This is a genomic window from Candidatus Nanosynbacter featherlites (assembly GCF_037013405.1).
Taxonomy (GTDB): Bacteria; Patescibacteriota; Saccharimonadia; order Saccharimonadales; family Saccharimonadaceae; genus Nanosynbacter; species Nanosynbacter featherlites_B.
In genome coordinates this window covers 570,674-686,016 of sequence record NZ_CP146064.1, presented here as the reverse complement: position 1 = coordinate 686,016, position 115,343 = coordinate 570,674, and the positions used below count along the sequence as shown (strand labels likewise).

General features: G+C 48.3%; 110 protein-coding genes, 10 tRNA genes and 1 pseudogene (2 of these 121 running past the window's edge). 95 read left to right on the top strand and 26 right to left on the bottom strand.

Annotation, left to right across the window (positions count from 1 at the left end):
* Positions 1–535 carry the 5' portion of a hypothetical protein gene (locus V4210_RS03700; RefSeq protein WP_338520686.1) on the bottom strand. It extends 206 nt beyond the left edge of the window, so the window shows 535 of its 741 coding nt (coding positions 1–535); it begins with the start codon at positions 533–535; its stop codon lies off the left edge, out of view.
* A 159-nt stretch (positions 536–694) separates the two neighbouring features.
* On the opposite strand from V4210_RS03700, the gene V4210_RS03695 reads away from it, so the two are divergent.
* Positions 695–844 carry a hypothetical protein gene (locus V4210_RS03695; protein ID WP_338520685.1) on the top strand — a complete coding sequence of 50 codons (150 nt, stop codon included), beginning with the start codon at positions 695–697 and terminating at the stop codon, positions 842–844.
* A 51-nt stretch (positions 845–895) separates the two neighbouring features.
* On the opposite strand, the gene V4210_RS03690 is transcribed toward V4210_RS03695, so the two are convergent.
* Positions 896–972 (bottom strand) — tRNA-Met (locus tag V4210_RS03690).
* 99 nt (positions 973–1,071) lie between these two features.
* On the opposite strand from V4210_RS03690, the gene tilS reads away from it, so the two are divergent.
* The 16 genes and pseudogenes from tilS to V4210_RS03610 all read left to right on the top strand — a co-directional run bounded on the left by tilS (position 1,072) and on the right by V4210_RS03610 (position 20,371).
* Complete coding sequence (tilS, locus tag V4210_RS03685) at positions 1,072–1,965, top strand: tRNA lysidine(34) synthetase TilS (RefSeq protein ID WP_338520684.1); 894 nt, start codon at positions 1,072–1,074, stop codon at positions 1,963–1,965.
* Positions 1,928–3,796 (top strand): ATP-dependent zinc metalloprotease FtsH, encoded by a 1,869-nt coding sequence (gene ftsH, locus V4210_RS03680; RefSeq protein ID WP_338520683.1) that lies wholly within the window; start codon positions 1,928–1,930, stop codon positions 3,794–3,796. Before tilS ends, ftsH begins: the two co-directional genes overlap by 38 nt.
* A 6-nt stretch (positions 3,797–3,802) precedes the next feature.
* Positions 3,803–5,458, top strand: a complete 1,656-nt coding sequence (gene murJ, locus V4210_RS03675) for a murein biosynthesis integral membrane protein MurJ (RefSeq protein WP_338520682.1) — start codon at positions 3,803–3,805, stop codon at positions 5,456–5,458.
* A pseudogene (locus tag V4210_RS03670) lies at positions 5,458–6,396 on the top strand (GTP-binding protein); the annotation flags it as partial. The gene murJ and the pseudogene V4210_RS03670, both read left to right, overlap by 1 nt.
* Before the next feature lie 23 nt (positions 6,397–6,419).
* Positions 6,420–7,109, top strand: coding sequence for a DUF6994 family protein (locus tag V4210_RS03665; RefSeq protein WP_338520680.1), 690 nt, complete (start codon positions 6,420–6,422; stop codon positions 7,107–7,109).
* A gap of 154 nt (positions 7,110–7,263) precedes the next feature.
* Positions 7,264–7,815, top strand: coding sequence for a hypothetical protein (locus tag V4210_RS03660; protein WP_338520679.1), 552 nt, complete (start codon positions 7,264–7,266; stop codon positions 7,813–7,815).
* A gap of 60 nt (positions 7,816–7,875) precedes the next feature.
* Positions 7,876–8,838 carry a hypothetical protein gene (locus V4210_RS03655; protein WP_338520678.1) on the top strand — a complete coding sequence of 321 codons (963 nt, stop codon included), beginning with the start codon at positions 7,876–7,878 and terminating at the stop codon, positions 8,836–8,838.
* 2 nt (positions 8,839–8,840) lie between these two features.
* The gene (locus tag V4210_RS03650) at positions 8,841–9,299 is read left to right on the top strand and encodes a 5' nucleotidase, NT5C type (RefSeq protein ID WP_338520677.1); all 459 of its coding nucleotides are present in this window, start codon (positions 8,841–8,843) and stop codon (positions 9,297–9,299) included.
* Between the two features lie 107 nt (positions 9,300–9,406).
* Positions 9,407–10,657: a WD40/YVTN/BNR-like repeat-containing protein gene (locus V4210_RS03645; RefSeq protein WP_338520676.1), complete on the top strand. Its 1,251-nt coding sequence runs from the start codon at positions 9,407–9,409 to the stop codon at positions 10,655–10,657.
* Positions 10,658–10,661: 4 nt separating this feature from the next.
* The gene (locus V4210_RS03640) at positions 10,662–11,384 is read left to right on the top strand and encodes a guanylate kinase (RefSeq protein WP_338520675.1); all 723 of its coding nucleotides are present in this window, start codon (positions 10,662–10,664) and stop codon (positions 11,382–11,384) included.
* Positions 11,381–12,817: an LssY C-terminal domain-containing protein gene (locus V4210_RS03635; protein WP_338520674.1), complete on the top strand. Its 1,437-nt coding sequence runs from the start codon at positions 11,381–11,383 to the stop codon at positions 12,815–12,817. The genes V4210_RS03640 and V4210_RS03635 overlap by 4 nt, the downstream gene beginning before the upstream one ends.
* A 43-nt stretch (positions 12,818–12,860) precedes the next feature.
* Entirely contained in the window at positions 12,861–13,568 is a 708-nt protein-coding gene (locus V4210_RS03630; RefSeq protein WP_338520673.1) for a hypothetical protein, read from the top strand.
* 15 nt (positions 13,569–13,583) lie between these two features.
* Complete coding sequence (locus tag V4210_RS03625) at positions 13,584–14,048, top strand: nucleotide exchange factor GrpE (protein ID WP_338520672.1); 465 nt, start codon at positions 13,584–13,586, stop codon at positions 14,046–14,048.
* A 120-nt stretch (positions 14,049–14,168) separates the two neighbouring features.
* Positions 14,169–17,486, top strand: a complete 3,318-nt coding sequence (locus tag V4210_RS03620; protein ID WP_338520671.1) for a choice-of-anchor U domain-containing protein — start codon at positions 14,169–14,171, stop codon at positions 17,484–17,486.
* 142 nt (positions 17,487–17,628) lie between these two features.
* Complete coding sequence (gene dnaK / locus V4210_RS03615) at positions 17,629–19,521, top strand: molecular chaperone DnaK (RefSeq protein WP_338520670.1); 1,893 nt, start codon at positions 17,629–17,631, stop codon at positions 19,519–19,521.
* Between the two features lie 220 nt (positions 19,522–19,741).
* Positions 19,742–20,371 (top strand): protein kinase domain-containing protein, encoded by a 630-nt coding sequence (locus V4210_RS03610; RefSeq protein WP_338520669.1) that lies wholly within the window; start codon positions 19,742–19,744, stop codon positions 20,369–20,371.
* Positions 20,372–20,386: 15 nt separating this feature from the next.
* Here the strand turns inward: V4210_RS03610 and V4210_RS03605 are convergent, their stop codons facing one another.
* On the bottom strand, positions 20,387–21,184 hold the full coding sequence (locus V4210_RS03605) for a hypothetical protein (RefSeq protein WP_338520668.1): 798 nt from the start codon (positions 21,182–21,184) through the stop codon (positions 20,387–20,389).
* Positions 21,185–21,336: 152 nt separating this feature from the next.
* On the opposite strand from V4210_RS03605, the gene dnaJ reads away from it, so the two are divergent.
* From dnaJ to V4210_RS03530, 15 genes are all read left to right on the top strand, one after another.
* Positions 21,337–22,440, top strand: a complete 1,104-nt coding sequence (dnaJ, locus tag V4210_RS03600) for a molecular chaperone DnaJ (RefSeq protein WP_338520667.1) — start codon at positions 21,337–21,339, stop codon at positions 22,438–22,440.
* Between the two features lie 45 nt (positions 22,441–22,485).
* Positions 22,486–22,980 (top strand): DUF192 domain-containing protein, encoded by a 495-nt coding sequence (locus V4210_RS03595; protein ID WP_338520666.1) that lies wholly within the window; start codon positions 22,486–22,488, stop codon positions 22,978–22,980.
* The gene (locus V4210_RS03590; RefSeq protein WP_338520665.1) at positions 22,977–23,468 is read left to right on the top strand and encodes a hypothetical protein; all 492 of its coding nucleotides are present in this window, start codon (positions 22,977–22,979) and stop codon (positions 23,466–23,468) included. Before V4210_RS03595 ends, V4210_RS03590 begins: the two co-directional genes overlap by 4 nt.
* 44 nt (positions 23,469–23,512) lie before the next feature.
* Positions 23,513–23,589 (top strand) — tRNA-Lys (locus tag V4210_RS03585).
* A gap of 1 nt (position 23,590) precedes the next feature.
* The gene (locus V4210_RS03580) at positions 23,591–25,078 is read left to right on the top strand and encodes a hypothetical protein (RefSeq protein WP_338520664.1); all 1,488 of its coding nucleotides are present in this window, start codon (positions 23,591–23,593) and stop codon (positions 25,076–25,078) included.
* Between the two features lie 38 nt (positions 25,079–25,116).
* Positions 25,117–26,571, top strand: coding sequence for a ComEC/Rec2 family competence protein (locus tag V4210_RS03575; RefSeq protein WP_338520663.1), 1,455 nt, complete (start codon positions 25,117–25,119; stop codon positions 26,569–26,571).
* 13 nt (positions 26,572–26,584) lie between these two features.
* Positions 26,585–27,199, top strand: coding sequence for a hypothetical protein (locus V4210_RS03570; protein ID WP_338520662.1), 615 nt, complete (start codon positions 26,585–26,587; stop codon positions 27,197–27,199).
* Positions 27,200–27,267: 68 nt separating this feature from the next.
* Complete coding sequence (locus V4210_RS03565) at positions 27,268–27,984, top strand: YebC/PmpR family DNA-binding transcriptional regulator (RefSeq protein ID WP_338520661.1); 717 nt, start codon at positions 27,268–27,270, stop codon at positions 27,982–27,984.
* A gap of 126 nt (positions 27,985–28,110) precedes the next feature.
* On the top strand, positions 28,111–29,820 hold the full coding sequence (locus V4210_RS03560) for a lamin tail domain-containing protein (protein ID WP_338520660.1): 1,710 nt from the start codon (positions 28,111–28,113) through the stop codon (positions 29,818–29,820).
* A 41-nt stretch (positions 29,821–29,861) separates the two neighbouring features.
* Entirely contained in the window at positions 29,862–30,335 is a 474-nt protein-coding gene (ruvC, locus tag V4210_RS03555; RefSeq protein WP_039327765.1) for a crossover junction endodeoxyribonuclease RuvC, read from the top strand.
* Positions 30,336–30,342: 7 nt separating this feature from the next.
* The gene (gene ruvA, locus V4210_RS03550; protein WP_338520659.1) at positions 30,343–30,918 is read left to right on the top strand and encodes a Holliday junction branch migration protein RuvA; all 576 of its coding nucleotides are present in this window, start codon (positions 30,343–30,345) and stop codon (positions 30,916–30,918) included.
* 98 nt (positions 30,919–31,016) lie between these two features.
* Entirely contained in the window at positions 31,017–31,916 is a 900-nt protein-coding gene (locus V4210_RS03545) for an HD domain-containing protein (protein ID WP_338520658.1), read from the top strand.
* 48 nt (positions 31,917–31,964) lie between these two features.
* A complete protein-coding gene (locus V4210_RS03540; protein ID WP_338520657.1) occupies positions 31,965–32,450 on the top strand; it encodes an HIT family protein in 486 nt (161 codons plus the stop codon).
* Positions 32,451–32,481: 31 nt separating this feature from the next.
* A complete protein-coding gene (ruvB, locus tag V4210_RS03535; protein WP_338520656.1) occupies positions 32,482–33,492 on the top strand; it encodes a Holliday junction branch migration DNA helicase RuvB in 1,011 nt (336 codons plus the stop codon).
* Positions 33,493–33,504: 12 nt separating this feature from the next.
* Positions 33,505–34,344, top strand: coding sequence for a PH domain-containing protein (locus V4210_RS03530; protein WP_338520655.1), 840 nt, complete (start codon positions 33,505–33,507; stop codon positions 34,342–34,344).
* Between the two features lie 15 nt (positions 34,345–34,359).
* Here V4210_RS03530 and V4210_RS03525 read toward each other — a convergent pair whose 3' ends face one another.
* Positions 34,360–34,752, bottom strand: coding sequence for a type II secretion system protein (locus V4210_RS03525; RefSeq protein WP_338520654.1), 393 nt, complete (start codon positions 34,750–34,752; stop codon positions 34,360–34,362).
* Positions 34,753–34,830: 78 nt separating this feature from the next.
* On the opposite strand from V4210_RS03525, the gene recA reads away from it, so the two are divergent.
* From recA to V4210_RS03510, 3 genes are read left to right on the top strand one after another with little or no spacing between them, the layout of a single operon-like run.
* A complete protein-coding gene (recA, locus tag V4210_RS03520) occupies positions 34,831–35,886 on the top strand; it encodes a recombinase RecA (RefSeq protein WP_338520653.1) in 1,056 nt (351 codons plus the stop codon).
* Positions 35,886–36,410, top strand: a complete 525-nt coding sequence (locus V4210_RS03515) for a 2'-5' RNA ligase family protein (RefSeq protein ID WP_338520652.1) — start codon at positions 35,886–35,888, stop codon at positions 36,408–36,410. The genes recA and V4210_RS03515 overlap by 1 nt, the downstream gene beginning before the upstream one ends.
* A 45-nt stretch (positions 36,411–36,455) precedes the next feature.
* A complete protein-coding gene (locus tag V4210_RS03510) occupies positions 36,456–37,115 on the top strand; it encodes a regulatory protein RecX (protein WP_338520651.1) in 660 nt (219 codons plus the stop codon).
* A 4-nt stretch (positions 37,116–37,119) separates the two neighbouring features.
* On the opposite strand, the gene V4210_RS03505 is transcribed toward V4210_RS03510, so the two are convergent.
* From V4210_RS03505 to V4210_RS03475, 7 genes are read right to left on the bottom strand one after another with little or no spacing between them, the layout of a single operon-like run.
* Positions 37,120–37,683 carry a hypothetical protein gene (locus V4210_RS03505; protein ID WP_138079429.1) on the bottom strand — a complete coding sequence of 188 codons (564 nt, stop codon included), beginning with the start codon at positions 37,681–37,683 and terminating at the stop codon, positions 37,120–37,122.
* 20 nt (positions 37,684–37,703) lie between these two features.
* Complete coding sequence (locus V4210_RS03500) at positions 37,704–37,991, bottom strand: hypothetical protein (protein ID WP_338520650.1); 288 nt, start codon at positions 37,989–37,991, stop codon at positions 37,704–37,706.
* Positions 37,988–38,602, bottom strand: a complete 615-nt coding sequence (locus tag V4210_RS03495; RefSeq protein WP_338520649.1) for a hypothetical protein — start codon at positions 38,600–38,602, stop codon at positions 37,988–37,990. The genes V4210_RS03500 and V4210_RS03495 overlap by 4 nt, the downstream gene beginning before the upstream one ends.
* Complete coding sequence (locus tag V4210_RS03490; RefSeq protein ID WP_338520648.1) at positions 38,599–39,159, bottom strand: PilN domain-containing protein; 561 nt, start codon at positions 39,157–39,159, stop codon at positions 38,599–38,601. The genes V4210_RS03495 and V4210_RS03490 overlap by 4 nt, the downstream gene beginning before the upstream one ends.
* Positions 39,156–40,208, bottom strand: a complete 1,053-nt coding sequence (gene pilM, locus V4210_RS03485) for a pilus assembly protein PilM (RefSeq protein ID WP_338520647.1) — start codon at positions 40,206–40,208, stop codon at positions 39,156–39,158. Before pilM ends, V4210_RS03490 begins: the two co-directional genes overlap by 4 nt.
* A 58-nt stretch (positions 40,209–40,266) precedes the next feature.
* Positions 40,267–41,481, bottom strand: coding sequence for a type II secretion system F family protein (locus tag V4210_RS03480; RefSeq protein ID WP_338520646.1), 1,215 nt, complete (start codon positions 41,479–41,481; stop codon positions 40,267–40,269).
* Positions 41,482–41,484: 3 nt separating this feature from the next.
* Positions 41,485–43,263, bottom strand: a complete 1,779-nt coding sequence (locus V4210_RS03475) for a GspE/PulE family protein (RefSeq protein WP_338520645.1) — start codon at positions 43,261–43,263, stop codon at positions 41,485–41,487.
* A gap of 58 nt (positions 43,264–43,321) precedes the next feature.
* Here V4210_RS03475 and tsaE point away from each other — a divergent pair, with 58 nt between their 5' ends.
* The 6 genes from tsaE to V4210_RS03445 all read left to right on the top strand — a co-directional run bounded on the left by tsaE (position 43,322) and on the right by V4210_RS03445 (position 48,035).
* The gene (gene tsaE / locus V4210_RS03470) at positions 43,322–43,789 is read left to right on the top strand and encodes a tRNA (adenosine(37)-N6)-threonylcarbamoyltransferase complex ATPase subunit type 1 TsaE (protein ID WP_338520644.1); all 468 of its coding nucleotides are present in this window, start codon (positions 43,322–43,324) and stop codon (positions 43,787–43,789) included.
* A gap of 1 nt (position 43,790) precedes the next feature.
* Positions 43,791–44,177 carry a tRNA (adenosine(37)-N6)-threonylcarbamoyltransferase complex dimerization subunit type 1 TsaB gene (gene tsaB, locus V4210_RS03465; RefSeq protein ID WP_338520643.1) on the top strand — a complete coding sequence of 129 codons (387 nt, stop codon included), beginning with the start codon at positions 43,791–43,793 and terminating at the stop codon, positions 44,175–44,177.
* Positions 44,178–44,202: 25 nt separating this feature from the next.
* On the top strand, positions 44,203–45,012 hold the full coding sequence (locus tag V4210_RS03460; protein WP_338520642.1) for a hypothetical protein: 810 nt from the start codon (positions 44,203–44,205) through the stop codon (positions 45,010–45,012).
* A 173-nt stretch (positions 45,013–45,185) separates the two neighbouring features.
* Positions 45,186–46,676 (top strand): ribonuclease Y, encoded by a 1,491-nt coding sequence (gene rny / locus V4210_RS03455; protein ID WP_338520641.1) that lies wholly within the window; start codon positions 45,186–45,188, stop codon positions 46,674–46,676.
* A gap of 11 nt (positions 46,677–46,687) precedes the next feature.
* Positions 46,688–47,872 (top strand): 2,3-bisphosphoglycerate-dependent phosphoglycerate mutase, encoded by a 1,185-nt coding sequence (locus V4210_RS03450; protein WP_338520640.1) that lies wholly within the window; start codon positions 46,688–46,690, stop codon positions 47,870–47,872.
* Between the two features lie 86 nt (positions 47,873–47,958).
* A tRNA-Pro gene (locus V4210_RS03445) sits at positions 47,959–48,035 on the top strand.
* Between the two features lie 95 nt (positions 48,036–48,130).
* Here V4210_RS03445 and V4210_RS03440 read toward each other — a convergent pair.
* Together V4210_RS03440 and V4210_RS03435 are read right to left on the bottom strand one after the other, a co-directional pair.
* Positions 48,131–48,856 (bottom strand): type 1 glutamine amidotransferase, encoded by a 726-nt coding sequence (locus V4210_RS03440; RefSeq protein ID WP_338520639.1) that lies wholly within the window; start codon positions 48,854–48,856, stop codon positions 48,131–48,133.
* The gene (locus V4210_RS03435; RefSeq protein ID WP_338520638.1) at positions 48,853–50,115 is read right to left on the bottom strand and encodes a MurT ligase domain-containing protein; all 1,263 of its coding nucleotides are present in this window, start codon (positions 50,113–50,115) and stop codon (positions 48,853–48,855) included. Before V4210_RS03435 ends, V4210_RS03440 begins: the two co-directional genes overlap by 4 nt.
* A gap of 48 nt (positions 50,116–50,163) precedes the next feature.
* Between V4210_RS03435 and V4210_RS03430 the strand changes: the two genes are divergently transcribed.
* Both V4210_RS03430 and V4210_RS03425 read left to right on the top strand, forming a co-directional pair.
* Positions 50,164–50,538 carry a hypothetical protein gene (locus V4210_RS03430; protein WP_338520637.1) on the top strand — a complete coding sequence of 125 codons (375 nt, stop codon included), beginning with the start codon at positions 50,164–50,166 and terminating at the stop codon, positions 50,536–50,538.
* Entirely contained in the window at positions 50,535–52,961 is a 2,427-nt protein-coding gene (locus V4210_RS03425) for an AAA family ATPase (RefSeq protein WP_338520636.1), read from the top strand. The genes V4210_RS03430 and V4210_RS03425 overlap by 4 nt, the downstream gene beginning before the upstream one ends.
* A 59-nt stretch (positions 52,962–53,020) precedes the next feature.
* Here the strand turns inward: V4210_RS03425 and V4210_RS03420 are convergent.
* Positions 53,021–53,097: transfer RNA gene (locus V4210_RS03420), tRNA-Arg, on the bottom strand.
* Positions 53,098–53,141: 44 nt separating this feature from the next.
* A tRNA-Arg gene (locus V4210_RS03415) sits at positions 53,142–53,218 on the bottom strand.
* Positions 53,219–53,295: 77 nt separating this feature from the next.
* Here V4210_RS03415 and murB point away from each other — a divergent pair.
* The 5 genes from murB to V4210_RS03390 all read left to right on the top strand — a co-directional run bounded on the left by murB (position 53,296) and on the right by V4210_RS03390 (position 56,428).
* On the top strand, positions 53,296–54,315 hold the full coding sequence (gene murB, locus V4210_RS03410; protein WP_338520635.1) for a UDP-N-acetylmuramate dehydrogenase: 1,020 nt from the start codon (positions 53,296–53,298) through the stop codon (positions 54,313–54,315).
* Positions 54,316–54,352: 37 nt separating this feature from the next.
* Positions 54,353–54,943 carry a type IV pilin protein gene (locus V4210_RS03405; protein ID WP_338520634.1) on the top strand — a complete coding sequence of 197 codons (591 nt, stop codon included), beginning with the start codon at positions 54,353–54,355 and terminating at the stop codon, positions 54,941–54,943.
* Positions 54,943–55,317 carry a type IV pilus modification PilV family protein gene (locus V4210_RS03400; RefSeq protein WP_338520633.1) on the top strand — a complete coding sequence of 125 codons (375 nt, stop codon included), beginning with the start codon at positions 54,943–54,945 and terminating at the stop codon, positions 55,315–55,317. Before V4210_RS03405 ends, V4210_RS03400 begins: the two co-directional genes overlap by 1 nt.
* The gene (locus V4210_RS03395; RefSeq protein ID WP_138079396.1) at positions 55,304–55,918 is read left to right on the top strand and encodes a PulJ/GspJ family protein; all 615 of its coding nucleotides are present in this window, start codon (positions 55,304–55,306) and stop codon (positions 55,916–55,918) included. Before V4210_RS03400 ends, V4210_RS03395 begins: the two co-directional genes overlap by 14 nt.
* Positions 55,919–55,999: 81 nt before the next feature.
* Complete coding sequence (locus V4210_RS03390) at positions 56,000–56,428, top strand: type IV pilin protein (protein ID WP_338520632.1); 429 nt, start codon at positions 56,000–56,002, stop codon at positions 56,426–56,428.
* 62 nt (positions 56,429–56,490) lie between these two features.
* Here V4210_RS03390 and glyA read toward each other — a convergent pair whose 3' ends face one another.
* Positions 56,491–57,774 (bottom strand): serine hydroxymethyltransferase, encoded by a 1,284-nt coding sequence (glyA, locus tag V4210_RS03385; RefSeq protein WP_411912130.1) that lies wholly within the window; start codon positions 57,772–57,774, stop codon positions 56,491–56,493.
* A 53-nt stretch (positions 57,775–57,827) separates the two neighbouring features.
* On the opposite strand from glyA, the gene V4210_RS03380 reads away from it, so the two are divergent.
* Positions 57,828–59,351: a helix-turn-helix domain-containing protein gene (locus V4210_RS03380; protein WP_338520630.1), complete on the top strand. Its 1,524-nt coding sequence runs from the start codon at positions 57,828–57,830 to the stop codon at positions 59,349–59,351.
* Between the two features lie 4 nt (positions 59,352–59,355).
* On the opposite strand, the gene V4210_RS03375 is transcribed toward V4210_RS03380, so the two are convergent.
* The gene (locus V4210_RS03375; protein WP_338520629.1) at positions 59,356–61,113 is read right to left on the bottom strand and encodes a glycogen/starch/alpha-glucan phosphorylase; all 1,758 of its coding nucleotides are present in this window, start codon (positions 61,111–61,113) and stop codon (positions 59,356–59,358) included.
* 33 nt (positions 61,114–61,146) lie between these two features.
* Positions 61,147–61,221, bottom strand: a tRNA-Gly gene (locus tag V4210_RS03370).
* A 43-nt stretch (positions 61,222–61,264) separates the two neighbouring features.
* On the opposite strand from V4210_RS03370, the gene V4210_RS03365 reads away from it, so the two are divergent.
* Positions 61,265–61,341, top strand: a tRNA-Arg gene (locus V4210_RS03365).
* 20 nt (positions 61,342–61,361) lie between these two features.
* Positions 61,362–61,784, top strand: coding sequence for a hypothetical protein (locus V4210_RS03360; RefSeq protein WP_338520628.1), 423 nt, complete (start codon positions 61,362–61,364; stop codon positions 61,782–61,784).
* A gap of 35 nt (positions 61,785–61,819) precedes the next feature.
* Here V4210_RS03360 and V4210_RS03355 read toward each other — a convergent pair.
* Positions 61,820–61,896, bottom strand: a tRNA-Lys gene (locus V4210_RS03355).
* A gap of 42 nt (positions 61,897–61,938) precedes the next feature.
* Positions 61,939–62,015 (bottom strand) — tRNA-His (locus V4210_RS03350).
* Positions 62,016–62,089: 74 nt separating this feature from the next.
* Between V4210_RS03350 and V4210_RS03345 the strand changes: the two genes are divergently transcribed.
* On the top strand, positions 62,090–62,899 hold the full coding sequence (locus tag V4210_RS03345; protein ID WP_338520627.1) for a bifunctional 5,10-methylenetetrahydrofolate dehydrogenase/5,10-methenyltetrahydrofolate cyclohydrolase: 810 nt from the start codon (positions 62,090–62,092) through the stop codon (positions 62,897–62,899).
* Positions 62,900–62,904: 5 nt separating this feature from the next.
* On the opposite strand, the gene V4210_RS03340 is transcribed toward V4210_RS03345, so the two are convergent.
* The gene (locus V4210_RS03340; protein WP_338520626.1) at positions 62,905–63,270 is read right to left on the bottom strand and encodes a response regulator transcription factor; all 366 of its coding nucleotides are present in this window, start codon (positions 63,268–63,270) and stop codon (positions 62,905–62,907) included.
* Between the two features lie 59 nt (positions 63,271–63,329).
* Between V4210_RS03340 and V4210_RS03335 the strand changes: the two genes are divergently transcribed.
* Positions 63,330–64,622 (top strand): GAF domain-containing sensor histidine kinase, encoded by a 1,293-nt coding sequence (locus V4210_RS03335; protein ID WP_338520625.1) that lies wholly within the window; start codon positions 63,330–63,332, stop codon positions 64,620–64,622.
* A 6-nt stretch (positions 64,623–64,628) separates the two neighbouring features.
* Here V4210_RS03335 and V4210_RS03330 read toward each other — a convergent pair whose 3' ends face one another.
* The gene (locus V4210_RS03330; RefSeq protein WP_338520624.1) at positions 64,629–64,841 is read right to left on the bottom strand and encodes a hypothetical protein; all 213 of its coding nucleotides are present in this window, start codon (positions 64,839–64,841) and stop codon (positions 64,629–64,631) included.
* Between the two features lie 104 nt (positions 64,842–64,945).
* On the opposite strand from V4210_RS03330, the gene V4210_RS03325 reads away from it, so the two are divergent.
* From V4210_RS03325 to sbcB, 31 genes are all read left to right on the top strand, one after another.
* Positions 64,946–65,020, top strand: a tRNA-Glu gene (locus tag V4210_RS03325).
* Between the two features lie 112 nt (positions 65,021–65,132).
* Complete coding sequence (locus V4210_RS03320; protein WP_338520623.1) at positions 65,133–65,894, top strand: hypothetical protein; 762 nt, start codon at positions 65,133–65,135, stop codon at positions 65,892–65,894.
* A 412-nt stretch (positions 65,895–66,306) separates the two neighbouring features.
* Positions 66,307–66,528, top strand: a complete 222-nt coding sequence (locus V4210_RS03315) for a hypothetical protein (protein ID WP_338520622.1) — start codon at positions 66,307–66,309, stop codon at positions 66,526–66,528.
* A gap of 177 nt (positions 66,529–66,705) precedes the next feature.
* Positions 66,706–67,434, top strand: coding sequence for a hypothetical protein (locus V4210_RS03310; RefSeq protein WP_338520621.1), 729 nt, complete (start codon positions 66,706–66,708; stop codon positions 67,432–67,434).
* 140 nt (positions 67,435–67,574) lie between these two features.
* Positions 67,575–68,399 carry a hypothetical protein gene (locus V4210_RS03305; RefSeq protein ID WP_338520620.1) on the top strand — a complete coding sequence of 275 codons (825 nt, stop codon included), beginning with the start codon at positions 67,575–67,577 and terminating at the stop codon, positions 68,397–68,399.
* A gap of 165 nt (positions 68,400–68,564) precedes the next feature.
* On the top strand, positions 68,565–69,986 hold the full coding sequence (pyk, locus tag V4210_RS03300) for a pyruvate kinase (protein ID WP_338520619.1): 1,422 nt from the start codon (positions 68,565–68,567) through the stop codon (positions 69,984–69,986).
* A gap of 26 nt (positions 69,987–70,012) precedes the next feature.
* Complete coding sequence (locus tag V4210_RS03295) at positions 70,013–71,254, top strand: phosphoglycerate kinase (RefSeq protein ID WP_338520618.1); 1,242 nt, start codon at positions 70,013–70,015, stop codon at positions 71,252–71,254.
* An 18-nt stretch (positions 71,255–71,272) separates the two neighbouring features.
* Complete coding sequence (tpiA, locus tag V4210_RS03290) at positions 71,273–72,046, top strand: triose-phosphate isomerase (RefSeq protein WP_338520617.1); 774 nt, start codon at positions 71,273–71,275, stop codon at positions 72,044–72,046.
* A complete protein-coding gene (locus V4210_RS03285) occupies positions 72,043–73,608 on the top strand; it encodes a hypothetical protein (protein ID WP_338520616.1) in 1,566 nt (521 codons plus the stop codon). Before tpiA ends, V4210_RS03285 begins: the two co-directional genes overlap by 4 nt.
* 4 nt (positions 73,609–73,612) lie before the next feature.
* On the top strand, positions 73,613–75,718 hold the full coding sequence (locus V4210_RS03280; protein WP_338520615.1) for an ATP-dependent helicase: 2,106 nt from the start codon (positions 73,613–73,615) through the stop codon (positions 75,716–75,718).
* 58 nt (positions 75,719–75,776) lie between these two features.
* Positions 75,777–76,955 (top strand): ubiquitin-like domain-containing protein, encoded by a 1,179-nt coding sequence (locus tag V4210_RS03275; protein WP_338520614.1) that lies wholly within the window; start codon positions 75,777–75,779, stop codon positions 76,953–76,955.
* A 24-nt stretch (positions 76,956–76,979) separates the two neighbouring features.
* Entirely contained in the window at positions 76,980–77,681 is a 702-nt protein-coding gene (locus tag V4210_RS03270; RefSeq protein WP_338520613.1) for a G5 domain-containing protein, read from the top strand.
* Positions 77,682–78,470 (top strand): 16S rRNA (adenine(1518)-N(6)/adenine(1519)-N(6))-dimethyltransferase RsmA, encoded by a 789-nt coding sequence (gene rsmA, locus V4210_RS03265; RefSeq protein WP_338520612.1) that lies wholly within the window; start codon positions 77,682–77,684, stop codon positions 78,468–78,470.
* Positions 78,467–79,207 carry a polyphenol oxidase family protein gene (locus V4210_RS03260; protein ID WP_338520611.1) on the top strand — a complete coding sequence of 247 codons (741 nt, stop codon included), beginning with the start codon at positions 78,467–78,469 and terminating at the stop codon, positions 79,205–79,207. The genes rsmA and V4210_RS03260 overlap by 4 nt, the downstream gene beginning before the upstream one ends.
* Positions 79,208–79,264: 57 nt before the next feature.
* Positions 79,265–80,776, top strand: coding sequence for a methionine--tRNA ligase (metG, locus tag V4210_RS03255; RefSeq protein WP_338520610.1), 1,512 nt, complete (start codon positions 79,265–79,267; stop codon positions 80,774–80,776).
* A gap of 2 nt (positions 80,777–80,778) precedes the next feature.
* Positions 80,779–81,597 (top strand): TatD family hydrolase, encoded by an 819-nt coding sequence (locus tag V4210_RS03250; protein ID WP_338520609.1) that lies wholly within the window; start codon positions 80,779–80,781, stop codon positions 81,595–81,597.
* 12 nt (positions 81,598–81,609) lie between these two features.
* Positions 81,610–82,002, top strand: coding sequence for a hypothetical protein (locus V4210_RS03245; protein ID WP_338520608.1), 393 nt, complete (start codon positions 81,610–81,612; stop codon positions 82,000–82,002).
* Between the two features lie 13 nt (positions 82,003–82,015).
* Positions 82,016–82,459: a hypothetical protein gene (locus V4210_RS03240; RefSeq protein ID WP_338520607.1), complete on the top strand. Its 444-nt coding sequence runs from the start codon at positions 82,016–82,018 to the stop codon at positions 82,457–82,459.
* A 9-nt stretch (positions 82,460–82,468) separates the two neighbouring features.
* The gene (locus V4210_RS03235; protein WP_338520606.1) at positions 82,469–83,626 is read left to right on the top strand and encodes a cysteine desulfurase family protein; all 1,158 of its coding nucleotides are present in this window, start codon (positions 82,469–82,471) and stop codon (positions 83,624–83,626) included.
* Complete coding sequence (locus tag V4210_RS03230) at positions 83,623–84,219, top strand: YdcF family protein (RefSeq protein WP_338520605.1); 597 nt, start codon at positions 83,623–83,625, stop codon at positions 84,217–84,219. Before V4210_RS03235 ends, V4210_RS03230 begins: the two co-directional genes overlap by 4 nt.
* Positions 84,219–85,271 (top strand): tRNA 2-thiouridine(34) synthase MnmA, encoded by a 1,053-nt coding sequence (gene mnmA / locus V4210_RS03225; RefSeq protein WP_338520604.1) that lies wholly within the window; start codon positions 84,219–84,221, stop codon positions 85,269–85,271. Before V4210_RS03230 ends, mnmA begins: the two co-directional genes overlap by 1 nt.
* 78 nt (positions 85,272–85,349) lie before the next feature.
* On the top strand, positions 85,350–85,712 hold the full coding sequence (rpsP, locus tag V4210_RS03220) for a 30S ribosomal protein S16 (protein WP_338520603.1): 363 nt from the start codon (positions 85,350–85,352) through the stop codon (positions 85,710–85,712).
* A gap of 65 nt (positions 85,713–85,777) precedes the next feature.
* Positions 85,778–87,682 (top strand): alanine--tRNA ligase, encoded by a 1,905-nt coding sequence (locus V4210_RS03215; protein WP_338520602.1) that lies wholly within the window; start codon positions 85,778–85,780, stop codon positions 87,680–87,682.
* A gap of 46 nt (positions 87,683–87,728) precedes the next feature.
* Positions 87,729–88,991, top strand: coding sequence for a cell division FtsA domain-containing protein (locus V4210_RS03210; protein WP_338520601.1), 1,263 nt, complete (start codon positions 87,729–87,731; stop codon positions 88,989–88,991).
* A complete protein-coding gene (locus V4210_RS03205) occupies positions 88,992–90,617 on the top strand; it encodes a hypothetical protein (RefSeq protein ID WP_338520600.1) in 1,626 nt (541 codons plus the stop codon).
* Positions 90,607–91,017 (top strand): Holliday junction resolvase RuvX, encoded by a 411-nt coding sequence (ruvX, locus tag V4210_RS03200; RefSeq protein WP_338520599.1) that lies wholly within the window; start codon positions 90,607–90,609, stop codon positions 91,015–91,017. The genes V4210_RS03205 and ruvX overlap by 11 nt, the downstream gene beginning before the upstream one ends.
* Positions 91,004–92,068: an endolytic transglycosylase MltG gene (gene mltG / locus V4210_RS03195; RefSeq protein ID WP_338520598.1), complete on the top strand. Its 1,065-nt coding sequence runs from the start codon at positions 91,004–91,006 to the stop codon at positions 92,066–92,068. Before ruvX ends, mltG begins: the two co-directional genes overlap by 14 nt.
* Before the next feature lie 466 nt (positions 92,069–92,534).
* Positions 92,535–93,443 (top strand): LysM peptidoglycan-binding domain-containing protein, encoded by a 909-nt coding sequence (locus tag V4210_RS03190; protein ID WP_338520597.1) that lies wholly within the window; start codon positions 92,535–92,537, stop codon positions 93,441–93,443.
* Positions 93,444–93,506: 63 nt separating this feature from the next.
* Positions 93,507–94,826 carry a GTPase ObgE gene (gene obgE, locus V4210_RS03185; protein WP_338520596.1) on the top strand — a complete coding sequence of 440 codons (1,320 nt, stop codon included), beginning with the start codon at positions 93,507–93,509 and terminating at the stop codon, positions 94,824–94,826.
* A 60-nt stretch (positions 94,827–94,886) separates the two neighbouring features.
* The gene (locus V4210_RS03180) at positions 94,887–95,792 is read left to right on the top strand and encodes a hypothetical protein (RefSeq protein ID WP_338520595.1); all 906 of its coding nucleotides are present in this window, start codon (positions 94,887–94,889) and stop codon (positions 95,790–95,792) included.
* A gap of 5 nt (positions 95,793–95,797) precedes the next feature.
* Positions 95,798–97,210, top strand: coding sequence for an exodeoxyribonuclease I (gene sbcB, locus V4210_RS03175; protein ID WP_338520594.1), 1,413 nt, complete (start codon positions 95,798–95,800; stop codon positions 97,208–97,210).
* Here sbcB and V4210_RS03170 read toward each other — a convergent pair.
* Positions 97,207–97,512 (bottom strand): hypothetical protein, encoded by a 306-nt coding sequence (locus V4210_RS03170; RefSeq protein ID WP_338520593.1) that lies wholly within the window; start codon positions 97,510–97,512, stop codon positions 97,207–97,209. The two genes, sbcB and V4210_RS03170, sit on opposite strands and share 4 nt — an antisense overlap.
* 200 nt (positions 97,513–97,712) lie before the next feature.
* Between V4210_RS03170 and uvrA the strand changes: the two genes are divergently transcribed.
* Entirely contained in the window at positions 97,713–100,529 is a 2,817-nt protein-coding gene (gene uvrA / locus V4210_RS03165; protein ID WP_338520592.1) for an excinuclease ABC subunit UvrA, read from the top strand.
* Positions 100,530–100,553: 24 nt separating this feature from the next.
* Here uvrA and V4210_RS03160 read toward each other — a convergent pair whose 3' ends face one another.
* Positions 100,554–101,228, bottom strand: a complete 675-nt coding sequence (locus tag V4210_RS03160; protein ID WP_338520591.1) for a DedA family protein — start codon at positions 101,226–101,228, stop codon at positions 100,554–100,556.
* Positions 101,229–101,347: 119 nt separating this feature from the next.
* On the opposite strand from V4210_RS03160, the gene V4210_RS03155 reads away from it, so the two are divergent.
* Positions 101,348–107,632, top strand: coding sequence for a choice-of-anchor U domain-containing protein (locus tag V4210_RS03155; protein WP_338520590.1), 6,285 nt, complete (start codon positions 101,348–101,350; stop codon positions 107,630–107,632).
* 55 nt (positions 107,633–107,687) lie between these two features.
* Here the strand turns inward: V4210_RS03155 and V4210_RS03150 are convergent, their stop codons facing one another.
* Positions 107,688–109,457, bottom strand: a complete 1,770-nt coding sequence (locus V4210_RS03150; RefSeq protein ID WP_338520589.1) for an ABC transporter ATP-binding protein — start codon at positions 109,455–109,457, stop codon at positions 107,688–107,690.
* Between the two features lie 137 nt (positions 109,458–109,594).
* Here V4210_RS03150 and V4210_RS03145 point away from each other — a divergent pair, with 137 nt between their 5' ends.
* The 8 genes from V4210_RS03145 (at position 109,595) to V4210_RS03110 (ending at position 113,093) form a co-directional block, all read left to right on the top strand.
* A complete protein-coding gene (locus V4210_RS03145) occupies positions 109,595–110,359 on the top strand; it encodes a type II CAAX prenyl endopeptidase Rce1 family protein (protein WP_338520588.1) in 765 nt (254 codons plus the stop codon).
* A gap of 37 nt (positions 110,360–110,396) precedes the next feature.
* On the top strand, positions 110,397–110,726 hold the full coding sequence (gene trxA, locus V4210_RS03140) for a thioredoxin (RefSeq protein ID WP_338520587.1): 330 nt from the start codon (positions 110,397–110,399) through the stop codon (positions 110,724–110,726).
* Between the two features lie 25 nt (positions 110,727–110,751).
* The gene (locus V4210_RS03135; RefSeq protein WP_338520586.1) at positions 110,752–111,147 is read left to right on the top strand and encodes a cupin domain-containing protein; all 396 of its coding nucleotides are present in this window, start codon (positions 110,752–110,754) and stop codon (positions 111,145–111,147) included.
* A gap of 80 nt (positions 111,148–111,227) precedes the next feature.
* On the top strand, positions 111,228–111,764 hold the full coding sequence (locus V4210_RS03130) for a uracil-DNA glycosylase family protein (protein ID WP_338520585.1): 537 nt from the start codon (positions 111,228–111,230) through the stop codon (positions 111,762–111,764).
* The gene (locus V4210_RS03125; RefSeq protein ID WP_338520584.1) at positions 111,761–112,108 is read left to right on the top strand and encodes a DUF488 domain-containing protein; all 348 of its coding nucleotides are present in this window, start codon (positions 111,761–111,763) and stop codon (positions 112,106–112,108) included. The genes V4210_RS03130 and V4210_RS03125 overlap by 4 nt, the downstream gene beginning before the upstream one ends.
* Before the next feature lie 185 nt (positions 112,109–112,293).
* The gene (locus V4210_RS03120; protein WP_338520583.1) at positions 112,294–112,551 is read left to right on the top strand and encodes a flavodoxin; all 258 of its coding nucleotides are present in this window, start codon (positions 112,294–112,296) and stop codon (positions 112,549–112,551) included.
* Complete coding sequence (locus tag V4210_RS03115; RefSeq protein WP_338520582.1) at positions 112,475–112,744, top strand: hypothetical protein; 270 nt, start codon at positions 112,475–112,477, stop codon at positions 112,742–112,744. The genes V4210_RS03120 and V4210_RS03115 overlap by 77 nt, the downstream gene beginning before the upstream one ends.
* 31 nt (positions 112,745–112,775) lie before the next feature.
* A complete protein-coding gene (locus tag V4210_RS03110; protein WP_338520581.1) occupies positions 112,776–113,093 on the top strand; it encodes a hypothetical protein in 318 nt (105 codons plus the stop codon).
* Between the two features lie 14 nt (positions 113,094–113,107).
* Here the strand turns inward: V4210_RS03110 and V4210_RS03105 are convergent, their stop codons facing one another.
* A complete protein-coding gene (locus tag V4210_RS03105) occupies positions 113,108–113,737 on the bottom strand; it encodes an HAD-IA family hydrolase (RefSeq protein ID WP_338520580.1) in 630 nt (209 codons plus the stop codon).
* A gap of 47 nt (positions 113,738–113,784) precedes the next feature.
* Here V4210_RS03105 and V4210_RS03100 point away from each other — a divergent pair, with 47 nt between their 5' ends.
* Positions 113,785–115,343, top strand: the 5' portion of a protein-coding gene (locus V4210_RS03100) for a helix-hairpin-helix domain-containing protein (protein ID WP_338520579.1). Its footprint extends 40 nt past the window's final position; 1,559 of the gene's 1,599 nt are visible here — the first part of the coding sequence; the start codon lies at positions 113,785–113,787; its stop codon lies off the right edge, out of view.

Here is a 115,343-nt window from a genome sequence, read left to right as displayed (position 1 = left end):
TGATGGCTGACAGCTGGAACAGACCAGAAGGCAGGCTGATGATGGCCAGACTGGCTGCTAGTAGTGGACCAATGATGAAGATGAGTTCAGCGATGACGCTCGTCATGCCGAGTGAAAATGCTTCAGCACTGCTTTTGGTTGCTTTACTACGCTTTGATAAAAAGCGTGCCATGCCACGAGGTAGCCATAGGACGATGCCGGTTTTTTGCTTGCGGCGATAGTAAAATGCCCAGGTCGCTAAGCCTAACCCGACTGCGATGCCGGTGGTAACGGAAGCGACGAGTCGTTCGATGATCACGGTTTGGTTAATGACGATGGTTAAGATATGAACCGTAAACGTCGCCAGTAGCAATGTCATCAAAAAAACACCGAGCACGAAGCTATTCATCCGTCGGAGCAGTAGCATATGGCGGGTCTTTTTGCCTAACGCATGGCCGCTCATCAGCGTCAACATACTGACACTCAACTGCAGACTAGCATGAATGCCAGCTGCCAGAAGGAGGATAGCAAGTGATGAGAGTATGGCGTACGTCATGTTTATATGAATATTCCTTTAATATCAGTGTAGCATAGCCGGTTTAAAAAGGGAAAATAATCATGAGTATTTTGTGATATTGCTATTGCTTTTTTGTCAAAAATGTGCTAATGTAGAGTTAGGTTTCATTATTAAACAAAAACAAGGAACAAATACATCATGACAGAGCAAGCAATTGCAGAGCGTGAGCTAACTGCGTTTTTAGAAGGTATCGAAAAACAACAACTTGAAACGTGGAAGCACCAGCGGACTTCACAAGAGATGAGTGAATTTGTGTTGAGAAAGCTCCGAGCGCTTGATGATAAATAAGGTCGCCTAAAGAAAAACCTCCATGAATCATGGAGGTTTAGCTTGCAATATTGGTAGCACCGGGTGGACCCGAACCACCGACCTCAGGCTTATGAGTCCTGCGCTCTAACCAGCTGAGCTACGGTGCCACGTCTGAGGGTGATTATAGCATGCTATTGCTGTTTCACCAAGAGCTGAATTGATTTTATGAATATCAAAACCGCTCATGCTTTGCTATAATGGAAAAGATGAAATATGCAGTAGCAGTCAGTGGTGGGATTGACAGCGTTGTGTTGCTGGATCTTATTGCACATAAAGGGCATCAATGTGTGGTTTTGCACTTTGATCATGGTATGCGTGCTGATTCGAGGGCTGATGCGCAGTTTGTTGAAGCGCTGGCTCGTCGGTATGGGTTTTTGTTTGCAGGCAAAAGAGAAGAACTGCTGGGAGCTAACGAAGCGATTGCTCGGCAACGGCGCTACGCGTTTTTGTTAGCGGCGGCCGAGAAGCATAACGCACAGTTGGTGACCGCGCATCATTTGGACGACGTGGTTGAAACGATTGCGCTTAATGTGGCACGCGGGACGCGCTGGAGAGGGCTGGCAGTGCTTGGTGATTCGCGGATCATGCGGCCCCTGACACACTGGACCAAGCAGCAGCTCACAACCTATGCAGTGAGGCGCCGGCTGGAATGGGTTGAGGATGAGACCAACGCGAGTGATATCTATACGCGTAATCGTTTGCGGCGTAAGTTGATGAACCTGCCGGATGATGCCAAACAGCAGCTATACGATTTGTGGCAAGAGCAGTTGGAGCTAGCCGAGGCGATTACTGACGAGTCAGCACAGCTTTTGATGGAGCCGCTCAATCGGTACTTTTTCATCAGTATCGATATGGCTGAAGCGGTGGAATTACTAGCAGAGTATCTTCGAAAAAAATTTGCTACTTCCCTGCTGACGTCGCAGCTCGAGCGAGCGGTGGTGGCGCTCAAGACGGGTAAGCCCGGTACGGTCTGGCAGATCGGTGAAGGGTTAGAGATGAAATTATCATTAAAAACTGCTATAATCAAAAAGATTGATTTAGGTAGAAAGGATTTTTCAGATTATGGCAGTAAAGATGCCGAACAAGAATGGCAAGAATAAAATCAGTCAGTTTATGCGACTGGGCCTTTTTTGGGCAATTGTTGTATTGATTGGTTTGGCAGTGTATGCGTCAACTGCGCAGCACGCTAATTTGAAGGAAGTGGCTTTGAGCGATGTGGTCAGCCGAGCGAACAAGGGTGACATTAAACTCATCCAAGTCCAGGGCAACGACCTGACGGTGACGGTTAAAGACCAAGATAAGCCAACAGAAAAATCCATCAAAGAAAACAGCAGTATTTATGAGCAAGGCCTCAAGAAAGACGCGCCGGTTGAGGTCAAGGTTGTGCCACAGTCACGCACTGGTGAAGTGGTATGGAATGTTGCCATCACTTTTGTGCCGGTTATTTTGATCATCGGTTTCTTTGTGTTTATGATGCGACAGAGTCAGGGGCAGAATAACCAAGCCATGGGCTTTGGTAAATCAAAAGCTCGATTGTATGGTGAAGACAAAGAAAAGGTTAACTTTGAAGATATCGCTGGTAATGATAACGCCAAGCAAGACTTGCAAGAAGTAGTTGATTTCCTGAAAAACCCAAAGAAATACCGCGAGCTCGGTGCCAAGATCCCGCGAGGCGTGTTGTTGGTCGGCCACCCGGGTACTGGTAAAACCATGCTGGCGCGAGCTGTAGCTGGCGAAGCAGGCGTGCCATTTTTCTCTATCTCCGGTTCAGAGTTTGTGGAGATGTTTGTTGGTGTTGGTGCGTCACGAGTCCGTGACTTGTTCACTAAGGCCAAGAAAAATGCACCATGTATCATCTTTATCGATGAGATTGACGCGGTTGGTCGTAAACGTGGTTCTGGTATGGGCGGCGGACACGATGAGCGCGAACAGACCTTGAACCAGATTTTGGTGGAAATGGATGGCTTTGACGGCGACACGAATGTGATCGTCCTGGCGGCTACCAACCGAGCAGATGTGTTGGATCCAGCGTTGCTGCGCCCGGGTCGATTTGACCGGCGAGTTAATATTATGCTGCCAGAGCGCAAAGACCGCGAAGCTATTTTGAAGGTTCACTTTAAGAATAAGCCAACTGACGATACGGTTAATTTGGATGCGTTGGCAGCAAAGACGGCTGGTTCAAGCGGTGCTGATTTGGCAAACATCGCCAACGAGTCTGCCATCATCGCTGCACGGCGCAACAAGAAAAAGATTACCAACGAAGAGTTGACCGAAGCGTTTGAACGAGTAGCGATCGGTCCAGAGCGCAAAGCGAAGGTCATGAGCGACAAGGAAAAGGAATTGACGGCGTATCACGAGGCTGGCCATGCTATCGTCGGTCACGTTTTGCCAGATTCTGACCCAGTTCACAAAGTTACTATCATTCCGCGTGGTGGCACTGGTGGTGTGACGTGGTTCTTGCCGCCAGAGGACAAGAGCTACACCAACGTCTATGAATTTAAAGACATCTTGGCCCGGGCTATGGGTGGACGCGTGGCTGAGCAGATTTTGTACGGCGATGATGGTATCACTACCGGGGCAGGATCTGACTTGCGTAACGCGACCCAGATTGCTCGTGATATGGTGATTGAGCAAGGCATGGGTAAGGCTCTGCGTGACCAAGTCTTTCACGAAGATAATGGTGGATTGATGTTTGACAAGATGACCCGTGAGCGACCGTACTCAGATGAAACAGCGAAGCAGATAGACCAAGAAGTGGCAGCGCTGATCAATGAAGCGAAGACGCGAGCCATGACGGTTCTGAAAGCCAATCGTTCACATCTGGACAAATTGGCTGCGGCACTGCTCAAGGACGAAACCTTGGAGGAAGAAGCGGTGGCAGAGATACTCAAGGGTACTAAGTTGCCAAAGGAAGCAAAACTTCACGCATAATCGATTATGGGGCGAGTTCGGCAAGCAGTCACCAAAGTGAATCAGCGGCTGACCGTGAAATTGGCAGCCAGTCTATTGGCAGGATCTATGCTACTGAGTAGTCTGCTGGGATTTTGGCGTGACCGTTTGCTGAACGCTGCCTATATGCCCAACAAAGAAGCAGGGCTGGCGGGTTATGTTGTTGGTCTTGACGCGTACACTGCAGCGTTCATGGTGCCGGACTTTATGTTTGCTATTTTGGTGTCAGGTGCGCTGAGTGTGACCTTCATCCCGGTGTTTAATGAGCGATGGACCAAGGGAAATAAACAGTCAGCTTGGCAGATTAGCTCCAGCATGATCAATTTCATGGCACTGACCACCCTGGCTGCTAGTGTGCTCATCATCATCTTTGCTGATCCATTAATGCGCTATTTCATTGCGCCGGGAATGAGTGAGTCGGGTCATGCGTTGGCGGTCAGTATGATGCGGGTGATCGCTGTCAACCCATTTATCTTTGCGATTGCTGCTGTCATCGCTAGCATCCAGCAAGCGGTGGGGCGTTTCACCTTTTATGCTCTCGCGCCAATGATTTATAATATTGGTATCATCATCGGTACCGTTTGGTTTACGAATGGTATCAATATCTTTGGTTGGCAGATCTTTGAGGGCGGCATCATGGGCGTGGCGCTGGGTGTGGTGCTTGGTTCGGTAATGCAGCTCATCGTTAGTGCTGTCGGGTTGGTCGGTTTGGGATTTGACTATGAGTTTAAACTGCACTGGCGTAACCGCGGTTTTCGCAAAGTATTGAGTTTACTACCAGCGCGTTCGGTTGACCAGGGTATGGACTACGCTGTTAGCTTGGTGGAAGTGAACTTGGCTTCCCGACTGGGTGATGGTGTTATTCGTGCTTATCAGCAGGCTTTAACGCTACACATGATGCCGATCAACCTCATCGGTGTGGCGGTTTCTAACGCAGCTTTTCCTCAGTTGACCGAGCATTTGGGCAATAATCGTCAAGATCTGTTTCAGAAAGATTTGCGCCAATTGCTGCGGGTAATTATTTGGATGGCTATGCCGGTTTCCGTTATAACGTTCTTCACCCGAGGGTATGTTGTTCACTTTATCCGCAACACCGGAGATCCGATGATGGCGGGTATTTTGGGGTGTTTGGTCGTGGCGATTTTGTTTCGTACCATCTATCACATGGCGGCTCGGGCATTTTACGCACAACAGGACACAAAAACACCGCTAAACATCTCTTTCGCAGCTATTGGCTTGAATGTGGTACTGGCAATCGTCTTATCGATGGTGCTGAAAATGGGCGCCTATGGGCTGGCGTGGGCACAGTCGACAGTGGCTGTCATTGAGGTAGTGATCTTATTTGTTGTGTTAGAAAAACGAATTCCGCACTTGTTTGACGCTTCGTTCGTGGCGGCGGTGTTGCGTATGATCGTGGCATCAACGGTAGCAGGAATCGTTTGTTATTTGATGTTACAGGTGTTGCCATTCCGTGAGAGCGACAGTAGCTTCTTCTCAGCCTTTCCGAAGTTTATGATTATCGCTGGTGTGAGTTTCTTGGCTTATGGTCTGATATCGCGGATGCTCAAATTGCCAGAAGTTGAACCGATCATCAGGCAAGTGAATAAGTTCTTGTTTGTACGTCTGGACGGGAAACGACGCTGATGAAAGCTATCCGCAATTTTTGCATCATCGCTCACATCGATCACGGCAAATCGACGCTGGCTGACCGAATGATGGAGATGACGGGGACGGTGGAGAAGCGCGAGATGAAATCGCAGCTGCTGGATAGTATGGATCTCGAGCGCGAGAAGGGCATTACCATTAAGCTTGCGCCGGTGCGGATGAAGTATCATTACCGCCAGCCAGCGGCAACCGCTTCCTCTGAATCGAATGTCGCAGGCGACGCCAGCGACAGGGTTATCGATTCATCGGAAGGATTGCCACTGGCTGGGTCGTATGATCTCAACCTCATCGACACGCCCGGTCACGTTGATTTTAGTTATGAAGTGTCGCGCAGCTTGCAGGCGTGCGAGGGGGCGGTGTTGGTGGTCGACGCCAGCCAGGGTATCCAGGCGCAGACGCTGGCGAATGTGTACTTGGCGATGGAGCAGGACCTCACAATTATTCCGGTGCTCAACAAGGTTGATTTGCCGGCCGCTGATGTGCCGCGAGTATCCAAGCAGGTGATCAATCTGCTAGGCTGTGACGAGAGTGAGATTATTCATATTTCCGCTAAAACGGGACAGAATGTTGATCAAGTTTTGGAGGCGATTGTTGAGCGAATTCCGGCGCCGACTTCGCCACTGGCGGTCGAGCATCCTGATGTTGTGTTGGCTGATATGCCGACACGGGCGCTGATTTTTGACAGTTATTATGATGATTACCGTGGGGTGATTTTGTATGTCAGGGTGGTTGATGGGCAAATTAAGAAAGGCGACGCAATTCACATGATGGCAACTGGCGCGAACGGCTTGGCGCTGGAAGTTGGTCATCTTAGTCCTGGCATGATCCCCGACCCATCGCTGGACACTGGTGAAATTGGTTACATTGTCACCAACCTCAAAACCACGCGTGAAGCGCGGGTGGGTGATACGGTGACGTTGAAGAAGTATATAGGCTAGCGATGATTGATCCTTGGTTTGACTGTCGGCAAGACGCTAATAATAAAGACCCAGATCAGCACAGCCTGACGTTAAAACGCTATCACGCTGAGCTATGGACTAAACCACTGCCTAATGGTCGTCAACTGACTATGCTAGATGAGGGGTCGTACTTGATAGCCAGTGACGGCCAGTGTCAGATTCCTGTTTCAAGTGATAATATAGTAGCTACCTTTGAAGCTTGGAAGCGTAATAAGTTGATTGTTGAACAGACCCCACGAGATGTTCTAGCGGCAATAGATAATATTGATTGGCGTATTGGTTCAGAAATTATCTTCCCCAGCGAATTACGCGGCGGTACGCAAACCATCAATCGTGCGAGAGGCTGGCATCGCAAAATTGGTGATCGATTTGACCTAACGTTAGAATGTATTGCCCGCTGGTATCGGGGTGAAGACAGTCCGCTGGCTGATGTTTTTGATCGTTATGGTGACTTTTTTGAGTGGTTTGGTGATTTTCGGGGCTATGTCGATTTTTTCTTGTTGCAAGATTTTGTTGATGACGAATACCAAGTTAACATACTAACAGATTTTGATAATTTCCAATCGTCACCGTTGCCTCAGACCGTTGAGCAGTACACAGTATATCTGCAGGACTTGACTGACATGCTAACACTGCGGGCTAAGCGTATCGAGCGGTATGCTAATCAGTAGAATCGTTTATTTCATAGACATAATTAACTTAAGATGGTATAGTATAATCTGATAATCTGTCACAGATAGCTGCCGAGTCATTGCTTGACGGCACTATCGCTGTCCTCAAAGGGACGAGCGATACGGTGACAGTAAGAAAATATTATGATTAGCTATGAATGATTTACCGCCAATTACGTTTGCCAATGGAGACCGCGTTCCAGCTCATGCGCGAACTGCGCCGTCTGGAGTAGAAAGAATTATGTTTGGGGAAAATGCGGAGAAGCCCATGGCGCGGCTTAGCTATGTGAGGCTTGGCGAAAAGGCGTGCTTCGCTGGCATGCTGTTTCGTGATGCTCCGTCTGAATATCGGGCTGGCACGTCCATGTTGGAATATTTCTTTGAGGAGGTAACTCCTGCGCTTGGTCTTGAACCAGGAACTACCTCGGTCATCCGCAAACCTATCATTGCCTTGTTGCTTGCTAAGTACGGGCTGGAGCCAGACGTCACGTCGGAAACGTGGTCGCATGTTGGATTATTGGTGAAGCGTGGTACTACTTCGAGGAACCATCCAGCGCTACATTTCGTTAAGGGTAATGAGTCTGAATTTAATGACGACCGGTATCGTCGATATTATGATATTGTGCCAAACAGAGAACTGCCCTATATGTATCCATTAGCCTCACCTTCGAGGCGAGTTGATATGCACACGTCGTATACTCCGTGAGGAATATAAACTAACACGGTGATTCGACGGTATCTCTGTAAAATGCTATAATATGACACAATGACTGAAAAAATTACTGTCCAGCCCCTCCCTGGCTACAAAGAAGTCAAGCCCTTCGTCTATGCGGGCTTCTTCCCGGTGTCTAACGAAGATTATAATGACCTGAAGGAGGCGATTGAGAAGTTGAGTCTCAGTGATTCGGCGCTGCAGTTTGAGCCGGAAAATTCGCCGGTGCTGGGCTATGGTGTGCGGATCGGCTTTCTTGGTTTGCTCCATATGGATATCATTCGTGAGCGGCTGGAGCGCGAGTATAATTTGGATCTCATCGTCACCAATCCGAGTACTGATTATCAAGTCAGCCTCACCAATGGCGAGGAGTTGGATATTAAGTCGGCCAGCGAACTACCTGACCCAGCACAAATTACCGAGGTTCGCGAGCCGTGGATTGACGGTGAAATTGTAGTGCCACAAGATTATATTGGTGCGGTGATTCAGCTGATTGTCGCCAAGCGCGGCCGGCAAAAAAACCTTAGCTACATCGATGAGCGGGCACTGATTTCCTTTACGGCGCCGCTGGCAAATCTGCTGACGGATTTTTATGATCAACTGAAGTCGGCCACCAGCGGCTATGGTTCGTTTAATTATGAGCTGGTGGGCTACCGGCCGGAAGATTTGGTACGGGTGGATTTTTATGTGGCGGGCGAGATGGTTGATGCGCTAAGTGTGATGTGTCACCGCTCTGAGGCGCCAGGCTTGGGCCGGGAAATCGTCAAAAAACTCAAAGACGTGGTGCCGCGCCAGAGCTTTGAGGTGGCGTTGCAGGCGGCGATTGGCGGTAGATTCATTGCCCGCGAGAACATCGGTGCTTACCGTAAAGACGTTACTGGCTACCTATATGGTGGCGACGTCAGTCGCAAAAAGAAACTCCTCGCCAAGCAAGCTCGTGGTAAAAAGCGCATGAAACGCTTCGGCAAGGTTGACATTCCGTCAGAAGCGTTTACGGTGATGTTAAAGAGGGATTGATTATGAAGAAACCAATTATTTATATTGATATGGACGGCGTACTGGTCGACTTTACGTCGGCTTTGACGAAGGTCCTGCCTGAGATGCTTGAGAAGTTTGCGGGTGAATATGATAATATTCCGGGTGTTTTTGCACTGATGGATCCGATGCCGGGCGCCCTCGAGGCGGTTGATAAGCTGAAGGAAAAGTATGATTTATATATCCTGTCGTCATCGCCATGGGAGAATCCGACGGCACTGGGTGATAAACTGGCGTGGGTGAAGAAGTATTTTGGCGGCGATGGTCGGGAGAATATTTTCTTTCGCAAGGTTGTTTTTTCATCGGTCAAGCATCTGAGTCGAGGCGATATCTTGATCGATGATCGGACGGCAAATGGTGCGGGTGACTTTTCAGGGCGATTGATACGGTTTGGTTCAGATGAATTTCCTGATTGGCAAGCCATTTTGCGTGAACTGTTATAAAGTCGTCAATACTTGGCAAATATGCTTGCTAACATAAGCGACATCATGATATACTGGCAGTGATTATATTAGATATTGCCATAAAACAATAAAAAGGAGATTATTCAATGGGGTCGCTCTGGGGTAATAGAAAAAGAACAATAGCCCGCGCTGCTAAGGCAGGGTGTTTGGTGGTAATTGCTGCGGTGATTGCGGTATTTAGCCAATCAGCTAATGCAAAACAAATAGTTACATGGACAGAACAGGCTGGTTCTGGTAGTCGCCCTTGGACTTCAATTGCTAGCTCTGCTGACGGTAATAAGCTCGCTGCAACTATGAGCGGCGGTTCAGTATATATATCAGATGATGCTGGTTTGACTTGGACTGAGCGAGTTGACTCTGGCTCTCGCGCCTGGATTGCGATCACCAGCTCTGCTGACGGTACTAAATTGGCTGGTGTGTACCACTGGGGTGGTTACATTTTAACCTCAGAGGATAGAGGTCAAACCTGGAGAAGCAATGGTATAACGGGTGGTTCTTTTGATTGGACCTCAATCACCAGCTCTGCTGACGGCACCAAACTGGCTGCAACAGCTAAAAACGGCGCAGTATTTACTTCCAGTAACTCAGGCGCAACGTGGACACCGCAGGCTGGTTCCGGCAACCGTGCTTGGACCTCAATCACCAGCTCTGCTGACGGCACCAAACTGGCTGCAACCGTTACTGGTGGTGCAGTATTTACTTCAAATGATTCAGGTGTAACGTGGACAGAACAAGTCGGTTCTGGCAACCGTGCCTGGACTGCCATCACTGGATCAAGCGATGGTACTAAACTCGCCGCGACTGTCAATGGCGGCGCGGTTTACACCTCAAATGACGCAGGTGTGACCTGGCAAGAACAAGCCGCTTCCGGCAATCGTGCTTGGACTGCCATCACCAGCTCTGCAGACGGCACTAAATTGGCTGCAACCGTCACTGGTGGCGTAATATATGTTTCAAGTGACTCAGGTGCTACCTGGGAAGAGCAAACCACGGCTGCAACTGGCGCCTGGTCCTCTATCGCGATGTCTAGCGACGGTGCTCGCATTGCGGCGGCTATGAACAATGGCTTCATCAGTACCGCGACCGTTAAGGAAGCGCCAGTCACTCCACCGACCCCACCGACCCCACCAACCCCACCAACACCAACCCCGACGCCAACCCCAACACCAACTCCTGCTCAGCCAACCAATCCCGGTGCGCCAGTTGCCCAGCCAACAAAGCCAACTGGCAAAGGTTACTTGGCTGACACTGGTGACAATGTCTGGCCACTCGCTTCACTCGCAGCTGTTGGTATTGGTGCAGGTATCCTTTGGATCGTCAAACGTAGGAACAGCTAAACGCATGGACGAATTGGAGCGGTTGATTGCTAATTATCAACCAGCTGAGCCAACCGTCGAGCTGATCAAGAAAGCCAAGATTGCCCTATTGACTGGCATCTCTGGCGCCGGTAAAGACACCATCAAAAAGCGATTATTGCAGATTCCAGATTTTAGCAGCATCGTTTCGCACACAACTCGTGCGCCGCGTATTAACAATAATCGTCCAGAAGTTGACGGTGTCGATTACCATTTCATCGACTCGACCATGGCTGCACAAATGTTGAGAAATCAAGAATTTATTGAGGCTAAATTTGTTCATGGCACAGTCTATGGCACTTCAGCGGCTGAGATTCGGGCGGCCTATGAACAAAACAAAACAGTCATCGCTGATATTGATGTGCAAGGCGCTGCTGAATATGAGATTTTAGCTCCGCAAAGTATTTCAATTTTTATCATACCTCCCGACTACGAAACCTGGCTGACTCGTCTGAAAAGTCGGTATACTACCGAGGAAGCATTTCACGCTGAATGGCCGAAACGGCTGGCTAGTTCTATCAAAGAAATGACACAAGCACTTTCTGTACCGTATTATCATGTTATTATTAATGATGACCTTGATAGAGCGGTCCGTGTCTGTCATGACATCATTGAACGGGGTGACTTGTTTAACCAGCAAGACGATGAAGCCCGTTTGGCCGCAAGGAGGCTTTTAGAAAATATTCGACAGTATAATAGTATCGTATGAGTTATCGTCACCAGGTTTCTGACCATATCCAAAAACGAGCTTCGGCCCTGCGTCGTTCGCCATGGTCATTGTCTGCGCTGATCGACCAGGCGTTTTTCTTGTTGGCCGGTTTGGCTTCATTTTGGTTCGGTTGGTTGGTTTGGCGTGAGGGCTGGTATTCTGGCGGTTGGTGGCTGGTGGCGTTTTTTGCGCTGTTTTGGGTTATCATGGCATACTTAGCTTTGCCTCGGCTACACCGTATTTTAAGTAGTTTGTATGTGCCAAACTATTTCATTGGTCGTACGCGGACTGCTGACGGATTATTAGGTGACCCAGTCAATGTGGCGCTCAGAGGCTCAGAAGCCCAGCTACATCAAGTGATGATTGATGCTGGTTGGACGATTGCTGATGAAATCACCGTTCGGTCAGCTTGGAAGATAATTTTTTCTACGCTGACTGGCAGGAGCTATGCTTCAGCTCCTGTGTCATCACTATTCTTGTTTGGTCGTCGTCAAGATTTTGCCTATCAGCAAGAAGTAGACGGTAGCCCTGGCAAACGTCATCACGTGCGGTTTTGGCGCTGCCCTCAGGGCTGGTTGCTGCCTGGTGGCCATCAGGTCGATTGGCTGGCAGCAGGGACATACGACAAAAGTGTTGGATTGTCATTGTTTACTCTGCAAGTTACTCATAAAATTGATGAAAATACTGACATCGAGCGTGACTATATCGTGAAGACCGTCACTGAGCACACACCGCAGGTGGCAGTGACAAATTTGAAAGACTTTTCGACGGGTTATCACTCGCGCAATGGTGGGGGCGACAGTATTCAGACGGATGGTGACTTGCCGGTCTTGGAACTGGCGGCAGTTGTAGCAAATCAGCAGACAATTGCCGAAAGAGCAGGGCTTATTTTGGATGCAACCGCGCATGAATATGCCATCTCCGCGGAAGAACACGATACGGTGCTGCAACAATTATGGAATCGCCGACCGCCGCAAATATCGTTTGCTATTTTGTTTACCGTTTTGGCTATAGCGATTGTCCTGATGGGCGCCTTGTTTGATTTTCTGTTGTTTGACGAATTGTTGCATCAGACAACCCAGGACTTTATCGTTGAGGGCTTGGACACTTCTGTGGCCGCCACAGGAGCGGAGTGGACGATTCGAGGAGTGCTGAGTTTGAGCGCGGGTTGGATCTTAGTAACAGCTGTGCTGTCACGAGGTACGTTCCGCGGCTCGAACAAAGACCGATTACTCTTGATGATATTGTCGAGCCTGTCAGTGTTGGCAACGTCATTCACCTTGACCATCGGTAAAATCACCTGGACAAGCGTTGGCACCCTGGCGTTCATCGGTATTAATATCACGATTATCCTGATGCTATCGTCTGACGCGGCCAGGCAGTTCACTCACACTCGCACGACTGCACGCCGTGCCAAGCAGAAGACAACTTAGCACTCTACTTGTATGAGTGCCAGATGTACGCTATAATGTATCCATGACTGAACGCCAGCAGGCTATCTTGGCCGCCATCATCGAACAGTACGCTGAAATTGCGGCGCCAGTTGGTAGTGTGACGCTTGCCAAATTGTTTGGTGTGTCCAGCGCCACTATCCGCAGCGAAATGGCCAAGCTCGAGGAGATGGGATTTATCGAGGCACCGCACACCAGTGCTGGTCGCATTCCGACTGACAAAGGCTATCGGTTTTATGTTAATGGCATCACCGCTGCGCAAATGACTGAACTGCCAAGTGGTATCGATCGCAGTGCGAGGGCGATCGAAGCGCATGTTAATTCGCACGTTGATAAATCTGACAGAGCCATCCGCAGCGCGGTTGATAGTCTGGTTGAGCTGACGGGCAATTTCGGCTTTGCCTCGTTTGGTGATCACCTGTACATGAATGGCATGACACAGCTGTTTTCTCAGCCAGAGTTTATTGAAGGCAATCACGTTCAGGCCATCGCCAGACTGATTGACAATATTGAGCCCTGGCTAGTTGAAGCTGCGCCCAATGAACCGCTCAACGTGTTTATCGGTAGCGAGAACCCAATCGGTAAAGCAAGTGGCGCGACCCTGATCATCAGTAAGTTTCGTTCATCGTTTAGTGATCGCAGTTACATCGGTGTGATCGGTCCAACTCGGCAGAATTACCGTCGAACGATGGAGCTGGTGAGGCGAACGGGTGCGATGTTAGAGGAAGTGTAAGGATAGAGGAGGAATATGACGAAACACAAGAAGATTGATGATTTGCAACATACTATTGATGAGTTGACCCTGGACTTACAGCGGACACGGGCCGATTTTGAGAATTATCGTAAGCGTGTCGAGGCCGAAAAGCAGTCAGCCCACAGCATGGGTCAGGCCAAGTCAGTGATGAAATTGTTACCAGTGATTGATACGATTGAGCGAGCGATTGCTAATGTGCCGGAGAAACTAGCAGATAACGCTTGGGCTAAAGGCATGGCTGGTTTGGGCAAACAGCTCGACAAGCAGCTCAAAGAAATTGGCTTAGAAAAAATTGATGCCAAGCCAGGGACGTTGTTTAATCCTGAGCTGCATCAGGCGGTGCAGTTTGACGAAGAAGCAGACGGCGATAAAGAAGTTGTCGCCGAGGAGCTACGTGCTGGTTATACCCTTGACGGCACGGTGATTCGCGACGCAATGGTCAAAGTCACGCGGCGATAATTTACCGTATTTCACCCCAGACATCAATAGTTTTATTTACAACAATGCTTGCAATCAGAATGTATTAGCGCTATAATTTTTGGCAAGAGTTTTTAACATAAACACAGGGAGAAAAAGGGGATGGCGAAACGATTATTCGTAGCACTAGTATCAGCTGGTGGTATCTTATTGTTAGCTTTACTGTACAACGGTAGCACCAATGCAAGTCAATGGGGCGTTGTGTGGAGCGAGGAGTTTAAAGGTACCTCAGTGCCTGATAGCTGGGACGTATTCAAACAAAATAAAGATAATTATGGCAATAATCACCTAGCCTACAATCCGAGCAACGTCAGGGTTGTCAACAATGATTATCTAGAGATCAAAACGCAGCGCCACTGTGTTGCAAATCTTGATGAACCATTGAATGACTCTAATGCTAGCGAAACGCCATGTCCAAATGGTAAGATGACACGATACCTTAGCGGTCGAGTGACGAATAAGACTAAGGTGGTGGATGGTACAAAACCTTTCCGCGCCGAGATTCGCGCCAAATTTAACTGGAATGGAAAAAATGGTACACGACCATCACTGTGGATGGTTAATGGTGTCTCATTAAAGAATTGTAATGATAATCCTAATGCTAATGACCCATACGGCGAGCTAGACATCATTGAATGGTACTCCTACACACCAGCATATACCTGGTCAAGTACCCATGCTACCTGTTACCATCATGGCGTTTCTGGCAATTGGAAAAATGGTTGGCGAACCAGGAGGATTATCCACAGCGATGAACACCGAGCAGGCTCCAAGCCAGGTACATTGGCCTATGAATGGCACACATGGGCGGTCGAGTATGATGGTGAGACGGTTAAGTATTTTGTGGATGACAAGCCAATCACCGCATATCATTATCACGCCAGCCCCACTGACAGCAAGGAAATTGAACGTACACCAGCTGCTCCTCTGACAAAATTAGCTGATGCATCATTGATTAAAAAGACGTTTGATGAGGGATGGCGCTTTATCATAAACGACTACGTGGAGGCAGATGCGGATCAGAAACCAATCTCTCCTTCAGATAGTTTCCCGAAGCAAACCATGTTGATCGACTACGTTCGTGTATTCCAAAAGGGTGCGGGCACACAGCCGGCTGAGACACCTGTACCAAAGACGGGTGCTACATGGTCAAAGCGTGATGTGGCAGGTTCTCGAAATTGGTCCTCAATCGCCGGGTCTACTGACGGCAGTAAATTGGTTGCAGCAGCATGGGGCGGTAAGATTCACACCTCATCCGATGCTGGCGCGAACTGGACTGAGCACCCTGGGGCGGGCGACCGCAACTGGCTAGCAGTTGCCAGCTCTGCTGACGGTAATAAACTGGCTGCACTATACGACTGGGGTGGTTATATCTTTACCTCATCCGACGCTGGCGCAAACTGGACCGCACGTGGTGTCCCTGGGTCTCACAACTGGACGGCAATCGCTAGTTCCGCCGATGGCAACAGGCTAGTAGCTGTAGCCAAAGGTAGCACAGTCTTTACCTCATCCGACGCTGGCGCGAACTGGACCGAACGGGCAAGTTCTGGCTCTCGTAAATGGTCAGCAGTTGCTAGTTCCGCCGATGGCAACAAGTTGGTGGCAACGGTTGAGGATGGCACAGTCTTTACCTCATCCGACGCTGGCGTAACTTGGACTGCACAGGCAAACTCAGGCTCTCGTAAATGGTCAGCAGTTGCCAGCTCCGCCGATGGCAATAAATTAGTAGCAACAGCAACTGGTGGCAGGATTTACACTTCCGCCAATGCTGGTGCAACCTGGACTGAGCGAGCGGCTGATGGACTTCATAACTGGACTGCGGTTACTATTTCTGACGATGGTCAAAAACTTTCAGCAACTGCTGGTGGCGGTGGATACATTTACAGCTCAAATGACGGTGGCGCAACCTGGGTGGCTCAGACGTCTGCTGGTGTGCCAAACTGGGCAGCAATTGCCAGCTCTGCCGACGGCTCGAAAATCGCTGCAGCAGCATACGGTGGCGCCATCTACACGACTACTAACAATGCACCGGTTGGTCCAAGTGAAGAGGAGCAGAAAGTTACCGCGGCTGAAGCAGCAGTAGCCAATGCTGAATCAACCAAGCGTCCATCTGACGTTGCTGCCGCTAAAACCAAAGTTGATGCAGTAGGTGACGCAGGCAAGAAGGCCGCCTTCCAGGCAAGGCTCGATGCGGTAACCAACGCTATTTCTGGTGCTCGCTCAACCCTCACTGCATTGATCGCTAAAGCTAAAGATCCAGCCACGGTTGCCGGCATGAGCAGTAGCACTATCGCCGCTCTTCAAGCGCAGGTCACGGCAGCTGAAGCAGTTATAAATAACGCGAATGTCTCAGTGTCTGAGCTGGACAATGCACGCACAGCCTTACAGGGCAAGCTCGATGCACTGAAAATTGATAAAGCAAGCTTGCAAGCAGCCATCACTGCTGCAGAAGCGACACCATCATACATCAAATCGGATCCGACAGTTGCTTCAACTCTTGCCGCTGCTAAGGCCATCTTGAACCAGGCAAATCCATCTGCGTCAGACCTTCAATCAGCGATCGCTAACCTCAACAGTGCAGTGGCTAGCGCCAAGCAAAAAGAGCAAGACGCTCAAGACGCTGCTCAGGCTGCAGTTGCCAAGGCAGAAGCTGATAAAACACAAAGTGCCGTTGATGCCGCTAAGGTCTTAGTGAATAAGGTGCAAGATCCTGCTAAAAAAACAGCGCTGCAAGCAAAATTGAACGCTGTTGTTGTCAATCCAGCGCCAACGCCAACCACGCCAACCACTTCAGCGACTGTTGCGCAGCCAGGTGGTGGTACGGTGACTGTTGCTACAGCTGGCACCCAGTGCTACAACATTGCTTCAGCCGCAGTGGCAGCTGCTCCGAATGATTATGACGGCCGTGTCTTGCGTGACATCGTTGGCTTTACCATCAACTGTACCGGCCAGACTGCCAAGGTCGGCTACACAACGCGCGTGACACTGACTCTGAGTAAACATTACGCTGATCATAGTCAATTAGCCGTGGTCAAGATAAGTGGCGGTGCTGTCAAAGAAGATATCACTAATCGCGTGACATTTGGCACGACCGCTGATGGTAAGCATACGACAGTAACCTATGATTTGACTGACGGCGGCTTTGGTGACGAGGATAAGGCTGCAAATGGTACTATCGTAGACCCAGTCGGTGTCTACGAGCGTCAACAGCAAACTAACCCTGGCGTTGGTGGTGGTACTGGTAATCCTACCGGGCCTACGAACCCTGGCGGTGCAACAACCAACGGCACTGGCAAGAATACTCAGGCGACCAACAAGGGTGGCTACTTGGCAGATACCGGTGCTAGTGTCATCGCTGTAACAGTAGTAGCGGTAGCAGCTGGTGGTGCCGGAGTTTGGTTCATCCGCAAAAAGATGTAATAAAGACACTAAATAAATAATTAGCACTCTTGACACGCGAGTGCTAATTATTTATACTGAAATAGTTGGCACTCGACATAAAAGAGTGCTAAAATGAATATAAGAAAAACCAGATGTGATCATAATAAGAAAGGGGAATCATATGGGTAAAATTATCGGAATTGACCTCGGTACAACTAACAGTGCCTTTGCGTACATGCTGGCAGGCAAGCCAGAAGTTATCGCTAATGCTGAAGGTAACCGTACCACGCCATCAGTGGTGGCAATTAATAAAAAGGGTGAGCGCTTGGTTGGACAAGTGGCTCAGCGTCAGCGTGTAACCAATCCAAAGAACACTATTTACGGTGTCAAGCGTTTGATCGGCCGTAAGTTTACTGACAAGGAAGTCCAAAAAGACCTCGATATCATGCCATACCAGATTGTTAAAAAAGGTACCGGTGTAGCAGTAGAGATGGGCGACAAAGAATACACACCAGAAGAAGTTTCAGCTATGATCCTTAGCAAGATCAAGGCTGATGCTGAGGCATTCTTGGGTGAAAAAGTTACTGAAGCGGTTATCACCGTGCCAGCTTACTTTGATGATTCGCAGCGCCAAGCTACCAAAGATGCTGGTAAAATTGCCGGTCTGGAAGTCAAGCGCATCATCAATGAGCCAACGGCGGCAGCTTTGGCGTACGGCCTGGAAAAAGGTAAAAATGACGAAACCATCGTGGTGTTCGACCTTGGTGGTGGTACGTTTGACGTTTCCATTCTGGAACTCGGCGACGGCGTGTTTGAGGTGAAAGCCACTAATGGTGACACCCACCTCGGTGGTGAGGACTTCGATAACGTCATCGTTAACTACTTCTTGGATGACTTCAAGTCTAAAGAAGGCATCGACCTACGCAAAGACAATGCGGCCATGCAGCGTCTAAAGGACGAAGCCGAAAAGGCCAAAAAGGAGCTGTCGACAGTTACTGAATACGAAGTCAATATTCCGTTCATCACCGCTGATGCTGATGGACCAAAGCACTTTGAACTGAGTCTGACACGGGCCAAGTTGGAAGATTTGGTGAAAGATTTGTTGGATCGCCTTGACGTGCCAGTTGAAAAAGCACTCAAAGACGCTAAATTATCAAAATCTGACGTCAATGAAATCGTTATGGTTGGTGGTATGACCCGTATGCCAGCGGTGGTTGAGCGAGTGAAGAAGCTATTCGGCAAAGATCCAATGCAAGGCGTTAACCCAGACGAAGTGGTGGCAGTTGGTGCAGCCATTCAGGGTGGTGTGCTGGCTGGCGATGTCAAGGATGTGTTGCTGCTGGACGTGACGCCGCTCAGCCTTGGTATCGAGACGATGGGCGGTGTGTCGACCAAGCTGATCGAGCGTAATACCACCGTGCCGACCAGCAAGAGTGAAGTATTCTCGACGGCCGCTGACAATCAGCCAAAAGTAGAAATCCATGTCTTGCAGGGTGAGCGCGAATTTGCTAAAGATAACAAGAGCCTGGGGCATTTTGAGCTCGATGGTATTGCGCCAGCACCACGCGGTGTGCCGCAGATTGAAGTGACCTTCAATATCGACGCCAACGGTATCCTCAATGTTACTGCTAAAGACAAAGGTACCGGCAAGGAGCAATCAATTACCATCCAAAACTCTGGCAACATGAGTAAGGAAGATATCGAAAAAGCCCAGAAGGAAGCCGAACTGCACGCTGATGAGGACAAGAAAAAGCGCGAAACCGTTGACGCTAAAAACCAGCTAGAAAACGCCATCTACCAGGCAAAGAAAATGCCGGATGAGTTCAAAGATAAGATTTCTGAGGACGACAAGAAGGCAATTGACGAAGCGGTTAAGGAAGCGGAAAAGCATAAAGACGCTGATGATAAAGATGAGCTGGAAGCGGCAGCTAAAGCACTGCAGGACGCCATCATGCCAATCGGTGCCAAAATGTACCAGCAAGCTGCTGAGGATAACAAGGCTGATGAATCTACGGGTGATAAAAAATCCGACAAAGACGAGCCAGTCGAAGGCGAGGTGGTCGACGAGAAATAATCTCGGCATCGACTCGTGACATAAACTACCCCTCTCAAGGGGTAGTTTTGTATTGTCTGGACCAGGCTTATGCTTGCGCCGCTGCCAGCGAATTGTTATATAAGTAATTATGAGCCAGTTTGATACATATTCTTCGTGTTTTACAGTTGATGAGCAAGGGAGAGTTCATAAGGTAGGCAGACATATACTGGCATGCGCAGCTAGCCCCCAGGTCGAACTGATGCAACAATTGATGAACGACCAGCCAAATCATCTCCTGGCACCGCTGGCTATTCGGGCAGCACAGGGAGAGCCGCTCCACGAAGTATACCCGCTCATGGGCGCTACGTTAGATAAGCAGAAACATATTGTACAACAAAAGATTAATGATGGTGAGATTGTCGCCAGGACAGTGCTCAATATGATGGTACAGGTGACAGAAGCTGCCGGATACCTCCACGAACGAGGATTGGTGCACCATGATATCCGACCAACGAACATCTTCTACGATGAGACTGAGAGCCGGCCAATACTGACGCTATTTGATTATAACCAGGTTAGATCTCCGTATATACAGACTAGACCGCATTCAAGCTGGAACAGGGAACATGCACCAGAGATTGCCAAGTCAGGCTTGTTCATTGATTACCGATTTGATGTGTATGCCATCGGTATGGTGTTTCATGAGCTAACACATGATTTGATTTGGGAATCAGGTAGTGATTTCCCAGAATACCGTATCAAACCTGCGCTGTCTCAGCAAAAAGATATACAAGAAATAATGACAATCGCTACTGGACCGTGGGAGGGCCGGTATAGTGATGCTCGTGAATTGCACGCGGCACTGTGCGCAGCCAAATCACGAATTTGATGAAATTCTGCTGAATTATTTTTTCATAACCTGCTGGAGTGTGTAGGCAGCAAGTTTTTTGGGAGCGCCCGTTGATGGAGCGGTCTCCATATCATCAGACTCTGGGAATAGGTCATCAACTCGTTCACCAATCTCACGCGACATCGCCTCCCAGAGCAGTTCAATATCCATAACTTCCCGCCGGTCTTGATATGGCTCATGGTATTCTGCGTGCACTGAATGGTAGGTCGGATCAAGTTTAACGGCAATTCTTTCCAGCTGATACATTGGCGTTTTGTCAATTGATGGACGGCTTAATGGCGGCATGTTGTGATAATTCCGCGGTTTAAGGACAATGGTGCCTTGATTGGCGGCATCAACCGTGGTGCCGAGCGTTTCAAGCCGTTCGGTTTGTCCTTTTTTAAAGCCAAATTTTGTGACCAGCCAGGCATCAGGGTCGCCGCGCCAGTTGTCTTTCATGACCGAAAGGGCACTATACTGAGGCTCTCCATTACGGTCTTCCCAGCGGACAATACCAGCAACGACTGGTACCGAAAAGATGCGTTTTTCACCGTTAATTTCTAGCTCTGGCCAAGGGTGTCTACCGGCATTTCGTTGTTCACGGTCATAATCACCTATAGTTAGCCATTTGAACACACCAAACTGTTCAGCTAGCTCTGGATCTTCGGCCAGTTTTTTAGCCAGTGGCATCAGGCTTTCGATTTGTTTTTCTTCTTCAAGCGAGTAAAACCTTTTCTCCAGCTCTTCAAAGCTCGATGGAGCTGTGCTAAGGTTGGTATTTTGCCGTTCTAAGACTGCTGTTGTTTGTACCATAGTATCCTCGCTTCGACTTGTATTTATGTTTTTACAAAGCCTATGCTTCTCTGTATATCACAGAATATAAAAAAAGTCAAAAGATTATGTAAATTGGCTATCTAACTAGCACTCTATTGACATGAGTGCTAACGAACCGTACAATAGAATATATGACCAAACGTGATTATTATGAAGTGTTAGGCGTGTCTAAAACCGCTTCTGAAGATGAAATCAAGAAGGCTTTTCGTAAAGCTGCAGTGAAATATCATCCTGACAAAGAAGGCGGTGATGAAGAGAAGTTCAAAGAGGTCAATGAAGCCTATGAAGTCCTGAAAGACAAACAAAAGCGACAGCGATATGACCAATTTGGCCATGCCGGTGTCGGCGGAGCTTCGGGCGGTGGCTTTGGCGGCAATCCATTTGAAGGCTTTGGCGGTTTTGGTGCAGAAGGTGTCAACTTTGATTTTGGCGGTGGCTTTGGCGACATCTTTAGTCAGTTCTTTGGTGGTGGCGCTGGGCGGCAAGGTGGTCCACGGCGCGGTCGCGACATAGAAACAACGGTTGCTTTGACCTTTGAAGAAGCTGTATTTGGCGTTGAGAAAAAAATCAGCCTGACGATGGATGATGAATGTGAACACTGTAAAGGTGAGGGTGTTGAGCCTGGGTATAGTTTGAAGACGTGTGATGATTGTAAAGGGTCTGGCCAGCAGATGCGGGTGATGAATTCCATCTTTGGGCAAATTCAACAAGCTATCACCTGCCCAACCTGTAATGGTCGAGGTAAAATCCCTGAAAAGAAATGTTCAGTTTGCCACGGCAAGGGAACGACGCGTAAGAACCGCGAGATTACGGTCAAAATTCCAGCAGGTATTGATGATGGCGCGGCTATTCGTTTGCGTGGACATGGTGAAGCGATTCAAGATGGCGAGCGAGGAGACTTGTACGTTCAAATCAGAGTCAAAGCTCACAAAAAGTTTACTCGTGAAGGCGATATCATTCTTTCGGAAGAGCATGTTTCTATGGTTGATGCGGCGCTGGGTACGGAAATTGATGTTGAAACGGTGGACGGTGTAGTGCGCATGAAAGTTCCGGCTGGCACCCAAAGCGGTACTGATTTTAAGCTATCAGGGCATGGCGTGCCACACCTGAGGAATGATGCTCGTGGCCCGCACATCGTTGGTATCATCGTTGACACGCCAACCAAATTGAGCAAAAAACAACGTGAACTTTTGGAACAATTTAACACCTCCAAAAAGCGCGGTTTGTTTTCCTGATTAGCCCGTGGTTTATATATAAAACATAAGTGTTATAATTGAGCTATGGAGCTTATGCAGACAGCTCGTAAGGGGCATCATTTCATTTCTCGATGTATCATGATTATGATCATTGTGATGATCGCTTACGGTGCCTATACTCTGCTGTGCGATGTCAATAAACCTCGCCCAGTCGTGGTCAGGGCTGGTCAGGCGACATTGCAGGCTGAAATTGCGGAAACGGCTGAGCAGCGGTATAAGGGTCTGAGTGATCGGACGAGCTTGACGGATAACCAAGCGATGCTGTTTAAATTTGAGGGTGATGACAAGTGGGAAATGGTGATGCGCAATATGAGTTTTCCGCTCGATATCATCTGGTTAGATAAAGACAAAAAAGTAGTACACATTGAGCATGAGGTGCAGCCTGATGCTGAGCCGTATGAAATATACAAACCCAAAGTGCCGGCACGCTACGTTTTGGAAGTGGCTGCTGGTGTAGCTAAAAAATCGAGCATCGTCAAAGGCGCCAAAGTAGAATTTACGACCGAGGCGACGCAATGAATGTAGCAGTGTTGCTCGTAGCGGTTCTAGTAGTCATTTTTGTGGCGGTGTTGGTGACAGGTAGGCGCATCGGTCCACTGGCCCTGGCGGCGGCTGCTGGGTATATTTTTGTGGAATTGTGGATGGAAGCTGTGCGCGTCATTTTGGGTGGCGTGGGTATTAATCTACCGTGGCTGCCTGATGGTGTGGTAGCGGCGCTAATATTGCTGCTCGTACCCATGGGAATGTTGATGGTTGGCGGCCCAAAATACCACAAGAAACATGAAAAGCTGGTGGCGGCAGCTGTCGTGACTTTGTTGGTGGCGGCGCTATTGGTCGGTGTCTTGGCGAAATATCTTGCGGTTGATGGTGCGGCACAGACAGTAGTGCGGCAGCTGACTTCCTGGCGCCAATATATTATTACCGCTGGCTTGGGGGTGGGTTTGGCGGATTTATTTTTACTGCACACTGTCAAAACAAAGTCCAAACCTGGTCCAAAGAAGCATTGATATATCATGCGGTATGTGCTAGAATGAAAAAGTTCATTCTTGATGGGCCCATAGCTCAGTTGGTTAGAGCACCTGCCTTTTAAGCAGGGTGTCCCGGGTTCAAGCCCCGGTGGGCCCTCCAGATGACGAACATATTTGTTGATATTATTCGGGTGCGGCAGAAAACTTTGGACATGACGAAGTATCTAGACGACTTAAACGTACCGCCCCGATATACCAAAATAGTAGAAAAACACAGTGATGATTTGAAGAATTTTGTTGGGATGCGATGTGGTGTCCCAATTTTTTCTGGCGCTCAAGAAGTAACCAACCCAACTACCAAAGAGCCAGTTGGCTATGCTCAATATATCCAGCTGGGACAAAACCCGGTGACGATATGGAGTGGCATGTCTCGTTACCGAGTGGGTGTCGGGAGTGTGCTAACAAAGATTGATGACCTCCTGGGGCAAGAATATAGGAGAAAATTATCCATTGATATGGGCTTAGCTGGAGTTAGAGGAGCGACACTGGCGGGTGCTGCTGGCGGGGCGCTAGAATGGTTTAACTTTGCTCCAACGGTTAGCTTATCTGGAGTGGCGGCAGGAATAGCAACCGGTGGCTTGAGCTTTGCATATAACCGCCAGCGTCGTAAAAAAGAGTTTGGAGCACAGATTAAAGGACTGAGTGAATGTTTCTCGAGTATGGGAAGGAGAGCCGTTAGGCCTAATTTGTTAGCACCGGACTCGTATGTTAGTGGTGATATGCAGACTGGTTTGGCGGATAGTCAGGGAGCGGGTAATATCTACTTTATTGGTGATATGCCGGTCGATCAACAGCAGCGAGCTGATCGTTTTTGGCACCGGGCTGATCAAATTTTAGAAGAATATGGATTTACAGAATGGCAGGACTATCAGTCTGCCGGCTTGCCGGCGCTAATTGAACGAATATTGGATGATTTTGATGGTAATGGTGACTTTAGTTATGACGAAAAAAGAAGTGCTGGTGATAGTATAAAATCTTTTACGTATTGGCGTGATACTGCAATTGAAGATATGAAATGCCTACAGGATGAAGCTGAGTCACAAAGGCTACTGCAGCAGTATGATAGCAAGCCCTCTAAACATTCGCTACTAGATAAAAAGAAAGCTCTAGTGACATCTGCCCAGGCATTGCTGTCAAAGGTAATTGGTCATGAGAGCAATGGGCTACAAGAAGGGGCTCCCGATGCGCGATCAAGGAGTGACTCCCGGAAGACAGTTACTCAGCAGATCAGGAGCCTTGACCGTAAATATGAAGAGGACTTTCGTAAGTGTATTAAAAGACTGCGGGAAATTGTTATTGATTCACGAAAGAGGATTAACCAGTCTGAACTCACTAAAACATATGGAGGAGAGAGTAGGCTGCAAAAAATCTTCTGGGGAGAATTGAGTGAAATTTTAGCCAGAAACGATATTGATCCATATGATGAGTCGGCGTCTCAGTCCGTGCGATTTATCTTGGACTTGCCTAAAATAGTTCCGGGGATCGGGAGAGATCAACTACCTTCAGCCGATAGACTGAATGAGTTATGTGAAACATTCCAAAGAATATGTTCCCGAGAATATCCTGACGTTAGAACATCTTCTTTTTAACATATGCGTTTCAAGAATATGTGTCATACTAAAGACATATGACGATACGCAATCTAACCAGGGAACTGCATATTTCTTGGTTGGTGGCGGCGTGGTGTTTGGGGTTGACGGTTGGCGTCATTGCTATTCATCATGTTCCGCGGTCAACGGTGTTTGACTGGCGGACTTTGGTGCTCGGGTTAGGATTAATGGCTGTGGTGATGGTCTGGCGATGGCGGGCGTTGATGATTGTGGCACTTATCGCTGGTGGCTTGGTGGGCTTGTGGCGCGGTGAGCTGGGTCGAACCGGCTTGGAGGCGTACGATTCGCTGATTGGCAAAACCGCCGTTATTCAGGGCCGTGTTTTGGAAGATCCTGACATCGACAAGAAAGGGAAAACGGTATTGCGACTGAGTGATTTACGGATCAATGGCGAGAGATTGGCAGGACAACTATGGGTGGTGACGGCTGACAAGCGTTCCATTAAACGCAGTGACATCGTCCAGATACAGGGAAAATTGACGGCGGGATTTGGGGCTTTTTCGGCGAGTATGTATCGGGCGAAAATTGGCAGCGTTGAGCGTCCAGTTCCTGGCGACGTGGCGGTCGGAGTGCGCGACTGGTTTGCCGAGCGAGTGCGCAAGCATATTCCAGAGTCTGAGTCGGCGTTGGGTTTGGGATTTTTGTTGGGGCTACGGCGAGCCATGCCGACGGAACTGAGCGATAATTTGAAGATTGCTGGACTGACGCACATCGTGGTGGCTAGCGGTTATAATTTGACGATTTTAGTGCGACTGGCACGGCGGTTATTTGCCAAACGGTCAAAATATTTGGCAATGCTCAGTGCGGCAACGATGATCCTTGGTTTCATGGCGGTGACGGGCTTGAGCCCGAGCATGTCGCGGGCTGGGCTGGTGGCGGGCCTGAGTTTGGCAGCCTGGTATTATGGCCGGACGATTCATCCGCTGGTGCTGCTGCCAGTCTCGGCGGCGATTACGCTGATGGTCAATCCACAATTTGGCTGGGGTGATTTGGGTTGGCAACTGAGCTTCGCGTCGTTTACGGGCGTGATCATCCTGGCGCCGCTGCTGCACAAGTATTTCTTTGGTGATAAAGAACCTGGAACGTTTCGGCAAATTCTGGTTGAGACGCTGTCGGCGCAGCTTGCGACACTGCCGCTGTTGATGATGAGCTTCGGCGTGGTTAGTAATGTAGCGCTGATCGCTAATATGCTGATTTTGCCGTTCGTGCCGCTGGCGATGTTGCTGACGTTTGCATCGGGCGTACTAGCCGTAGTACCGATGATTGGCGCGGCCATTGCCCTGCCGACAACCTGGCTGCTGAGCTATATGATTCAGGCGGCCAACTGGCTGGCGAGCCTGGAATGGGCGCAGATGGAGGTGAATATCACCTGGTGGCAATGCGGTGTGATGTATGTGATGATGATTGGCGCCATGTGGTGGATGAAGAGGCAGACAAAATTGAACCTGGGGAAGGTGAACATTGTCGAATGATATAATGGGTGTAATGGCGAGAATGATAATTTTGATTGGCGGTATGCCAACAACTGGTAAAACAACGCTGGCACGAGAATTATCTCAGAAGCTGGCGCTGCCGTGGCTGTCAACTGATCAAACACGGTTGGTCATGCAGGGCGTGGCAGATCCAAAACAATATCTGCATCTATTGTCGGCGCACGGATTGTCAGCAGCTGAGTTTTTCCAGCAATTTTCACCGGAAGAAATAGCCGAACGGGAATACATGCACGGCATTGAAACCTGGCCTGGCAATAAGAAATTAATCGAGGATGATTTTACCTGGCGTGAAGGTTTTGTATTGGAAGGTGTTAATATTTTACCATCGCTGCTACCGTCATTACAGACCGCTAGCGATGTACGATCAATATTCTTGACTGACGAAGGCGATGACGCGTTAAGGCAGGCGATATTTAGTCGTGGTCTATATGCGGATGCTGACACATATGCTAATGAGCTGAAAGAATATGAGATTATGTGGGCGCGGCTGTTCGATCAGCGAATTCAGGCCGAGGCGCAGCAGTATGGATACCCAGTTGTTCGCGTACAAAAAGACAGTGAAATTGACATGCCAAACGTGTTGTCAGCTTTGGGCTTGCCAGTCTAAATTGTCTCACGTCTGTATTTGATATATAATACTAACAGATTGAACATAGATAAACGGTAGGAGATAGTATGTCAGGACATAGTAAATGGGCAACGACGCACCGGCAGAAAGCGATTGTTGATGCAAAGCGTGGCGCGATTTTCACGAAGTTGGGTAACCAAATTGCAATCGCGGCGCGTGGCGGCACTGATCCAACATTGAATTCAAGTTTGGCAATGGCGATCGAAAAGGCCAAGGCTGCCAACATGCCGAGTGCTAATATCCAGCGAGCAATCGATCGCGTGGCTGACAAAAGCGCAGCAGCGCTGGAAGAAATTACTTACGAAGGTTACGGCCCGGGCGGTGTCGGCATCATCATCGAAACGGCGACCGACAATCGTAATCGCACATTGCCAGAAGTGAAAACCGCGCTGGTCAAAAACGGCGGGCGCATCGCTGACGCTGGCAGTGTGGCATTTCAATTCACCCGCAAGGGCGTAATCACTGTGGAAGGTACGGGTGAGGAATTGCTCCTGCAAGTGTTAGATGCTGGCGCTGAGGACGCGGTCGAGGAAGACGGCGAGATTATTGTCTACACCGAACTGAAAGATCTGGCGAACGTTAGAAATGCATTGGCTGAGCAGGGTCTGGAGGTGAAAGACGCCGAGCTGCGCTACATCGCTAATACACCAGTTGAGATCGCTGATGCAGAAACCGCACAGAAATTGATGAAAGTAGTTGATGCGCTGGACGACCTAGACGATGTGGTGAATGTACACACTAACGCCAATATCACAGCAGAATAGCATGATTATCAGAAAAAATCGCCTCATTCTCGGGGCGGTTTTTGTTTTGGCAAAAAGTACGCTACACTAAAAGTAGTTAACCATAAGCAAGGGGCGAGCATGAAATATTTGCGATACACACTACTTATGATACTAATCGCGGCATTGATTATGCCGTCGCCGTCAGTTTTGGCGGTTGATAATCTGGGAGTTGAGCCAGCGTCTAGTGGTGAAACATCGCAGACGGCTGAGGTGCCAGCAAACGACGCATCACCATCTAGCCCCAATTCGGCTGCTACTGCGCCTTCGTCTCAACCAGAGCCAAGCTTAGTTGGTGAGCAACCGACTGCAAAACCGGTAGCACAAACTAATCTACCAACTGCGGTGCCAGTACATGTGGCTCCTCAGCCAGCACCAACAACTGACGAAGCACTCGAAAAAACAGCACCATTGTTGATTTCAAAAGTTAGCCCCGACAAGAAATATATTGAGCTGTATAATCCAACAGACAGCAATGTGAAGCTAGCGGGTTGGAAAATTGAACACTATAAGGCTGATGTGAAAACTGGCGGAAAAGAGTTTAAGGATGAGGTGATTTTCGCTAATGACTTTTTGGTGATTTCAAATGATACGGCGCTGACAAAAGCGGTGAAGTTTGACAAGGTGCCGAGCATGATTCAGGGTGAAGGGTCGGTGGTGTTGTCGCGGGCTGACGGGTCACCTGCTGATGTTATTGGTTGGGGTGAGGCAAAAAAGTTTTTGGGTACAACCGTGACTGGCGGTATCAAAACTGTCTGGCGCTGTTTTGCTGGTAATCTCATCGTTGATTCGAAAAATAATCTGGCTGACTTTTCGTCAAACAAAACAGTTGATGATCAGGAGGTTGTGCCATACGCACGCCCGCAGTGTAAAGCTCCTGAGTCGCCAAAACCACTCAACAAATGTGAAGGCTTGAAGCTGAATGAAATTGCCTCTCACATTGACGAGCCGTTTATCGAACTGGTGAATGTGAGCGACAAGGCTATCACGACAGCTGGCTGTAAGTTGGAGACTAGTAGTAATAATTCACAAGAAGTACTTGGTGATATTGAACTGAAACCCGGTGAATTATGGGCGGTCAAGGTGAAACATACAAAATTAAAATTACCAAAAATGAAAGGTAAGGTATATCTTCTGGATGAGTTTGGCGCGGAAATTAATGCTACTGCATATGACAAAATAGCAAAGGGTGCTTCCTGGAGTTTGCTTGACGGTGAATGGGTGCAAACGTTCGCGGTGACTGAGGGTGCTTCCAATGTGTTTAAGGAATATGTGGATTGTCAGAGTGGCTATATGCGTAATGAGTCGGGTAAATGTGTGAAGATTTCAGCGCCGCCTGCTGGGCCTGATGTGCTGGCGCCGTGTCCAGCCGGTCAATATCGGCATCCTGAAACGCGTCGCTGTCGGAAAATCGAAGCAGCAAAGACTGTAACGCCGTGCAAAGAGGGATATTACCGGAGTGAGGCGACGGGTCGGTGCCGCTCAATCGCCTCGGCTGCCGCTAAAACCTTGAAGCCCTGTCCTGATGGTCAATTTCGCAACCCAGCAACTGGCCGCTGCAAGAAAATCGCTGCCGCAGATGACATTCTAAAAGACTGCCCAGAAGGCTTTGAGCGTAGTCCAGTCACCCGGCGTTGTCGGAAGATAAAAACCGCTAGCATGCCGGTTGTTGGTTCGGCGACAGCGGGTGTTCAACAAGTTGCTGGCGCGACGTGGGGTTGGTGGGTGTTTGGCGGCGTTAGTTTATTGGCGGTAGGCTACGGCGCGTGGCAGTGGCGTTGGGAGCTTTCGCAATTGATACGAAAATTGCGGCGATAGGTTGGTGACTGAGTGGTCAAATCATTGCTATAATACATACCATGAGAATCATTGGTATCGATCCAGGCACAGGGATTTTGGGATTTGGTGTGATTGATTTTTCGGGCGGTAAGTTTAAGCTGGTCACGGCGGGGGTCGTCAGAACGCCAGCTCACACACCGATTGATGAGCGGCTGGAGGAGATTTTTGATAGCTTGACGGAAATTATTACTGAGACCAAGCCTGATGTGATGTCGATTGAAAAATTGTTTTTTGCTCGTAATGTGACGACGGCGATTTCTGTGGCAGAAGCGCGTGGCGTGGCGATGTTGACGGGCCGAAAAGCGGGGTTGCCGATCGCCGAATATACGCCGCTGCAAATCAAACAGACGCTAACGGGCTATGGCAAAGCTGATAAAAAGCAAGTCCAGGAAATGGTGCGTTTAAACTTGGGACTCAAGGATGTGCCAAAACCAGACGACTGTGCCGATGCCTTGGCGGCAGCAATTACTCATGCAGCGATGAATCGGGTATAATTAGTGTATGATTGCACATGTTTTTGGAAAAGTTGCCGAGAAGTTTAATGGATCGTTGGTGATCGACGTTCACGGCGTTGGCTATGAAGTGAGCGTGGCGGCTGGTGATTTTGATGCGGTGATGTTGGATCAGGATGTGAAGTTTTATACCTATCATCACGTGCGCGAGCAGACAGAAGAGCTATTCGGTTTTTCGAGTCTGGCGGCAAAGAAGCTATTTGAGATGCTCATCACGGTTCAGGGTGTCGGCCCAAAGGCAGCACTGGCAATTCTCAGCCTCGGCGACGCAGAGCACGTACGTAACGCCATCGCCAATGCCGACAGTGCGTTTGTGCAAAAAGCTGCTGGTGTCGGCAAAAAAACTGCTGAACGCGTGGTGGTTGATTTGAGCGATAAAGTCGGCTTGCCAACGCAGTATGGTCGAGCGGTCGCGCCAGTCCAGACTGAATTGAATACTTCTGATGAAGCGTTAGAGGCACTGATGGCACTGGGCTATACCTTGGCTGATGCTACTAAAGCGCTGGAAAATGTTGATGCTAATTTGCCAACGGCGCAGCGGGTGACCGAGGCACTGAAGAAATAATAAGGGTTGAAATATATCCGTTCAGGCTAGCTCGCTTGCAGGGTTCATGACGCTGTACTATTGACTAAATAGTACAAATGATATATAATAATAGGGTTGTGAATAGAACTATTACCGAAAAAATTCTTGACAAAAAGTTATGGGAACAACGAAACTGTGCTAACCAAGAAGACCCAACAGTGACCGATCCTGAATTGACAGTGTCAGCAAAGGTGCTGGACCAATATACCTCACAGGAAAATCTCACGGCACTATTTGATAACAAAGAACAGGCAGCTTCTCTTGCTAAGCTATCAGCTGAGCTGTTGACTACCTACCCGAATTATCCATATCATCAGCCCGCACATGGCGTGGACGTGATGCGCTCAATACGTGCGCTGACGGATGTGATCCCGATGAATTCAGATCAAAAGGATCTGTTGTTGGTGGCGGCAGCAGCGCACGATGCTGGGTTTGAGGCTGGCCCGCCACCAGATGGTTATGCTACCAAAGAGCATTATGCGGTCTCATTTCTTGATGAACACTATGAACCTGGCTCAGCTGAGTATGAGTTCATGAAAAGTGCAATCATCGGCACAATCATCGGTCCAAAAGAACAGATTTGCCGTGATAGCATTGAGGCGAAATTACTGCATCATGCCGACCTTGGTTATGTCTGGCAGTCAGGCGGTCAAGATTTTTTGAATTATGCCATGAGATTCCGTGTCGAAGAGTGTGACAAGTTGTCGTGGCGAGACTTTCAAAAATTACAGCGTATATTTTTGCCATATTATCAGCAGTATCTAGAAAATGATATGAGAAAGTGTGGTGCTGCAGAAGAAGTGATTGAGCAGATGGTGCGCCAGATTGACGAGAATAGACAGTTCATCACTAACCCAAAACTGGATGAGCCGAGCCAAGAAATATTTCAGGATTGGCCAATGGCTCAGGAGAAGCAGGTATCATCTCCGTACCATATTGGCACAACTGTTCTTACGAGTTCAGGCGTGTCTTTGTAAATGTGAATAAATAGTGCATGGCTGGTATAATCCATACCAGGAGGTATTATGAATACATGCACAATACAGAAGGAATGTGAAATCTGTCCGCTGCTGGTTGGTCAGACGGCGGCTGATGACAATGTCATATTGCAAACCGAACGTTGGGTGGCGGTGCTTGACAAGAATCAGTGCTATTTGGGTAAGTCATTTATCACTCTGCGCCAGCACAAGGAAACGTTGTCGGATCTGGACGAGGCAGATTGGATGGAGCTACATCAGGTGATTCGTCAAATTGAGCAGGCAGTCAAAGCAGCGTTTGGCGCCGATGTGTGTAACTGGGAATGCCTGATGAATAATGCGGTTAAGGCTGGCCGGCCAACACACGTGCACTGGCATCTACATCCGCGCTATCTTGGTGGTGCTACCTTTGCTGGCGAGGAATTTCCTGATCCGAAATGGCCACGACACCTAGAGGATGCGGTGCATATAGTGAGTGACGAGACGTTTCACAAAATTATGCAGGCGCTACGTAGTCGGCTTACGAGAGATTAGCTCGGTCCGCTGTGGATGATATAATGAATATATGGCAATTGAGAGAATAGTTGATACTAGTTCGCACAGTGATGACGCTGAGGAACAGCGGATTGAAGTCAGTCTGCGTCCGCAGAGTTTTAGCGAGTATGTCGGGCAGGAGCGGTTGAAGCGTAATTTACGCTTAGCAATTGAAGCGGCAAAGAAGCGCGGCGAGCCACTGGATCATGTACTACTCTACGGCCCGCCAGGACTGGGCAAGACGACTATGGCGACGGTGATCGCCAATGAAATGGGCACAAATTTGCGCATCACTAGCGGCCCGGCCATTGAAAAGGCCGGTGATTTGGCGTCAATTTTGACCAATTTAGCGGACGGCGATATTTTGTTTATCGATGAGATCCATCGACTCGGTCGGGCGGTGGAGGAGATTTTGTATTCAGCCATGGAAGATTTCAAGCTAGACATCGTCATCGGTAAAGGTCCGGCAGCCCGGTCGATTCGGCTGGATTTGCCGCGGTTTACGGTCATCGGCGCGACAACGCGGACGGGTAGTCTGGCGGCGCCGCTGCGCGACCGATTTGGGCATATTTACCGATTGGAATTTTATGAGCCAGAGGACATCGCGAAAATCGTGACGCGGAGTGCAGCCATCCTGGAGTCGTCGATTCGGCATGAAGCAGCGAACTTATTATCGACGCGGGCTCGCCTGACGCCGCGTATCGCTAACCGTCTACTCAAGCGCGTACGCGACTACGCCGACGTGAACGGCGATGGGATAATTGATGTAAAAACGACAACGAGCGCTTTGGAAATGTTGGAAGTGGACGAGCTGGGCTTGGATCCAGCTGACCGTAATTTACTGCAATCAATCCTAGAAAATTACGGTGATAATCCTGTGGGGTTAACGACGATAGCTGCTCTGACTGGCGATGAAGCGACGACGATTGAAGATTTTTATGAGCCGTATCTACTGCAAATTGGCTTCATCGAACGTACGCCGCGCGGTCGTCGCATCACCCTGCGTGCTCAGGCGCATTTGGGATATCAACCTAAAAAATGATAAACTGTAGATATGGATACGAAGGATCAACAGTCGAATAATCCACAGCCAGCCGCATATGACGTTGAGGGTAGGCCACTGTATTATCATCCGCCCCAAGATGCGCAACCTGAAGAGTCGCAGTCAACAACTGCGCAGCGCCCGTCTCATGTGACCGTGCTTCCAGAATTAATGGAGGGGCAGAATTTTGATCCACGTATTCGTAGCCAGTATGCCAATGAACCAGATGTGGTTCATACGGTACGCAATCTTGAACCGCAGCCGATGGTCATTAGTGAAGAATTAAAGCGCAAACATGAAGAATCAGTGGCACAGTACCCACAGCTTAATTTGAGCGAAGGTGAATATGTTATCTTGGACATCAAGCGTCACCCCATCGGTATTGTTGCGCCAATTGCCATCACGGCCATTATTATTATGGTGATATTTGGCTTTGCTTTTTTGTATCCGTCACTGATCACTGGCGGAAGTTTACTGCCAGTACCATCTCCGACAGCTATGTTTGGCATCGCGACCTTGTTCGCTATATTGGCGGCGTTGGGTGGAGCGGTAGCACTTTGGGTTTATTTACAAAACCAATTTTACATGACCAATGAAAGCGTGATTCAGGAAATCCAGGAAAGTTTGTTTTCTCGCCATGAGCAAACAGTGAGCCTTGGTAGTATTGAAGATGCTAGTTTTCGTCAATCGGGCATTATACAGATGATCTTTAACTATGGAACTATCCGGCTGAGTACCGAGGGTGAAGAAACCACCTACATCTTCCATTTTGTAGCAAACCCAAAGCATCAAATCGGAATTGTCAATAACGCTATTGAAGCCTTTAAGAATGGCCGCCCGGTTGATGACTAGTAGTTGGTAACTGAGCTATTTGTTGCGACTTTCTTTAACGAAATCACTCTCGTTAACCAGCTTTGCTCTCAAAGTGAAGTGTTTGCATTTTCCTTCTTGGCAGTTTTGTGTTTCGTACCGATACGCGCTGTTAGCATCGCCAATTTTTTTACCTTTCGGATCGGTGAGTAGCGCTTTGTCCATGGTTGGTAGGGTGTCGTCAGTCAAAGTTTCTGGGTAGTAACCGTGCTGTTTGTAGAAGCTTTCTTCCAGGCTGTAGTACATGGCATTGATGGCTGTTTTTTTGTGGCTGTCGTCACTAGCATTTTTTACTTTTCCGACCTGCACCACCGCAACGCCCAAGCCAACGGTCAGCATGATGATGACAAATAATAACTCAATAACAGTAAATCCAGAACATTTTTTCATATACCGCTATTATAGCAAAATTTGGCCTTAAGCCCTAGAGAATGTATAATAAAAGTATCAATTAAGGAGGGGGATATCATGGCTAAGACTGATGAGAAAAAGGCAGTAAAAACTGAAAAGTCGGTAGCGGCAGAGAAAAAGGTTGATGATGGAAAATTGAAAGCCTTGGGCCTAGCGATGGATCAAATCACCAAGCAGTTTGGTGATGGTTCGATCATGAAGCTTGGTGAGGCGCATAAAGTCGATGTTGAAGTGATTCCGTCGGGTTCATTGAGCCTCGATTTGGCGCTAGGCGGCGGTTACCCGAAGGGTCGCATCATTGAGATTTATGGCCCAGAAAGTTCGGGTAAGACAACCTTGACGCTGCACGCTATTGCCGAAATTCAAAAGCAGGGCGGTACGGCAGCGTTCATCGACGCTGAGCATGCGCTTGACCCGAGCTACGCCAAGCGGTTGGGTGTGGATACCGAAAACCTATTGGTGTCGCAGCCAGACAACGGTGAGCAGGCGCTGGAAATTACCGAAACCTTGGTGCGCTCAAATGCGGTGGACCTAATCGTGGTGGACTCGGTGGCAGCACTGACACCGCAAGCGGAAATTGATGGCGATATGGGCGATTCGCACATGGGGCTGCAAGCGCGGTTGATGAGCCAAGCACTGCGTAAATTGACTGGTATCATCAACAAGTCGAAAGCCACGGTGATTTTCATCAACCAGATTCGCATGAAGATTGGCGTGATGTTTGGCAATCCTGAGACCACGACGGGTGGTAACGCACTGAAGTTTTACGCCTCGCAGCGGGTGGATATTCGCCGCATCGGGCAGATCAAGGTTGGCGATGATATCCTCGGTAACCGCACCAAGATCAAGGTGGTGAAAAATAAGATCGCGCCGCCATTCCGCATCGCTGAGTTTGACATTATGTATAACGAAGGCATCTCTAAAACTGGCGATATTCTGGATTTGGCAGCCACGCACGGCATTGTCGAAAAATCTGGCGCCTTTTACAAATATAACGGCGAGACCATCGGTCAGGGTCGCGACAAAACTAAATTGTATCTGAAAGAAAACCCTGAGGTTTTGGCAGAAATTGATCAGAAGGTTCGCGAGAAAGTAAAAGAAGGAGAAAACTAATGCGCGCAGCAGATGCTGCATATCCAGTCGAAAAACATATGGCGTCAGTCAGCCTCGTCTTTGATGATAAGCAGAATGCGTATCTTCGCGAGCTGTCAGAAACAATGAACCTTGATTTTGGTGAGTTTATCCCACACGTGACATTGATTAACGTGACTGAGCAGGATATGCCACGCCTCAAGTCGGCCGCTGTGGCGCTACCGGTCCTCGGGAGGTTGGCGCTTGATGGTGTTAACTTCCTGCCAGACAAGGCTGGTAACTGTGTTTGGGTTGAGCTACGCACGCAGAAAACTGCCTGGATGGTTGAGGCGCGTCAGCAATTACTCGCGGCACTGGATGGTATTCATCCGGGGCTGGATGTCGATGGCTTCCGCCCGCACATCACGCTTGGTTGCGTCGAGGCCGGTACGCTTGACGACGTTAATATGAGCGCTATTCCAGGGCAACTACCGGTCATCACCGAGCCGCGTGCTGCTGCTTGCTACAACGGCGTGCATGGCAAGGTGGTCGAGGTAGTCGAGTAACCTCTGCCAGTAGCGAGATCACTGTTTTCGCGTTATAATATTTTTATGAAAATCACTGATATCTCGCTTCAGGCTCGCGATAACAACCGCGTTAATGTGAGTGTTGATGGCGTATACAGCTTCAGTTTGGATATCGCTCAGGTGACTGACTTAAATCTTAAGGTTGGCCGTGAATTGAGTGATGGGGAGTTGGAAGAGCTGCAAGAAGAGAGCCAATTTGGCAAGTTGTATATGCGAGCACTTGAATATTGCTTGCGGCGACCACATTCAGTTAAGGAAGTCAGGGATTATCTATGGCGAAAAACCCAGCCAACGCTTCGTAAGGGACAGACTGGTATGAACAATCCTGTGGTCTATTCAGAGCGGGTGGCGTCGCGAGTGCTGAGTAAACTCCAGCAGAAAGCGTATGTTGATGATGAAGCGTTCGCGCGGTGGTGGGTGGAAAATCGTCAGCTTAGTAAAGGCGTAAGTCGACGTAAGCTAACGGCTGAGCTGCGTTCAAAGGGTGTTCACGCAGACATTATCGCGCAAACGCTTGAAAAAACTGACCGTACGGACGAGCAGGAGCTGAGGAAAGTTATCGCCAAAAAGCACCGTCGATATGCGGGTGATAGACAAAAGTTCGTGCAGTATCTGGTGCGTCAAGGCTTTTCCTATGACGACGTGGTTTCTACTTTGAATGATGTTGAGGAAGTAAATAGCTGAGGCTTTACGACGCCTGCTTTTTGCGGAAAGGATTTTCGTATGCCTGTAAAACCGGCTTCTCGACGTGCTGTTCTTGACGTGGAACAGTTGCTGATTTTACGACTATCTGATCGTCGGTCACTTTGACGATTTGTGAGCGATGAATGAGCATTTCGGTATCGCCAAAACTGCGAAGCAGCGGACGCTTCACGCTAAGCTGCTGAATGAGAAAGCTGCCGGCCATCACGGTGTAGCCAATGACCTTACCGACTTTACGACCGTCTTTTTCTACGACATGTTTGCCCATCAAAACGAATTTATATTCGTAAATCTTTTGTAGTTCTATAACGTCTGAAACGCCGACGAGCTCATCAGCCGAGTCGATGATCATACCGAGTGGGCCGATCTCTCGCACATCGTCCAGCCTAAGCAGCGTTGGGCGCTGGTCGAGAAGCGGACCTTCCAGCTCATAGGCAACGATTGATAAGTTACGCGGATCGATTATTTCGCGAGCAGTCCTGCCTAACTCCGCACCTGTCTGGAGGCTCATCACCGGAGTGTTCATAAATCTGCTGGCTGAAATTAACATACAGTATCTATTATACTACCTTACTCGACAAATGGGTTAATTCTTCCGCTGCCCGGCAGAGAGAATGGCTTTGCTGCTTGTGATGAGCTGTTATATTCTTTGATGCGATCGATAGTATTGGTGTCAAACTTGGTAGTCTCTACAACTTTTGCATCAACATCGTCACCGGAGCTGGTGACACTGCTGATCAGGAATATGGCTACTGAAACTGCAATCACGATGGTCATGGTATACAACGTGATGTGATAGCGGTGCAGGAATCGTGCCAGGATTATGCCTAATTGTCCAACAGATGGTGAGTTGTTCATCGTAAGTAAAGCTCCAATTTTAATGCTTGTGATTCAACATGTTGAGGACTATCTCCTTTAGCGAGGGATATGTTTGCTACTTGCATGCGGGTTAGGTTTTGCTCTAGTAGGTGCAAGAACTGCAGGAAACGCACGTAGTCGAGGTCTTTGCTCATTTGGATAGAGACTGACGTACTCTTAGCGCCAGATGGGCTTGGTGCAGTTGGCGTTTTAGCGGCTGTTGATGAGCTGCTTTTGCCACTTGAAGCTGCGCTATCATCTTGAAAGGTAAATGATGAAATACCAACACCGGCCTGTCGTGCATAGGCGGTTATATCGTTGATGATCTGGTTTTGATACTTGTAACTGGTAGATTCGGCAACAATTTTCTCTGCCTTTTTGACGCTGTCTTGATATTTTTCCAGTTTGCTCGAGAGTGATCTAACGTCTTGTAATTTTTTGTCAGCAGCTTTCGCATCAGCTTGCACGCTGGCGACTTGTTGAGCTGAATCTTTCATGAAATTGTACGCCATGTAGAACCCAGCGGTCATGACAAGCAATATCAAGACGAGGGCTAATGACAATAAAATGCGAGCTAATGTTGCGTTTAGTTGAAGTTTTTGTATATTCATGATTTTATCACCTCCGGGCGAATAACAACGCTGATGACGATTGACATTGGATAGCCGTCCTTTGCTTCATTGGCAGTTACTGACACTAGATGGACGTTTTGGAAGACGTCTTTCTTGTTCTCTAGGGCGGTTTTTAGCTCCAGAGCGTCACTGTAACTTTTGCCTTTTGTAGTAAGGCTGATTGGTTTACCAAAGGTGGTTGCGTCCAGATCCAAAGATTGTAGGACGATGTTTTTTGGTAGTGCCTGGGCTATTTTGACTGCGATTTTTGAGTACGGCACTTCTTTGTCTAAGATGGATTTGGCGACTTTGAGGTTGTCTGAAAATTGCTTGGCTTGTTGCTGGACTTCTTTGTACTGTGACAATTGTTGATTACTTTCAGCAATGGTTTGCTCAGCATCTGACTTGGATTTCAGCAAAATGAAGTAGGATATGCCGATATAGATGAACAGTAGTGCTGCCAGTGCCAATGAAATGATGCAGTAGCGCGCCAACAGTCTGTTGGTTTGCCCGGCGATGATTTGACGTTTTTCGTCCTGAGGTAATAGGTTTATCATTTCCAGATCTCCTTTGGATCAACCAGCGCCAAGCCTGCAACCGTCATCAAGTGAGTCCGAAGCTGCTTCGTTGGTGGCTGTAGTGAGCTAAAGTTCAATGCTTGCCAAGGGCTCGCCGTACGACTCGGCATCATCAGCTCGTTAGTGAAATAATCACCCAATCCTGGAATGTTACTACCGCTACCGACGATGAGCAGCTGCTCCATTTTTGGCTCATTCGGGAAGTGTTCAGAGTAGTAGCGGATAATTTTTTGGGTTTCTTTGACGACTGTTTCCAGGCTTGGTTTAAGCGCGCTGGTAATTTGCGCTTGCTTTGGTCCAGAATTTAGACCGCTCAGAACTTTCAGCTGGTGTGCTGCCTCCAGTGGTGTGTTGAGCTTCTTGGCGATGTTGAGAGTGAAGGTATTGCCGCCGATGTTGACACCAGAAGTCACGCGTATAACGGAGTCTAATATTGCGATGTCTGTGGTTGATGGTCCGATGTCCAAGATTACGGTTGGTAGCCCGCCGCTTTCAGTTGATTTCAAAATACGGGCGATGGCGTTGATGCTTGGTTCGATCATGGCAATTTCAATACCACATTGTTTGGCGATGGTCGTCATCACTTCGATGTCTTTTTTCGGCGCAGCGCACATCAGTACGGTCAGTGAATCTTTATCACGCTTGATGATCTGGTGGTCAACATAGAGCAGGTCTGGCGGCATCGGTATATACTGTTCGACTTCCAGGTTGACCGCATCTCGCAAAGATGCTTCCTGGGCTTTAGGCACGGTGAAGGTACGCGAGAAGGTGCGTGATGTTGGCAGACTGAGGACAGCTCGATTGCTGTTCAGTTTGCCAACTAAGTTTTTTTCAAACAATTCGTTAATACGCGTAACGATATAGTCCGAGCAGACTTCTAAATCGTCAGACATCTTGGATGGATCGAAATCAATGGCACCGTAGCCGTGAACGCTCATCTTTGCGACGTCCAGCGACATGACTCGGGCGCCCACCTTGCTGAAATCAAATCCAATGATTGGTTTATTTTTGTAAAATATAGAACTCACAATATTGCCCACACATTTATATAATTCTTTTTTAGTATACCATAACCAATTTGATTTGCTAACCCTTAATTTGATTTGCTAATCCGGTGATTGGCATCATCACACTGGCAGCGATCAAGCCAACCATGCCACCCATGAAAACAATCATCACTGGCTCGATGGTGGAGCTGATACTGGCGATGGCGGTATCGACTTCTTCTTCGTAAAAATCAGCCACCTTAACCAAGACCTGATCGGTTTGACCGGTTTCTTCACCGACTGCTAACATCTGTGCCACGATTGGCGGATATAGTACCTCGTCTTCAGCGATGATTTTTGAAAATACCTCACCGTTTTTTACGCGCTTGGCCGCACTATTGAGTGATTCTTCATAGACGTTATTACCAACTGCTTTGGAGGTCACTTCAAGTGCTTCCAACACCGCCACACCAGCGCCGATAAGGGAAGAGAAGGTACGAGTGAAGCGAGCGATGGCGATTTTTTTCATGATTTTGCCGATAATTGGTCCATGCACCAAAAAGTGATGATATTTTTTCTTGCCACCAGGTGTTTTGATGTAACGCAAGAAACCATAAATTGCTGCACCAACCAGTGGCAGCAGGATATACCAGAAATTGACCATAAAGGCACTGATCCCCAGCATGGCTTGGGTCAAAGCTGGTAGCTCGGCGTCTTCTCCCGCCAAATCTTTGATGGTTTTACCAATCATTGGTAGGACAAAGATCATCAAGCCGAAGAACGCACCGATGGTAATGACGATTAGTACCATCGGGTAGGTCATGGCTCCTTTAACCTTTTTCTTGATGGAGGCTGATTTTTCTTGCTGCAAGGCTAGGCGCTTCAAAATGTCGTCCAAAATACCACCAGTTTCACCAGCCCGAACCATGTTGACGTAGACATCATTGAAGGTGTCGGGGTGTCGCGCCAACGCATCAGCAAATGACAAACCACTTTCAATGTCTTTTGAGACGTCGCCAATGATTGAGCGGAATGATGCGCTTTCAGCATGTTCTGTCATTGACTCTAACGACCGAAGGATTGGCACACCAGCCGAAACCATGGAGCTTAACTGACGGGTAAACATTACCAATTCATCAGATTTAATTTTCCGACGGCGTTTGCGTCCAGGTTTGGCATCTGTCTCTTTGAGGTTGACCAGCTTTAAGCCCTGTGCTTGAATTGAGCGGATGGCAGCCGCGCGATCGCTTGACTCTATGGTTGATGATAGCGTTGAGCCATCTTTTTTTGTCGCGACAAAACTAAAACTAGTCATGTGTTATTGCTCCCTCGTTGCACGTAAAATTTCCTCAATGGTTGTGACGCCGCGGAATGATTTGATCAATCCATCCATCTGCATGGTAATCATACCTTCGCTAATCGCTTGTTCCTGAATATCATTGCTGGTGGCATTTGCAGTGATCATCTTTTGAATGGCCACAGAAATACCCAACACTTCGTAAATACCAACGCGACCCTTGAAGCCATTGTGCCCACATTCGTCACAGCCTTCCGGCGATGGCTTCCACAACTGAACGATGGTTGCGTCTGTCGTGCCCATTGGTGTATCGCCGCCAATACTCTCTGAGGCGGCCTGCTCTTCAAGCTCGTGTAGGTGCGGCATTGACTCTGGCGTGATGTTGAACATTTGGGTGATATAATTTAGTTCTTCTTGGCTGGGGGTGTAGGCCTGGCGACAGGATTGACACAAGCGTCTGACGAGTCGCTGACCGATGACAGCTTTGACGGTGCTGGCGATCAAAAACGGCTCAATATCCATGTCGAGCAAACGCGGCAAACAGGTGGCTGCGTTGTTGGTGTGGAGGGTTGAGAACACTAGGTGCCCGGTTAGCGCTGCTTGCACGCCGAGGTTGGCAGTTTCACCGTCACGGATCTCTCCAACCATGATGATGTTCGGGTCTTGACGGAGCAATGCGCGCAGTCCTGAAGCAAAGGTCATGCCGGCTTTGGCATTGGTCTGGGTTTGGTTGACTCCAGGGATTTTGTACTCGACCGGGTCTTCAATGGTTGAAATATTAACGTCAGGAGTGTTGAGTTCTGACAACACACTAAACAGGGAAGTTGATTTTCCCGAACCAGTTGGTCCGGTCACTAGAATCATACCGTTTGGTTGTGCCATGGCGTTTTTGATGGTAGCCAAAGACAGCCCCCAATAGCCCAATTTTTCTAGGGAAATAGCCTGGTTTGATTCATCCAACACACGCATGACGATTTTTTCACCGTCAGCGATTGGCAGCGTCGATACACGCAAAGCGTATTGTTTACCGGAGACTTTGATTTTGAAGCGGCCATCTTGCGGTACACGGCGTTCGTCGATTTTCAAATTTGACAAAATTTTGATACGGCTGACCAGCGCACCCAGGACATTATGGGGCAGCTTGTTCACTTCTCTCAAGACACCATCGATGCGGTATCGCACCTGGACAAATTCTTCGCGTGGCTCAATGTGGATGTCGGAAGCGTGTGATTTGATAGCGTACTCGAGCAGCAGGTTGACAGTCTGCGCAATTGGTGAATCTTCAGCAAATTCTTCCTCTTTGGCATTTTCGGCGTCGCTATCATCTCTCTGGATGGCAATGACTTCATCAAGTTCGTCGTTCACATCACCGCGGTAATTTTCCAAACAATCCAAAATATTACTTTTCGTCGCCAAGAACACGCGCAGGTTATAGCCGATTTCTTTTTGGATAAAATTGAGAGCCTGCACATCGTCAGGATCTTCCATAGCTAGCATCGGTGCACCATCTTCATCAACTGCAAACAGCACGACATTGTACTGCCGGGCGATATGCTCTGGGATGCGCTTTAGGACCTCATCAGGAATATCTTTTGGCTCAATTTCTACAAACGGCGTCCCGATATAATCACCGACCAATTTGGCTAATTCGCGCTCTTCTAGCACCTTGTCCTCAATGATGGTCTCTTGCAGGGTGCGCTTGGAACGTTCGGCGGTCGTCTTTAAATCAGCAAGCTGTGATTCTGTTAAGATCCCACCCTGTTTCAGAATTTTCTCAATCGTATTATCTGAGATTCTCATATTACTTATGCTTTAGTATAGACCAGTTGAATTGAAAAAACAATGATATACTAAAAGTGTGAAGATATATGATGAAACGGAGATGAAAGCACTGGGGCGGGCGATTGGTCAGGCGCTGGCTGGCGGTGAAGTGATAGAGCTGATCGGCGATGTGGGCGCTGGTAAGACTACGCTTGCTAAAGGTCTGGCGGAAGGGTTGGCAATTACCGAACCAATTCAAAGTCCGACATTTACCATTTCGCGCGTATATGATGCGCGCGATGGACTGCGCCTTTGTCACTATGATTTTTACCGCCTGGGTGAAGCCGGTATCATGGGCGATGAAATTTCTGAAATTATGCAAGACGGCTCAACCATCACAGTTATTGAATGGGCAGGCGCGGTTAATGAAGTGCTGCCGAGTGACCGATTGATAATCACGGTTACCGCTACAACTGAAACAGAGCGACAGTTGGAGGTTACTGCTAATGGTGTTCGTTCCGAACGGCTACTTAGTGCTGTTGATGAGTTTTTTGAGAGGAGATGAAATGTTATTACTACTTGATACATCAACCCCAGTTTGTTACGTAACACTTGTCAGTCAAGAAGGCGCAGTGTCGTATGAATGGCAGGCTGACCGCACGTTGGCCAAAGGACTATTGGGCTTTCTCAGAGACAGCTTGGCCAAACAAAATACCGACATTCACGCGTTGACTGGTATTGGTGTGATGAAAGGGCCGGGAAGCTTTACTGGGTTGAGGATTGGACTGACAGTGGCCAATACGCTGGCGGATGGTTTGCAGGTGCCAATTGTTGGCGCGACGGGCGAAAACTGGCAGGAACGAGCGTTAGAAAAATTACGCTCTGGTGGAGACGAGAAAATCGTCCTGCCAGAATATGGTGCTGCGGCTCACATCACTGCGCCACGAAAATAATGACGGCTATGGTATAATTTACGGCATGACAGAGCGTGCCATGAAACCAAAACAACCTCTAAAACGCAAGAAAACCGCAAAAACTGTAAAGACGAGCACTCCGCAGCCGAACAGCGCGGCAGAAGCGGCTATTTTTATTGGTAGTCTAGGGATAATGTTGTATGCAGCCGATATGTTCTTATTGGGACTTGTTAACTCAAATGGCGATACTAGCCGTGATAACACGGCGGGGCTTGGCTTTATGCTGTTTGTATTTGGTATTAATCTTGCGGCTCAGAGCGTTTGGGCTGCTAAGGAGAATCGTCGAGTTGATAGGTATCGTCAAAGAATTATCGCAGTGTATGTAACAGCCTTACCTCTGCTGATGTCTATTGTCTTCAGAGTATTAGGTTTTTGCTATCTGGTTTATGGATGCAAACGTAGTGAAGTAATGAATACGTTGTGTGTCATTGTTCATGATGTATTGATGACCGTGAAACATTCTTATGGAATAGCAGCTTGGATATCTGCGGCTGGATCAATGTATCTGTGGTATTTACTGACATGTAAAGACAAGCTGGTCTGGATATATGATAAGCCTCGGAAGAGCAGTGAAGTTAATAAGGGGGTGGCTGAACGTGCAAAAAAATATCGCAAGATTGGTCTTACGTTATTGGCGATTCTGCCGATAATGTTGGTCGGAAAGATTATTACCGTTGTTATTGTGAGTTCTTTAGCATTGTATGCCAGTGATATAGTGTGGTTTATACTCATACCATTTGATTACTTCTTTACCTCTATGATTTGGGTGTTATTTGTTATTGCTGGCCTTATATTTTTCGTAAAAAGCAAGTAATTATAGACATTGCGTGCTTTCCGTGTCAAAACTCCAGAAACCGTGTATAATTAAATTACGGCGATTTGTAGGATGCGGTTCGCCGGATTAGATAGTTTGAAATTGATTGGCTGTTGATATGTTTCCTTGAGGCGAATACTCAGGGGCAGTCGGTCGGAAAGGAATACTGAAGTATGGCAGGAATTGTCATTGGCGCACTTGTTGGGGCCAGTTTAGGCGCGGGCGCGCTTTATGGATATCAAACAGTACGCCGTTCACAAGCAAAGTCGCAAATTGATAAAGATTTGGCGAATGCAAAAACCAAAGCGAGTGACATCGTTCTTAAGGCAAAAGATGAGGCGCTGAAAATTGAGAATGAGCGTCGTCGAGAGTGGCAAAAAACGGAAAATCGTTTGGCAGATCGTGAAAAGGCGCTTGACAATAAGCTTGAAGAGCTAGATCGTCGGTCAGAAAAATTGCGGGCGCACGAAGATGAGATCGATGATTTGAAAAATGAGATTCGGCAAATTCGTACTCGTCAGCAGGAAAAATTGGAAAAAATTGCTGGCCTGAAAAAGAAAGATGCAGCCGAAAAATTGATGCAGATGACTGAGCGTGACATTCGTGACGACCTCACCAAATTGGTTGCAAAATTGCAGCACGAGGCCATGGACGATGCTGAAGAGCGAGCTCAGACTATTTTGCTCACCGCCATGGAGCGAATGAGTAGCGAAGTAACGGCTGAGCGTACCGTGACGGCAGTGAAGCTGGCTGATGACGAGATGAAGGGTCGCATCATTGGTAAGGAGGGTCGCAATATCCAGGCATTACAACGTGCCACGGGTGTCGACATTTTGGTGGACGACACACCAGGTATGGTGGTGTTGTCGAGCTTTGACCCAGTTCGTCGCCAGGTTGCGCGTTTGAGCTTGGAGATGCTGATGAAAGATGGACGCATTCATCCAGCGCGCATCGAGGAAGTTGTTGCCAAGGCGCAAAAACAGATTGACAAAGAAGTCAAGCAGGCTGGTGAAGATGCCATGCGTGAAGCGGGTGTTGTTGGTATTCCAAAGGAAATGCTACGCCTGTTGGGTGAATTGAAATTCCGAACCTCCTATGGTCAGAACGTGCTGAAGCATTCTACTGAGATGGCGCAGATGGCGGGGATGATTGCCGAGGAAATTGGCGCTGATGTTCGTATATCAAAGATTGCAACATTGCTGCACGACTCTGGTAAGGCAGTGACGCACAAGATTGAAGGTAAGCATCACCACATTGCGGCAGAATTGGCGCGTAAATATGGCATGGACGAGCGAATTGCTCACGCTATTGAGGCGCACCATGATGATATTGAAGCGACAACACCAGAAGCGTTGGTGGTTCGTGTGGTAGACGCTGCTTCAGCAGCACGGCCAGGCGCACGTAACATCTCAGCGGAAAACTTTGCTGAACGTATGCGCGACTTGGAAAACGTAGCCACCAGCTTTGAGGGCATCGACAAGGCCTATGCAATTTCTGCCGGGCGAGAAGTGCGGGTGATTGTCAAGCCAGAAAAGATTGATGACTTGAGCGCCATCAAGTTGTCGCGTGATATTGCCACTAAGATTGAATCAACTATGCAATATCCAGGTACTATCAAAGTTAATGTTATCCGCGAAACGCGGGCAGTGGAGTTTGCAAAATAATGGATGGGTTTATGAGAGCAGAACGACGTCAATGGCTTGAAAGCTTGGACGCTCGACCGTCTGGCGCTGCTGTCCTGTTGGAGGATGTTGAGGGTCGAGCTTTGATCGTTAAGGCAAACTACAAGACGTATTGGGCGTTACCGGGCGGCATGGTTGACACTGAAGAATCACCACTAGTGGCAGCGCTACGGGAAGTAAAGGATGAAGTTGGCATCGTCATCAATCCAAGCGACGTGTCGTTGATGGGTGTGGCGCAGCGCATGGGTGACGGATTTATTACCTACCAATTCATCTTTACAGCGTCCATCAAAGAGTCACAAGTCAAGGCCATCAGTCCACACGATCCAGAGATCGAAGAGTGGCGATTTATCAGCAAACAGGAAGTGCTGAAAGGTGAATTGCCGTTACCATGGTCATTGAAGGCGTGGGCTCACGACCAGTCGGGGTATTTTGAAACCGCCATTGCTGATGATGACAATGCTGATACTGAAACAATCGTATTCTCCACAACTGGTGGCGATGAAAGCAGTAGTAGTGATACGCCGGTGCGCAAGGGTGCTTCTGGACGACTATTCATCACCCGCCACGGCGAAAGCGAGTGGAATTTGCAGGGCAAATGGACCGGACTGACAGACGTTGGCTTGACAGAAAAAGGTATCTCGGACACGGTGCGGCTTGGTCAGCTATTGAAAGACACAACTTTTGACGTGGCCTATACTTCTGCCTTGAAGCGCACTCATCAGACACTTGACGCGTTGCTTAAAGGCGCAGAAATTACCACATTACCAACCATTCATGCAGCAGAACTCAACGAGCGCGACTATGGTACATTGACAGGTAGTGACAAGTGGGAAGTCAAAGATCAGATTGGTGAAGAGGCATTCAATGGCATTCGTCGCGGTTGGGACTATCCAGTACCAGACGGCGAAACCTTGAAAGACGTGTATGCACGAGTTGTGCCGTACTTTGAGACCGAGATATTGCCACGACTGCAGGACGGTGAAAATGTTCTACTGGTGGCGCATGGTAATTCCATCCGCGCCTTGGTCAAATACCTTGACCAAATTCCAGACGATAAGGTCGCAGACTTAGAAATGCCGTTTGGCAAAATCTTAGTCTATAGCTTTGATCATGACCACGCGTTGCCAGTTGACAAGGCTGAGCGTTCAGTCGATATATCACCGACCAAAGCGTAGGCGCCAGCTATACAATTATAGCTACAACAAGACTAGCTTTTACTGCGCCAATGTGCTACAATACCTTGCAGGTAGTTACCTCATTTCGGGGTGTGGCGCAGTTGGCTAGCGCGCGCGGTTTGGGACCGTGAGGTCGAAGGTTCGAGTCCTTTCACCCCGACCATCGAAGTAATATCAGATCCACGTCATGGAATTATGGCGTGGATTTTTCAATTGGCATAACAGCTAAAGACTAATCTTGGTAGATATCGCGGCTGCTTATCGAGGTCGTTCAGCTGCAACCTGTTGCGCTGTCTGCGCCAGAGTATCAACCTCAAGTGGTTTGAGGTCTTCGGCAGATATACCGCGGCGTTCCAAAGCTTTGGCTATCAAAAAATCAGCGATCGTTGGATTTTTCGGCAATAACGATCCGTGCAAGTAGGTTGCTATGACGTTATTGAACCGAACTCCTTCGGTGCCGTCAGTGGTATTATTGCCAGCACCACGGACTACCTTGCCCAGTGGCTGAACTGTGTCGTCCAAAAATGTCTGACCGCTGTGATTTTCATAGCCAACGATTGTGCCAAACTGTTCGCTCTCCAGGGTGATATTGCCGATGAGTCGTTCCTCTCCGGCAGTCGTTTCCACGGGCAGTACGCCAATGCCGCGGATGACAGAACCGTCATTGGTGACAAATTGTCGTCCAAACAACTGATACATCCCACAGATGAGTAACATGGGAACGCCGTTGCTAGCCAGGTTTTTTAGCTCCTCGCCGCGTGACAGTAAATCATCTTGGATGGCTAATTGCCCAGCGTCTTGTCCGCCGCCGCCTACAAAAATATCTCCGGTCGAGAAGTCAGTCGCATCTCCTGGGTTGTGGTCGATGATTTCGACACGAAAGCCTCGCCACTCCAGCCTTTTTTTGAGCACCAAGGTATTGCCCCAGTCGCCGTAGAGATTCATGTCCTTAGGGTATAATTGGATGATGGTGATCGTTGTCATGAGATATCCTCCACATCTGTTTTTTCGCTGAGTAATCGCCGTAGGGTGGTCATGGCAGTATAGCTACAAAAAATCTGTTTTGGCTCCGTCGGCTCGTGTGCCAAAAATTCATCCAGCGCTTTTGCCAAATCCTGTTCGACAGTACCAACGGCCACTTCGTCATAACTTAGCCGCAGTGCCATGTCATAGGCTCGAACACCGCTAACGACGCTGACATCTTCCAGCACAGAAAAATCAACATCCCACAGCCAACTCATGTCGCGACCGTCAGCATAATTATCATTGATGGCGATCATAGTCTGGCGTTGTCGCTTACCAAATGACAGGAGACTGAGTCGAAAGCCGCTGGGATTTTTCACTAATAGTAAATCAATGGACGTACCGTTATAGGTGATGGTCTCACCGCGACCGAACGCTGGTTTGACTTTTGACAATGCCTCCAGTAAGACAGGAATTGGTGCTTCTGGCACGATGGCTCGAACGAGCGCCAAGGCCGCCGCCGCATTCAACAGGTTATATACACCACTAAGCGCGACCTCAGTTCTGTGACGTGTGCCATCTATCAAGAACTCAGCGCCTTGTTCCGCTACAGCTGTGAGTACCACTTCTGCAGGTACCGATTCATTGGCTACAGCATCACCAGTCTTCAGGGAATCATCGGTCGGCATCAGTCGCAACAGGTCAGTCGTTAAACCAAAATAGGTTGCTGCTGCCGAGGTTTTTTCATGGATGCGAAAGACCCGTGGATCGTCACGATTCAAAACTACACGTTCGGTGGTGGCTGCCGCAATTTTTTCCAAAAAACCGGCTGCCGTGTCTATCTCGCCAAATCGGTCCAGCTGGTCACGCATGACGTTGAGTAGCAGCGAATATTTTGGCTGCACCTGTTGCACAAATTTAACAGCCCAGGCCTCATCCAGTTCTAGGACTGCGATATCAGCGTCCAATTTGCCTCGCCGGTTGACCTCGCCCAACAGTGCTGCCGCCACACCACGAGAGAAATTACTACCAGTGCGGTTAGTGAAGACTTTGAGGCCTGCCGCTTCCAACAGCTCTACGACAATTTTTGTTGTCGTGGTTTTGCCGTTGGTTCCTGACACTACGACCACGCCGTAGGGTAAATCTTGTAGGGCGCGAGGGATGAAGCCTGAGTCGATTTTTTCTACCACCAGTCCAGGTAGAGCCGAGCCACCACCGCGTAATCTCATGCCGCCGCGAACAGCTTTGCCGATAGCGGTTGTTATCATGTGTCGAATCATATAGAGATATTATAGCACCAACCGCCCGATTCGTGATATACTGATGGTATGTTTTTGGTGGGAATATTTCAGTGGTGGTATGGTACTGGGTTTTACAAACACGTACGACAAGTCTATGTCGGTCTATTAAAAACAGTTGATTTTTTCTCAATTGGTTTGCTGCTGAAAACCTTATTCAATCCATTTCGGCAAATATCTGCTGGTGTAGTCCAAGGTGGATTACCAGAGCAATTTCGAGCGTTTCTTGATAGATCGTTCTCCAGGATGTTTGGAGCATTTTTACGAACAATCTTGATTGCGGTCGGACTTGTTTGCTTGCTAGTTCGACTACTCTGGAGCGTGTTGATCATTGCGGCCTGGCTGCTGCTGCCACTGGCACCACTAATTGGCATAATCTTTTGGCAAATGGGGGTGGCGTCATGAATATTGAGCCGGTAATTCGCTATGGTAGTCATCGGTCACAAAAAGCACGATTTTCTGTTCGGTTTGGTGACGTGTGGCATTTGCTGCTTGGTCTGTGTAGCCTGGCGATGATTTTGCTGGGCTGTTGGTCAGTGATACATCACGGGCCAGTTGGTTGGCTTTTGGTGGGGATGAGCGGTCCGTTTGTCATGTTGACTATTTGGTGGCAGGGCGACCTCAAAACTGCTGAGATGAGTAAGCATCCGACGACGCTTGATGATGTTATGGCTGCTGATCTGCTGGGTCAATTGAGTAAAAATCCAACGCCACAAGAGCTGGTGCTGGCTATTTCAAAAACTCGGGCTGGTCAATTTTTGGCAGTGCGCCTTGGGCTGACGCCAAACTTCCTGAGTAATATTGCGTCCGATGATCCACGGATGACCGACGCCATCTGGCAAGCAGCACTTGACATCTGGCAGGAGACCAATAGTCCCAAAGTGACTGGTGCAGTTGTGGCTGCGGCTATTGTGAAAGTGTTCCCGAGCCACGACGCGATTTTGGCAAGTTTGAAGCTTGATTTTCAGGACGTATTGGAGGGAATTCGCTGGTATGAGCGACTGAAAGCGCTGGTTGAAGATTTCAAAGAAAAACCGCTGCGCACTGGCGGTATAGCGCGGGATTGGTCGTTTGGCTATACGCCGCTACTCAGTCGATTTGCCCAAAACCTGAGTCAGCAAGTGTCGGGCGGGACGATCATGACGCGTTTGGATGCACACACTGATGTGTTGGATCAAATGCTACAGATTTTCAATACAGGTGGTCGTCAAAATGTCGCTTTGGTTGGTCCAGATGGTGTCGGTAAGAGTACGCTCATTGCGGCATTTGCAGAAATGCTAATCGATGGACATAAGGAAGTGCCGTCCAATTTGCTATATCAGCAAGTCTTCTTGCTGGATGCGTCAGCGTTGATTTCTGTAGCTGGCGGTCGTGGTGAGTTGGAGCAGTTAGTAACGAGACTGCTCAATGAAGCGTTTGCCTCAAAAAATGTTATCTTGTGTTTGGAAAATGCCCAGCTGTTTTTTGAAGAGGGTGTCGGTTCGGTGGATATGAGCAATTTGCTATTGCCCGTTTTGGAAGCTGGTCGCCTGCGTATTATTCTGTCTCTGGATCAGCAGCGATTTTTGCAAATTTCTCAACGTAACACCCAGCTGGCTCATGCGTTAAATACGCTAGCAGTCCAGCCGACGGATCGTGCTGAAACCATGAAAATTATGCGCGACCAATTGATTTCCTTTGAACATCAATTTAGCGTGACGTACATGTTGCAGGCGCTCAATGAAGCGTATCGAGTTGGTGATCGCTACGTCCAAGATTTGGCTATGCCAGGGCGAGCGCTGAAAGTATTGGAATCAACCGCCAGCATCTCCAAAGGTGGTCTCATCACCGCGCAGTCAGTGGATGATGCGGCGGAAAAAACCATGGGCATCAAGATCGCTGCGGCCTCTGGCGGCGATGAACGTGAAAAGTTGTTAAATCTTGAGTCATTGATTCACCAGCGCATGATCAACCAATCACGTGCCGTTTCGGTGGTGTCCGACGCCATCCGTCGAGCGCGCGCTGGCGTGAGAAATCTTGATCGCCCCATCGGTACTTTCCTGTTTTTGGGGCCAACTGGTGTTGGTAAAACTGAGTTGTCAAAAGCCTTGGCAGAAGTATACTTTGGGGGCGAGGGTAATTTGGTGCGACTGGACCTAAACGAATTTGTTCGTGCTGAAGACGTGGCTCGTTTGATCGCGGACGGAGCTAATGATCCGCTGAGCTTGACAGCTCAGGTACAAAAAGCGCCGTTTTCAGTAGTGTTGCTTGATGAGATAGAAAAGGCGCACCCGCAAGTGCTGACGACGTTGTTGCAGCTGCTTGACGAAGGTATTTTGCGTGATGAGAAAAACCGAGAAGTGAGTTTTCGCGATTGCATTGTCATCGCTACGTCAAATGCTGGTGCTGACCGCATCCGTGAATACATCGAGCGTGGCTATCAGCTAGAACAATTTGAACAAACCTTTATCAATGAACTAATCAACGCCAATTTGTTCCGCCCCGAGTTTCTGAACCGATTTGATGAAATTGTCCTATTCCGCCCGCTAGGCAAAGCTGAACTATTGCAAGTTATCGACTTGATTTTGGCGGGAGTTAACCGTACGCTGGAGCCTCAGAAAATTCAAGTTGCCGTTGAGCCCGAAGGAAAACAGCTGCTCGTTGATGCTGGATACGACCCACGCCTTGGTGCGCGACCCATGCGCCGCGTAGTGCAGCGCGCTGTCGAAAATACTGTTGCCAAGCAGCTGTTGGCAGGCACAGTTACGCCAGGTAGTACAACTATCATCACTGCTGAGCAAATTCGTGCGGCAGTAGGTGAAGCCCCGAGCGACCGTCAAATTGGTTAGCATGTGAGATATCAAAAAACCTCTGTAGCCTATATATACAGAGGTGTAAATATCGTTCGTGGTACCCCGCACAGGAGTCGAACCTGCAACCTTCGGTACCGGAAACCGATGCTCTATCCAGTTGAGCTAACGGGGCGTGTCAACTCGTCAGTAAAGATTTCAAGGTGATAATGACGAAAATGGTACACCCGGCAGGATTCGAACCTGCGACCCCTTGGTTCGAAGCCAAGTACTCTAATCCGCTGAGCTACGGGTGCATACCGAGTTAAATTATACCATACTTATCATTTGATGAAAATGACAGCGTATATCAAGGGTGGTATAATATCACCATATGAATATTTCCACAGACATTTCTCTCAAACAATACACCACCATGCAGGTGGGTGGTAACGCACGCTTTTTGACAGAAGCCACGGCAGTGGAGGAGATTCCACGGATATATCACGATGCTCAGTCGCGCCGGCTACCAGTTTTTGTGTTGGGCGGTGGCAGTAATGTGATCGCCAAAGATGAAGGTTTTGAGGGTGTTGTGCTACTCAATCGTATCAAGGGCTTTGAGGTTATGTCAGAAGATGAGGAATCAGTAACGCTCAAAATTGGCGCTGGTGAAGTTTGGGACGAAGTGGTGGCGCGAACAGTGGATATGGGCCTGAGCGGCATTGAGGCAATGTCTGCCATCCCTGGTACGGCTGGAGCTGCGCCAGTACAGAACGTTGGTGCCTATGGGCAGGAGATAGCAGATACCCTGGTAGAAGTTGAGGCGTATGATTCAGCTACAGACGCCATGGTTGTGTTGCCTGCTGAGGCGTGTCATTTTTCTTACCGCCACAGTATTTTCCGTGGCTCACAGATGGGTCGCTACTGCATTACGGCCATCACTATTCGTTTGTCGCGCCGCGCTCCGCAGCCGCCGTTTTACGCTGGTTTGCAGCGATATCTCGATGAGCATCACATCACCGATTACACCCCAGCAGCCATCCGTCAGGCAGTGATTGCCATTCGGCACGACAAACTGCCTGATCCAACCGTGACGCCTAACAGCGGCTCATTCTTTAAGAATGCCATGGTCAGTCAAGAGATGCTGGATGCGATTCGTCAAACTCACCCTGATGTGCCAAACTACGCTATGCCAGATGGGACTTATAAAATTCCGACTGGTTGGCTGATCGATCAAGCGGGCTTCCGCGGCAAAGAGCTTCACAACATGAAAATTCATGACAAAAACGCGTTAGTACTGACCAATCCTCATGCCGCAACCTATCATGACCTCGAATCTGCTCGCCAAGCCATCATCCAGGCAGTGTATGATCAATTTCACGTCCGCATTGAGCAAGAGCCATTAGAATTATAGGCTTGCACTGACGACCATTTCTGGTTATGCTTATACTATGAGTCGACGAACTGGTTTCACGGTTGTGGAAGTGATTATCGTGATGGCTATCATGGCTATTTTACTAGCCATCGGTACCGTTAGTTTTCGGTCATATCAAGTTTCAACTCGTGACAAAACGCGTGAGGGTGATATCACGACCATTCAAAATTATCTAGAATCATTATATCCTCGCGAACTGCGCGACTCGTCAAACAATATCATCAAATCTGCTGGTAGCTATCCAGCGCATGCGGTCAATGGTGCGGGCGGTAGCGCCATGACTGACGCACTTTTCGATCAAATATTTTCCGAACTACCAGATGCTGCAAAGAAGGGTCCGCTGCCAGGAGAGAAGTTTGTCTCCGCTGGTGTTTTGCAGTATGGATCACACTCGACCCCACTAAATCGTTCAATGCTGATGTCGTATACGAGCGACTACAATACTCATAAACCATCAGGTTACGCCAACGGTGCGTACGCGTATTTTGCTATCAACCGTTCAGGCAACCGCTGTATCACCTTGACTGACGAATGTCAGGGCTATATCATCATGTATCATCTCGAGGGGCAGCCCCTTGAGTGGAAAATAGTGGAGAAAAGCCGGTGATGAAAAAAGGTTTTACGGTTGTTGAGCTGATGATTACATTGTTTGTTGCATCACTTTTTATCATCAGTGGCTACCAGCTGTACCAGGTGGTAGTGTTTCGCGGTAGCGATGCCCGCAAATTATCGGAGGCTAGCACTTTGGCGTACGAAGTGCTGCGGTCTGAAGGCACCTATCAAGAGATATCGCAACTCTGTTTTGGTTCATCTCACCCTGAACAGACCATCACTCGTAACAATGCGCTGCTCGGAACGGTAAATATCACGCTCAAGCGTTGCCGTGTTCAGCCAAACGTTGGCGTGATGCGCGTGACGGCCACTGCCAAGTATGACAATCCAGCAAAGGAAGTTTCTCATGCGGTCTATGTCTCACAGTAAGTATCAGCGCGGGTTTACGCTGGTGGAGATGTTGGTGATATCGCCACTGGTGATCATCATTTTGGCGGGTATCGTCGGCATCGTCATCAGTTTGACGACGGAGTCCATGCGCACGACTGCTCGTTCTCAGCTACAAAACGAAGTGCAGGCTGTACTGGACCGTATGGAAGAAGATGTGCGCACTAGTCTGGTTATCAATCCTGATTCATCATTTGCGCTAAGTACCAATAATTTTGTCACCAATAAAAACCCGCTAGCAACCGACCGGCGGCTGGTTAAAAAGGATTGTTCAGTGGCGAGCGCTGGGCTACTTCTCGAAGAAGCCTTGTCATACAACCTGGAGTATTCAGTCTCCGGCTCAAAGCTCATGAGAAAAGTTTCCATGAATGCGTGCCAAACGTCGCCAAATACCTGGCAGCGTCCAAAGACAGAAACCGTGATGTCGTCAAATTCTGCAACTGATTTACAGATTGATTATATCAATATTTCCAGTTCTGAACCGAGCGCTGTCAGGATTAAATTGACCGCTAAACGCCAAGTTGCAGGTAGTGAAATCAGCTACACTGGCATCATGTATGCCAGGTCACTCAACGCACAATGATAAAATGCTTGTGTTTTTAAAACCGCTCTGATACAATCAAAATTGTTAATAACTTAACCAAAAATAGGGGGCAAATCAGAAATGATTTCTTCAAACAAAACTAAAGGTTTCACACTTGTTGAGCTCTTGATCGTGATCGTTGTTATCGCGATTTTGGCAGCAATCTCAATCGTTGCCTACAACGGTGTGACACAAAAAGCACGTGACGACGAACGTCAATCAAACGCACGCAACCTCGTCAACGCAGCAGCATCTTACAACTCAGAGAAAGACGCGTGGCCTGCACACTCAGACCTTCTCACATTTGAGACTGTCAAACTAAGCGGTGCAGCTGCTGATACAACCAAGGTTAGTGCAACAGCTGACCCAAACACTGACCACGACAAATACAAGTACACGGTATGTCAGGACGGTGGTAAACCTTCTGGTGTCAAAGTTGAGTACTACAAGCAAGTTGCTGGTAACAACGATCCTGCTGGTGTAAAGAGCATTACTACTGGTAAATGTTAGTCTGACGTATGCAGTCATTAAAAATCCCGGGATCACCGGGATTTTTAATGTATATTGAGATTCTAGTAAGGAAGCGGAAAACTCTTCGCTAAAGACCCAGTTTTTTGTTTGAGTTCAGCATGGACATTCGGGTCATCGGTCTGAATTGCTGCAATAATCAGCTCAGCAATCTGCTTAATCTCCGCCTCTGTCATGCCGCGTGTTGTCACTGCTGGTGTGCCAAGCCGTAAACCACTTGGACGGAAAGGCGGCAGGGTGTCATTCGGGATGGCATTGGCGTTGGCGGTGATGCCGCTGGCCTCCAGTCGCTCCTGAGCGGTTTTACCGTCAATGCCGAAGCTGCCATAAACATCTGCCAGCACCAAGTGGTTACTGGTGCCACCTGTTACCAATTTCAAGCCGCCGCGTTTCAGCTCATCTGCCAGCACGGCCGCATTCTTTACGATTTGCTGGGCGTACGCTGCAAACTCTGGACGCAGTGCCTCACCAAAAGCCACCGCTTTGGCAGCGATGGTATGCATATGCGGACCACCTTGAGTGCCAGGGAAGACTGCCCGGTCGATGAGCGTTGGCAGGTTTTCCAAAGTTTTTTCTGGTCGCTTCAACGGATTGCCAACGACGCCTTTTGACAAGATCAAACCACCGCGCGGACCGCGCAGGGTTTTGTGTGTGGTAGTGGTGATAACGTGAAAGCCATAGTCAAACGGATTTTTAGCTACGCCGCCGACAATTAATCCAGCGATGTGGCTCATATCCGCCATCAACATAGCGCCAACTTCGTTGCCAATCTCGGTAAACTTGGCGTAATCTAGCTCCCGCGGATAAGCCGAAAAGCCTGCCAAGATGATCTTTGGCCGATATTCTAGCGCCAAACGGCGAATTTCTTCATAGTCAATTTCGCCAGTTTCGACATCCTTGATACCATAGCGGACGAAATTATACTCACGGGCCGAGCGGGTGACTGGTGCGCCATGCGTCAGGTGTCCGCCGTGCGCCAAATCCATCGCCAGGATGGTGTCGCCTGGCTCACACCACGCATAATATACGGCCTCGTTGGCTTGGGCGCCAGAGTGCGGCTGGACATTGGCATGATCAGCGCCGAATAATTGCTTGGCACGGTCAATCGCCAACTGCTCAATTTGATCGGTGTTATGCTGCCCGCCATAGTATCGTCGGCCAGGATAACCCTCAGAATATTTGTTGGTAAATACGCTGCCGAGCGCCTTGAGCACGTCTGGTGAAACGTAGTTTTCGCTGGGGATGAGCTCTAGCCCTGCTTGCTGTCGCTCAATTTCCGCAGTGATGAGTCGTTCAATTGCTTGATCTTTCATGTCAATTTCTCCTATATGACCTCATTATACCATTTGTACTATTATATCATTTGTGATATACTGCCGGCATGAATACAGATCGATACATCCAAAAGATCGGTACGCTCATTGCGGAAAATCGTCAACGAAAAAATCTGACACAGGCCCAATTAGCCGATGCTTTGGGAACGTCTCAGAGTGCAATCAATCGTATTGAAAGCGGTAAACAAAACTTGAGTCTTGAAATGTTGTCGCGCATCTCGGAGGTATTGAGCCATAATATTATGTTGCTTAACAAAACCGGCAAGATTAATTTCCGTGTCTCGGGTGGACACAAACTATCTGGTAGTATCGACGTCAAAACAAGTAAAAATGCCGCAGTGGCTTTGCTGTGCGCCAGTTTACTCAACAAAGGTAAAACGACACTGAGGCGGGTGTCGCGCATCGAAGAGGTCAACCGCATCATCGAAGTGCTTAATTCCATCGGTGTCAAAACACGGTGGCTAGCAGGTAATGACTTGGAAATCACGCCGCCAGCTCGGCTGAGGCTAGAAGACATGGATATCGCAGCTGCCAAGCGCACCCGCACTGTACTAATGTTTCTCGGTCCACTGCTGCATCAATATCATGACTTTCGTTTGCCATTTGCTGGTGGCTGTAATCTCGGTAAGCGCACCGTAGAACCGCACTTGTCAGGCCTGAAGCACTTTGGGATGCACGTAGAGGCGGAACCAGACAGCTATCACGCGACAGTTGATGCCACGACAGGTGATCACACTATTGTTCTGACTGAACGTGGTGACACGGTGACTGAAAACCTCATCATGGCAGCGGCACTGTCACCAACCAAGACCATCATCCGCAACGCCAGCCCAAACTACATGGTGCAGGACGTTTGTTTCTACTTGGAAAAATTAGGCGTGAAGATAGAAGGCATCGGCACTACTACGTTGACCATCACCGGTAAAAAATCGATCAACCAACCTGTTGAATACGCACCGTCTGAAGACCCGATTGAGGCTATGAGCTTCATCGCGGCAGCCGTGGTGACTGATTCGGAGATCATAGTGCGCCGAGCGCCAATTGAATTTTTGGAAATTGAGCTAGCAACCTTGGCTGAAATGGGCTTGCGGTACGAGTTGAGCGAGGAATACCCAGCCGACAATGGCCGTACTCGTTTGGTGGACATCGCGCTGAAACACTCCAAGCTGGTTGCGCCAAAGGACAAGATTCACGCGCTGCCGTTTCCGGGGATTAATATGGATAATTTACCGTTCTTAGGGCTCATCGCTACCATGGCTGAAGGTAGGACCTTGGTGCATGACTGGAGTTATGAAAATCGAGCAATTTATTTTACCGAACTAAGCAAACTGAATGCACAAATTGAGCTGGTCGATCCACACCGAGTGTATATCAGCGGTCCGACCAATTGGAAACCAGCCGACGTCATCGCGCCACCGGCACTTCGACCAAGTGTTGTCGTCTTTTTGGCGATGTTGGCAGCACCAGGCCAATCAACCTTGCGCGACGTGTACTCCATCAACCGTGGTTACGAAGATCTGGCTCAGCGCCTGAATCGCTTGGGTGCGCAAGTTGAAGTCATCAACGAATAACATCTCACCGCTTTGGGAACAAAAAGTGGAGATAATCTTTCATCATGCGTGCGCCAGAGATGATCGGCAGGTACGCTTTGAGCTGGCGATGAGTTAGTTTTTCCAGCAGTGAATCATTTTGCATGATGCGTGCGGCTTTGTGTATATTGAGATACAGTGAACGAACTTCTTCGTCGTAGTTTTTGCCACTAACTTCCAGGCAGGCTATTGGCTTGATATCTGCCACGCCGCCATCGCTGGTGGAAATGAGCAATTTGAGATTGGCAATATCTTTTTCCCATGAGGTACCGCAAGCCTCCCAGCCAACTTCTGGTACGTTGATAGCGATGTTTGAACCAACTGCCAGCGCCCGGCCCAGCTCCTCGTCATAATCTTGGATGTAGTGAACGCGCTCTTTTAAGATCGGGTCAGCGTCTACCAATTGTAAAATTTCAAGCAGCCGTTGATACATCACAGTGTCGCCTTGGTGGACTTTTCCCGCCAAAATGTAGTGCGCGTTATAATCAACCAAAATTTGCCTTAGCGCTTTAGGGTTGGTGAACGGCATGTACGGCCGCTTATAGTTCGCAAAGCGTCGTTTGAAATCAAACAACAGTGCATTTTCTGGTATTTGCACAGGATGGTTGTATTGATCTTTGCGGTGCTCTAGCACACGGTTTAAAGCGGCGCGACCAGCGCGGTGCATGGCGCGGAGGTCTGACGCAGTTAACGTATCAATTTTGGCATGGAAATTATCTGTTGGCAGCCCAAACTTATCGATAATCCCGCTCTCGCTATAGAGTTGCATGATTTCCGGTAGCACCCATGTTTCCAGGTCGATGCCGTTGGTGATGGCGTGGAATTTGACTTTGTCGTTGTTGCGGTCGCGGAAATTTGCCACTCGGGCGTGCAGTTTGCTGACACCATTTTTGGCTTCGGTTAGCTCAATTGCCAACAAGTTTGGCCGCAAGCGATCATTACGAAATTGTTCCATCAGCCAGCAGCGCACGGCGTTGCTTTTGAGATTTGGCAGCACTAATTTTTCAAATTGTGAGCGGTGAAATTCTGGTTCAGCCGCTTGGAGCAGCGTGTGGTTGGTATAGAGTGTGTGTTTGCGTACGTAAACGATTGCTTCGTACAGGTTCATGCCGTTGGCACATAGTTCGTCCAGTCGAGCCAATGCTGCAAAAATGGTTGCGGTTTCGTTGAGCTGGATGACGGCCGGCTTGATGCCGAGCAGTTTCAGGGCTTTATAGCCGCCAAACCCGAGGGCCACTTCTTGGTAGAGTCGGTGATCGCCCGAGCCTTCACCTTCGTACAATTGTCCAAAGTTTGGCTCTGAGATGGTGACAAACTGCGTCGAACCAAGTGCCTTTTTGAAGATGCTCAAACTGGCGTCAGGAAAACCGCGTGAGCTGACGGACACGTCGTCAATGTACTCAAAACCATAGTCTTGTGGTGAGACAGTTTCTGAAAATTCTTCCTGCTCGAGGTTGGTAATTTTTTGGTGTGATTCGCTGCGGTAAAATGGCGTGACTACCACAAACGGCACGTCTAATTTTTCGGCCACCCGCCGTGTGTCTGCTGCCAGCACGCCCAAACCGCCGCCACCTTTGATGCCATTGGCTTTGTCGTAAATTTCCATCGTCCAGTAGATGTACGGCCTGGAGTCAGACAGTTGATGAGTCAGACTACTGCGCTCAATGATGTCATAAAATTCAGAGGCATCTTCGATGTCGTGTGGTCGGTATTTTGGTTTCTCTGTGTAAAAATATGGATCCATGATGCCCTTTATGGATGGGAATTATCGTAACTTTGGTGCGGGTGCGGAGAATCGAACTCCGATCTCAAGTTTGGAAAACTTGCATACTAACCGCTGTACTACACCCGCAAGCTTGTATCATTGTAGCAGAAAGATGCTATAATGTGAATACGCCCTGATAGCTCAGCTGGATAGAGCAGAGGACTTCTAAGCCTAAGGTCGTAGGTTCGAATCCTACTCGGGGCGCCATAGGATTACGAGTATCAAATATGGATGCGAGTCGAAAACCACGCATGTCTCGAGAACTGATGATGAGACTATCTGATCCTCGACGAGGGTCGATTGACGGTTTTACGGCGTACGGACATACGGGACGAAGCATCAACAGAAAACATCGGGCAAATTCAGATCGCCAATACATCAATAATTATCAAAGCTCTGCCATGGCTAGCTGCCATGGGCATGTGCGTCGCTTTGGCATGGAATTGGGGGTTGTAGCTTCGGGGTATGATCATAAATCCAAGCAGTCGGCAGAGCAGAGTCTTTCAAACAGAAAACCGCATACTGCCAAGGCTGAAACAGATAGGCCGAATCGGCAATCTTCAAACACCAATGCTCGCCCGATGGGACTCAACAGACCAAGGTCATCATTTCACGAACCGCCTTCCCGTCGGTATAACCCATATGCATAGCAAAATAAAATCCTCACACGCGTGTGAGGTTATTTTGGAGGGCCAGGAGGGGCTCGAACCCTCGACACCCTGCTTAAGAGGCAGGTGCTCTAACCAGCTGAGCTACTGGCCCATACGTGTGATTTTAGCACATATTATGTCACAAATCAATGCTTGGGGCGAATGATGGGGGTCGAACCCACGGCCTCCGGAGCCACAATCCAGCGCTCTAACCAACTGAGCTACATCCGCCATACGCAAGCTTCTAGCATTATACCATAGCTGATACCTGTACTCAAGCAGACTCATTTGGTAGAATGATAAAGATGAAAATACTCACTGGTACAGATTTGGCAAGCTTTATCAAAGAGCGTCAAGCCAAGCAAGTCCGGGCACTACGTCAAGCCTGGCATATTCAGCCGCGTCTGGCAATTGTCACCAATACTGACAATCCAGTGATTGAAACGTATATGCGCTTGAAGCGTAACTATGGTGCGGATATTTTGATTGATACAGAAATTCACCACGTGGAAGATGTGTTGGAGACGGTTCAGCAGCTGAATGCGCGAGAAGATGTGCAAGGGATCATCGTCCAATTGCCGTTGAAAGATCCAACTCAGACGGACGAAATATTGGCTGCGGTCGCGCCAGAAAAAGACGTTGATGGACTGAATCCTCGTTCGTCGTTTGAGGCGGCGACGCCAACGGCCATCAATTGGCTATTGTCGGGCCACGGTATTGATCTGTCAAACAAGCGCATCGCTGTGGTTGGACATGGTCGACTGGTGGGCGCACCACTGGTAGATATGTGGCGTCGGTCTGGTTTAGAACCAGTCGTCTTCGACATGGGGGATGATCTGGCAGAGTTAGTGGATTTTGAGGTAATCGTCACCGCCACGGGTAGCCCCGGTATTATTTCGTCTGACATGGTGCAACCTGGTGCTATCGTGGTAGATGCCGGCACTGCGTCTGACAAGGGTAAAATAGTTGGCGATGTTGCCAAAGAAGTGCGTGACCGGCAGGACGTGTCGATTACGCCCGAAAAAGGCGGCGTTGGACCGCTAACGGTGGCGGCGCTGTTTGATAATTTGATCAATGCTTGCCTGGCGATTGCCAATCAGCAAAAACAGAATTAGCCAGCCTAGCCGATAACGTCTTTGACTTTGCTGACCACTTGGCGTGGTGTCAAGTTCGCTTTGACGATGTAACTGTGAATGTTGAGATCTCGCAGTTCATCGGGCGCTTCTTCTTCGCTCAGGTTAGTTAGGACGATGACTGGCACAGTTTCACCCCACGTGTGCGAACGAATTTTTCTCAAGGCAGTCAATCCGTCCATTTCTGGCATTTGTAAATCAAGCAAAATGATATCTGGGGTAAATTTCTCAACTAATTCGACGCCCACTTTGCCATCGGCTGCGAGTCGTACATCAAAATCATCAGCCTCAAATTTCATGCGGTACATCTGGCTAATAGCTGGATCGTCTTCGATAATGGCAATTTTCTTCATAGGCTCATTATAGCATAGATATCTGGACGAGAAGGCCTAAATCGCTTATATTTATATGCATGGATAGGGACTATGGGCAATCTCTGAAAAAAGCGACTCATGTTTTGAAAACCAGTCGCATGCGCAAGCAAGAATTTTTTGCTGAGATGGGCATGCTGTTACTACGCAGTACTGATTTGGACGTATTTTTGAAGCGCATGAAATGCTTTTTGCGGCGGTCATTTCAGGCAGAATCCGTGACACTGGCAGTGAAAATTGGTGATACGTTCAGGCTAGAAAGTACCAGCAAACGAGTCCTTCCGGCGATTGACGTGGCACGATTGACAAAGCATATTCATCGGCATTATCGCTACAACGAAGTGGTGCTCGTCAAAGATTTGGCGGATGAATCATTGCAGCAAAGTTTGGTGATGTACCACATTGAAGTCATCCTGCCGCTAGCCATGGACCACGAATGTGTTGGCTGTGTGTTGTTTGGTAGGCGAGCCAAGCGCTACACGCGGCGAGATATTTCCCTCCTGGAAACCATGAGTGGTGAATTGGTGGTGGCAGTCAAAAACTCACTTGCCATGGCTGAAGTACGGCAGCTTAACGAAACGTTGCAACAGAAAATCATCGATGCAACGAGGGAACTCAGGATTAGCAACCGCCAACTGCAGCGACTGGACGCTGCCAAAGACGAATTCATCTCTATGGCATCACACCAGCTGCGAACCCCGCTGACCAGCATCAAGGGTTATTTGGATATGATGTTAGAGGGTGACTTGGGGCCGATCAACGCGACGCAGCGCACTGTATTGACCGAAGCTTTTGGCTCAAGTGAAAGAATGGTGCAGCTCATTGGTGACTTTTTGAGTGTATCCAGGCTGCAAACGGGCAAATTCGTCATCAACCGTCAAGCGACTGACTTGGTGCAACTAGTCAAGGACGAGGCTGCATTCCTAAAAACCATGTCCAAACAGCGACATGTCAAAATAGCAGTGGACATCGACAAAGACATCCCGCAGCCCATGGTGGATGGTGAAAAATTGCGACAGGTGATGATGAATATGATTGAAAATGCACTGTACTACTCAAAACCCGACACGACCATCAAAGTAAAACTGACCAGAGATGATGACGATGTGGTGTTTACCGTCAAAGACACTGGTATCGGCGTTCCTGACGCGGAGAAAGCAAATTTGTTCAGTAAGTTTTTCCGTGGCTCAAACGCTCGCAAAAAACGCCCAGACGGTACGGGAATCGGGCTGTTTTTGGCGCGCAAGGTTGTCCTGGCGCACGGCGGTCAGATGGTATTTGAATCAAAAGAGAGTAAAGGCAGTACCTTTGGGTTTCGTCTGCCGGTGAAGTAGATGGCGTCAGAATAAGCTCATGACGCCCGAAACAATGATGATGAGCGCAACGATGATGATGGCGACAGTACGCGCAATGCTGAGTTGTCGTTGGTGATCATGACGCCACTGCCCAAACCGTGAGCGGTTGACTGCACTAACGCGAGTGATTGATGGCCGTTTGGTGGCGGCATCCACGCCAGTGTACTTTTTGTTGCGTTTCTTCTTTTGCTTTGCCATGGATATTATTATATAAGAAACGACGCCAAATGAGAAATGAAGCGGAAAATTGCGCCAGCCGCCTGTAGACAACTGACTGGTAATTTGCTATAATTCGTGACGTTGGCCTTATCGTCTAACGGTTAGGACACCAGGTTTTCATCCTGGCAATCCGGGTTCGATTCCCGGTAAGGTCACCACAGAGGAATTATCAAAAATAGGTAGCTTTGGCTGCCTATATTTTCGTTGTATATTGCTTGTAGTTAGGTTACAATGAAAGTGAGTATAAACAGTATATAGGGAAGCTTACCTATGTCTAAGAAACAATCCAAATTGAGCAAGACTAATGCAGTCAAACCACGCAAAGTATTACTACTATTCGCCACGCCGCTAATCTTGGTAGCAATGATTGTCGGCGGTTTTTATATTAAATTCCAGCTTGATGTCGCTAATGCTCAGGCTGAAATGAAGGAATATCTGCAAAATAAGTATAGGCAAGAATTTGTGGTCGAAAAGCCAGAACATAAGGGCGGTGGTCTTGCGGTTGAGGGGCATTTTGATGCTATTGCATATCCAAAAGATGATAAAACCATTCGCTTTACCGTCATGTCATCATCGTCAGGTGTTAGCGATGGTTATGCCGGTGCCGTGTGGACTAGTGAGGAGCGTAAACGACTTCAGCCCGTAATTAATAAGGTGTTTGGCGAGAGAGTGCAGTATGAGATTGACATTCAGTCTTCAATGAGTGTACAGACGAGAGACATTAGCATTAGTGGCAAAGTACCTTTATTTAATGATGCGGCCGATCGATACGGTAAGCAAATACCGTACGATATTATCATATCTGAGTTGCGTAATAGAGATCTATCTACTCAAGAAAAAATGGCAGCGGTTAATAAGCTACTTCTACTCACTAGTGAACTGCCTGCAAAAACAGATACCACCATTACGTATAAGTCAGCAGAATATGGCCGTGAAAAGCATGGTTTAATTATCTCGCTTGAAAAACTAAAGACTTTGGATAAGAGCACTATAGTTAATATGTTTAAGAGATGGGAGGTTGTAGCAACATGAGTTTAACACCAGAACAATATTTAGCGCTGAGTACCTTACCGTGTAAAGACATCAAAAGCCTGAGATATGTATTACACGGCGAAGAGTAAAAGCAAAAGAACGAAAAAACGCGCGTAAATAAAAAACCTGGTGAGCTTCCAACTATTTCTAGATATTCAAGTAGATTGAACTGTCCAGCATAACGTAATAGAATAAGCTTATGGTAAACAACGGTTATCCTTATAAAGATAAAAAGTTAATTAAGCTTGTGGCTATTGTGCTAGTTTACGTAGCTATATGCTTTACCGCTGGAGTCGTAACAATCCTATATCTACAGCAGCACACTCCTCGCCCTAATACTGTCTCTGATACTAATGCTAGCTCCGATACTAACAGTAGGCCTTGGTCAACTAAGGACGAGTTCTATAAGAAGATGAGCGACGTCCAGATCGGCATGGATAGGGATACGGTCGAGGAGCTTATCGGCAAACCAGACTTATGTGGCAGAAAGATATACGACGGTAAATATGAACTACAGCATTGTGGCTACGACTTAGGAGATCCTGAGGCCTATCAAGAAATAATTTATATGAATGGGACAGTATGGGGTATTGCCTCAGTAGTCGGATCTATTAATCAGCTGAATAGCCTCTGAGGTTTTGATTCATCAGATATTTAGCTCTCTGCCTTTAAGAAAGGGGCTAACCCTATCTGCTCCTGGAAGGTGAAACTTCACAGCCTATAACCTAGGATTGTATAGCAGCGCTCTCTTGTGTATGGGTCGTGCTTAAACTAAAATAATAAATAATCTATAAAGTAACCGGAGGGGGTGATGGCAAAGAAAGTCAGTAAGACAAAGAAGCATAAAGTATACAAATTATTGATAGCCCTCTGTAGCCTGGTTATATTGATTGTTGCCATAGCGATTGTCTTACATATCAAAAATGAAAATAAAATATCTAATGCCCAGAATGGGATGTCTGAGTATCTGAACAATAAATATAAAGAAGACTTTAAGGTCGAAAGACCCGAGTATAAACACGGAGGTTTTGGGGTCAACGGTATATGGATGTCGCAAGCATACCTAGTGTCAAACCCAAAACTAAAATTTGACATCGATTGCAGCTATTTGAACCCCTCTGACTGTAGCGACCAATACATCGCCGCCATCTGGTCAGTCCAAGCCAGCAGGGAGTTAGAATCTATTGTCAAAGAAGTTAACGCTAATAGCAATGGCTATAAAGCAGATAGTGCACGGGCAGAAATTGTCTTATCTGAAGATTTGGTAGATTCTGTGAATAAACAATCTAAATATGAAGACAATAAAACCAAGGACAAAGGCTTCCTGTATAGATTAATAATAGACGCTCCGAACGACAGCAAAAAGGCTTCTTACATATTTAAGATTGTAGAGAAACTAAGAGAAGAGGGTGTGTATAGTGTAGATGTAGACGTAAACAGGAACAATAACTCTAAAATAAGATGCGAAATATTTTTTAATAAAAATAAATTGGGCAGTAAAGACGATATAGAGTCGTGCATTGTTAAGATGGGAGATTAAACACTCTAGAATATCTGATACTAATTTCAAAGCAATTACCAACCTCAGAGTTGCTTTTACAGATAAGACCACTAGCATGTTGTATCATGCCTATGTTTAAATAAAATCATAAATAACTAAGCAATAAGAGGCTGTATTGTATGGCGAAGAGTAAAAGCAAAAGGACTAACAAATCACGCATAAATAATAAAAAAGCCCGGCGAGTTATTTTAATTATTCTGTCGTCGATAGTTGTGATAATGACGGTAGTGTATATCGTAGGTGGAATTATAGTAGATAGAGAAATTAATAAACGTTCGGTTAGTGATACGACCGAGCAGGCTAATATAACTAGCTATCTAAAAAACAAATACAATCAAGATTTTGATGTAGAAAAACCTAGTTGCGATGGCGGTGCTTTTGGTATCTCTTGCGTATGGTCTGCGAACGCCTACCCTAAATCAGATAAAAGTATAAAGATACATATTTCTCGGGTGGATAACCAGACGAAGTACAGCGACGACTATGTAGTAAGAACTTGGCAAAAAGAACAAACTGCCAAAATTCAACCCAAAGTTAGAGAAATATTTAAAGACATGCCCGTTGATGTCAAAGTTAGACTAGGCGTAATAGATCCAGACGTAGAGCGTACTTTCACTCTGAAAAAACCAACTTTTGAGGAGGTGTTTTTGGCTGAAAATAAAGTCGGGCAGCGTGGCAATTTAGCTTATGGATTAAATTTTAAGTATGATGGTGACATTAAAGACGAGAGTCGTTTTGCTAGTGGCATACACGAGATGATGGAGCATGCGAAAAACGTGGGAGTGAGCCCTAAAGATATATCTGTAAATATATACTTATCGAAGAATGGCAAGCTTATTTCAAGAGAATATTGTAATAGAGATAAGTTGTCATCAATTAATGAGATAAAAGGTTGTATTGATACGTCAAAAAATATGCCAGTAGAGGAGGGCGATAGATGGTAAAAACCATTGAGTACTTAAGTTTGTCAGCATTAGCTTATGTTGACTTTAAAGAATCTGATGCTGGATTAACTCTGGACGACAACATAAAAGCTTGACTAAATGATATCAGACCTCAGATAACACAACCATTTTCCATCACTGTTATTTCGTGATATAATTTTAAAAATGAGTAAACCTATTTTTAAACGTACCAAGATTTTGGCAACAATTGGTCCTGCAACCATGAGCCAGGAAAAAGTATCGGAGCTGATGGCCGCTGGCGCCAATGGCTTTCGCCTAAACTTTAGCCACGGTAGCTACGAAGAGCGCACGCAGCAGATTGAGTGGATTCGTACCGCCAGCCGTGAGCAAGACAAGCCAGTTGCAATTTTGCAAGACTTACAGGGTCCAAAGATTCGTTTGGGTATTCTGAAAGACAACATGTTGGAAGTGAAGACTGGTGATATGTTGGTGCTGGATTCGGAAATTGCTGAGCATGACGGAAGTTTCAATCTTCCAGTGCAGTACAACTTGGCCAGTAAGATGAAAGTTGGCGAGCCGCTGTACATGTTTGACGGTAAAATTCGTTCAATCGTTCGTGAGATCGTCAGCGAAACTGCCATCAAGGTTGAGATTCAGAATGACGGCTTTTTGATGAGCCGAAAAGGTTTGAATTTGCCTGACACTGATTTTGGCGGTGATATTTTGACCCAGAAAGACCTAGAGGATATTGAGTGGGGGGCTAGCCGAGACTTTGATTATGTTTCTTTGAGCTTTGTGCAGTCAGCATCTGACATTGTTGATTTGCGGCAGCGTTTGCTGACGTTTGGTTCTGAGGCGCAGATCATCGCCAAGATTGAGACAAAATCTGCCATCTCTCCAGAAAACCTGGAAAAAATCGTGCAGTTGAGCGATGGTGTCATGGTGGCGCGAGGAGACTTGGCGGTGGAAGCCGGTGCTGAGATTGTGCCAGTTGTGCAGCGCCGGGTTATCACGTTGTGTCGTAAGCACGGTAAGATGGTGATCGTGGCAACTCAGATGATGGGTAGTATGGTTGACAATCCTGAGCCAAGCCGTGCTGAAGTAAGCGACGTGGCGAACGCTGTCATTCAGGGCGCTGACGTGGTGATGTTGTCTGATGAGACCGCCAATGGTAAATACCCAATTGAAGCGGTTGAGTCAATGCGAAAAACCATTCTCTACACTCAGGAACACAGTGACGTCATGCCAGTGGCGAAGAGCGAGTCTCGCCAGAAAAATGACGCCGTCATCAGCTACACGGCTGCTCGTTTGGCGCGCGACCTCAACGCAGATGCTATCGTGGCAGAGACCGACACGGGCGCCACAGCGGTCAATATTGGCGCATTTCGTCCAAATATGCCGATCATCAGCTTGACGGACAACTGCAAAACAGCTCAGAAGTTGGCGCTGAACTACGCCACTCGTGTATACATGCGTCCACCAGAGAGCTGTCATGGCATTGAGTTGGCACGTGATTTGAAAAATGAAGGCTACTTTGGTGACGGCGTAGCAACATTGGTATTGGTCAATGGCCACCGTCCTGGTGCTGGCAAAACTGATACAATACGCGTTTTGACATTGGAGTAACCAATTAGTACATAGGATATCAAAGGGTGGGTAAACGATTTTTCAAACAGACTATTCATGACGTTGACTTGCGCCATAAAACAGTGTTGGTGCGCGTTGACTACAATGTGCCATTGCTTGAAAATGGCGAGATTTCTGATGATTTACGAATTCGTGCCAGTTTGCCCACCTTGAAATATCTGTTGTCGCAGCATTGTAAAATTGTGCTGATCAGTCACTTGGGTCGTCCACAAGGTCGAGACGAAAAATATAGTTTAGCACCAGTCGCTGTGCGCTTGTCAGAGTTGCTGCAGTATCCAGTGAAATTTGTTGATGATTGTGTGGGTGATAAAGTTCGTCAAACAGTGCGGCGATCTTCTGGCGCAATCATCTTGTTGGAAAATTTGCGATTTTATCCTGAAGAAGAAGCTGACGACACGCAGTTTGCGCGCTCAATTGCTCGGGCCAGCCAAGCTGATTATTTTGTGCAAGACGGCTTTGCAGTGGTGCACCGAAAACACGCCAGTACACATGAAATTACCATGTACATTCCTGGGGTGGCGGGTGATTTGGTTCGTGCTGAATATGACGCCATTACTCGCGCCATGCTTAGTCCCAAGCGGCCGCTAGTCGCCATCGTCGGCGGTGCCAAAGTTTCTGACAAAATTGGTATGATTTATGAGTTTATCAACAAGGCTGATCAGATCTTGATCGGCGGTGCCATGGCAAATACCTTTTTGGAATATAAAGGATTGAGTCTGGGTAAGAGCCGCGTTGAGCCAGGTCAGCACGATGTCATCCATCAGATTTATCAAGCGGTGGAGCAAAAAGTTGGTCGTGAACATGTGGATGAATTTCTGTTGCTGCCAACTGATGTTGCGGTGGCTGAACATCCTGATAGTCAAGAGCGGCGTGAAGTTAGCGTGACGCATGTTGGCGCCACTGACATGGCGCTCGACATAGGTATGCAAACCATTGAACGCTATACTGCAGTGCTAGCACACGCGGGAACGATCATCTGGAATGGTCCAGTTGGTTTGGCTGAGAAATCGACTTTTGCCATTGGCTCTGCTCGTCTCAGCTTAGCGATTGCCCAAAACAAGCAAGCGCTTTCAGTAGTCGGCGGTGGTGATACGGCTGATTTTGTACTGAAATGGGATGGTCATGACGGCGCAGCGTTTAGTCATGTTTCCACAGGTGGTGGGGCTAGTTTGGCGTTGATGGCTGGAAAAAAACTGCCAGGAATCGAGAGTTTACTAGACGCATATGGGCTTGGAATGGTACACTAAAAAGCATAAGGGGAATATATGGGCAAGAAGTTAATCGTTGGCAACTGGAAAATGCACCTAGCTATGCAAGAAGCAAGTCTTTATCTGCATAAGTTGATGAAGATGATTTCGTCGCATCGTGATGTAGAAACGGTAGTCGCGCCAACGATTTTGACGCTTCAGAGCCTGAGTCTACAAGTAAATCGCCGACTCATCAAACTGGCGGCTCAGAATTGTTACTGGCGTGACTATGGTAATTATACTGGCGAAGTGCCAGCGGCTCATCTGCGCGGGCTGGTTGATTATGTCATTGTTGGACATTCGGAGCGGCGCTATGTTTTCCAGGAGCGTGACCGCGACATCAGATTGAAAGTTCAAGCCGCGCTGCGTAATCATTTGCAACCAATCCTGTGTATTGGCGAAACGCTACAAGAAAAAACCCTTGGTGAGACAGCTGATGCGCTGCACGATCAGCTGCTGAGCGGTTTGGCGAATGTGACAGCTGATGAGTTTGACCGCATCGTGATCGCCTATGAGCCAGTTTGGGCAATTGGTACCGGAGAAAGTGCTAATCCAGCTGACGTGCGACGAGCCATTAGAACGATTCGTCGTCAAATTCAGCAGCTATTTGGCAAAAAAGCTGCAACTGAGGTGAGAATCTTGTACGGCGGTAGCATAACGGTTGAAAAGGCAAGTGATTATTTGCGTATTGATGGAATCGATGGTTTGTTGATCGGTGGTGCTAGTTTGGACGCCTATCAATTTATCGATATTATAGAAAAAGCACATAACAGCAATCGGGAGGGGAAATGACAGATATTGACTTTGAGGAACTGGACAGGGCGGTGAATTCACTGATGAATCAGCGCCAGCAGGACAGCGACCGTGCTTCAGATAGTCCAGCGGCTGATGACAAAAAGACCGAAATAGCTTCCGTGGCTGATGATAAAAAACCTGAAACAGCTTCGGTAGCTGACAGCCAGACGGCTGAGACTGCTCCTATGGCTGAGGTCGAGAAAACTGAGATTAAGCCTATATCTGAGAGTAATGAGCCTAAAGAGCTAGCGCCAGCTGAAGAACCGACGGCGCCAGCGTCAATATCTGGCCACGTTTTCATTGCGCCTGAGGCAAGGCCTGAGGTTGTGCCTGAAGTGAAGCCTGAGATCACACCTGAATCAGAAGCTACTCACAGTCCTGAAGCTACCAACACCCAGCCAGAGTCTGTCGTAGAAGAGCTAGCTCAGTCGGAGCCATCAGAGGCAGCTGTGACAGATCAGGCTGTTGATGAAACCCCAGCGCCCGAAGCTGAAGACAAGACGGAGAAACCAGTGTTTGTTCCACCAGTCACTCCACGGCACACTGGTCGTGTCATGGACGTGGTAGCGCCATCGTCAATGAGTGCAGCTGCTATGAGCACGCGTCCAGCATCGGCAGCAGCTCGTACCAACACAGTGGTGGCTGATCCAATGGTTAACCCAGTGCGGGCACCACGCATGGATATGTCTGGCGGTCACGAGTCAGTATCAAGCAACACGCCAACTGAGGCAGCAGCGCCGACCTTAGACACCACAGAGTTAGCGAATACTATTTCTCAATCATTGTCATCAACTGAGCAGCCAGCGGATACGTCGAGCTTTACTGAAGCACCGTCAGAGCAATCAGCAACGTCATCATTAGCTTCGCCGTTTGTGAATAACGCTAGTGCGACCATCGAAAAGCGTCCATTGGGCTCATATGGTGCCGGTAATACTTCTGATGAGAATAGCGAAGTCTCCATGGTCAGCCCAGACTTGATGGGTACTGAAGCGACGGATGATGCGCGTCCAGCGCCAGAGAAAAATGACCTTGGTGGTAAGCCACGGCTGAGCCTTGAGCCAAGCTCAGAGGTAGCAGCTGAAGAGTCAGTTGGCATGAATTCTGACCTCGATCGAGAGCTCATGGCTCTGGAGATGGGGATTAAGAGCGAATTGGCTGACGGCGATGCTGACGCCTCTAAAGAAGAGCAAACACCAGAAGTGGCCGCTACGGTTGCTGAGCTAGACTCATTGACCAATGAACCTAGCACTGCTGAGACGGACATGCCTGAAGAGGATAATGTAGAGAATGGTCAGCCTGCGGCGGATGGAGACAGTGAGAGTGCTTCTCAGCCAACACCAGTATTTAATCAACAGGCAGCAGTGGCAATGAACGCAAATGAGCCAGCGGAGTCATCAACACCAGAGCCTGCTCCAATGTTTGAAGCGGCTGCAGCTCAACCACAGCCTATTGAAGAGAAGAAACCATCTGGAGTGATGAGCTTTATCATCATTTTGATCTTGTTGCTGCTGGGTGCGGGTGGCGGAGCTGCCGCATATTACTTCTTGCTGGTACAATAGTACAATGGATATATTGACGGAACTGAATCCAGAGCAACTCCGGGCAGTTGAGCATGAATCTGGGCCATTGTTGATTTTGGCTGGTGCTGGTAGTGGCAAAACGAAGACATTGACGCACCGCATAGCGTACCTGGTGTCGCAGAAGAATGTTTGGCCAAGCCGTATTTTGGCAGTGACGTTTACGAACAAGGCTGCCAAAGAGATGAGGCAGCGACTAGCCGTGTTGTTGCACGAAAATCCAGACGACCGGCGATTTATGCCGTGGATGGGAACATTTCATAGTATCTGTGTGCGTATATTGCGCATGGATGGGATGGCTTTGGGGCTGGATAAGCGATTTGTGATTTATGACACAGATGACCAATTGAGCTTGATCAAGCAAATTATGAAAACGCACAATATGACCGACCGTGACATCAAGCCGCGTTCGGTATTGTCCGCCATCTCTCACGCTAAAAATGACATGATAGATCCGGAGGCGTATGCGGCATCAGCGTCAAGCCCTGTGCAGCAGCGCATTGCCGCGCTATTTCAGGCGTATGAGAAGGCGCTTCGCCAGGCAGCAGCGCTTGATTTTGATGATTTGCTACTGAAGGTTGTTGGATTGTTCAAGACGCATCCTGACATTCGCCAAAAATGGCAGCAGCAATTTCAGCACATCCTGATCGACGAGTATCAAGACACCAACACGGTGCAGTACACGTTGATTAAATTATTGGTCGGACCAGAGCGCAATCTGTCAGTGGTTGGTGATGACGCGCAATCGATCTATAGTTTTCGTGGCGCTGACTATACCAATATCCTCAATTTTGAACGGGATTTTCCTGGGGCGGTAGTCATCAAACTGGAACAAAATTATCGTTCGACTGGCTCAATTTTACATCTGGCAAATAACCTCATCCAGCATAACGTCAATCGGACTGACAAAAATCTATGGACCAACAGTGGCGATGGTGCGGAGCCGCAGCTGTGGCAGCTGTACTCTGAAGCCGAAGAAGCTCAGGTGATTGCCAATGAGATTCGTCGTCAATTGAGTATCGGACGCTCACCAGATGACATCGCTGTGTTGTATCGGACCAATGCCCAAAGTTACGCAATTGAGCGGGCGCTGCGCCAAAACTATTTGCCGTACAAAATTGTGGGCGGATTGCGATTTTTGGATCGAGCGGTCGTCAAAGATGTTTTGGCGTATTTGCGGCTACTCTATCAGCCAAGTGATAGGATGAGTTTTTCACGCATCGTTAATGTGCCAAAACGAGGTATTGGCGCGGTGAGTGTGGCTAAATTTTTGGCGTGGAATGATGAGCAAGGGGCGACTGTCATTGACGGGCTATTGGCGGTCAATGAGGCACATGGGCTAACGCCACGTGCTAGGCATTCGCTGCACGAGTTGGGGATGCTGCTCAGTGATTTGCAAAAGTCGATTGACGAGGCGCCAGCTGACGTGATTGAAAAAATTATTGACCAGACGGGCTACGGCACCTTCATCAATGATGGCAGCGTGCAATCAGAAGAAAAAATGGAAAACCTGGGCGTCCTGGTGGCTGAGGCTAAAGCCTATGTTGACGTACCGACGTTTTTGGAAGAGATGGCGCTGATGTCTGCTAGCGATGATCAAGCACAAGAGCAAATCACCCTGATGACGTTGCACGCCGCGAAAGGTTTGGAGTTTCCGGTGGTATTTCTGACTGGCCTGGAAGAGGGGATATTACCGCACTCCCGCGTGTTCGACGGCGGTAAAGCTGAGGACGTCGAAGAAGAGCGGCGACTTTGTTATGTCGGCATCACTCGTGCTCGCCAGGAATTATTTATCACTTGCGCCAGTTCCAGGACGCAATTTGGACAAATAGCCTACAACCTGCCGTCACGCTTTTTGGATGAGATGGGAATTTTGAGCGGTGGATTGGACAAGCCTGCTTCGTCGAGCTTTGTTCCCGAACCTGAATTTTACAGTGATGAAATCGGTCTGGATGTTGGCGACAGGGTGCGCAGTCCACAATTTGGTGTTGGTGAGATCATGGAAGTTGATGGTTTGGCGGTAGTAGTGGCCTTTGAAAATGGCAAAACCAAGAAGTTGAATGTTGAGTTTGCTCGATTAGAAAAGTGCTAGTCGGTTGCTAATATGAGCGAGTTCTGCTATAATGAATAGAGCGTTTTTCGCTATGAGTATGAAATTTGGACTGAAAATTCACCACAATACAGCTCGAATGATGATAGTCGTAGCGATTGCTGTCTTTGGAATTGCGAGCGTGAAGCTTGTTGACAATGCTTTGGCTCGGGATCAGGTCCAAGAGTCACATACGGCTGCTCCAAATGGCGAAAAGGTAGTAACGATTCATGACCGGGGTCAAGAACGATCCATTGTCACTACTGTCGGGACCGTTAAAGAAGCCTTGAAAGCGGCCGATATTTCGGTTGATGAAAAGCATGATGTCGTTGAACCGAGCCTTGACACTCAGTTGGTGTCCACGAAATATAACGTTAATATCTATCGTGCGCGGCCAGTAACAGTAGCGGACGGCACACATCGAGTTCGTGTGGTGACCGCTCAGCAGACCACGCCATTGATAGCGCAAGCCGCAGGTGTGACCATTTACCCTGAAGATAAGACAACCATTGAACCACCAAGTGACTTTTTGCTAGACGGCGCTGATGTTATTTTGAAAATTTACCGAGCTACGCCACTACAATTGACGCTTTATGGTAAAACTACAGAGGTGAGAACGATGGCTCGCACGGTTGGGGACCTATTACGCGAGAAAAATGTGACTTTGGGTAAAGATGATGGCTTGTCCGTTCCTGAGTCAACACCCATCACTGCTGGCATGCATTTGAGTGTTTGGCGTAATGGTAAGCAGACGGTTACTGTTGAAGAAGAGATTGCCGCCCCTGTTGAACAGGTCAAAGATGCCAACCGAGAAACTGGCTTCAAGCAGGTCAAGGAAGCTGGTGCACCAGGTAAAAAGAACGTTACCTATGAGATTGAGATGAGAAATGGGCAGGAAATTTCACGCCGTATCATCGCCAGTGTTACGACCGTTGAGCCAAAGAAGCGAGTTGAGATAGTGGGCGCCAAGAGTGCCAACACCTTTTCTGGTAGTTTTTCTGAGGCTTTGGCACGGTTGAGAAGCTGTGAAGGAAGTTATACATCAAACACCGGAAACGGCTATTATGGCGCCTATCAATTTGACAAGCGCACATGGGGAGGCTTTGGTGGCTATTCGGTAGCCTCTGAGGCGCCGCCATCAGTGCAAGACGAAAAAGCATGGCAGACATACAAAGCTCGTGGTTGGCAGCCATGGCCAAGCTGTAAGGTAAGAATGGGTCTACAAGACATCTACCGGTAATATCAGGTAGCCTTTAGGAATTACATGAAGCGGTATTGGTTTTTACTGAGAACTCCAAAAGTAGCAGTGACGATAACAGGGCTAATGGCCGCAACAGCGTTGACTATTGTTCTGGTGGCATCGTCAGTCCAGAGAAAACTCGCCCAAGCTACTGAAAGAGAAGCAATTCATGAATATACCGTCATCACGGAAGAGCCAGTTCAGTTTGAGGTACAGTCAGCAAAAAGTTACGCACACGCCGTTGGTTTTAAGCAGGTACAGCAGGCGGGTGCTGTCGGTTCTAAGCAAGTAACGCATAGCGTGAAGGTAAAAGGTGACGGCACGGAAGTTGCGAAAAATAAAGTTGCTGAACAAATTACCAACCAGCCTGTGGCACAGATAGAGATTGTTGGTGCCAGGCTGCCGAATGCCTTGACCAAAGCCAAAAGCGCCCAGCAGTTTACCGACTCACGCGGCATATCACACCGCGAAACCTACTATGACCTGCCGATGAATGTTGTCATCAATGCGTGCGGTGGCGGTGGCTACACGGTGCGAGCCGACGGTGCCAAAGTCGATAAAGATGGCTATATTTTAGTAGCGGCAAATTATGGTAATTATCCACGCTGTTCGGTGGTGGAAACCAGCATGGGTCCTGGCAAGGTGTATGACACTGGCGGTTTTGCGGCTCGGCATCCGCATGGGTTTGACCTAGCGACTGATTGGACGAACGGAGATGGGCGTTAGATGGCGTCAGCTCGCGGACCGAAAAAAGAATTAGGCCAGCATTGGCTGCGAGATCCGGAAATATTGGCAGAGATTGCCGAGGCGGCCGAACTTGGTGAAGATGATGTGGTTTTGGAGATTGGGCCGGGGCTCGGCACCTTGACCAGCCGGTTGTTGGCACGAGCTCAGCGTGTGGTAGCGGTAGAATTTGACGCGGATTTGGCGCGTAAATTGCCGGGGCAGTTTCCTGGTAAAAACCTGGACGTGATTAACGAAGATATTTTGCAATTTGATCTAAATCAGCTGCCGAAGGACTATAAAGTAGTCGCCAATGTGCCATATTATATCACCAGTAAAATTGTTGAAAAGTTGATGACGGCGGAGAATAAACCGAGTTTGGCGGTGCTGCTGGTACAAAAAGAAGTCGCCGAGCGTATCGCAGCGAAGCCTGGCAGGATGAGTATTTTGGCGGTTAGCGCGCAGCTATTTGCTGAGGCAGAACTCGATATTGAAGTACCGCGGCAATTTTTTACGCCACCGCCAAAAGTTGATTCGCAGGTGGTGGTATTGAGAACTCGCACCGAACCGCTAGTCGCCCCTGAAGACCACAAAGATTTTTTCCGTGTTGTCAAAGCTGGTTTTTCCGCAAAACGTAAAAAACTGCGCTCTAGCTTGAGTGGTGGACTGGGCATCAGTAAAGCTAGCGCCGAACAGCTGCTAAAAAAGTCTGACATTTCACCTGATGCTCGTGCCGAAGATTTGTCGATTGATGATTGGCGGCGGCTGCTCAAAGAATGGCGGGCGCGATGATTGTGGCAGATCAGCCGACGTGTTTTCCGTCTGATCTATTGGTTGCGGTCTCGTCGAAAGATGACGGTACCATGCTCAATCGTATTCGCGGTCGCCACGTAACTGAGGTACTGGAGAATCGGCGGCGGTTTTGCGATCAGATTGATATTACCTATGGCGACGTTGTCTATCACGTGATTTCATATGACCAAGCACAGACGTTTGATACCATCGCCGAAGTTACTGAAGCTGACACGACCCGACATAACAACGAGGGGATTTTTGCTGACGCGCTCTATACCGAAGCGGTTGGCATCGGTTTATTTTTACCAGTGGCGGACTGTATCGCCACTGTTATATACGATCCAAAGCGTCGGGCGCTGATGTTGGCGCACCTGGGTCGACATTCAACGGTTGCGCAGTTAATGTCTCGGGCAGTTCGGTATTTTGTCGAGCGCGGCAGCCAGGCAAAAGAGTTACAAATTTGGATGTCGCCAAGCATCACGCAGAAAAATTATCGTATGGATTATTTTAATCATGCAGATGACATCAATTGGCGCAATTTCTACCATCAAACAGCTGACGGAATATATCTAGACATGCAAGGGTTCAATCGTTCGCTGGCCATCCAGGTGGGCGTTCCGGCTGACAATATTGTCATGTCGTCAATCGACACGGCAGATGATCCAAATTATTTTTCACACTCATCGGGCGATACGGCGGGACGAATTGTGGTGGTAGCAATGATGCGTGGGTGAGCCTTCGGCAAACGCATATCGGTGAAAATTATTCCAGATAATGATACAATGAGTAGCATGACTAAACAACATGCCTACATCACTACCGCTATTCCTTATGTCAACGGTTTGCCGCACATTGGGCACGCCATGGACTATATGCTAGCGGATGTATGGACGCGGTATCAGCGGCAGAATGGCCGCGAGGTGCGTTTTCAGACAGGCGTGGATGAACACGGCAATAAGATTGCTGCCAAGGCTGCCAGTCAAAACCAGACGCCGCAAGCCTATGTTGATCAAATGCATGGCAATTTCCAGAACATGATCGCTGAGTTGAATATTTCGGCGACGGATTTTATCCGTACGACTGACCCGCATCACGTTGGCGCGGTACAGTATATTTGGCAGAAGCTGGCTGCGGCTGGCTATATCTACAAAAGCACGTATGAGGGCTGGTACTGCCAAGGTTGCGAGGCGTTCGTCACTGACAAAGAAGCGGCTGAAAATAACGGCATTTGTCCCGACCACCAGTCACCGTACCAGCGGTTGAGCGAGGAAAACTATTATTTCAAAACCAGTGCCTTTTCGGAGAATATTCGCCAGGCCATTGAATCAAACAAGATGAAAATTGTGCCTGAATTTCGTAAAAAAGAGTTTTTGGAATTGATGAAAGATGGCCTGAAAGACGTGTCAATTTCGCGCCCACGAAAGAATTTGAGCTGGGGTGTGCCAGTGCCAGGCGATGACACGCAGGTGATGTATGTCTGGCTGGATGCGCTGAGTAATTACATAACGGTCATCGGCTATCCTGACCGTTCAGAGGAATGGCAGGCGTTTTGGCCAGCAAATGTGCAGGTGATTGGCAAGGATATCCTTCGCTTCCACGCTGGGATTTGGCCGGCGATGTTGATGGCGCTGGATTTGCCGCTGCCGAAAGTACTGTTGGTACACGGGTTCATCAACGTTGGCGGCGCCAAGATGAGTAAGAGCCTCGGTAATGGTGTCGGTCCAGCTGATATCATCCCGCACTACGGTGTCGAGGCCTTTCGCTATTATTTCCTGCGTCACGTACCAACTCAGGACGACGGTGATTTTACTTGGGAGAAATTTGAAGCGGCCTATAACGGCGAGCTGGGTAATGATCTCGGTAATTTGGTGCAGCGAGTAGCAAAGATGGTGCAGTCGTACCAAGCCGGCGTCATCGGTGACGCGCCGCAGGCCGAACACGACATGGGTCCATACCGCCATTTCATGGAGAGCTTTGCTTTCAACCAAGCCATGGATGAAATTTGGCAAATTATCCGTGCGCTAAATCAGTACATTGAGCGTGTCCAGCCGTGGCAGGTTGCCAAAAAGCGCACTAAGGACCCAGAAGCGGAAGCACATTTGGGCGAGATTTTGGCGTATGCTTGTGGTACGTTGCTGCAAGTGTCTGATATGCTACGACCATTTATGCCGCAGACTGCCGAGAAAATTCACGAGATGTTCGCTAGCGGTGTTGTCCCGTCACAATTAACGCCACTGTTCCCGCGTAAATATTTGCACACAGCTGATCCACGGGCGCCAAGAGCAGAAACCCAGGGAAAATAACCATGAATTTAGCAGCGGAGCATCACACGGCGACAGATTTGCGTTTGATCGATTCGCATTGCCATGTGCACGACACTGAGTTCTTCACGGATAGTCGTGAGGGATTATACCAGCAGTCAATCGCAGCGGGCATCGGCATGATCTGTATTGGCACCGATGAACGCAGTAGTCGACAGGCAGTAGAGTTTGCCGCAAACCACGACTGTGTGTGGGCGGCGGTTGGCGTTCATCCGCACGACAGCAAGGACGGTTGGGGCGAGATAGAGCGGCTGCTAAAAAATAGGACGGAGAATTCGCCGATTGTGGCGATTGGTGAGATTGGCCTTGATTATTATTACAATCACAGCCCGCGCGAGGTGCAAATTCAGGCACTGGAGGCGCAGCTGCAGCTGGCGGTGGATTATGATCTGCCGGTTAGTTTTCATATTCGCGATGGCGCGCCCGACCAGCCGTCGGTGTGGGATGATTTTTGGCCGATTTTTGATAATTTTCGTGGTCTGCGCGGTGTACTACATAGTTTTACCGATACCCGCGCCAATTTAGAGAAGGGATTTGCTCGCGGATTATACGTTGGTTTGAACGGCATTAGCACGTTTACTAAAGACCAAACACAGCGAGAATTATTCGCCTCCATCCCACTGGAGCGATTGTTATTAGAAACTGATGCACCGTTCTTGACACCAAAGCCATTTCGTGGTAAGATGAATAAGCCAGAATATGTGGAGTTGGTGGCGAAGTATTGGGCGGCGGAGCGCAAGCTAGCGCTTCACGACTTTGAAAAAGTAGCGACCGATAACACGGTAACACTTTTTGGCTTGTAATAGTGGAGAAATATGCGAGAAAACAATACGGGTACGTACGACAAAGAAGTTAATGCGGCGTTGGAAGCTATCTCAAAAGAGGCAAAGACGCTGAATTTTGAGACTACTCCTGTCGGTCGTGCTGACAAGCTTGCTACGCATCAAACTGCTGACGAGCTTGCTACGCATCAAAATGCCGACACTCGTTCACTATCAAGTGCTGCCATACGTGGCAGTACCGGTGAAAGTGAAGCATCAAGCTTAGCCAAATCGACGGAAGCTCCACGTGTATTATTGATTGAATTTCCTAAACATCCCAAAGACCCCGTCGAAGCAGTGCGATATTCAAGCGATATCGGTAAGCGCCTGGCTGAAATGCGACAGAGTGATGCTATAACTAAGCCCGATTTTGAATTAGCGGCATAAGGAGGTCTGGTATATGAGTAAGATTCTTAAAAAAGCTGCAAGCCTCGTTTTTGCAGACGAATCAGTCAAGCCATTGATGCGAGTTCGCCGCAAAGACCGACCGGCTAAACCGCTGACCGAGCGGCAATTGATCCAGATGGAGAGTCAAATCGGTGCAACGATTTTTGGTGACAAGCCCGAGCATGTGCAGCGCCGAGAATTTTTCAACTTGGATGAGAAAACGTGGATTTGGTACGAAGAAGTGGTTGATGCTGACGGCAAAGTGAAAGAATTGACAACCAAATATGAGATCCAGGAAAAGGGCGTGTTGAAGGTTCAGCCAAACTATCAGTACAGCTACCTGGAAGGCGAGGAATTACACAACTTTGTCTTGGCGGTGAAAGAGTATTATGAGCGTGTTTCGCGCAAATTGTATAAACAAGATCCAGACACCGGCAAACCTTTACAGATGGTATAATAGATAACAGTGAATGATAATTTGATATATCTTGATCATGCGGCGGCAACGCCGATGGACCCGTTGGTGGTTGAGGTGATGCAGCCCTATTTTTCTGAGAAATTTTTCAATCCATCCAGCCCGTATGCTGCTGGTGTTGCAGTGAAGCGTGACTATCAAGCCGCCAAAGTGCGCATTGCCCAAGCTCTGGGTGTTGTTGCGGATGAATTGGTGATGACAGCTGGCGCCACGGAGTCGGTTAATTTGGCGTTTCAGGCAGCGCAGCAGACAACGTGCGCAGTTGCGATCATCGAACATGCATCAGTTTTGTCGGCTGCTGGCCGCCACCGAGAACCAGTGCTGATTCGGCCGGATCGTAAAGGAAGAATTACTCCAGAAGCAGTGAAACAGGTTCTCACTCCAGACGTTGGTTTTGTATCAATCGCTCTGGCAAACCATGAGCTGGGCTATGTGCAACCAATTGAAGAGATTGCTCGCGTCATTCAAACAGAGCGGGAGCGGCGTCGGTCTGCTGGCGAGGAGACACCGCTATACTTCCATACTGATGCATCTCAGGCGGCAGCGTTGTTGGACGTAAAAGTGAAACGATTGGGCGTTGATTTGCTGACGCTCAGTGCGGCAAAAGTTTACGGACCAAAACAAGTCGGCCTGCTGTGGGTGCGTCCGGGTGTACATATTGCACCAACCATTGTCGGGGGTGGACAGGAGCTGGGTCTTCGCAGTGGCACGGAAAATGTTGCTGGGGTGGTTGGTTTTGCTGAGGCTTTGGAGCTGGCTGCCAAACGGCGCAAAGCTGAAGTCAAGCGGCTACAGGGATTACGTGATGGTATGATTCAGAGACTCAAGGCTGAACTACCGGAAATGATCATTTCGTCTGATCGCAAAAAGTCGTTGGCGAATTTTTTGAATATTTCTTTTCCGGGCTTGGATGCTGAACGATTGGTGTTTTTGTTGGAAATGCATGGCGTGATGGTAGCGACAGGTAGTGCATGTGCTGCTAACTCTGGCATGCGTTCGCATGTGCTATCGGCTATCGGTCTGAGTGACTCAGATATTGATGGCAGTTTACGCATCACCCTCGGAAGGTCGAATGATGAAGCAGCGGTTATCCGAGCGGCTGAACTGATCATCCAATCAGTGCGAAAAGAGCAGGAGAGGATGAAATGATTCATCGATTGATTGGACTGGCTGTTGTTGTGGTGGTGATTATCATTGGCTTGACAATGTATCTAGCGCCAGACGATTTGGCAAAGTGTCCTAGCCCTGGCTCTGGTGAGTGCGCCACGGCTGATGCCATCGTAGCGGTTTCCGGTGGAGACACTGATGCGCGGACTGACGAAGCAATTCGTTTGTATAAGCAGAAATGGTCGTCGCTACTCATCATGTCGGGTGCGGCAGCTGATAAGACGGGCTTGTCCAATGCTGAGGCTATGAAACGTCGTGCATTGTCGCAGGGTGTGCCAGATAAAAATATCATCATCGAAGATCATTCTGAGACGACAAAACAAAATGCAGTTGAAGTAAAATCAGTCATCACTGCTCGCAAAATGAAGCGTATCATTTTGGTGACTAGTGGTTATCATATGCAACGAGCTCGGTCTGAGTTTGCGGCGCAGGTGCCTGGGGTGGAAGTACTGTCACACCCAGTCAGTCGTGATAAACATTGGGGTGATTTGTGGTGGCTGACGCCGTGGGGTTGGTGGTTGGCAGTTGGTGAATTGATCAAAATTGGCTTGTTTACCATTGGAGGAACACGCTGATGGCTCGGGTGTTCGTCGGTATGTCGGGCGGCGTTGATTCGTCGGTAGCGGCAGCGCTATTGGTTGAGCAAGGCCACGAGGTGACTGGCGTGTATATGAAAAACTGGTCGGAAGATCTGCCAGGCATGCATTGTCCGTGGGCAGAAGATGTGGCTGATGCCAAGCGCGTGGCGGTGGGGCTGGGGATCGATTTTCAGGTGTTCGATTTTCAAAAAGAGTACAAGCAAAATGTCGTTGACTATATGATTCGCGAATATCAAGCGGGTCGCACGCCAAATCCTGATGTGATGTGCAATCAAGAGGTGAAGTTTAAGTTGTTTTTGGAGGCGGCGTTGGCAGCGGGTGCGGAGTATATTGCGACGGGGCATTATGCTAGGACGAACGAGGGGCGCTTGCTGCAAGCTCGTGATGACAATAAAGACCAAACCTATTTCCTCTACCGGGTGACGTCGGAGGCACTCGCAAAGACCATGTTCCCGCTGGGTGATTTTACCAAGGCTGAGGTGCGCGAGATGGCCAAAGAGCGGGGCTTGTGGACGGCTAGTAAAAAGGAATCGATGGGGATTTGCTTCGTCGGGCAAGTGGGGATTCGCGAGTTTTTGTCAGAATATGTCGAGACGAGTCCGGGCGATATCATCGATCAGCAAACAGGTGTGGTTGTTGGTCGGCACGATGGGGCGATATTTTACACTTTGGGGCAGCGGCATGGTCTAAATATTGGTGGCGGCTTGCCGTATTATGTTGTTGGCAAGGATATGGCGAAGAACGAAGTTTACGTGTCGCGCTCAATTGATAATGAAAATCTCTGGCGTAAAGAGTTGACACTGGCTGACGTTCACTGGATTGGCCAGCCGCCAAAAGACGGCGCCTATCAGGTTCGGGTGCGACACCGGGCGCCGTTGATTGATGCGGAAGTTGCGCACATGAACGACGCTGGCGAGAAAGTGGCAGTGAAGCTGGTTGAGCCGCAGCGTGCCGTCGCACCAGGCCAATCAGCCGTGCTATATGACGGCAAGGAATGTTTGGGCGGCGGGATTATCCAAACAGATTGACGCATGCAGTAAAATAGTGTACACTGGTACAGAATAAGAATTAACCTAAGAGTGTAAGAGAAGGAATAAGATAAGTATATGTTAGCAATTCGTTTGCAACGTTTGGGTCGCAAGGGCTACCCAGTCTACCGCCTAGCTGTACAGGAAGCGCAGCGCCACCCATCAAGCGGTCGCGTTGTCGCCTATGTTGGTAGCTACAATCCACACACAAAAGTAGCAAATATTCAGGTTGAATTGGCACAAAAATATTTGGACAATGGTGCTCAGCCAACACCACGTGTTGTTAAGTTGTTGAAAGAAGCTGGCGTCACATTGCCAAAGTGGGTTAAAGAACCAACTGCTGACAAGCACAAAGCCATCCGTAACCCGGAAAAATTACGCAAAAACCAGCCGAAAGAAGAAGCTCCAGTTGAAGAGCCAGTAGAAGAATCCGCTGAATAATCATATAAGCTATTTGAAATCGCCTCGTTTTGGGGCGATTTTATGTTGTGCTATAATTAACAGATATGAAAGCTCAAGATATCCGTAAAAAATACCTCGATTTTTATAAAAGCAATGGTCATGCTGTTGTCAATCGAGCACCGCTGGTGTTGCACAACGACCCAACTACGCTATTTACCGGCTCTGGTATGCAGCCGATGATTAGTTATCTGTTGGGCGAGGCCAAGCATCCTGAGGGAAACCGTATCGTTGACAGCCAGACTTGTTTGCGCGCCCAAGATATCGATGACATTGGCGACAATCGCCATACGACCTTTTTTGAGATGCTCGGTAACTGGAGTTTGGGTGATTATTTCAAAAAAGAGCAGATCAATTGGATGTGGCAATTCTTGTCGGAAGAGGTTGGACTAGACATGAACCGCGTTTACGTCACCTGTTACATCGGTGATGAGCGCTATAATATCCCGAAAGACACTGAGGCGGCGGAAATTTGGGCGGAACTATACGAAAAAGCAGGTTTAAGTAGCGGTCAAGCTGATATCGGCTCAGAAGAAACTGGTTATGCACGCGGTATTAAACCAGGTGAGCGGATTTTTTACTATGATGGCAGCAAAAACTGGTGGAGTCGCAATGGCGGGCCGGAAACTACGCCAATTGGGGATCCATGCGGGCCGGATAGCGAGATGTTTTATGAGTTCACCTCGGTTGAGCACGATAAAAGTTTTGGCGAGCATTGCCATCCAAACTGTGACTGTGGACGCTTTATGGAGATTGGCAATAACGTCTTTATGGCCTACAAAAAGGTGGCCGATGGCGTATTTGAGCCGTTAGATAAGCCAAATATCGACCATGGTTCGGGCCTGGAGCGTATCGCGGCGGCGGCTATCGATGATCCAGATGTCTTTAAAATTAGCTTGATGTGGCCGATCATTGAAAAATTACAAGACCTGAGCGGCAAACAGTACGAAGAGCATACTGAGGCTATGCGGGTGATCGCTGATCATTTGCGAGCGGCGACGTTTTTGGCGGTTGATGGTTGCGTGCCAAGTAACAAGGAGCAGGGCTATGTGATGCGCCGTTTGTTGCGCCGGGCGATTCGTTTTGCGCACGAATTGGGCATTCAGGATGCATTTTTCGAGGAAATTGTGCCGGTCATCGCTGATTTGTATATTCAAGATTTCCCAGAGGTGGCTGAACAGCGCGATAAGATTATCATTACACTGATGAAGGAAGAAAAAGCCTTTGCCCGCACGTTACTTAAGGGTACGAAGCATTTGTTGAGCTTTATTGCTGACGGATTGACAGGTCAAGAGATCTTCACTATGCATGATACGTATGGCTTCCCATATGAACTGAGTGTCGAGATTGCCAAGCGTCATCATATTCAGCTCGCGGCAGATTGGAAGGCGGAATTTGATGCCTGTATGGCGGAGCAGCGTAAGCGTTCTCAAACTGCCGCCAAAGGTACATTTAAAGGTGGGCTGGAAGGTCAGACTATGGCACACCGTCGACTGCATACGGCGAATCATCTGATGTACGCAGCACTAAGGCGAGTATTGGGCGACCACGTCATGCAACGCGGCAGTAATATCACTGCTGAACGTCTGCGGTTTGACTTTAACAATGACGCCAAAGTTACGCGTGAACAGCTGGACGAGGTGGAGAGACTAGTTAACACTTGGATTGACGCTGACTTGCCTGTTAGCTATACTGAATACCCAACCGAGGAAGCTTTCAACATGGGCGCAGTTGGTGCCTTTGGTGACCGCTACGGCGATACTGTCAAGGTTTATCAGATGGGCGAGGGTGACCAGCGAGTCAGCTTCGAAATTTGCGGTGGTCCGCACGTAGACCACACTGGTCAATTGGCTCAGGATGATGACGGCACACCAAACGGTAAACGATTTAAGATAATCAAAGAAGAATCCAGCTCTGCCGGTGTGCGACGCGTAAAAGCCGTACTAAAATAGGCTATAAAGTTTGCTCAAAAAGCATCAGCAGTATATAATTTAGGGTATGGTACTAAAAGACTTGCTCAAAAAAACCGACAAAGAAGAACGAGATCTACTAGTTAGTCTAGATATTGGTACAGAAGCTGTTAAGGCTTTGATCGCTGAAGTGCGAAATGATGTCATCGAAGTGATTGGTGTTGGTCGCAAGCAGCAAGAGCTGGGCGATATGCACTCTGGAGCGATCGCCGACATATCTGGCGTAGTTGCCAACTGTGAAGCAGCCTTGGCGGAAGCTGAGGAAAAGGCGGGTGTCCAAGCGCGACGCGTCGTGATTGGCATCGCTGGAGAATTGGTCAAAGGTATGACGAACACCATCCGCTATCGTCGTCCGCAGCCAGAACGAGCGTTGGACGTTGCCGAGATGGAATTTATCATCGAAAAAGTTCAGGAGCGAGCACAAGGCAAAGCTCAAGCACAGATCGCGCTGGAAACTGGCAATGAAGACGTCGAAGTGAAATTGGTCAACTCGGCCCTGGTGAGCTTGCACATTGATGGCTATAAGGTGTCAAATCCAATCGGTTTTCAGGGCAAAGACGTGGCAGTGCAGATCTATACGGCGTTTGCGCCAATGGTGCACATCGGTGCGCTGGAAAAGGTGGCTGATGAGTTGGCGCTAGAGCTGATAGCGGTAGCGGCTGAGCCATTTGCGGTCAGTAGAAGCGTGCTGGGGACAGATGCCAATAGTTCATTTACTGCAATTTTAGCAGACGTTGGTGGTGGAACGACCGACATTGCCGTGGTCAATGACGGTGGCGTGGAAGGCACCAGGATGTTTGGCATCGGTGGTCGCAGTTTCACTAGAACAATTGCCACGGAGCTTGATCTCAGTTATAAAGATGCTGAAAAATTAAAACTCAATCTTGGTCATGAGTACGTCAAGCCGTCGGTCAAGAAACGGCTTGATAGTGCGATTGATAAGACCCTTGAGGTATGGCTGTCCGGGGTAGAGTTGGCATTAAGCGAGTTTGATAGTGTTGATCATTTGCCAAATAGGATTTTACTGTGTGGTGGAGGCGCCAGTTTGGAAAAATTGGTTGACGCTTTGGGGAGTGAGCCGTGGTATAAGGAGCTACCATTCACAAAGAAGCCAGTAGTTCAGCGCATCAAACCGTCTGAGGTGGTCGGCATTACTGATACAACAGGTGATATCACTGACCACACATTTGTGACAGCGATGGGCTTGCTGCGCGTAGGATATGATACAATGGTAAGTGGCCAAGATGCTAATGGCTTAATGGATAAAATTAATCGATTACTTAAAATATAAATGAACAAAGACGTTATCTATATCGATGTTGAAGACGATATCACCAACATCGTCAGCAAGATAAAAGATTCAAAGGCGCGTATCGTTGCATTGGTGCCTCCTAAACGGGTTGGTATATTGCAGAGCGCGGTCAATATGAGATTGTTAAATCGTGCGGCGGAGAATGCCGAGAAGCGAATCGTGTTGATTACCAGTGACCAGGCGCTCAGTGGTTTGGCAGCCGCAGCCCGCATCCCAGTGGCCAAGACATTGCAGTCTCGCCCAGAGATTGCGGAAATTCCAGCCATCGATATTGATGATGGCGATGATGTGATTGACGGTAGTGAGATACCGGTCGGTGAATTGGCTGATAAGGTGACGCCAAAAGCACGAAATAAGGCTGATGATGCTATCGATGCAGCTATAGCCGAGGATGAAAAGCCAACAAAGCCAGCAAAACCTGCTAAGCCAGCAGGCAAAGGTAAGCCAAAAGTCCCAGATTTTAATGTTTTCCGCAAAAAATTAGTCTTGATTGGCGGCGGCATCGTTCTATTTGTTCTGTTCATGGTTTGGGCGATTTGGTTTGCGCCGCATGCTACAGTGGTGATCACAGCCAAAACGACCACCTCTACCGTTGATAAATCAGTCACATTAAAGCAAGATGGCAAAGTTGATGCTGCTAACAATACCATCAAGTCATTGCGTCAAGAACAAAAGAAAGAAATCTCTGTTGATTTTACTCCTACGGGCAAGAAAAAGGTTGGTGAAAAAGCAAGTGGTACGATGCACCTTGTTCGAACATCGGTATCAAGCTTGACGCTAACAATTCCGGCTGGAACGTCCTTCTCGTCGGGCGATTATACGTTTGTCAGCACAGAGCCAGCCAGCTTGTCGGGCACCTCAATTGGTCCTGGCGGTGTCATCCAATCGGTGGCAACCGTCAAGGTGCAAGCAACTCAGGTTGGTAGTGAATACAATCTATCGTCACGAAGCTACTCTTCAAATGTGAGCGGCTTTTCGGCGGCGGGCACCGCAATGAGTGGCGGCTCGAGTCGGGAAGTGACTGTGGTGTCGGCTGATGATGTTGCCAAAGCTAAAGTTAAGCTTGACGCCCAAAAAGACGCTTCACTGCAATCAGCAGTCAAAGCACTATTCCCATCTTCAAGCATCGTCATCAATGAAAGCTACCAAGAGGCTCGCTCAAACCCTACGCCTTCAGTGGCGGTTGACCATGAAGCCAGTGGTACAGTTCAGTTGAAAACAACGGTGACAGCCAGTATGCAGGGTATTGATCGCTCTGATATGAAGCAGTTCTTGGAGGACACGCTCAAGAAAGAGATTGGTAGCAAGAAGAACCAGAAGATCTATAATGATGGGTCTAATGAGGTAAAATTTGCGCAGTACAGTGAGCGCAACAATGCCGTGCAAGTTCGATTAACAGCAAATGCAAAGATTGGCCCAGAGATTGATGAGCACAAAGTCAAGGAGCAGGTAAAAGGTCGGAACTATGGTGATGTCCAGTCTAGCCTTGAATCAATTGAAGGCGTGCAAGATGTTGATACGAAATTCTCACCGTTTTGGGTACGCACTGTGCCAAATAATGACAAACATATTAGTATAGAATTTAAATTGGATAATGGCCGGTAAGAATTTGCTGGCACTAGACGTCGGTGAACGACGAATTGGTTTGGCTATGGCTGATACCTCAGTCAGAATCGCTGTGCCGTTTGGTTGGCTGGAGAATAATGATGAGATTTTTACCAAGTTGGCGGAAACAGTATTACGTCATGATATTGACATCATTGTCGTTGGCTATCCGCGCAATCAGTCGGGCGAACCAACCAAACAGACAGCTTTTGTAGAGCAGTTTGTTGATGGTTTTTCTGAGATTGAGCTTGATGCTGAGCTGGTTTATCAAGATGAGTCGCTCAGTAGCGTTGAAGCTGAACGTCGGTTAGGTCGCGTTAAAGATAAAGGTGAGATTGACGCTGAGGCTGCCAGCATCATTTTGCAGGATTATTTGGAGGTACACTATGCAGATTCGTAAGTCGAGAAAATGGATGATTGTGGTAGCTGGCTTGGTGGCAGTGCTCGGTTTATCTGCTGCAGCTGGAGCTGGTTGGTATATACACAATCTTTCGGCAGTAAACACAGGCGACCAGACAGTAACGCGGGTCAATATCACCAGCGGCATGACAGCTCCTCAGGTGGCATCTGCTCTGGAAGAAAAGAAACTTATCCGCAGTCGGTACGCATTTTTGGGCTATATCAAATTGAAGCGAATTGATGCTCGTTTTAACGTCGGCGTGTATGCTGTTAAGCCATCGCAGTCAACACCTGAGATCATCAAACATCTGATCGACGGTCAATCTGATGAGATGGCTGTTCGCTTCTACCCTGACGGTACGTTACGCGGAAAAGATTATCGCTCAGTCGAAAGCGCCCTCAAAAAAGCTGGATATAACGATGCCGATATTGAATCCGCCTTTAAGGCTGACTACGATAGCTATGTCTTCAAATCACGCCCGGCAGGAGCTGATCTTGAAGGGTTTGTTTATGGTGATACGTATTTTATGAGCGGTGATGCAACCGCCAAATCGGCAATTCAGCGTGCATTAGCAGAGTTTGATCAAGTAGCCAGAAAAAATAATTTGGAAGAAAAGTTCAAAAAACGCGGATTGACGCTGTATCAGGGTATAACGCTCGCTTCTATCGTTCAGAAAGAGTCAATCGGCTGCGGTGTAGGTACTGAAGTCTGTGAAGATCAGCGAAAGATTGCTAGCGTATTTTATAACAGGATGAAAGCCGGCATGAACTTAGGGTCGGATGTGACCTATCAGTATGCTGCTGACAAGATGGGTGTCACTCGTGATACGCAGCTTGACTCCCCATACAATACTCGCGTGCACAAAGGGTTGCCGCCGGGACCGATAGCTACTCCCGGGCTAAGTGCACTGAATGCGGTTGCTGACCCGGCACAGACAGATTACCTCTTTTTCCTCAGTGGCGATGATAATGTAACCTATTTTGCTAAAACAGATGCCGAGCACACTGCTAATACCAAGGCGCATTGTCATCAAAAATGTCAGCAATCTTGACAAAATGTATTTTCTAAAAATGTTTTGACTTAAATGTCAATATAGACTATAATAGATGTCAGCTTAACCATGAACAGTTAACTTTGTTTTGGCTGTCTGAGGTTGAGCCTACCAAAACGGTCGTACGGATACAGCACAAAACTAATCGTTTATGAAATATCACTAATTATTAGGTCGACAACGTATCCTGTTCTATTGCGAGAAGAAAGACTCATTATGGTAGTAGCACTGGCGGTAACGTCAATGCAGGAGAACGATTATTCGTAACACATCAAAGACTCGACAGAGTCGTCTAGCGCGAGTACGGTCAGCTTCTATCTATGTAGCCCTATTTGCACTTATTGTTTCATTTTTGACTATTAATAATTATCATCAGGGGACCGGGGTTACTGGAGTGGAGGTTTCCGCCCAAGAGTCTCAGGTTGCCAACCCAAATCCAAAGTCTACAACCACAAGTAAGGAAAAAATGTCAGTCGATCAATTGGAAGTGGCTGACGCTGTCGCTAGTTTAGCAGAGGCTACTGATTTACCATCTGCTGGTGACTTGCGCGAAGCAACTACTTCTTTGCAAATCCAGAAGCAGTTAGCTCAAACTGACGCAGAGGTTATCTCTAAGCCGCAGCTTATCCAACCGGAAACGTCGTCTCAGCGTGGTATTACCGAATATGTTACTAAGCCGGGTGATGATTTAGCTAAAATTGCTGCCAAGTTCAAGATTTCAACTCAAACGCTGCGTTGGGCAAACAATATGACCTCTGACGCTGTTGAACCGGGTAGGACACTGTTGGTACCACAAGTTGATGGTGTGGTTTACACTGTTAAGGAAGGTGATACCATCGCAGCTATCGCTTCAAAGTATAAGGTTGATGCTGAGCGAGTCTTATTGTATAACTCACTAGATCGCGTGGCACAGCCAACGGTAAATACGCGCATCGTGTTGCCTGGTGGTGAGCTGCCAGAAAATGAGCGTCCAGGGTATGTCGCACCGCGCGGTGGACGAAGCAGTAATAGTCATTCTGGTTATAGTGGCGTAAGTTACGGTAACGTCGCTGCTTCTGTTGGTAACCGATACGCACCAGGTAACTGTACATGGTACTCATATGAGCGACGCTTGGCACTTGGTCGTCCAATCGGTAGCTTCTGGGGTAACGCCAATACTTGGGCTGCGAGTGCACGTGCTGCTGGTTTTACGGTCAACAAGACGCCAGCTCCGGGTGCTATCTTCCAGAGCTCAGGTGGCTACTACGGACACGTTGGAATCGTTGACAGGGTTGAGAACGGTCGGGTGTTTGTGAGTGACATGAACTTCGCTGGCTATAATGTCATCACTCATCGTGAGTTGACCAACCCAGGCGCTTATAATTATATTCATTAATCTATCGCTAAGATAATCACAAACGCTCCTGTATATTCAGGGGCGTTTTGTTATAATAAAGATATGTTTGTAGATACAGCGAAAGTATTAGTGCGAGCTGGCAAAGGCGGTAACGGCGCGGTCAGTTTTCGGCATGAGAAATATGTTGACAAGGGTGGTCCTGATGGCGGTGACGGCGGCCGCGGCGGTGATGTGGTATTTTTAGCGACCAAAGACCTGAATACACTCCTCAACTTTCGGTATAAGCCGGAACTGAAAGCAGAACATGGCGGTGATGGCAGTAAGCGTAACAAGCGCGGCAGAAGTGGTTCGCCACTGGTTGTCAAAGTGCCGATGGGTACATTGGTCAAGCGTGACGGTAAGGTGGTGGCGGATTTGACGGTAGACCAGCAGCAGGCAGTCGTTGCCCGCGGTGGTGACGGTGGTTTTGGCAATGCGCACTTTACGTCCAGCACGCGCCAAGCGCCAAAGATTGCTGAACTCGGTGAGGCGGGTGAAGAATTTGAAGCGGAGCTGGAGTTGAAATTATTGGCCGACGTCGGTTTGGTTGGCTTCCCTAACGCTGGTAAGTCGACATTTTTGAGCGTGGTTTCCAACGCCCGACCAGAAATTGCCAATTATGAATTTACGACCTTGACGCCAAATTTGGGCGTGGCAGATGTTGATGACGGTTCGATTTTGATCGCTGATATTCCGGGGCTGATTGAAGGCGCTTCGGAGGGCAAGGGCTTGGGCGACCAGTTCCTGCGCCACGTTGAGCGGACGGCCGTATTACTGCACATGATTGACGCGTATAGTGACGACCCGGCGGAAAAATATCAGACCATTCGCCGCGAGCTGGAAAAATATTCCGAAGAATTGGCGACGCGTCCAGAGATTATCGCTTTGACGAAATGTGAAGGATTGGATGATGAAATTATTGCTATGCAGTCGACGGCGCTACAAAACGTAGCCAATGGTTCGCCAGTGCTAGCGATTTCCTCACAGACACATGCCGGCGTGACCGAACTACTACGCCTACTACGTCGCGAGGTCACAGACTATCGAGCGCGGGAAGCTGAGTTGATTGAAGAAGAAGGCGATGAGTTGCCAGTCATTGCTTTGGATGCACAAGCAGCATCTGATGCCTGGACGGTAGAGCGGGTGGTTGACGTGGAACCTGGTAATGTAGACGATGAAGATGCGGTTAGCTTCATTATCCACGGGGCTAAAATTGAAAAGTTTGCTCGCCGCACTAACTTTGATCAATTTGAATCAGTCAATCGCCTGCGCGACATCATGCGAAAAATGGGTATCGCTCACGAACTCATCCGTCAGGGCGCAGTCGGTGAGACCGTAGTGCAGATTGGCGAATCGACGCCGTTTACGCTGGTTGAGCAGTAGCTTGTCATCGTCAATAGTGGTATAATTAGGTATAAATCGCTAATCAGACGGGGAGGTATCATGGGTAGTAGTAACACAGAGCGGCAGATGACCGTACCGAGCTATTGGGAGATCGGGCGACTGGAAAACAAAATTGCATATAAATCAAATCGAGAGGCCACCGTAGGGGCGGTTGGGGCTGTCGGGTTGACCTCGTTGGAGCTTACGTTTGCTCCTGCGGTACGTCGTCATCATTTTGGTCCCAACGTCCGGAGGCATGTGGCTTTTAAGGACGCACAGAACGATATTCTCAGAGCGTTGCGGGGTGAGGAGCCGCTCAGTGGTGATCATTATTTGAAAAATCAGCCTAGAGAATACGTCGGGCGCCTAGCGGTAGAAGTTCGTAAGGGAAATGTTGAATCGCTGCTTGATGGGCCAGTTGGCAAATTGACACAGTATGTATTGGCTGGCCTTAAAAAGAAACAGTTTGGTTCTGAAAAGGCGGCTGGATATTATGCTGACTGGCTTGACGCAACGAAGGCCGACTATGTGAGACCAGAGGAACAACCTGCGTTGAGCGCGGAAGAATTGAAGAAAATTTATCATAAACTGGGCGGGGCGTACAATGTACATTTGGCCCTGGCGGGTGCTGAGCTGCGCACTCCTGCTGTATCTGATTATTTTGGGGAGAACGTTGAACAGTTGATTGCATTAAACCATCTGAAATTGCGCTGGGAAGACGGTAGGATTCATGTGCCAGAAGAGGTACTTATAGAAGCGTCGGTTGACCCTCAGGCATCAGTGGACGAGACTCTTCGTTCACCTATCATTAGGGAATGGAGAGATGATACGCGCTCGGATGCTGCAAAGGCATTGAAGCTGGATGTGTACAATTTGTCGCACGGAGAAAAAGATCTCATACCTGGCCCTGAGCGCTCTAAACGGTTTCTTGCTCGAGAAGCAATAGCGGCAATTAACAACGATTAATAATCATGGCGCAAACATTCTTCTTCTACGACCTCGAAACCAGCGGGCTGAATCCGCGGCAAGACCGCATCATGCAGTTTGCTGGGCAGCGGACGGATATGAACCTTGAGCCGATTGGCGAGCCGTACAATTTGCTGGTGACGCTGAATGATGATACACTGCCGAGTCCTGATGCGCTGATGGTAACCGGCATCACGCCGCAAAAAACGGTCGAGGAAGGCTACAGCGAGGCGCAGTTTACGCGGATGCTCAGCGAGGAGATTTTCACGCCGGATACTATTGCGGTTGGCTTTAATAATATTCGATTTGACGATGAGTTCATTCGCCATTTGTTGTGGCGTAATTTTCATGACCCGTATGAATGGAGCTGGAAGGAAGGTCGATCGCGTTGGGATATGCTGGATGTGGTGCGACTGACCAGGGCACTCAGGCCAGAGGGGATCAAGTGGCCACTTGATGCTAAAGGTGAGCCAAGTAACCGCTTGGAATTGATCACCAGCGCCAACGGTATTGCGCACGAAAATGCCCATGACGCCTTGGCGGACGTAACGGCGCTGATTGCCGTGACGAAATTGATCAAGCAAAAACAGCCGCAGCTGTATGACTATTTACTAAAAATGCGTGACAAAAAAGTAGTCCAGCAGCTGGTCAATGTGGACGACAAAAAACCGTTTGTTTACGCCAGCGGGCGTTACGATAAAGAATTTGCTAAAACCACGGTGGCTTTTCCACTGACAACCAGTCGAAACGGTGGCGTGGTTGTCTATGACCTGCGGTACGATCCAACGCCGTTTGTTGGGCTGAGCGTGGAGGAATTGTCAGCAAAACTATTTGCCTCGTGGGAGGAGCGGCAAGCTGAGTATTTCGTCAAATTACCGGTCAAAGAATTACAATACAATCGTTGTCCGGCGGTGGCGCCGCTGGGTGTGCTGGAACAAGGTGATGGCTGGCAGAAAATTTCGCTTAGTACAGAGACTATTCAGCAGCATCAACACATCTTACTGAATCATCCGGACTTTGCCGAAAAATTACGGACTATTTTTGAAAACAAGCCAGCCTTCAAAAAACTGCCCGATCCAGAAGCACAGTTATATGATGGCTTTTTGAACGACCGTGACCGCCTGCGGGTAGAAGCGGTACGCAATGCCGATGAGCGCGAGCTAGCTGATTTTCATCCAGAATTTCAGGACGAGCGGTTGACGCCATTATTACTCCACTACAAAGCCCGCAACTTTCCGCGCTCACTCAGCGAAGATGACCTGGCGCAGTGGGAAACGTGGCGGGCTCAGCGCCTGCAGACGCAACTACCGCAATTTATGGCAGCCTTGCAGCGTTTGGCGCCGACAGCGACCGACGAACAGCAGTTCATTTTACAGGAACTACAGTTGTGGGTAGAAGCGGTGCTGCCTATCGTTTAGGTTAAAGATGGAGCAAGCTTTTGGGCGCCCATAGGGGTGTCTGGCTCGCTCGTTTTTGCTTTCTTGGTTTCATGCGTCAGATAGATAAATAGCAAGGTTAGATCATGGCTCTGGTACAACACGCTGTTGTTTATGTGTTTTCGGGAAATGTATTGGATGAGTTCTTTGATATCGTCAAATGATACCGGAATGGCTGCTCGCAAAATGCGGCAGATTGGCACAAGGGCGATCCAGAAAATAATCATGGAATTAGCTGACAAATTAACGTTCAAAAACGGAAGCTTGCCAAGAAACACGAACATGCAAAGCTGGTCGAAAAGTATGGGTGTGATGAAAACTGCACCAATAATTAGTAGTAAGTAAACACTCAACCTTCGCATATATTGTAACTGTAACAGATAAAAGCTTGACTTGCAATCATAAGCAATATGTGGTGATGTATAATACAATATTTAGGCAATGTCTGGAAAAAAAGATAAAAAACCGGTATAATAGAGCGGCTATGCCGGAGGTTATTCGAGTTAAAGGTGCTCGCGAGCACAATCTGAAAAATGTTAGCGTGGAATTGCCGCGCGATAAGTTCGTGGTCATTACTGGCCTGAGTGGTTCAGGCAAATCAAGTCTAGCGTTTGACACGATTTATGCTGAGGGCCAGCGCCGTTATATGGAGAGCTTGAACTCGTATGCTCGGCAGTTTTTGGGAACGATGGATAAACCCGATGTTGATAGCATCGATGGCTTGAGTCCAGCTATTTCGATTGACCAAAAATCAACCAGCCGTAACCCACGCTCGACGGTGGCGACAGTGACTGAGATTTACGACTATTTGCGACTGTTGTTTGCGCGCATCGGTGTGCCGCACTGTCCAATTTGTGGCAAAGCAGTGTCGCGGCGCACCACCGAAGCCATCATCCAAGAAATCATCAAGCAGTATGACGGGCACCGGATTTTACTGCTGGCGCCAATCGTCAAAAATAAAAAAGGTGAATTTGCGCACATCCCTGAGCAATACCGTCGGCTGGGTTATGCTCGTGTTAGGGTTGATGGCGTGGTGTATGCCTTGGACGAATTTCCAGAACTACAGAAGAGCTATAAGCACTCAATTGAGCTGGTAGTTGACCGCTTGGCATTGAACAGTGAATTGGCTGGTCGCTTGTCTCAAAGCGTCGAGCAAGCCTTGGAATTAGGTCAGGGAATTGTGGAGGTTTTGGACGCCGATGACGATCAGGTACGAACGTTTTCGCAGCGGTATGCCTGTGTTGATCATCCTGAGGAGGATATTCCTGAGCTGGAACCACGACTGTTTAGTTTTAACGCACCCCAGGGAGCTTGTCCAAGCTGTACTGGTTTGGGTAGTCGCATGGAGATTGATCCGGAGCTGGTGTTTAATGACAATTTGACTATCGCTGAAGGAGCCATCAGACCGTACAACCGCGTCAATGTCGACAATTTCTATATGAAAAAAATCATGGCCGTTGCCGAGGCGCATGGCTTTAGTGTGCGAACGCCTGTTAAGAAACTGTCTGATGAAGCTAAACAGACAATTTTGTATGGGACAGGGGCGCAAAAGTATCACATCGAGCTTGGTAGTGGTCGGCATTATGACACAACCTATGAAGGGGTGATCCCGAACTTAGAGCGCCGGCACCGTGAGACTGACAGTGAATTTATGCGCAAAGATATTGAACGATTTATGCGCGAGCGGGCATGCTATGTTTGTAAAGGCGCCCGGCTCAAGCCAGTAGTCTTGGCAGTGACAGTTCACGGGCTCAATATTGTTGATGTTTGTGACTTGGGTGTTGATGATGCGTTGGACTTATTTACACACAAGCTCAAATTGACAGAGCAGGAAACGACGATCGCGCGGCTGATATTAAAGGAGATCAACGCGCGGTTGGGCTTCATGAGTAATGTTGGTTTGAACTATCTGGAGCTGGGCCGAGCAGCTAACACCTTGAGCGGTGGAGAAGCTCAGCGCATTCGGCTGGCTACGCAAATTGGTTCCGGTTTGCAGGGGGTGCTGTATGTTCTGGACGAGCCATCCATTGGGTTGCACCAGCGAGATAATGATAGATTGATTGATACTCTGAAGCGCTTGCGTGATCTTGGTAATACGGTGCTGGTAGTGGAGCATGATGAAGATACCATTCGTCAAAGTGACTTTTTGGTCGACATGGGGCCAGGGGCTGGCTCAAAGGGTGGGCAAATCGTCGCCATGGGAGCGCCTGAGGAAGTAGCGAAAAATCCAGACAGCATCACCGGTCGGTACTTGAGTGGTGCAGAGAAAATTGCAGTACCAAAAAAGCGCAGGAAGCCAAATCAAGATCAGCAGCTCATAGTGCGTGGTGCTCAGGAAAATAATTTGAAAAATATTGACGTGGCGTTTCCTTTGGGATTAATGACGGTGGTGTCTGGTGTGTCTGGTAGTGGTAAGTCAACCTTGGTTAATGACATTGTGGCGAGGGAGCTGGCAGCTCGCCTCAACCGGTCTCAAGCGGTGCCAGGCAAGCACGACCGCATTGACGGCATTAAACTGTTAGATAAAGCGATTGTGATTGACCAGTCGCCAATTGGTCGCACACCGCGTTCCAACCCAGCCACCTACACGGGTATTTTTACGCCAATTCGTGAATTATTTGCTGCCACGCCAGAAGCTAACGTTCGCGGTTACAAGGCAGGCCGATTTAGTTTTAATGTCAAGGGTGGTCGCTGTGAAAATTGTCAGGGTGATGGTGTGATAAAAATTGAAATGCACTTTTTGCCAGACGTGTATGTGATGTGTGACGAGTGTAAAGGTAAACGGTATAACCGTGAAGCATTGGAAATTACCTACAAAGGACACACTATTTCTGATGTATTGGAAATGACAGTAGAGCAAGCGGCCGAATTCTTTGACAGTATTCCATCTATTCACCGAAAACTTGAGACGTTGGTGGAAGTTGGCTTAGGTTATATTCGTTTGGGTCAGCCAGCAACCACCTTCTCTGGCGGGGAAGCGCAGCGCATCAAATTGGCGACTGAACTGTCAAAACGCTCGACGGGTAAAACCATGTATATTTTGGATGAGCCAACCACTGGGTTGCATTCGGCTGACGTTAAGCGATTGTTGGGGATTTTGCATAAGCTTGTCGAAGGCGGAAATAGCATGATTGTAATTGAGCATAATTTGGACGTTATCAAATCAGCAGACTGGATCATTGATATGGGTCCAGAAGGTGGTATGGGCGGCGGGACGGTTGTCACCAGCGGAACGCCAGAAGACATTACCAAAAACGCAGATTCGTTCACGGGCAAATATCTCAAGCCATTGCTTACGTAAGATGGACTCTCGAGTTTAGATGAATTACTTGCGCTTTTTAGCAGCCGACTTTGGCTGTTTGTCTTTTGAAAACAGGACAGATAACTGTTTTTTGAGGGCTGCTTTGGTGGATTCTTGCTTGAGCGCGTGAATGATCATTGGCAGGACTGACAGGAAAATGATAATCAGGGCAGCGACCTCAACGTTAATGCCAGCTTCAGTCAGTGCCTTGCCAGCAAAGAATCCCAGGTAAGTGAATAGCGAAGCCCATAAAATGCCACCAATGACGTTGAAGAGCAAGAAGGTTCGATAATGCATTTTGCTTGCGCCGGCTACGATTGGGGCAAACGTGCGGACAATGGGCACAAATCGTGCCAAGATGACTGTGATGGCGCCATGTTTTTCATAAAATTTTTCAGCTTGAATGAGATATTTACGTTTGAACAAGCGTGAGTTTTTCCGCTCAAACAGTTTTCGGCCCACCTTGTGGCCAAAGGTGTAACCAACTGAATCTCCGGCAATGGCCGCGATGATAAGTAAAAGCACGAATATCGAAATGTCGATTGGCAAAATGTGTTGTTGTACCATATAGCCAGCAGTGAATAGCAGGCTATCGCCAGGGAAAATAAACCCAAACAATAGGCCTGACTCGGCGAATATAACAAATAAAACGGCAATAATACCAAAGTGAATAATAAAGTCTACGAAAGCGTGCATCATAGGTACTTATTATAGGACAAAAAACAGTAGTTGACAATTTGACATGATGAAATCGCTCATGCTACACTGGTGGCAGGTAGTTTTAATACACAAAACTGAGGAGAGGGAGAAAAATAGGGATGGTACGTCTTCGTATATCAAGAAGGAATCAACGTGTCGCCAAACTAGCGATACCAGCAGCTGCGGTTGTGATGGTTTTCGCGTTGGTTCTAACAAGTCCGTTTATGGCAAAAGCGGCTAGTGTCCACAAAAAATATAAAGCGATGGATACCAACTATCCAGTGCCGACAACCAATGTGGCATGGATTTCGCCAGATGGTAATGACAATTCTGGGAATGGTACCGAAGCGCGACCGTTCGCGACCTTTAGGCGAGGCTTACAGGCTGTTTCTGATGGAGGAACGGTTGTAGCTAAGAGCGGCGCTTACCGAGAGCCGCATTTCTTTGTCACGAAGAAAAATATTACCTTCCAGGCTGCCCCTCATGCTGAAGTCTGGATGAAGGGTAGCGATATTGTATCGGCAGATCGATGGACTAAAGAAGGCAACATGTGGAAGACTACGGGTAAATTCCGTAATTTCTGTCGTGTTTGTACGGTCAACCCCAACCCATCCAAAGAAGGTATGGCTGCTTACCCAGAGCAGATGTTTATCGACGATCAACCACTGGAACAAGTCGATGCAAAAAACAAGGTTGGCCCTGGAAAGTTTTACGTTGAAGACAAAAACCCAACTACTTTGAAAGATCCAACAAATAATCGAGCAGGCTTTAACGTTGGCACAGAAGATGATTTGACATATTATGTTGGCTCTGACCCATCTAGCGGTACTACAGAGATTACCAACCGAGCACGCGCTTTCTCTGTTGGTGGTCGTCAGGCTGATGATGGCTCTAATTTCACGATGAAAGCTATCAATGTTGCACAGTACTCACCAGTACAGAGTTGGTCTTGGGATCGTGACTTGGCCGAAGATCAGGTTGGGACCAGTATGATCGTGGTAAATGGTCGTGGCTCAGTCGTCCAAGACTCTATCTTTACGCAAAGCTCCTCAGTCGGTTTCAATACTGATGCACAAGGTGCGCGCATCGTTAATAACAAATTTATCGGCAATGGTGGTAATGGTGCAGGAGCTAACCGTGCGCACAATACAACATTTGAAAATAACATCTTTACAGAGAACAACGCAGCAAATTATCTGACCAATGGTTCAGTCTGTTTGGCGTGGTGTACTGTTTCTGAGATAAAAGTGACGCACATTGAGAACTTTACGTTCCGAGGTAATGTGGTTGATAACTCAAAGAATCCTGCTTCAACTGGCAACGACTATTATGTGCGCAATGGTACAGCGGGTGTCTGGTGTGATGAAGGCTGCATCAAAGCAAAAATTGTCAACAACTTCTTCATCAACACGACAACAGCGATCTTTGATGAGGTTTCAGATGGCACAATCATCGCATCAAACATTATTGAGGGCTCGGGTGCGGGTATTGGCGTATCGAGTAGTTCGAACTCCAAAGTATACAATAACACTATCTCTCGAACCAACCGACCTATCATGCTGAATGAGGATGCTCGTACTGACGGTTGTAATGAGCGAGATCGTAATAATCCACAAATTTGTAAATCGCTCGAGTCGTGGTCTGCTGGCAAGGGTCTGAGCTGGAACTTGACTGGTCTAGAGATGTACAATAACATCATCTCATCTCGTGCAGTCATCTCTGGTGACACTGGCGCGCCACTGTGGTCCTACCCTGTTAGGAGCACTGGTGGCCCAAACCACACTGGTCCAGGCACCTATACAAATGACATGTTCAAGGGCTTTGACTACAACGCCTACTACCGCAGTAGCTTGCAAAATGAAGGCACGATCATGACCTGGGACTTAGCGGATGTGCCGAACCGCCTTGATATTTTGTTTGCTAATGTGAAAGACATCGCTAAAGATAGCCGCGTAAGGTCGTCAATTGATGGTCGCGACACCCACTCGTTCGACCTGTTTGGTACACGCGCAAACAACCCATACTTCATCAAAGAAGCTGAACAGAACACCGACTACCGTAAGAGTAACTACAACTTGAAGGCAGGCAGTCCGGCGATTGGTTCAGGTAAGCCATTGTCAGCTGAGGTTGCATCAGCAATTGACCCAAGCGGCCAACACGTAAGGCCTGGTGTGGCGGTAAACCGAGGTGCTTTGGTAAATGCTTATATGGATTCAACCAATTCTCCGACACCTCCACAGCCTCCGGCAGCGCAGGGCGTTAACATCCCTGATGCCAGGTTGCGCCAGTTGTTGAACAAGAGGTTAGCTGAAATCTCAGGGAAAACCCGTAGTGATGCTCAAGCGATTACTGCTCAAGAAATGCTAACCATTGATCGCATGTATGTCGATAATACTGGCAATATCACGGAAGACCAGAGGATTAAGGATTTGACTGGTCTGGAGTACGCTAAAAATGTCACTGAGCTATCACTCGGCAATCACGCAATTACCAATTTACAGCCGCTCTCTGGCCTAACTAAATTGCGCGCATTACAGCTGTCAGGCAACAAGGTTGCTGATATTCAACCGCTGGCTGGCTTGTCTGAGTTGCGTAGTGTGAACTTGTCGGAAAATGTTGTTACGAACTATAGTCCTTTGTCGTCTCTGAACAAGCTCGAGCAAGTCTCGATGAGCGGTACCAATCAGACGTTAGACCTATCAACATTTGCAGGTAGTAAAAACTCGCTAAAGAAAATCTCTTTCTATGACTATGGCCGAAAGACTAAAGTTGTCAATGCTCAATCTCTTGTTGGTGCACCGGCTCTGACCTCTTTGCGCTTGACTGGGGGGCAGCTGAGCGAGGATGAGATTGCTGCAATTGGACGAATGACTCAACTTACTGAACTGCGGTTAGACTACAGTACGATCATGAATGCACAGCCTCTCGCGGGTTTGAACCACCTTACCTCTTTGAAGCTAGAAAACCAGCAGGGTAGTATGACTACTGAGTCTGAAGTGTTCAGCTCGCCTTTGAAGGATGCAGCTGGCGCGCCAATTGCCATTGAGAATACGGCCACTTTGGTCAATGAAGCAGCTGGTAAATTAAAAGTGGCGGCACCAGTATATGACGGTCAACCGCATGCGTTGCAGGCCAACTGGAACAAGCAGATAACTATCAATGGTAAGCCGTTTGCTTTCTCTGGAACACTACACGTGACTGCAACACTGCCAAAATCTGACCTGTCTGCCCTCCGCACCGCCATCGCCAACGCCGAGAAAGAACCGGCCTACATTACCAATGACGCTACCGTCAAGCAAGCTCTCGCCAAAGCCAAAGAAGTAGAGAAGCAACCAAACCCAGCTGCTACTGCCATCCAGAAAGCAGCCAACGACCTCAACACGGCAGTAACTAACGCCAAGAAGAAGGAAGCAGACGCCCAAACAGCCGCTGAACAAGCAGTTGCTCAGGCTGAACACAACCAGGATCCAGACGATGTTACCAGCGCCAACGCCAAGGTAGCTGCCGTCCAAGACCCAACGAAGAAACAAGCCTTCCAGGATCGCCTCAACCAGGTAACCGCTAACGTCACCGCTGCTCGCAACGCTCTCTCCGCCCTGATAACCAAGGCCAAAGACCCAGCAACCACTGCCGGCATGTCCCAAGAAACCAAGGACGCCGTAGCAGCACAAGTCACCCAAGCAGAGCAGGTTGCTGCCAACGCCGGTGCTTCTGTTGCCGAGCTCAACGCTGCCAAAGCAGCTCTGCAAGCAAAACTTGACGCCCTCCGTCCTGACCTGTCTGCCCTCCGCACCGCCATCGCCAACGCCGAGAAAGAACCGGCCTACATTACCAATGACGCTACCGTCAAGCAAGCTCTCGCCAAAGCCAAAGAAGTAGAGAAGCAACCAAACCCAGCTGCTACTGCCATCCAGAAAGCAGCCAACGACCTCAACACGGCAGTAACTAACGCCAAGAAGAAGGAAGCAGACGCCCAAACAGCCGCTGAACAAGCAGTTGCTCAGGCTGAACACAACCAGGATCCAGACGATGTTACCAGCGCCAACGCCAAGGTAGCTGCCGTCCAAGACCCAACGAAGAAACAAGCCTTCCAGGATCGCCTCAACCAGGTAACCGCTAACGTCACCGCTGCTCGCAACGCTCTCTCCGCCCTGATAACCAAGGCCAAAGACCCAGCAACCACTGCCGGCATGTCCCAAGAAACCAAGGACGCCGTAGCAGCACAAGTCACCCAAGCAGAGCAGGTTGCTGCCAACGCCGGTGCTTCTGTTGCCGAGCTCAACGCTGCCAAAGCAGCTCTGCAAGCAAAACTTGACGCCCTCCGTCCTGACCTGTCTGCCCTCCGCACCGCCATCGCCAACGCCGAGAAAGAACCGGCCTACATTACCAATGACGCTACCGTCAAGCAAGCTCTCGCCAAAGCCAAAGAAGTAGAGAAGCAACCAAACCCAGCTGCTACTGCCATCCAGAAAGCAGCCAACGACCTCAACACGGCAGTAACTAACGCCAAGAAGAAGGAAGCAGACGCCCAAACAGCCGCTGAACAAGCAGTTGCTCAGGCTGAACACAACCAGGATCCAGACGATGTTACCAGCGCCAACGCCAAGGTAGCTGCCGTCCAAGACCCAACGAAGAAACAAGCCTTCCAGGATCGCCTCAACCAGGTAACCGCTAACGTCACCGCTGCTCGCAACGCTCTCTCCGCCCTGATAACCAAGGCCAAAGACCCAGCAACCACTGCCGGCATGTCCCAAGAAACCAAGGACGCCGTAGCAGCACAAGTCACCCAAGCAGAGCAGGTTGCTGCCAACGCCGGTGCTTCTGTTGCCGAGCTCAACGCTGCCAAAGCAGCTCTGCAAGCAAAACTTGACGCCCTCCGTCCTGACCTGTCTGCCCTCCGCACCGCCATCGCCAACGCCGAGAAAGAACCGGCCTACATTACCAATGACGCTACCGTCAAGCAAGCTCTCGCCAAAGCCAAAGAAGTAGAGAAGCAACCAAACCCAGCTGCTACTGCCATCCAGAAAGCAGCCAACGACCTCAACACGGCAGTAACTAACGCCAAGAAGAAGGAAGCAGACGCCCAAACAGCCGCTGAACAAGCAGTTGCTCAGGCTGAACACAACCAGGATCCAGACGATGTTACCAGCGCCAACGCCAAGGTAGCTGCCGTCCAAGACCCAACGAAGAAACAAGCCTTCCAGGATCGCCTCAACCAGGTAACCGCTAACGTCACCGCTGCTCGCAACGCTCTCTCCGCCCTGATAACCAAGGCCAAAGACCCAGCAACCACTGCCGGCATGTCCCAAGAAACCAAGGACGCCGTAGCAGCACAAGTCACCCAAGCAGAGCAGGTTGCTGCCAACGCCGGTGCTTCTGTTGCCGAGCTCAACGCTGCCAAAGCAGCTCTGCAAGCAAAACTTGACGCCCTCCGTCCTGACCTGTCTGCCCTCCGCACCGCCATCGCCAACGCCGAGAAAGAACCGGCCTACATTACCAATGACGCTACCGTCAAGCAAGCTCTCGCCAAAGCCAAAGAAGTAGAGAAGCAACCAAACCCAGCTGCTACTGCCATCCAGAAAGCAGCCAACGACCTCAACACGGCAGTAACTAACGCCAAGAAGAAGGAAGCAGACGCCCAAACAGCCGCTGAACAAGCAGTTGCTCAGGCTGAAAGTAGCAAAACTCAAGCTGCAGTGAATGCCGCAAGAGCTTTGGTGGCAAACGTACAGGATACCGCTAAGAGAACTGCACTGGAAAATCGGTTGAATGCAATTGTCATCCCGGGACCTCAGGCTCCACGGAACAAGATGACTGTTGCACAGCCATATCACCGTTCTTTGACATTAGAGACATCTGGAAACTCTTGTTACAACTTGGCGACAGCACAGACAGCTTCAACGCCGGATCGCTACAATAACCGTGTGCTTCGCGAAGGAGTGGACTTCACGATTAACTGTAACAACCAAGCTCCTGCGGTTGGCTTTACAGCTCGCGTAACCTTAACATTAAGTCGTCGCTATGCTAACACGAACCGTCTGACAATTGGTAAGATAATGAATGGTCGAGTATACCAAGACATCACCAGCCGAGTTACCTTTGGTAATACGCCAGATGGCAAATACACCACTATTGCTTATGATTTGACTGACGGCGGCTTTGGTGACGGTGACGGTATAGCAAACGGCACTATCATCGACCCAGTTGGTATTTACGAAGAAGAGGACGCTACTCAGAATGGTAACCAAAATGCCAATAGTGGCGGCAACAACCCAGTTGCTAAGATTGCGAAGAAAGCATCAAATGCACTAGCTGACACGGGTAGTAACGCCATCGTAATCACTCTCGGTTCCATCGCGGTCGTTGCTACTGGCGCCTGGATAATCATCAAACGCCGACGCTAAACCAGCTGTCACAGCTCAATAATAAAGCGGCTATCTCATGTAGCCGCTTTTTATGTTAATCTTCGATAAATCCGCCGGACTGTCGTGCCCACAGTTTGGCATAAACGCTACGTTTTTTGGCAAGCAACTGCTCGTGTGAACCGTCTTCGACGATGCGTCCATTTTCTAGAACAATGATGCGATCCAGTTTGGCGATGGTTGATAAGCGGTGGGCGATGACAATTGAGGTTCGACCCTTCATCAATGTTTCCAGTGACTGTTGGATTAGCGCTTCTGACTCTGAGTCTAAGGCTGAGGTTGCTTCATCAAGAATCAGGATTGGTGCATCTTTCAAAATTGCCCGGGCGATGGCGATGCGCTGTCGTTGTCCGCCTGATAGTTTCACGCCGCGCTCACCGACCATGGTATCAAAGCCATCGTGTAATTTAACGATAAAATCATAGGCACCAGCTTTCTTAGCGGCACGTTCAATTTCAGCATCAGTTGCGTTAGGTCGACCGTAAGCGATATTCTCACGCACCGAACGGTGAAATAGTAACGGCTCTTGCGGCACGTAGGCAATTTGTTCACGCAGGCTTGCCTGGGTGACTTCAGCGATGTTTTGCGCGTCAATGGTAATCTCTCCCGAGTCGATGTCAGCAAACCGTAGCAATAGTTTAGTCAAGGTAGTCTTGCCAGACCCACTTGATCCAACCAAGCCAATTTTTTCACCTGGCTGAATGCGAAGAGAAAAAGCATGAAACAGCGTGTCACCCTCGCCCTCATCATGAGTAAAGGTCACGTTGTCCATGTTGATGCTACCGCGTGTGACAGCAAGCTTTGCGTCACTTTGATCGACCAGTGTCGTCGGCGTGGTCAGAATTTCCACCATATCGTGAGCGTCACCAAGGATACGGTTATAACTACGCATAATGCCGTTCATATTCCACAGCTCGTGCGCTACGCTGCCAGTATAGGTGATGATGAGGTAAACCGCCGCTACTGACACTACATTGTGCTGGGCGGCGTATATCGCAAAGGCTATGGCGCCAATTTTTATCGTTATATTAATGGTTGAATACACAGTACTGACTTTTAGGAGCCCGCGCATGGTACCCAGGCTGGCGCCGCGCCATGATGTAACGGTCTTTGCAAAGCGTTGCTGTTCCAGCGCCTCGGCACCAGACGATTTTACGGCCAAAATGTTTGAAACAGCATCGGCTAATTGTCCGCTCACTTTGTTGCTGGCTTTGGCTTCTGTCTCGTTCAGCTTAGCCATCGGTCGAGAGCCAAAGTAGACAACAATGCTAAATATGATTGAGAATAGTAGGAGAAATACGGCGTATTGCCACAGCAGAGTTGACAAAATTATGATCGAGCCAACCAGGGAAATTACCAACGGCAAAATTGACCAAATAATTGTGTCCCAAAAACGTTCGACTGCGCCATTTAATTTGTTGGTTTGGCTGACAAGTGAACCGCCAAATTTATTGGCATGAAAAAACATCGTTTGGTTGGTTAGTTTGCTAAAACACCGTGCGTATAGATCACGTTGTAGGGCAGTTTCGAATGTCCAAGCGAGATATAGGACTAAGCGCCAGCTAATGACATTTGACCATAATTCGCTCATGCCGTAGAGTGCGACTAATTTCCATAGTTTCTCCGTGTTGTTTAGTTGACCGCTTTGGATGGTGTTGAGCAATTCTGCAATAATCAGCGGGCCAACAAAAATTGTGATGGCAAGTGTGATGATTGTAAAGAAAATAGTCAAATTCCGCCGATGCTTGTAGGGCCGTGATATTCGCCAGAACAGGCCTAATATTTCTTTGTTTGATACTTTTGTCAACGTAAATACTCCTTTGGTTAGTTTCTGTATTCAGTGGTTCGCTGGTAGGTTAACTATTGCGAACGTGAGGATTTAGAGGAACTCACCTTCTCTGGTAAGTTCATACATGTTGTACAAGTATATGATATAGTTATGCCATGAGTCAAGAACATGCTGTAGTTTTACACCGATCTTCAACACGAGTACTGCTCGGTATCAACCTCTTTTTTGTGGCGCTGTGGTCGATAACGTTACTAAATCCACAAAAGCTTAACATCCTGTGGTTTTTGGTTGTTGTTTTATTGGCAGTTTTATTTATCGTAAGGAACAAAAATGTTTCTAGAACTGATGTTATCATTGCTGTAATTTTAGGCTGTCTGGCTGCACCATCCAGTATGTTCATGGGAGTGTGCTCTGCTGTTGCGTATGTTGGAGGTGTTAGTGTGCTCAAGAAAAGTAAGCATGCAATTGTCCTCTGTAAAATGGTCAACAAAAAAGAAATACTAAAAACAATTTGCCTTGCCCTATTGGTAGGATTGGCGCTGGGAACCGTCAATATTCTCCTGGCAAAAATTTCTTGGAATATTGCTTTTTCGCTCAAGCCAGAATGGTTCTTAAACGCCATGCGTGCTGGTATTTCGGAAGAAATTATTTTCCGCTTCTTTTTCTTTGCTACGTGCATCTATTTCATTAAGGATAGATTACTGTCAAAATTAGATAATTTTTTGTGCTATCTCGTTATGATATTGCCTCACGTCTTGCTTCATTTTAATACAGCTAATTTTGCGCTGGGTAGCGTCCTGGCGTTGGCGCTATTGTTTGGTCTGCCGTTTGCCGTCATGCAACGAAAGCGCGATGTTAGTTCGGCCATAGGTGCACATATAGTGGTTGATGTGATAAGATTTTGTTCATTTGGCGTGTAGCTGCTGTATAATAGAATATGAGCAAAGGAGGAAAATAATGGCGTTATATGAGATTACAACAAAACAAGAATTTGAAGAGAAAGTGCTAAAAAGCGACAAGCCAGTGCTGGTTGATTTTTGGGCGCCGTGGTGTCCGCCGTGCCGAGCGATGGCGCCAATTTTACACCAAATTGCTGAAGAAACTGAGTTTGATGTCGTCAAAGTTGATACTGAAGCCAGCCAGGAGAATGCGCAGTTGGCTATGGACTATCGTGTTCAAGGTATTCCGAATATGAAGGTTTTTGTTGGCGGTGAAATTGTTGAGGAGCTGATTGGCATGAAACCGAAGCAAACGCTGATCGATGCTTTAGAGAAAGCCGCAAAGTAGAAATTAAGTTAAAAGGAGGATTTTTATGAAGGGTTTTAATGGAAATATTGAAGAATTGACGGTGCAGAATAATAATTTTCGTCAGGTGCTTTATACGGCGAAGCACTGTCAATTGGTATTGATGAGTCTGCCAGTTGGCGGTGAAATTGGCTCAGAGGTTCATGAGGAGAATGATCAATTCTTCCGATTTGAGGCAGGTCAGGGTAAGGTTTTGATTGATGGCAATGAGTATGCTGTGTCTGACGGCAGTGCTATTATCGTGCCAGCAGGTGCTGAGCACAATGTGATAAATATTGGCGAAGAGCCACTTAAGCTCTACACGATTTATAGTCCAGCACATCACAAAGATGGCATTGTTCGGGCGACACGCGAAGAAGCGGAAGTTAACGAAGAAGATTTTGATGGTGTGACGACAGAATAGTTATTAACTCGGATTACAAACGAAAGTATATTACATTGCAGGCTAAACCGCTTTTATATGATCAGATTGCAGCCGATCCAATGAATGCTGATTTTGCTAATAGAGGCTGGTCGCCTGTGTATTCTGCTTCGTCAAGTTCGCGAGTTGTACTAGTTGGGCAGGCGCCAGGTCGAATTGCTCAGCAAACGCTAAAGCCGTGGAATGATGCTAGCGGTCGTTTACTTCGGCGATGGCTGAACGTAACGGATGAGCAGTTTTACAATCCCGATCTCTTTGCGTTGATGCCGATAGATTTTTATTATCCAGGCAGGGGAGTGCACGGTGATTTGCCGCCGCGCTTGGACTTTGCTAGGAAATGGCACCCGTGCTTATTGACGCAGATGCCGAATGTGCGATTGACAATTTTGGTTGGTTCGTATGCGCAAAAATATTATCTTGATCGCTGCGCCAAGCATAATTTGACAGCAACTGTGGCGGACTTTAATATGTATTTGCCAGATTATTTTCCATTGGTTCATCCATCGCCGCTCAATATTGGCTGGCGCAAACGTAATCCCTGGTTTGAATCGGATGTCATTCCAGCTCTACAAACTATAGTTAAGGAGGTGCTGTCATGACAGTTTATAAAATTAAACGAATTTACGAATCGCCAGAATCGGACGATGGCTACCGCGTGCTGGTTGACCGATTATGGCCGCGCGGTATCAGTAAAGAACGAGCAGCGCTAGACGAATGGGCAAAAGATATCGCACCGACTAACGAGTTGCGCCAATGGTTCGGTCATGATCCGGAAAAATTTGTAGGGTTTAGGTCGCGTTATACCGAAGAGCTGGATGCTAGTTCTGTAGCCGCCACTCTTAAACAACAATGGCAAAAACATCCAGTTGTTACGCTGTTATACAGTGCTAAAGATATCGAGCATAATCAGGCGGTAGTGCTGCAGCAGTGGTTAGAGCGGTGATTCGTGCCGCACACTACGTAGTGCTATAATGGTTACGTAAGGAGGTATAATATGCTACTAACATTTTCTCGCGGGCGGGCGAAAATTACGGTGTTGATGACACTGAAGTTGGCAATACGGAGGTAATTGCTGGTTATATCAAGGATTATTTCGGCGATAAAATCGACGTTTTCAAGCTGGAGCCGGTGAATCCGTATCCGGATAATTATCAAGAATGTACTGAAGTTGCCAAGCGTGAAAAAGCCGAAAACGCGCGGCCAGCATTCCAAGGCAAGGTAGATTTGTCTGCTCATGATACTATTTTCTTGGGCTATCCGATTTGGTGGGGCGAGTCGCCGATGATCATCAATACTTTTTTAGAAAAGTATGACTTTGTCGGCAAAACAATCATTCCGTTCAATACCCACGCCGGTTCTGGCGCTGCTGGCAGAGCGTTTTGCTAGCGAGTGCAGTGAGCCAGTGGATTTGCAAGAAGTGCTGTTGACGGCTTGGCTGCATGACGTTGATGATTACAAATTGGTCGGCAAGGCGCAGGCAGAGAAATTAACGAACGCAGTAAATATCATGACGCAGGCAAAAGTGTTTGGCGGACTAAGCCAGGCGGTGCTGGAAAACATGGCGCAGCTTGTCGCATGATGAACATGGTGACAACACATGGGGTAAGAAGGTGAATAGACAGGCGCGTGATGTGTGGGATATCTTTTGTTTAGGTAGTGATATTCCTGGTAACTATCCAATACTCATTGGCATTAAGCACCTTGCTTCACAAGTAGAGTTAGAAAAACCAATGCGTTACTACGAAGCGCGTGCCGACAAGCGAATAGCTATCACTGATATCTCGCACATAGAGGTGCCATATAACAAACAGGAAGAAGTGCGCAGATTGTTGCTCGCGCATAATATTACTTTGCCAGTTACGAGCATTGAGTTGGGTGAATGTGTTAGCGCGCAGAAGTCGTTCACTGAACTGCTAGGCTGGCATTAAACCCGGTTGCGATATCATAAAATAATTCCCAGCTCTTGGAGGTCGTCACGGTATGTATCAAAATCAGTATAAACCAGTGTGTTAATGCCAAGATCCTTCGCACCAGTGAGTGCAGTTGGCTTGTCATCAGCGTAGACTATCTCTTGTGGTTGGCGACCAGAGCGACGCAGCAATTCGGCGAAAATCTCGGTTGACGGTTTAGCGGCATGAACTTGATATGAGAAAACTGCTGTATCAAATTGCTGTAGAAAACCAAACTTTCTCTCCAGGCCGTTGATACGAGCTGGAAAATTATTGGAGCAGATCAATGTTTTGTAGCCCGCATGTTGAACCCTTGTCGCCAGTTGCGCAACGCGTTCATCTATCACATAGCCATCAAGCATCAGCTCTATAAGCTCATGATTAGACAGGCCTGTATGCCACTGCGATTCTGCCCACGTCCAGAATTCATTGTCATCGATTTTCCCCAGTTTATAATCAGCCATGTGCTGACTCGTCAGAAAGACCGACTTGGCGCTCGCTTCCTCAACGCCGTAGCGTGTGAGGCTGCTCAGGAATTCAGCCTTGCCTTTGTTGAAATACACACCATCAAGATCAAAGACGATGGCTTTGATGGAGTGGTGTGGGTTTTTCGTCTGCGACATATTACTAATTGTAACATTACTAGCCTAGAAAAATGTATAATAAAAAGGTGAATCAACCATTGCAAGCCAAGCTCAAAACTCTACCACGCACCCCGGGCGTTTATTTTCATAAGTCAGCCGGCGGTGAGATTATTTATGTGGGCAAGGCGGCGGTGCTGAAAAACCGCGTGCGTCAGTATTTTCAAGATTCGCGTGGGCGGGACAATAAAACCATGGCGTTGGTGGCGGAAATCGCTGATACGGATTGGATTGAGACTGAAAGCGAAGTTGATGCCTTGTTTCTGGAAAGCGAGATGGTCAAGCGCTATATGCCGCGATACAACGTACTGCTACGCGATGATAAATCGCAGATGTATGTGCGAATCGACATGAAAAGTGAGTGGCCGACCGTCAGCTTTACGCGTAATCCAGCTGATGACAGTGCGGAATACATTGGCCCGTTTTATAATGGCTTTGCTTTGAAAAAAGCCTTGCGATATTTGCGGCGGGTGTTTCCCTATTTAACTAGGCAGCGCCGTCCGGGGCAGTCGAAGTTGGATGAAGATTTAGGTTTGAGCCCGCGACTGAGTGATGGATCGGCTATCTACAAAACTAATTTACGCAAACTCATCAGCTACATCAAGGGTAATCGTAAAGCCATCGCTGCTGAGCTGGAGCGCGACATGAAAACGGCAGCTGGGCTGCATGATTTTGAGCGGGCGGCTGATCTTCGCAATAAGCTACGCGCCATGCAGGAGTTGCAGCGGCGGGTTTGTTTTGGCGACAAAGAATTTTTGGATATTTCTAAAGACAAGGCGCTGGCTGATTTGGCAAAATTGTTGAGCCTAAACGGTATCCCAGCACGCATCGAGGGCTATGACATTTCGCATATGAGCGGCCAGCAAGTTGTCGCCAGTATGGTGGTATTTACCAATGGCGCGAGCGACCGGGCAGAGTACCGCAAATTCAAAGTTAGCGAGAGAAATGATGATACCGGCAATATCTATCAGACGATTTTTCGCCGGCTGAGTGAGCGTCATCTAAAAAGCTGGGGTCGTCCTGATCTGCTGCTGATTGATGGCGGCAAAGGCCAGCTAGCGGCGGCTATCAAAGCGCGTGATGAGCGTGGCGTCACTGTGCCGATCATCAGCATCGTCAAGCGCGAGGAAGAATTATTAGTGCACAAGACTGGTTCGCAGATTGATACCACGTTTATTGAGCAGGCTCAGTCGCAGCCGCGGGCGGACATCGCTATCCATGAAGACGGTGAGGTTTATGTGGTGAATTTACACCCAGGCCAGCGTAACGCCAGTTCGCACTCAAAAAACTTACGAGCTAGCATGGAGCAAACTCGCAACGAACGCCCGACGGCGGACGAGAATACCCTTGCGACAACTGACATCGTCAAACTGTTTCAGCGCATCCGTGACGAGTCGCACCGCTTTGCCGTGAGTTATCACACGGCGCTGAAGCGTCAGCAGCAAACGAAAAATCAGCTAGAGGAAATTCCTGGCATTGGGCCAAAAACTCGCGCTAAATTGCTGAAAAAATTTGGTAGCTTCCGTAATGTTGTCAGTGCCACAGAAGATGACCTAGCGTCGGTGATTGGCCAGTCGCGTGCTCAAAT

Coding starts and splice junctions, on each gene's coding strand:
- V4210_RS03625 (WP_338520672.1), top strand. CDS start 13,584: ATGACGAAACACAAGAAGATTGATGATTTGCAACATACTATTGATGAG.
- ruvC (WP_039327765.1), top strand. CDS start 29,862: ATGAGAATCATTGGTATCGATCCAGGCACAGGGATTTTGGGATTTGGT.
- V4210_RS03695 (WP_338520685.1), top strand. CDS start 695: ATGACAGAGCAAGCAATTGCAGAGCGTGAGCTAACTGCGTTTTTAGAA.
- ruvX (WP_338520599.1), top strand. CDS start 90,607: ATGGCCGGTAAGAATTTGCTGGCACTAGACGTCGGTGAACGACGAATT.
- tsaB (WP_338520643.1), top strand. CDS start 43,791: ATGTTATTACTACTTGATACATCAACCCCAGTTTGTTACGTAACACTT.
- V4210_RS03395 (WP_138079396.1), top strand. CDS start 55,304: ATGTCTCACAGTAAGTATCAGCGCGGGTTTACGCTGGTGGAGATGTTG.
- V4210_RS03160 (WP_338520591.1), bottom strand. CDS start 101,228: ATGATGCACGCTTTCGTAGACTTTATTATTCACTTTGGTATTATTGCC.
- V4210_RS03155 (WP_338520590.1), top strand. CDS start 101,348: ATGGTACGTCTTCGTATATCAAGAAGGAATCAACGTGTCGCCAAACTA.
- V4210_RS03360 (WP_338520628.1), top strand. CDS start 61,362: ATGGATGCGAGTCGAAAACCACGCATGTCTCGAGAACTGATGATGAGA.
- V4210_RS03345 (WP_338520627.1), top strand. CDS start 62,090: ATGAAAATACTCACTGGTACAGATTTGGCAAGCTTTATCAAAGAGCGT.
- ruvB (WP_338520656.1), top strand. CDS start 32,482: ATGGCAATTGAGAGAATAGTTGATACTAGTTCGCACAGTGATGACGCT.
- V4210_RS03575 (WP_338520663.1), top strand. CDS start 25,117: ATGACGATACGCAATCTAACCAGGGAACTGCATATTTCTTGGTTGGTG.
- V4210_RS03260 (WP_338520611.1), top strand. CDS start 78,467: ATGATTGTGGCAGATCAGCCGACGTGTTTTCCGTCTGATCTATTGGTT.
- V4210_RS03500 (WP_338520650.1), bottom strand. CDS start 37,991: ATGAACAACTCACCATCTGTTGGACAATTAGGCATAATCCTGGCACGA.
- V4210_RS03250 (WP_338520609.1), top strand. CDS start 80,779: ATGAATTTAGCAGCGGAGCATCACACGGCGACAGATTTGCGTTTGATC.
- rny (WP_338520641.1), top strand. CDS start 45,186: ATGGCAGGAATTGTCATTGGCGCACTTGTTGGGGCCAGTTTAGGCGCG.
- V4210_RS03240 (WP_338520607.1), top strand. CDS start 82,016: ATGAGTAAGATTCTTAAAAAAGCTGCAAGCCTCGTTTTTGCAGACGAA.
- V4210_RS03495 (WP_338520649.1), bottom strand. CDS start 38,602: ATGAATATACAAAAACTTCAACTAAACGCAACATTAGCTCGCATTTTA.
- V4210_RS03635 (WP_338520674.1), top strand. CDS start 11,381: ATGAGTTATCGTCACCAGGTTTCTGACCATATCCAAAAACGAGCTTCG.
- V4210_RS03665 (WP_338520680.1), top strand. CDS start 6,420: ATGATTGATCCTTGGTTTGACTGTCGGCAAGACGCTAATAATAAAGAC.
- V4210_RS03590 (WP_338520665.1), top strand. CDS start 22,977: ATGAATGTAGCAGTGTTGCTCGTAGCGGTTCTAGTAGTCATTTTTGTG.
- V4210_RS03450 (WP_338520640.1), top strand. CDS start 46,688: ATGAGAGCAGAACGACGTCAATGGCTTGAAAGCTTGGACGCTCGACCG.
- V4210_RS03530 (WP_338520655.1), top strand. CDS start 33,505: ATGGATACGAAGGATCAACAGTCGAATAATCCACAGCCAGCCGCATAT.
- V4210_RS03145 (WP_338520588.1), top strand. CDS start 109,595: ATGAGTCAAGAACATGCTGTAGTTTTACACCGATCTTCAACACGAGTA.
- V4210_RS03540 (WP_338520657.1), top strand. CDS start 31,965: ATGAATACATGCACAATACAGAAGGAATGTGAAATCTGTCCGCTGCTG.
- dnaJ (WP_338520667.1), top strand. CDS start 21,337: ATGACCAAACGTGATTATTATGAAGTGTTAGGCGTGTCTAAAACCGCT.
- V4210_RS03205 (WP_338520600.1), top strand. CDS start 88,992: ATGAACAAAGACGTTATCTATATCGATGTTGAAGACGATATCACCAAC.
- V4210_RS03380 (WP_338520630.1), top strand. CDS start 57,828: ATGAATACAGATCGATACATCCAAAAGATCGGTACGCTCATTGCGGAA.
- recA (WP_338520653.1), top strand. CDS start 34,831: ATGGCTAAGACTGATGAGAAAAAGGCAGTAAAAACTGAAAAGTCGGTA.
- V4210_RS03440 (WP_338520639.1), bottom strand. CDS start 48,856: ATGACAACGATCACCATCATCCAATTATACCCTAAGGACATGAATCTC.
- murJ (WP_338520682.1), top strand. CDS start 3,803: ATGGGGCGAGTTCGGCAAGCAGTCACCAAAGTGAATCAGCGGCTGACC.
- V4210_RS03170 (WP_338520593.1), bottom strand. CDS start 97,512: ATGTTCGTGTTTCTTGGCAAGCTTCCGTTTTTGAACGTTAATTTGTCA.
- V4210_RS03125 (WP_338520584.1), top strand. CDS start 111,761: ATGACAGTTTATAAAATTAAACGAATTTACGAATCGCCAGAATCGGAC.
- V4210_RS03660 (WP_338520679.1), top strand. CDS start 7,264: ATGAATGATTTACCGCCAATTACGTTTGCCAATGGAGACCGCGTTCCA.
- V4210_RS03135 (WP_338520586.1), top strand. CDS start 110,752: ATGAAGGGTTTTAATGGAAATATTGAAGAATTGACGGTGCAGAATAAT.
- V4210_RS03405 (WP_338520634.1), top strand. CDS start 54,353: ATGAGTCGACGAACTGGTTTCACGGTTGTGGAAGTGATTATCGTGATG.
- V4210_RS03605 (WP_338520668.1), bottom strand. CDS start 21,184: ATGGTACAAACAACAGCAGTCTTAGAACGGCAAAATACCAACCTTAGC.
- V4210_RS03320 (WP_338520623.1), top strand. CDS start 65,133: ATGTCTAAGAAACAATCCAAATTGAGCAAGACTAATGCAGTCAAACCA.
- V4210_RS03230 (WP_338520605.1), top strand. CDS start 83,623: ATGATTCATCGATTGATTGGACTGGCTGTTGTTGTGGTGGTGATTATC.
- V4210_RS03275 (WP_338520614.1), top strand. CDS start 75,777: ATGAAATTTGGACTGAAAATTCACCACAATACAGCTCGAATGATGATA.
- V4210_RS03475 (WP_338520645.1), bottom strand. CDS start 43,263: ATGAGAATCTCAGATAATACGATTGAGAAAATTCTGAAACAGGGTGGG.
- V4210_RS03315 (WP_338520622.1), top strand. CDS start 66,307: ATGAGCGACGTCCAGATCGGCATGGATAGGGATACGGTCGAGGAGCTT.
- V4210_RS03390 (WP_338520632.1), top strand. CDS start 56,000: ATGATTTCTTCAAACAAAACTAAAGGTTTCACACTTGTTGAGCTCTTG.
- tpiA (WP_338520617.1), top strand. CDS start 71,273: ATGGGCAAGAAGTTAATCGTTGGCAACTGGAAAATGCACCTAGCTATG.
- rsmA (WP_338520612.1), top strand. CDS start 77,682: ATGGCGTCAGCTCGCGGACCGAAAAAAGAATTAGGCCAGCATTGGCTG.
- V4210_RS03525 (WP_338520654.1), bottom strand. CDS start 34,752: ATGAAAAAATGTTCTGGATTTACTGTTATTGAGTTATTATTTGTCATC.
- trxA (WP_338520587.1), top strand. CDS start 110,397: ATGGCGTTATATGAGATTACAACAAAACAAGAATTTGAAGAGAAAGTG.
- V4210_RS03510 (WP_338520651.1), top strand. CDS start 36,456: ATGAAAATCACTGATATCTCGCTTCAGGCTCGCGATAACAACCGCGTT.
- V4210_RS03645 (WP_338520676.1), top strand. CDS start 9,407: ATGGGGTCGCTCTGGGGTAATAGAAAAAGAACAATAGCCCGCGCTGCT.
- V4210_RS03570 (WP_338520662.1), top strand. CDS start 26,585: ATGGCGAGAATGATAATTTTGATTGGCGGTATGCCAACAACTGGTAAA.
- V4210_RS03460 (WP_338520642.1), top strand. CDS start 44,203: ATGACAGAGCGTGCCATGAAACCAAAACAACCTCTAAAACGCAAGAAA.
- V4210_RS03305 (WP_338520620.1), top strand. CDS start 67,575: ATGGCGAAGAGTAAAAGCAAAAGGACTAACAAATCACGCATAAATAAT.
- V4210_RS03620 (WP_338520671.1), top strand. CDS start 14,169: ATGGCGAAACGATTATTCGTAGCACTAGTATCAGCTGGTGGTATCTTA.
- V4210_RS03375 (WP_338520629.1), bottom strand. CDS start 61,113: ATGGATCCATATTTTTACACAGAGAAACCAAAATACCGACCACACGAC.
- murB (WP_338520635.1), top strand. CDS start 53,296: ATGAATATTTCCACAGACATTTCTCTCAAACAATACACCACCATGCAG.
- V4210_RS03340 (WP_338520626.1), bottom strand. CDS start 63,270: ATGAAGAAAATTGCCATTATCGAAGACGATCCAGCTATTAGCCAGATG.
- V4210_RS03435 (WP_338520638.1), bottom strand. CDS start 50,115: ATGATTCGACACATGATAACAACCGCTATCGGCAAAGCTGTTCGCGGC.
- V4210_RS03425 (WP_338520636.1), top strand. CDS start 50,535: ATGAATATTGAGCCGGTAATTCGCTATGGTAGTCATCGGTCACAAAAA.
- V4210_RS03630 (WP_338520673.1), top strand. CDS start 12,861: ATGACTGAACGCCAGCAGGCTATCTTGGCCGCCATCATCGAACAGTAC.
- V4210_RS03310 (WP_338520621.1), top strand. CDS start 66,706: ATGGCAAAGAAAGTCAGTAAGACAAAGAAGCATAAAGTATACAAATTA.
- obgE (WP_338520596.1), top strand. CDS start 93,507: ATGTTTGTAGATACAGCGAAAGTATTAGTGCGAGCTGGCAAAGGCGGT.
- V4210_RS03595 (WP_338520666.1), top strand. CDS start 22,486: ATGGAGCTTATGCAGACAGCTCGTAAGGGGCATCATTTCATTTCTCGA.
- ftsH (WP_338520683.1), top strand. CDS start 1,928: ATGGCAGTAAAGATGCCGAACAAGAATGGCAAGAATAAAATCAGTCAG.
- V4210_RS03655 (WP_338520678.1), top strand. CDS start 7,876: ATGACTGAAAAAATTACTGTCCAGCCCCTCCCTGGCTACAAAGAAGTC.
- mltG (WP_338520598.1), top strand. CDS start 91,004: ATGCAGATTCGTAAGTCGAGAAAATGGATGATTGTGGTAGCTGGCTTG.
- V4210_RS03280 (WP_338520615.1), top strand. CDS start 73,613: ATGGATATATTGACGGAACTGAATCCAGAGCAACTCCGGGCAGTTGAG.
- V4210_RS03515 (WP_338520652.1), top strand. CDS start 35,886: ATGCGCGCAGCAGATGCTGCATATCCAGTCGAAAAACATATGGCGTCA.
- V4210_RS03650 (WP_338520677.1), top strand. CDS start 8,841: ATGAAGAAACCAATTATTTATATTGATATGGACGGCGTACTGGTCGAC.
- V4210_RS03335 (WP_338520625.1), top strand. CDS start 63,330: ATGGATAGGGACTATGGGCAATCTCTGAAAAAAGCGACTCATGTTTTG.
- V4210_RS03330 (WP_338520624.1), bottom strand. CDS start 64,841: ATGGCAAAGCAAAAGAAGAAACGCAACAAAAAGTACACTGGCGTGGAT.
- V4210_RS03285 (WP_338520616.1), top strand. CDS start 72,043: ATGACAGATATTGACTTTGAGGAACTGGACAGGGCGGTGAATTCACTG.
- ruvA (WP_338520659.1), top strand. CDS start 30,343: ATGATTGCACATGTTTTTGGAAAAGTTGCCGAGAAGTTTAATGGATCG.
- V4210_RS03490 (WP_338520648.1), bottom strand. CDS start 39,159: ATGATAAACCTATTACCTCAGGACGAAAAACGTCAAATCATCGCCGGG.
- V4210_RS03580 (WP_338520664.1), top strand. CDS start 23,591: ATGACGAACATATTTGTTGATATTATTCGGGTGCGGCAGAAAACTTTG.
- uvrA (WP_338520592.1), top strand. CDS start 97,713: ATGCCGGAGGTTATTCGAGTTAAAGGTGCTCGCGAGCACAATCTGAAA.
- V4210_RS03245 (WP_338520608.1), top strand. CDS start 81,610: ATGCGAGAAAACAATACGGGTACGTACGACAAAGAAGTTAATGCGGCG.
- V4210_RS03610 (WP_338520669.1), top strand. CDS start 19,742: ATGCAACAATTGATGAACGACCAGCCAAATCATCTCCTGGCACCGCTG.
- V4210_RS03190 (WP_338520597.1), top strand. CDS start 92,535: ATGTCAGTCGATCAATTGGAAGTGGCTGACGCTGTCGCTAGTTTAGCA.
- dnaK (WP_338520670.1), top strand. CDS start 17,629: ATGGGTAAAATTATCGGAATTGACCTCGGTACAACTAACAGTGCCTTT.
- sbcB (WP_338520594.1), top strand. CDS start 95,798: ATGGCGCAAACATTCTTCTTCTACGACCTCGAAACCAGCGGGCTGAAT.
- pyk (WP_338520619.1), top strand. CDS start 68,565: ATGAGTAAACCTATTTTTAAACGTACCAAGATTTTGGCAACAATTGGT.
- metG (WP_338520610.1), top strand. CDS start 79,265: ATGACTAAACAACATGCCTACATCACTACCGCTATTCCTTATGTCAAC.
- V4210_RS03210 (WP_338520601.1), top strand. CDS start 87,729: ATGGTACTAAAAGACTTGCTCAAAAAAACCGACAAAGAAGAACGAGAT.
- V4210_RS03505 (WP_138079429.1), bottom strand. CDS start 37,683: ATGTTAATTTCAGCCAGCAGATTTATGAACACTCCGGTGATGAGCCTC.
- tilS (WP_338520684.1), top strand. CDS start 1,072: ATGAAATATGCAGTAGCAGTCAGTGGTGGGATTGACAGCGTTGTGTTG.
- V4210_RS03215 (WP_338520602.1), top strand. CDS start 85,778: ATGAAAGCTCAAGATATCCGTAAAAAATACCTCGATTTTTATAAAAGC.
- mnmA (WP_338520604.1), top strand. CDS start 84,219: ATGGCTCGGGTGTTCGTCGGTATGTCGGGCGGCGTTGATTCGTCGGTA.
- V4210_RS03115 (WP_338520582.1), top strand. CDS start 112,475: ATGACTTTGTCGGCAAAACAATCATTCCGTTCAATACCCACGCCGGTT.
- V4210_RS03640 (WP_338520675.1), top strand. CDS start 10,662: ATGGACGAATTGGAGCGGTTGATTGCTAATTATCAACCAGCTGAGCCA.
- V4210_RS03180 (WP_338520595.1), top strand. CDS start 94,887: ATGGGTAGTAGTAACACAGAGCGGCAGATGACCGTACCGAGCTATTGG.
- V4210_RS03130 (WP_338520585.1), top strand. CDS start 111,228: ATGAATGCTGATTTTGCTAATAGAGGCTGGTCGCCTGTGTATTCTGCT.
- V4210_RS03565 (WP_338520661.1), top strand. CDS start 27,268: ATGTCAGGACATAGTAAATGGGCAACGACGCACCGGCAGAAAGCGATT.
- rpsP (WP_338520603.1), top strand. CDS start 85,350: ATGTTAGCAATTCGTTTGCAACGTTTGGGTCGCAAGGGCTACCCAGTC.
- V4210_RS03270 (WP_338520613.1), top strand. CDS start 76,980: ATGAAGCGGTATTGGTTTTTACTGAGAACTCCAAAAGTAGCAGTGACG.
- V4210_RS03400 (WP_338520633.1), top strand. CDS start 54,943: ATGAAAAAAGGTTTTACGGTTGTTGAGCTGATGATTACATTGTTTGTT.
- V4210_RS03105 (WP_338520580.1), bottom strand. CDS start 113,737: ATGTCGCAGACGAAAAACCCACACCACTCCATCAAAGCCATCGTCTTT.
- V4210_RS03480 (WP_338520646.1), bottom strand. CDS start 41,481: ATGACTAGTTTTAGTTTTGTCGCGACAAAAAAAGATGGCTCAACGCTA.
- V4210_RS03430 (WP_338520637.1), top strand. CDS start 50,164: ATGTTTTTGGTGGGAATATTTCAGTGGTGGTATGGTACTGGGTTTTAC.
- V4210_RS03560 (WP_338520660.1), top strand. CDS start 28,111: ATGATACTAATCGCGGCATTGATTATGCCGTCGCCGTCAGTTTTGGCG.